The organism is Escherichia sp. TC-EC600-tetX4 (assembly GCF_019356055.1).
GTDB lineage: Bacteria > Pseudomonadota > Gammaproteobacteria > Enterobacterales > Enterobacteriaceae.
On record NZ_CP079924.1, the window covers coordinates 3,912,234 to 4,027,576 of the forward strand.

The 115,343-nt window shown below is 49.8% G+C and carries 105 protein-coding genes, 1 tRNA gene and 15 pseudogenes (2 of these 121 cut by a window edge); 71 read left to right on the top strand and 50 right to left on the bottom strand.

What is annotated here, in order from left to right; all coding sequences use genetic code 11:
• Positions 1 to 1,099: pseudogene (gene hpaB, locus KXD89_RS19000) on the top strand (4-hydroxyphenylacetate 3-monooxygenase, oxygenase component) (its annotated part extends 446 nt beyond the left edge of the window); the annotation flags it as partial.
• Between the two features lie 15 nt (positions 1,100 to 1,114).
• On the opposite strand, the gene KXD89_RS19005 reads toward hpaB, so the two are convergent.
• A protein-coding gene (locus tag KXD89_RS19005) for an IS1-like element IS1A family transposase (RefSeq protein ID WP_094096600.1) occupies positions 1,115 to 1,812 on the bottom strand; the annotation gives its coding sequence in 2 pieces (ribosomal slippage) (positions 1,115 to 1,563 and positions 1,563 to 1,812; 699 coding nt in all).
• Positions 1,813 to 1,869: 57 nt separating this feature from the next.
• Positions 1,870 to 2,634, bottom strand: a pseudogene (locus KXD89_RS19010) (Rpn family recombination-promoting nuclease/putative transposase); the annotation flags it as partial.
• A 478-nt stretch (positions 2,635 to 3,112) separates the two neighbouring features.
• Here KXD89_RS19010 and mdtM point away from each other — a divergent pair.
• The 7 genes from mdtM to KXD89_RS19045 all read left to right on the top strand — a co-directional run bounded on the left by mdtM (position 3,113) and on the right by KXD89_RS19045 (position 10,135).
• Positions 3,113 to 4,345 carry a multidrug efflux MFS transporter MdtM gene (gene mdtM, locus KXD89_RS19015; protein WP_001137036.1) on the top strand — a complete coding sequence of 411 codons (1,233 nt, stop codon included), beginning with the start codon at positions 3,113 to 3,115 and terminating at the stop codon, positions 4,343 to 4,345.
• Positions 4,346 to 4,385: 40 nt separating this feature from the next.
• Complete coding sequence (locus KXD89_RS19020; RefSeq protein ID WP_001037419.1) at positions 4,386 to 5,666, top strand: DUF445 domain-containing protein; 1,281 nt, start codon at positions 4,386 to 4,388, stop codon at positions 5,664 to 5,666.
• A 115-nt stretch (positions 5,667 to 5,781) separates the two neighbouring features.
• A complete protein-coding gene (locus tag KXD89_RS19025) occupies positions 5,782 to 6,933 on the top strand; it encodes a double-cubane-cluster-containing anaerobic reductase (protein WP_001300012.1) in 1,152 nt (383 codons plus the stop codon).
• 9 nt (positions 6,934 to 6,942) lie between these two features.
• On the top strand, positions 6,943 to 7,710 hold the full coding sequence (gene yjiL / locus KXD89_RS19030) for a putative 2-hydroxyacyl-CoA dehydratase activator YjiL (protein ID WP_000331745.1): 768 nt from the start codon (positions 6,943 to 6,945) through the stop codon (positions 7,708 to 7,710).
• Entirely contained in the window at positions 7,707 to 7,964 is a 258-nt protein-coding gene (locus KXD89_RS19035; protein WP_000657675.1) for a DUF3343 domain-containing protein, read from the top strand. Before yjiL ends, KXD89_RS19035 begins: the two co-directional genes overlap by 4 nt.
• Positions 7,965 to 8,028: 64 nt before the next feature.
• Entirely contained in the window at positions 8,029 to 8,889 is an 861-nt protein-coding gene (locus KXD89_RS19040; protein ID WP_001318795.1) for an SdiA-regulated domain-containing protein, read from the top strand.
• Between the two features lie 67 nt (positions 8,890 to 8,956).
• Positions 8,957 to 10,135, top strand: coding sequence for an MFS transporter (locus KXD89_RS19045; RefSeq protein ID WP_001141220.1), 1,179 nt, complete (start codon positions 8,957 to 8,959; stop codon positions 10,133 to 10,135).
• A 12-nt stretch (positions 10,136 to 10,147) separates the two neighbouring features.
• On the opposite strand, the gene kptA is transcribed toward KXD89_RS19045, so the two are convergent.
• Positions 10,148 to 10,702: an RNA 2'-phosphotransferase gene (kptA, locus tag KXD89_RS19050; RefSeq protein WP_001151855.1), complete on the bottom strand. Its 555-nt coding sequence runs from the start codon at positions 10,700 to 10,702 to the stop codon at positions 10,148 to 10,150.
• A gap of 249 nt (positions 10,703 to 10,951) precedes the next feature.
• Between kptA and KXD89_RS19055 the strand changes: the two genes are divergently transcribed.
• From KXD89_RS19055 to hypT, 4 genes are all read left to right on the top strand, one after another.
• Positions 10,952 to 11,635, top strand: coding sequence for a nucleoside recognition domain-containing protein (locus tag KXD89_RS19055; RefSeq protein WP_001295597.1), 684 nt, complete (start codon positions 10,952 to 10,954; stop codon positions 11,633 to 11,635).
• A complete protein-coding gene (locus KXD89_RS19060; RefSeq protein ID WP_000211971.1) occupies positions 11,632 to 12,093 on the top strand; it encodes a YjiG family protein in 462 nt (153 codons plus the stop codon). The genes KXD89_RS19055 and KXD89_RS19060 overlap by 4 nt, the downstream gene beginning before the upstream one ends.
• A gap of 12 nt (positions 12,094 to 12,105) precedes the next feature.
• Entirely contained in the window at positions 12,106 to 13,278 is a 1,173-nt protein-coding gene (iadA, locus tag KXD89_RS19065; RefSeq protein WP_000568432.1) for a beta-aspartyl-peptidase, read from the top strand.
• Positions 13,279 to 13,342: 64 nt separating this feature from the next.
• Positions 13,343 to 14,254, top strand: a complete 912-nt coding sequence (gene hypT, locus KXD89_RS19070) for a hypochlorite stress DNA-binding transcriptional regulator HypT (RefSeq protein WP_000340740.1) — start codon at positions 13,343 to 13,345, stop codon at positions 14,252 to 14,254.
• Here the strand turns inward: hypT and iraD are convergent.
• From iraD to ytiD, 3 genes are all read right to left on the bottom strand, one after another.
• Positions 14,247 to 14,639 carry an anti-adapter protein IraD gene (gene iraD, locus KXD89_RS19075; RefSeq protein ID WP_001309187.1) on the bottom strand — a complete coding sequence of 131 codons (393 nt, stop codon included), beginning with the start codon at positions 14,637 to 14,639 and terminating at the stop codon, positions 14,247 to 14,249. The genes hypT and iraD overlap by 8 nt on opposite strands.
• Positions 14,636 to 14,719: an iraD leader peptide IdlP gene (gene idlP, locus KXD89_RS19080; RefSeq protein WP_122999405.1), complete on the bottom strand. Its 84-nt coding sequence runs from the start codon at positions 14,717 to 14,719 to the stop codon at positions 14,636 to 14,638. Before idlP ends, iraD begins: the two co-directional genes overlap by 4 nt.
• A 115-nt stretch (positions 14,720 to 14,834) precedes the next feature.
• On the bottom strand, positions 14,835 to 14,978 hold the full coding sequence (gene ytiD / locus KXD89_RS22510; RefSeq protein ID WP_001301448.1) for a protein YtiD: 144 nt from the start codon (positions 14,976 to 14,978) through the stop codon (positions 14,835 to 14,837).
• Positions 14,979 to 15,311: 333 nt separating this feature from the next.
• Between ytiD and KXD89_RS19085 the strand changes: the two genes are divergently transcribed.
• Positions 15,312 to 16,142 (top strand): YjfZ/YjiC family protein, encoded by an 831-nt coding sequence (locus KXD89_RS19085; RefSeq protein ID WP_000062552.1) that lies wholly within the window; start codon positions 15,312 to 15,314, stop codon positions 16,140 to 16,142.
• Between the two features lie 140 nt (positions 16,143 to 16,282).
• Here KXD89_RS19085 and uxuR read toward each other — a convergent pair whose 3' ends face one another.
• The 3 genes from uxuR to uxuA form a co-directional block, all read right to left on the bottom strand.
• Positions 16,283 to 17,056 (bottom strand): Uxu operon transcriptional regulator, encoded by a 774-nt coding sequence (gene uxuR, locus KXD89_RS19090; protein ID WP_000833679.1) that lies wholly within the window; start codon positions 17,054 to 17,056, stop codon positions 16,283 to 16,285.
• A 214-nt stretch (positions 17,057 to 17,270) separates the two neighbouring features.
• Complete coding sequence (locus KXD89_RS19095; RefSeq protein WP_000208176.1) at positions 17,271 to 18,731, bottom strand: fructuronate reductase; 1,461 nt, start codon at positions 18,729 to 18,731, stop codon at positions 17,271 to 17,273.
• Positions 18,732 to 18,811: 80 nt separating this feature from the next.
• Positions 18,812 to 19,996, bottom strand: a complete 1,185-nt coding sequence (uxuA, locus tag KXD89_RS19100; protein WP_000438562.1) for a mannonate dehydratase — start codon at positions 19,994 to 19,996, stop codon at positions 18,812 to 18,814.
• 339 nt (positions 19,997 to 20,335) lie between these two features.
• Here uxuA and gntP point away from each other — a divergent pair, with 339 nt between their 5' ends.
• Entirely contained in the window at positions 20,336 to 21,679 is a 1,344-nt protein-coding gene (gene gntP, locus KXD89_RS19105; RefSeq protein WP_000558251.1) for a gluconate permease GntP, read from the top strand.
• Between the two features lie 242 nt (positions 21,680 to 21,921).
• Here the strand turns inward: gntP and fimH are convergent, their stop codons facing one another.
• From fimH to KXD89_RS19150, 9 genes and pseudogenes are all read right to left on the bottom strand, one after another.
• A complete protein-coding gene (gene fimH / locus KXD89_RS19110; RefSeq protein WP_000832243.1) occupies positions 21,922 to 22,824 on the bottom strand; it encodes a type 1 fimbria D-mannose specific adhesin FimH in 903 nt (300 codons plus the stop codon).
• 19 nt (positions 22,825 to 22,843) lie between these two features.
• Positions 22,844 to 23,287 (bottom strand): fimbrial protein, encoded by a 444-nt coding sequence (locus tag KXD89_RS19115; protein WP_077897989.1) that lies wholly within the window; start codon positions 23,285 to 23,287, stop codon positions 22,844 to 22,846.
• 72 nt (positions 23,288 to 23,359) lie between these two features.
• The gene (gene fimF / locus KXD89_RS19120) at positions 23,360 to 23,890 is read right to left on the bottom strand and encodes a type 1 fimbria minor subunit FimF (RefSeq protein WP_001244827.1); all 531 of its coding nucleotides are present in this window, start codon (positions 23,888 to 23,890) and stop codon (positions 23,360 to 23,362) included.
• A gap of 9 nt (positions 23,891 to 23,899) precedes the next feature.
• On the bottom strand, positions 23,900 to 26,536 hold the full coding sequence (fimD, locus tag KXD89_RS19125; protein WP_000121002.1) for a fimbrial usher FimD: 2,637 nt from the start codon (positions 26,534 to 26,536) through the stop codon (positions 23,900 to 23,902).
• Between the two features lie 66 nt (positions 26,537 to 26,602).
• Complete coding sequence (gene fimC, locus KXD89_RS19130) at positions 26,603 to 27,328, bottom strand: type 1 fimbria chaperone FimC (RefSeq protein ID WP_000066560.1); 726 nt, start codon at positions 27,326 to 27,328, stop codon at positions 26,603 to 26,605.
• Positions 27,329 to 27,364: 36 nt separating this feature from the next.
• Entirely contained in the window at positions 27,365 to 27,904 is a 540-nt protein-coding gene (locus KXD89_RS19135) for a fimbrial protein (protein WP_000824114.1), read from the bottom strand.
• 64 nt (positions 27,905 to 27,968) lie between these two features.
• A complete protein-coding gene (gene fimA, locus KXD89_RS19140; protein WP_000695564.1) occupies positions 27,969 to 28,517 on the bottom strand; it encodes a type 1 fimbrial major subunit FimA in 549 nt (182 codons plus the stop codon).
• 481 nt (positions 28,518 to 28,998) lie between these two features.
• Complete coding sequence (gene fimE, locus KXD89_RS19145) at positions 28,999 to 29,595, bottom strand: type 1 fimbria switch DNA invertase FimE (protein ID WP_000044711.1); 597 nt, start codon at positions 29,593 to 29,595, stop codon at positions 28,999 to 29,001.
• A gap of 477 nt (positions 29,596 to 30,072) precedes the next feature.
• Positions 30,073 to 30,207, bottom strand: a pseudogene (locus tag KXD89_RS19150) (integrase); the annotation flags it as partial.
• Between the two features lie 55 nt (positions 30,208 to 30,262).
• Between KXD89_RS19150 and KXD89_RS19155 the strand changes: the two are divergent.
• Positions 30,263 to 30,960, top strand: a protein-coding gene (locus KXD89_RS19155) for an IS1-like element IS1A family transposase (RefSeq protein ID WP_094096600.1) whose coding sequence is annotated in 2 segments (ribosomal slippage) — positions 30,263 to 30,512 and positions 30,512 to 30,960 — 699 coding nt in all. Because the reading frame shifts where the segments join, the coding sequence is not laid out codon by codon here.
• A gap of 8 nt (positions 30,961 to 30,968) precedes the next feature.
• On the opposite strand, the pseudogene fimB reads toward KXD89_RS19155, so the two are convergent.
• Positions 30,969 to 31,451, bottom strand: a pseudogene (fimB, locus tag KXD89_RS19160) (type 1 fimbria switch DNA invertase FimB); the annotation flags it as partial.
• Between the two features lie 1,455 nt (positions 31,452 to 32,906).
• Here fimB and nanC point away from each other — a divergent pair.
• The 4 genes and pseudogenes from nanC to KXD89_RS22345 form a co-directional block, all read left to right on the top strand.
• The gene (nanC, locus tag KXD89_RS19165) at positions 32,907 to 33,623 is read left to right on the top strand and encodes an N-acetylneuraminic acid outer membrane channel NanC (RefSeq protein WP_001295734.1); all 717 of its coding nucleotides are present in this window, start codon (positions 32,907 to 32,909) and stop codon (positions 33,621 to 33,623) included.
• A 19-nt stretch (positions 33,624 to 33,642) separates the two neighbouring features.
• The gene (gene nanM, locus KXD89_RS19170; protein WP_001309184.1) at positions 33,643 to 34,749 is read left to right on the top strand and encodes an N-acetylneuraminate epimerase; all 1,107 of its coding nucleotides are present in this window, start codon (positions 33,643 to 33,645) and stop codon (positions 34,747 to 34,749) included.
• A 64-nt stretch (positions 34,750 to 34,813) separates the two neighbouring features.
• Positions 34,814 to 35,794, top strand: coding sequence for a 9-O-acetyl-N-acetylneuraminic acid deacetylase (locus KXD89_RS19175; protein WP_000991438.1), 981 nt, complete (start codon positions 34,814 to 34,816; stop codon positions 35,792 to 35,794).
• Positions 35,795 to 35,903: 109 nt separating this feature from the next.
• A pseudogene (locus KXD89_RS22345) lies at positions 35,904 to 36,109 on the top strand (restriction endonuclease); the annotation flags it as partial.
• 267 nt (positions 36,110 to 36,376) lie between these two features.
• Here KXD89_RS22345 and yjhR read toward each other — a convergent pair.
• Positions 36,377 to 37,617, bottom strand: a pseudogene (gene yjhR, locus KXD89_RS19180) (helicase YjhR); the annotation flags it as partial.
• Positions 37,618 to 37,732: 115 nt separating this feature from the next.
• Between yjhR and KXD89_RS22350 the strand changes: the two are divergent.
• The 14 genes and pseudogenes from KXD89_RS22350 to KXD89_RS19250 all read left to right on the top strand — a co-directional run bounded on the left by KXD89_RS22350 (position 37,733) and on the right by KXD89_RS19250 (position 47,189).
• Positions 37,733 to 37,864: a hypothetical protein gene (locus KXD89_RS22350; RefSeq protein ID WP_001309182.1), complete on the top strand. Its 132-nt coding sequence runs from the start codon at positions 37,733 to 37,735 to the stop codon at positions 37,862 to 37,864.
• 490 nt (positions 37,865 to 38,354) lie between these two features.
• Entirely contained in the window at positions 38,355 to 38,612 is a 258-nt protein-coding gene (locus KXD89_RS19190) for a YjhX family toxin (protein WP_001054376.1), read from the top strand.
• 11 nt (positions 38,613 to 38,623) lie between these two features.
• A complete protein-coding gene (locus tag KXD89_RS19195; RefSeq protein ID WP_001309181.1) occupies positions 38,624 to 39,169 on the top strand; it encodes a GNAT family N-acetyltransferase in 546 nt (181 codons plus the stop codon).
• A gap of 55 nt (positions 39,170 to 39,224) precedes the next feature.
• Positions 39,225 to 39,971 carry a cyclopropane-fatty-acyl-phospholipid synthase family protein gene (locus tag KXD89_RS19200; RefSeq protein ID WP_000354251.1) on the top strand — a complete coding sequence of 249 codons (747 nt, stop codon included), beginning with the start codon at positions 39,225 to 39,227 and terminating at the stop codon, positions 39,969 to 39,971.
• Between the two features lie 168 nt (positions 39,972 to 40,139).
• Positions 40,140 to 40,358, top strand: a pseudogene (locus KXD89_RS19205) (hypothetical protein).
• Positions 40,359 to 40,395: 37 nt separating this feature from the next.
• A pseudogene (locus tag KXD89_RS19210) lies at positions 40,396 to 40,512 on the top strand (VOC family protein); the annotation flags it as partial.
• A gap of 244 nt (positions 40,513 to 40,756) precedes the next feature.
• On the top strand, positions 40,757 to 41,878 hold the full coding sequence (locus KXD89_RS19215) for a M42 family metallopeptidase (RefSeq protein WP_000010829.1): 1,122 nt from the start codon (positions 40,757 to 40,759) through the stop codon (positions 41,876 to 41,878).
• Entirely contained in the window at positions 41,875 to 42,153 is a 279-nt protein-coding gene (sgcB, locus tag KXD89_RS19220) for a PTS sugar transporter subunit IIB SgcB (RefSeq protein ID WP_000722973.1), read from the top strand. The genes KXD89_RS19215 and sgcB overlap by 4 nt, the downstream gene beginning before the upstream one ends.
• Before the next feature lie 11 nt (positions 42,154 to 42,164).
• Positions 42,165 to 43,478 (top strand): PTS sugar transporter subunit IIC SgcC, encoded by a 1,314-nt coding sequence (gene sgcC, locus KXD89_RS19225; RefSeq protein ID WP_000460843.1) that lies wholly within the window; start codon positions 42,165 to 42,167, stop codon positions 43,476 to 43,478.
• A gap of 12 nt (positions 43,479 to 43,490) precedes the next feature.
• Positions 43,491 to 44,297, top strand: a complete 807-nt coding sequence (gene sgcQ / locus KXD89_RS19230; RefSeq protein WP_000118626.1) for a BtpA family protein SgcQ — start codon at positions 43,491 to 43,493, stop codon at positions 44,295 to 44,297.
• A 130-nt stretch (positions 44,298 to 44,427) separates the two neighbouring features.
• Positions 44,428 to 44,859, top strand: a complete 432-nt coding sequence (sgcA, locus tag KXD89_RS19235) for an SgcA family PTS sugar transporter subunit IIA (protein WP_000606406.1) — start codon at positions 44,428 to 44,430, stop codon at positions 44,857 to 44,859.
• A gap of 11 nt (positions 44,860 to 44,870) precedes the next feature.
• The gene (locus tag KXD89_RS19240; protein WP_000600622.1) at positions 44,871 to 45,503 is read left to right on the top strand and encodes a ribulose-phosphate 3 epimerase family protein; all 633 of its coding nucleotides are present in this window, start codon (positions 44,871 to 44,873) and stop codon (positions 45,501 to 45,503) included.
• A 16-nt stretch (positions 45,504 to 45,519) separates the two neighbouring features.
• Positions 45,520 to 46,302: a DeoR/GlpR family DNA-binding transcription regulator gene (locus KXD89_RS19245; RefSeq protein WP_000082780.1), complete on the top strand. Its 783-nt coding sequence runs from the start codon at positions 45,520 to 45,522 to the stop codon at positions 46,300 to 46,302.
• A 189-nt stretch (positions 46,303 to 46,491) separates the two neighbouring features.
• Positions 46,492 to 47,189 (top strand): IS1-like element IS1A family transposase gene (locus KXD89_RS19250; RefSeq protein WP_094096600.1). Its coding sequence is split into 2 segments (ribosomal slippage): positions 46,492 to 46,741 and positions 46,741 to 47,189, totalling 699 coding nucleotides; the frame shifts between segments, so codons are not numbered across the junction.
• Positions 47,190 to 47,271: 82 nt separating this feature from the next.
• Here the strand turns inward: KXD89_RS19250 and KXD89_RS19255 are convergent.
• The 3 genes and pseudogenes from KXD89_RS19255 to KXD89_RS22355 form a co-directional block, all read right to left on the bottom strand.
• The gene (locus KXD89_RS19255) at positions 47,272 to 47,565 is read right to left on the bottom strand and encodes a biofilm development regulator YmgB/AriR family protein (RefSeq protein WP_000239862.1); all 294 of its coding nucleotides are present in this window, start codon (positions 47,563 to 47,565) and stop codon (positions 47,272 to 47,274) included.
• Positions 47,566 to 47,867: 302 nt separating this feature from the next.
• Positions 47,868 to 47,966: pseudogene (locus KXD89_RS19260) on the bottom strand (IS3 family transposase); the annotation flags it as partial.
• A pseudogene (locus tag KXD89_RS22355) lies at positions 47,966 to 48,170 on the bottom strand (hypothetical protein); the annotation flags it as partial. The pseudogenes KXD89_RS19260 and KXD89_RS22355, both read right to left, overlap by 1 nt.
• A 46-nt stretch (positions 48,171 to 48,216) precedes the next feature.
• Here KXD89_RS22355 and KXD89_RS19265 point away from each other — a divergent pair.
• Positions 48,217 to 48,279, top strand: coding sequence for a hypothetical protein (locus KXD89_RS19265; protein WP_113705808.1), 63 nt, complete (start codon positions 48,217 to 48,219; stop codon positions 48,277 to 48,279).
• A 10-nt stretch (positions 48,280 to 48,289) separates the two neighbouring features.
• Here the strand turns inward: KXD89_RS19265 and KXD89_RS19270 are convergent.
• Both KXD89_RS19270 and ykiE read right to left on the bottom strand, forming a co-directional pair.
• A pseudogene (locus tag KXD89_RS19270) lies at positions 48,290 to 48,987 on the bottom strand (IS1 family transposase).
• Positions 48,988 to 49,073: 86 nt separating this feature from the next.
• The gene (gene ykiE, locus KXD89_RS19275) at positions 49,074 to 49,142 is read right to left on the bottom strand and encodes a protein YkiE (protein WP_211180522.1); all 69 of its coding nucleotides are present in this window, start codon (positions 49,140 to 49,142) and stop codon (positions 49,074 to 49,076) included.
• 136 nt (positions 49,143 to 49,278) lie between these two features.
• Between ykiE and fecI the strand changes: the two genes are divergently transcribed.
• From fecI to fecE, 7 genes are all read left to right on the top strand, one after another.
• Positions 49,279 to 49,800 (top strand): RNA polymerase sigma factor FecI, encoded by a 522-nt coding sequence (fecI, locus tag KXD89_RS19280; RefSeq protein ID WP_001283626.1) that lies wholly within the window; start codon positions 49,279 to 49,281, stop codon positions 49,798 to 49,800.
• Positions 49,797 to 50,750: a ferric citrate uptake sigma factor regulator FecR gene (gene fecR, locus KXD89_RS19285; protein WP_001068910.1), complete on the top strand. Its 954-nt coding sequence runs from the start codon at positions 49,797 to 49,799 to the stop codon at positions 50,748 to 50,750. Before fecI ends, fecR begins: the two co-directional genes overlap by 4 nt.
• A gap of 86 nt (positions 50,751 to 50,836) precedes the next feature.
• The gene (gene fecA, locus KXD89_RS19290; protein ID WP_000188262.1) at positions 50,837 to 53,161 is read left to right on the top strand and encodes a TonB-dependent Fe(3+) dicitrate receptor FecA; all 2,325 of its coding nucleotides are present in this window, start codon (positions 50,837 to 50,839) and stop codon (positions 53,159 to 53,161) included.
• A gap of 44 nt (positions 53,162 to 53,205) precedes the next feature.
• Complete coding sequence (gene fecB / locus KXD89_RS19295) at positions 53,206 to 54,108, top strand: Fe(3+) dicitrate ABC transporter substrate-binding protein FecB (protein ID WP_000879164.1); 903 nt, start codon at positions 53,206 to 53,208, stop codon at positions 54,106 to 54,108.
• Complete coding sequence (gene fecC / locus KXD89_RS19300) at positions 54,105 to 55,103, top strand: iron-dicitrate ABC transporter permease FecC (RefSeq protein ID WP_000125187.1); 999 nt, start codon at positions 54,105 to 54,107, stop codon at positions 55,101 to 55,103. Before fecB ends, fecC begins: the two co-directional genes overlap by 4 nt.
• Positions 55,100 to 56,056, top strand: a complete 957-nt coding sequence (fecD, locus tag KXD89_RS19305) for a Fe(3+) dicitrate ABC transporter permease subunit FecD (RefSeq protein WP_000684856.1) — start codon at positions 55,100 to 55,102, stop codon at positions 56,054 to 56,056. The genes fecC and fecD overlap by 4 nt, the downstream gene beginning before the upstream one ends.
• Positions 56,057 to 56,824: a Fe(3+) dicitrate ABC transporter ATP-binding protein FecE gene (fecE, locus tag KXD89_RS19310; RefSeq protein ID WP_000175457.1), complete on the top strand. Its 768-nt coding sequence runs from the start codon at positions 56,057 to 56,059 to the stop codon at positions 56,822 to 56,824.
• Between the two features lie 556 nt (positions 56,825 to 57,380).
• Here fecE and KXD89_RS19315 read toward each other — a convergent pair.
• Both KXD89_RS19315 and KXD89_RS19320 read right to left on the bottom strand, forming a co-directional pair.
• The gene (locus KXD89_RS19315) at positions 57,381 to 57,638 is read right to left on the bottom strand and encodes a hypothetical protein (protein ID WP_000177057.1); all 258 of its coding nucleotides are present in this window, start codon (positions 57,636 to 57,638) and stop codon (positions 57,381 to 57,383) included.
• 82 nt (positions 57,639 to 57,720) lie between these two features.
• Positions 57,721 to 58,505, bottom strand: a pseudogene (locus KXD89_RS19320) (IS3-like element ISEc52 family transposase); the annotation flags it as partial.
• Positions 58,506 to 58,571: 66 nt separating this feature from the next.
• On the opposite strand from KXD89_RS19320, the gene KXD89_RS19325 reads away from it, so the two are divergent.
• The 3 genes and pseudogenes from KXD89_RS19325 to KXD89_RS19335 all read left to right on the top strand — a co-directional run.
• A protein-coding gene (locus tag KXD89_RS19325) for an IS3-like element IS600 family transposase (RefSeq protein ID WP_085947616.1) occupies positions 58,572 to 59,728 on the top strand; the annotation gives its coding sequence in 2 pieces (ribosomal slippage) (positions 58,572 to 58,821 and positions 58,821 to 59,728; 1,158 coding nt in all).
• A 153-nt stretch (positions 59,729 to 59,881) separates the two neighbouring features.
• Positions 59,882 to 61,879 carry a choline BCCT transporter BetT gene (locus tag KXD89_RS19330; RefSeq protein WP_001293436.1) on the top strand — a complete coding sequence of 666 codons (1,998 nt, stop codon included), beginning with the start codon at positions 59,882 to 59,884 and terminating at the stop codon, positions 61,877 to 61,879.
• Between the two features lie 62 nt (positions 61,880 to 61,941).
• Positions 61,942 to 62,280 (top strand): annotated as a pseudogene (locus tag KXD89_RS19335) (DUF2254 family protein); the annotation flags it as partial.
• Between the two features lie 9 nt (positions 62,281 to 62,289).
• On the opposite strand, the gene KXD89_RS19340 reads toward KXD89_RS19335, so the two are convergent.
• A protein-coding gene (locus tag KXD89_RS19340; RefSeq protein WP_085948656.1) for an IS3-like element IS911 family transposase occupies positions 62,290 to 63,457 on the bottom strand; the annotation gives its coding sequence in 2 pieces (ribosomal slippage) (positions 62,290 to 63,205 and positions 63,204 to 63,457; 1,170 coding nt in all).
• Positions 63,458 to 63,544: 87 nt separating this feature from the next.
• Positions 63,545 to 63,748 carry an MFS transporter gene (locus KXD89_RS19345; RefSeq protein WP_000355616.1) on the bottom strand — a complete coding sequence of 68 codons (204 nt, stop codon included), beginning with the start codon at positions 63,746 to 63,748 and terminating at the stop codon, positions 63,545 to 63,547.
• Between the two features lie 22 nt (positions 63,749 to 63,770).
• Here KXD89_RS19345 and KXD89_RS19350 point away from each other — a divergent pair, with 22 nt between their 5' ends.
• Positions 63,771 to 64,028 carry a surface-adhesin E family protein gene (locus KXD89_RS19350; protein WP_000254999.1) on the top strand — a complete coding sequence of 86 codons (258 nt, stop codon included), beginning with the start codon at positions 63,771 to 63,773 and terminating at the stop codon, positions 64,026 to 64,028.
• A 52-nt stretch (positions 64,029 to 64,080) separates the two neighbouring features.
• Here KXD89_RS19350 and ythA read toward each other — a convergent pair whose 3' ends face one another.
• Genes ythA through KXD89_RS19365 form a run of 3 tightly spaced genes read right to left on the bottom strand, consistent with a single transcriptional unit; the run spans position 64,081 to position 66,596 of the window.
• Positions 64,081 to 64,206, bottom strand: coding sequence for a protein YthA (gene ythA / locus KXD89_RS19355; protein ID WP_000594405.1), 126 nt, complete (start codon positions 64,204 to 64,206; stop codon positions 64,081 to 64,083).
• A 42-nt stretch (positions 64,207 to 64,248) separates the two neighbouring features.
• The gene (gene nanY / locus KXD89_RS19360; protein WP_000611568.1) at positions 64,249 to 65,367 is read right to left on the bottom strand and encodes a 2,7-anhydro-N-acetylneuraminate hydratase; all 1,119 of its coding nucleotides are present in this window, start codon (positions 65,365 to 65,367) and stop codon (positions 64,249 to 64,251) included.
• 11 nt (positions 65,368 to 65,378) lie between these two features.
• A complete protein-coding gene (locus tag KXD89_RS19365; protein WP_000179691.1) occupies positions 65,379 to 66,596 on the bottom strand; it encodes an MFS transporter in 1,218 nt (405 codons plus the stop codon).
• 608 nt (positions 66,597 to 67,204) lie between these two features.
• Here KXD89_RS19365 and KXD89_RS19370 point away from each other — a divergent pair.
• On the top strand, positions 67,205 to 68,551 hold the full coding sequence (locus KXD89_RS19370) for an IS4-like element IS4 family transposase (RefSeq protein WP_000483767.1): 1,347 nt from the start codon (positions 67,205 to 67,207) through the stop codon (positions 68,549 to 68,551).
• A 513-nt stretch (positions 68,552 to 69,064) separates the two neighbouring features.
• Here KXD89_RS19370 and KXD89_RS19375 read toward each other — a convergent pair.
• Positions 69,065 to 69,294, bottom strand: a pseudogene (locus KXD89_RS19375) (transposase domain-containing protein); the annotation flags it as partial.
• A 583-nt stretch (positions 69,295 to 69,877) separates the two neighbouring features.
• Here KXD89_RS19375 and KXD89_RS19380 point away from each other — a divergent pair.
• A pseudogene (locus KXD89_RS19380) lies at positions 69,878 to 71,061 on the top strand (phosphoethanolamine transferase); the annotation flags it as partial.
• Between the two features lie 316 nt (positions 71,062 to 71,377).
• On the opposite strand, the gene KXD89_RS19385 reads toward KXD89_RS19380, so the two are convergent.
• Positions 71,378 to 72,586, bottom strand: a complete 1,209-nt coding sequence (locus KXD89_RS19385) for an integrase arm-type DNA-binding domain-containing protein (protein ID WP_223362169.1) — start codon at positions 72,584 to 72,586, stop codon at positions 71,378 to 71,380.
• A 242-nt stretch (positions 72,587 to 72,828) separates the two neighbouring features.
• A tRNA-Leu gene (locus KXD89_RS19390) sits at positions 72,829 to 72,913 on the bottom strand.
• A 195-nt stretch (positions 72,914 to 73,108) separates the two neighbouring features.
• On the opposite strand from KXD89_RS19390, the gene ahr reads away from it, so the two are divergent.
• Positions 73,109 to 74,128, top strand: a complete 1,020-nt coding sequence (gene ahr, locus KXD89_RS19395) for an NADPH-dependent aldehyde reductase Ahr (RefSeq protein ID WP_001318460.1) — start codon at positions 73,109 to 73,111, stop codon at positions 74,126 to 74,128.
• A 3-nt stretch (positions 74,129 to 74,131) separates the two neighbouring features.
• On the opposite strand, the gene idnK is transcribed toward ahr, so the two are convergent.
• Positions 74,132 to 74,695 carry a gluconokinase gene (idnK, locus tag KXD89_RS19400; RefSeq protein WP_000896738.1) on the bottom strand — a complete coding sequence of 188 codons (564 nt, stop codon included), beginning with the start codon at positions 74,693 to 74,695 and terminating at the stop codon, positions 74,132 to 74,134.
• 216 nt (positions 74,696 to 74,911) lie between these two features.
• On the opposite strand from idnK, the gene idnD reads away from it, so the two are divergent.
• From idnD to KXD89_RS19425, 5 genes are all read left to right on the top strand, one after another.
• Positions 74,912 to 75,943: an L-idonate 5-dehydrogenase gene (gene idnD / locus KXD89_RS19405; protein ID WP_001197411.1), complete on the top strand. Its 1,032-nt coding sequence runs from the start codon at positions 74,912 to 74,914 to the stop codon at positions 75,941 to 75,943.
• 23 nt (positions 75,944 to 75,966) lie between these two features.
• Positions 75,967 to 76,731, top strand: a complete 765-nt coding sequence (idnO, locus tag KXD89_RS19410; protein ID WP_000998695.1) for a gluconate 5-dehydrogenase — start codon at positions 75,967 to 75,969, stop codon at positions 76,729 to 76,731.
• Positions 76,732 to 76,793: 62 nt separating this feature from the next.
• Complete coding sequence (idnT, locus tag KXD89_RS19415) at positions 76,794 to 78,113, top strand: gnt-II system L-idonate transporter (protein WP_001128347.1); 1,320 nt, start codon at positions 76,794 to 76,796, stop codon at positions 78,111 to 78,113.
• A 66-nt stretch (positions 78,114 to 78,179) separates the two neighbouring features.
• Positions 78,180 to 79,178: a DNA-binding transcriptional regulator IdnR gene (gene idnR, locus KXD89_RS19420; protein ID WP_001309159.1), complete on the top strand. Its 999-nt coding sequence runs from the start codon at positions 78,180 to 78,182 to the stop codon at positions 79,176 to 79,178.
• Positions 79,179 to 79,255: 77 nt separating this feature from the next.
• Positions 79,256 to 80,758 carry a helicase HerA-like C-terminal domain-containing protein gene (locus tag KXD89_RS19425; RefSeq protein WP_001698830.1) on the top strand — a complete coding sequence of 501 codons (1,503 nt, stop codon included), beginning with the start codon at positions 79,256 to 79,258 and terminating at the stop codon, positions 80,756 to 80,758.
• A gap of 160 nt (positions 80,759 to 80,918) precedes the next feature.
• On the opposite strand, the gene lptG is transcribed toward KXD89_RS19425, so the two are convergent.
• The 3 genes from lptG to ytgA all read right to left on the bottom strand — a co-directional run bounded on the left by lptG (position 80,919) and on the right by ytgA (position 83,214).
• Positions 80,919 to 82,001 (bottom strand): LPS export ABC transporter permease LptG, encoded by a 1,083-nt coding sequence (lptG, locus tag KXD89_RS19430; protein WP_001295681.1) that lies wholly within the window; start codon positions 81,999 to 82,001, stop codon positions 80,919 to 80,921.
• Positions 82,001 to 83,101 (bottom strand): LPS export ABC transporter permease LptF, encoded by a 1,101-nt coding sequence (gene lptF / locus KXD89_RS19435; protein ID WP_000584114.1) that lies wholly within the window; start codon positions 83,099 to 83,101, stop codon positions 82,001 to 82,003. The genes lptG and lptF overlap by 1 nt, the downstream gene beginning before the upstream one ends.
• Positions 83,102 to 83,163: 62 nt before the next feature.
• Positions 83,164 to 83,214, bottom strand: a complete 51-nt coding sequence (ytgA, locus tag KXD89_RS19440) for a protein YtgA (protein WP_211180521.1) — start codon at positions 83,212 to 83,214, stop codon at positions 83,164 to 83,166.
• A gap of 153 nt (positions 83,215 to 83,367) precedes the next feature.
• Between ytgA and pepA the strand changes: the two genes are divergently transcribed.
• The 3 genes from pepA to valS all read left to right on the top strand — a co-directional run bounded on the left by pepA (position 83,368) and on the right by valS (position 88,337).
• Positions 83,368 to 84,879: a leucyl aminopeptidase gene (pepA, locus tag KXD89_RS19445; protein ID WP_000397144.1), complete on the top strand. Its 1,512-nt coding sequence runs from the start codon at positions 83,368 to 83,370 to the stop codon at positions 84,877 to 84,879.
• Positions 84,880 to 85,038: 159 nt separating this feature from the next.
• A complete protein-coding gene (gene holC / locus KXD89_RS19450) occupies positions 85,039 to 85,482 on the top strand; it encodes a DNA polymerase III subunit chi (protein WP_000786400.1) in 444 nt (147 codons plus the stop codon).
• Positions 85,482 to 88,337, top strand: coding sequence for a valine--tRNA ligase (gene valS, locus KXD89_RS19455; protein ID WP_000416392.1), 2,856 nt, complete (start codon positions 85,482 to 85,484; stop codon positions 88,335 to 88,337). The genes holC and valS overlap by 1 nt, the downstream gene beginning before the upstream one ends.
• 55 nt (positions 88,338 to 88,392) lie before the next feature.
• On the opposite strand, the gene KXD89_RS19460 is transcribed toward valS, so the two are convergent.
• Positions 88,393 to 89,589 (bottom strand): YjgN family protein, encoded by a 1,197-nt coding sequence (locus KXD89_RS19460; RefSeq protein ID WP_000079634.1) that lies wholly within the window; start codon positions 89,587 to 89,589, stop codon positions 88,393 to 88,395.
• A gap of 192 nt (positions 89,590 to 89,781) precedes the next feature.
• Between KXD89_RS19460 and KXD89_RS19465 the strand changes: the two genes are divergently transcribed.
• Positions 89,782 to 90,285, top strand: a complete 504-nt coding sequence (locus KXD89_RS19465; protein ID WP_001059402.1) for a GNAT family N-acetyltransferase — start codon at positions 89,782 to 89,784, stop codon at positions 90,283 to 90,285.
• 144 nt (positions 90,286 to 90,429) lie between these two features.
• On the opposite strand, the gene rraB is transcribed toward KXD89_RS19465, so the two are convergent.
• Complete coding sequence (gene rraB / locus KXD89_RS19470) at positions 90,430 to 90,846, bottom strand: ribonuclease E inhibitor RraB (protein WP_000002953.1); 417 nt, start codon at positions 90,844 to 90,846, stop codon at positions 90,430 to 90,432.
• 161 nt (positions 90,847 to 91,007) lie between these two features.
• Between rraB and argF the strand changes: the two genes are divergently transcribed.
• Positions 91,008 to 92,012: an ornithine carbamoyltransferase gene (gene argF / locus KXD89_RS19475; RefSeq protein WP_000012931.1), complete on the top strand. Its 1,005-nt coding sequence runs from the start codon at positions 91,008 to 91,010 to the stop codon at positions 92,010 to 92,012.
• Between the two features lie 55 nt (positions 92,013 to 92,067).
• On the opposite strand, the gene yjgL is transcribed toward argF, so the two are convergent.
• The 3 genes from yjgL to KXD89_RS19490 form a co-directional block, all read right to left on the bottom strand.
• Entirely contained in the window at positions 92,068 to 93,882 is a 1,815-nt protein-coding gene (gene yjgL, locus KXD89_RS19480; RefSeq protein ID WP_001698825.1) for a protein YjgL, read from the bottom strand.
• Positions 93,883 to 94,004: 122 nt separating this feature from the next.
• Positions 94,005 to 94,457: a toxin-antitoxin biofilm protein TabA gene (gene tabA, locus KXD89_RS19485; protein WP_000583469.1), complete on the bottom strand. Its 453-nt coding sequence runs from the start codon at positions 94,455 to 94,457 to the stop codon at positions 94,005 to 94,007.
• Positions 94,458 to 94,601: 144 nt separating this feature from the next.
• Positions 94,602 to 95,195, bottom strand: a complete 594-nt coding sequence (locus tag KXD89_RS19490; protein WP_000256658.1) for a TetR/AcrR family transcriptional regulator — start codon at positions 95,193 to 95,195, stop codon at positions 94,602 to 94,604.
• Between the two features lie 70 nt (positions 95,196 to 95,265).
• On the opposite strand from KXD89_RS19490, the gene bdcA reads away from it, so the two are divergent.
• The 6 genes from bdcA to ridA all read left to right on the top strand — a co-directional run bounded on the left by bdcA (position 95,266) and on the right by ridA (position 98,792).
• Positions 95,266 to 95,979: an SDR family oxidoreductase gene (bdcA, locus tag KXD89_RS19495; RefSeq protein ID WP_000500731.1), complete on the top strand. Its 714-nt coding sequence runs from the start codon at positions 95,266 to 95,268 to the stop codon at positions 95,977 to 95,979.
• A 130-nt stretch (positions 95,980 to 96,109) separates the two neighbouring features.
• On the top strand, positions 96,110 to 96,505 hold the full coding sequence (locus KXD89_RS19500) for a RidA family protein (RefSeq protein WP_000230281.1): 396 nt from the start codon (positions 96,110 to 96,112) through the stop codon (positions 96,503 to 96,505).
• 280 nt (positions 96,506 to 96,785) lie between these two features.
• The gene (gene pyrL / locus KXD89_RS19505) at positions 96,786 to 96,920 is read left to right on the top strand and encodes a pyr operon leader peptide (RefSeq protein WP_001296693.1); all 135 of its coding nucleotides are present in this window, start codon (positions 96,786 to 96,788) and stop codon (positions 96,918 to 96,920) included.
• 3 nt (positions 96,921 to 96,923) lie between these two features.
• Positions 96,924 to 97,859, top strand: a complete 936-nt coding sequence (gene pyrB, locus KXD89_RS19510) for an aspartate carbamoyltransferase (protein WP_000013046.1) — start codon at positions 96,924 to 96,926, stop codon at positions 97,857 to 97,859.
• Between the two features lie 12 nt (positions 97,860 to 97,871).
• Complete coding sequence (gene pyrI / locus KXD89_RS19515) at positions 97,872 to 98,333, top strand: aspartate carbamoyltransferase regulatory subunit (RefSeq protein ID WP_000148581.1); 462 nt, start codon at positions 97,872 to 97,874, stop codon at positions 98,331 to 98,333.
• A gap of 72 nt (positions 98,334 to 98,405) precedes the next feature.
• On the top strand, positions 98,406 to 98,792 hold the full coding sequence (ridA, locus tag KXD89_RS19520; RefSeq protein ID WP_000047539.1) for a 2-iminobutanoate/2-iminopropanoate deaminase: 387 nt from the start codon (positions 98,406 to 98,408) through the stop codon (positions 98,790 to 98,792).
• A 205-nt stretch (positions 98,793 to 98,997) separates the two neighbouring features.
• On the opposite strand, the gene mgtA is transcribed toward ridA, so the two are convergent.
• Both mgtA and mgtL read right to left on the bottom strand, forming a co-directional pair.
• The gene (gene mgtA / locus KXD89_RS19525) at positions 98,998 to 101,694 is read right to left on the bottom strand and encodes a magnesium-translocating P-type ATPase (RefSeq protein ID WP_000471889.1); all 2,697 of its coding nucleotides are present in this window, start codon (positions 101,692 to 101,694) and stop codon (positions 98,998 to 99,000) included.
• 140 nt (positions 101,695 to 101,834) lie between these two features.
• A complete protein-coding gene (gene mgtL / locus KXD89_RS19530; protein ID WP_001387276.1) occupies positions 101,835 to 101,888 on the bottom strand; it encodes a mgtA regulatory leader peptide MgtL in 54 nt (17 codons plus the stop codon).
• Between the two features lie 184 nt (positions 101,889 to 102,072).
• On the opposite strand from mgtL, the gene treR reads away from it, so the two are divergent.
• The 5 genes from treR (at position 102,073) to nrdG (ending at position 109,425) form a co-directional block, all read left to right on the top strand.
• Positions 102,073 to 103,020 (top strand): trehalose operon repressor TreR, encoded by a 948-nt coding sequence (gene treR, locus KXD89_RS19535; protein WP_001181307.1) that lies wholly within the window; start codon positions 102,073 to 102,075, stop codon positions 103,018 to 103,020.
• Between the two features lie 118 nt (positions 103,021 to 103,138).
• A complete protein-coding gene (treB, locus tag KXD89_RS19540) occupies positions 103,139 to 104,566 on the top strand; it encodes a PTS trehalose transporter subunit IIBC (RefSeq protein ID WP_219319341.1) in 1,428 nt (475 codons plus the stop codon).
• A 49-nt stretch (positions 104,567 to 104,615) separates the two neighbouring features.
• Positions 104,616 to 106,271: an alpha,alpha-phosphotrehalase gene (treC, locus tag KXD89_RS19545; protein ID WP_001698821.1), complete on the top strand. Its 1,656-nt coding sequence runs from the start codon at positions 104,616 to 104,618 to the stop codon at positions 106,269 to 106,271.
• Positions 106,272 to 106,664: 393 nt separating this feature from the next.
• The gene (nrdD, locus tag KXD89_RS19550) at positions 106,665 to 108,803 is read left to right on the top strand and encodes an anaerobic ribonucleoside-triphosphate reductase (protein ID WP_000187778.1); all 2,139 of its coding nucleotides are present in this window, start codon (positions 106,665 to 106,667) and stop codon (positions 108,801 to 108,803) included.
• Positions 108,804 to 108,960: 157 nt separating this feature from the next.
• Positions 108,961 to 109,425: an anaerobic ribonucleoside-triphosphate reductase-activating protein gene (gene nrdG, locus KXD89_RS19555; protein WP_001106233.1), complete on the top strand. Its 465-nt coding sequence runs from the start codon at positions 108,961 to 108,963 to the stop codon at positions 109,423 to 109,425.
• A 44-nt stretch (positions 109,426 to 109,469) separates the two neighbouring features.
• Here nrdG and cybC read toward each other — a convergent pair whose 3' ends face one another.
• Both cybC and pmbA read right to left on the bottom strand, forming a co-directional pair.
• Complete coding sequence (cybC, locus tag KXD89_RS19560) at positions 109,470 to 109,835, bottom strand: cytochrome b562 (RefSeq protein WP_023649327.1); 366 nt, start codon at positions 109,833 to 109,835, stop codon at positions 109,470 to 109,472.
• Positions 109,836 to 110,013: 178 nt separating this feature from the next.
• Complete coding sequence (gene pmbA, locus KXD89_RS19565) at positions 110,014 to 111,366, bottom strand: metalloprotease PmbA (protein WP_001162171.1); 1,353 nt, start codon at positions 111,364 to 111,366, stop codon at positions 110,014 to 110,016.
• A 93-nt stretch (positions 111,367 to 111,459) separates the two neighbouring features.
• On the opposite strand from pmbA, the gene yjgA reads away from it, so the two are divergent.
• Complete coding sequence (gene yjgA, locus KXD89_RS19570; RefSeq protein ID WP_000166270.1) at positions 111,460 to 112,011, top strand: ribosome biogenesis factor YjgA; 552 nt, start codon at positions 111,460 to 111,462, stop codon at positions 112,009 to 112,011.
• 155 nt (positions 112,012 to 112,166) lie between these two features.
• Here the strand turns inward: yjgA and mpl are convergent, their stop codons facing one another.
• Entirely contained in the window at positions 112,167 to 113,540 is a 1,374-nt protein-coding gene (gene mpl, locus KXD89_RS19575) for a UDP-N-acetylmuramate:L-alanyl-gamma-D-glutamyl-meso-diaminopimelate ligase (RefSeq protein ID WP_001219813.1), read from the bottom strand.
• Positions 113,541 to 113,715: 175 nt separating this feature from the next.
• On the opposite strand from mpl, the gene fbp reads away from it, so the two are divergent.
• The gene (gene fbp / locus KXD89_RS19580) at positions 113,716 to 114,714 is read left to right on the top strand and encodes a class 1 fructose-bisphosphatase (RefSeq protein ID WP_000853753.1); all 999 of its coding nucleotides are present in this window, start codon (positions 113,716 to 113,718) and stop codon (positions 114,712 to 114,714) included.
• 32 nt (positions 114,715 to 114,746) lie between these two features.
• Here fbp and yjfF read toward each other — a convergent pair whose 3' ends face one another.
• Positions 114,747 to 115,343, bottom strand: partial view of a galactofuranose ABC transporter, permease protein YjfF gene (gene yjfF, locus KXD89_RS19585; RefSeq protein WP_000596014.1) — the 3' portion only. Its footprint extends 399 nt past the window's final position; 597 of the gene's 996 nt are visible here — the last part of the coding sequence; its start codon lies beyond the right edge, outside the window; it ends in the stop codon at positions 114,747 to 114,749.

Genomic DNA, 115,343 nt, shown 5'->3' on the forward strand with positions numbered 1-115,343 from the left:
TGGCCTCTACTTTAACCACGCGATTGTTAACCCACCGATCGATCGTCATTTGCCGACCGATAAAGTGAAAGACGTTTACATCAAGCTGGAAAAAGAGACTGACGCCGGGATTATCGTCAGCGGTGCGAAAGTGGTTGCCACCAACTCGGCGCTGACTCACTACAACATGATTGGCTTCGGCTCGGCACAAGTGATGGGCGAAAACCCGGACTTCGCACTGATGTTCGTTGCGCCAATGGATGCCGATGGCGTGAAATTAATCTCCCGCGCCTCTTATGAGATGGTCGCGGGTGCTACCGGCTCGCCATACGACTACCCGCTCTCCAGCCGCTTCGATGAGAACGATGCGATTCTGGTGATGGATAACGTGCTGATTCCATGGGAAAACGTGCTGATCTACCGCGATTTTGATCGCTGCCGTCGCTGGACGATGGAAGGCGGTTTTGCCCGTATGTATCCGCTGCAAGCCTGTGTGCGCCTGGCAGTGAAATTAGACTTCATTACGGCACTGCTGAAAAAATCACTCGAATGTACCGGCACCCTGGAGTTCCGTGGTGTGCAGGCCGATCTCGGTGAAGTGGTAGCGTGGCGCAACACCTTCTGGGCATTGAGTGACTCGATGTGTTCAGAAGCAACGCCGTGGGTCAACGGGGCTTATTTACCGGATCATGCCGCACTGCAAACCTATCGCGTACTGGCACCAATGGCCTACGCGAAGATCAAAAACATTATCGAACGCAACGTTACCAGTGGCCTGATCTATCTCCCTTCCAGTGCCCGTGACCTGAATAATCCGCAGATCGACCAGTATCTGGCGAAGTATGTGCGCGGTTCGAACGGTATGGATCACGTCCAGCGCATCAAGATCCTCAAACTGATGTGGGATGCTATTGGCAGCGAATTTGGTGGTCGTCACGAACTGTATGAAATCAACTACTCCGGTAGCCAGGATGAGATTCGCCTGCAGTGTCTGCGCCAGGCACAAAACTCCGGCAATATGGACAAGATGATGGCGATGGTTGATCGCTGCCTGTCGGAATACGACCAGGACGGCTGGACTGTGCCGCACCTGCACAACAACGACGATATCAACATGCTGGGTAATGACTCCAACTTATTGATAGTGTTTTATGTTCAGATAATGCCCGATGACTTTGTCATGCAGCTCCACCGATTTTGAGAACGACAGCGACTTCCGTCCCAGCCGTGCCAGGTGCTGCCTCAGATTCAGGTTATGCCGCTCAATTCGCTGCGTATATCGCTTGCTGATTACGTGCAGCTTTCCCTTCAGGCGGGATTCATACAGCGGCCAGCCATCCGTCATCCATATCACCACGTCAAAGGGTGACAGCAGGCTCATAAGACGCCCCAGCGTCGCCATAGTGCGTTCACCGAATACGTGCGCAACAACCGTCTTCCGGAGACTGTCATACGCGTAAAACAGCCAGCGCTGGCGCGATTTAGCCCCGACATAGCCCCACTGTTCGTCCATTTCCGCGCAGACGATGACGTCACTGCCCGGCTGTATGCGCGAGGTTACCGACTGCGGCCTGAGTTTTTTAAGTGACGTAAAATCGTGTTGAGGCCAACGCCCATAATGCGGGCTGTTGCCCGGCATCCAACGCCATTCATGGCCATATCAATGATTTTCTGGTGCGTACCGGGTTGAGAAGCGGTGTAAGTGAACTGCAGTTGCCATGTTTTACGGCAGTGAGAGCAGAGATAGCGCTGATGTCCGGCGGTGCTTTTGCCGTTACGCACCACCCCGTCAGTAGCTGAACAGGAGGGACAGCTGATAGAAACAGAAGCCACTGGAGCACCTCAAAAACACCATCATACACTAAATCAGTAAGTTGGCAGCATCACCTATCCATCATTATGAATTCGCTCTGCAATCGTCATTATTCGCTCCCTGTGTTGTGGCATTCGACGGGTAAGTTCACTGATAAACTCATTAAAACGCGCTTCATCGCCAGTCAGTAAAATGTAATTTAACAGCGCAGTTATCTGGCTGTCATTAGCACACTCTGTAACCAGTAATACTACCAGTTGATCGATAAGCCCCATCAGATCGCGCTGGCGAATATGCTTTTGGATCAACTCCAACAGGGCGACTCTGCGATGCTGCACAATCTCGTCGTCTGGCACGACAGTAACATCCACCAGCGGGAACGCGGCGTTATAAAGCTTCCGTGCGGTAGTCGGGTCGGCAAATTCGTCCAGCCAGCACAGGGACCAGGGGTAAGGACTACGGCTACCGTGATAAAATAGCATCGGGATGACCAACGGTAGCGGCTGGCGTTTATCATGCTCTATATGGCGCTGCATCACCGCCATGGAATAGCGCATCAGGCGAAAGGCCATATGAATGTCCTCGCGGCTCTGATGTTCAATCACCACATAGATATAGCCATCGCCTTCGCGGGTCTTTACCGACCATAAAATATCGGAGTGTAGCGCCCGCAATTTTTCATCGACAAAGCTGGCGGATTCCAGTTTTAAGCTATCGAGATCGCACAGTTCACGTAAATCTTTAGGTAAGTGAATCTCCATAAAATCCCGCGCAGTGTCAGGGTGCGTGAGAAAGGTTTTAAATAATGCATCATGCGGCGTGCTGGTCGTGAAGTTTGTCATGGCGATCCATCACCTGTTGAAAAAGATGGCCTGACTTTAGCGACTAACAAAACCATTCTCACCCGGCAATTTCCCATTCCCCGAGGCGCTTTCCAGGCTATTTTTATTCTTCTGCAAACGATACATTTTTCCGGAAACAAGCTCGCGTTTTACATGTCCTGTACCCGGCAGATATTCCCCTTTCCACCGCGCTCTTTTGATTAACCGCAAATTTTAATTACACTTAAGGTGTATATTTTCTATGCAACCCATCAATTCAAGAGGTGTAATGTGCTGATGACTATTTGTAATCGTTATACATTCTGACCCGAAGTCAGAAAGTATTTCTCTGTCTGTGTGTTCACAGGCAGTGTGGTTGATTACATGAAATTCAGTACATTTGCAGTCTCGTTGCCCTTCTCACCTGCCTTTCGTCATTACCGACGGTATTGAATTTCGTTTTCCCCGTTGGGGTTCTCCGGACAAGGAGTTGTTTGTTATGCCACGTTTTTTTACCCGCCATGCCGCCACGCTGTTTTTCCCGATGGCGTTGATTTTGTATGACTTTGCTGCGTATCTGTCGACGGATCTGATCCAGCCTGGGATCATTAATGTGGTACGTGATTTTAATGCCGATGTCAGTCTGGCCCCTGCTGCCGTCAGTCTCTATCTTGCTGGCGGTATGGCGTTACAGTGGCTGCTGGGGCCGCTTTCCGACAGAATTGGCCGCAGGCCGGTGCTGATTACCGGGGCGCTAATTTTTACCCTTGCCTGCGCCGCGACAATGTTCACAACGTCTATGACACAGTTTCTTATCGCGCGTGCAATTCAGGGCACCAGTATCTGTTTTATTGCCACCGTTGGTTATGTCACGGTGCAGGAGGCGTTCGGACAGACAAAAGGGATCAAGTTGATGGCGATTATCACCTCCATCGTACTGATTGCGCCGATTATCGGCCCGCTTTCCGGCGCAGCTCTGATGCACTTTATGCACTGGAAAGTCCTTTTTGCCATCATTGCGGTTATGGGTTTTATCTCATTTGTTGGCTTACTGTTGGCGATGCCAGAGACGGTGAAGCGCGGCGCGGTTCCGTTTAGCGCCAAAAGCGTCTTGCGCGATTTTCGTAATGTCTTTTGCAATCGGCTGTTCCTCTTTGGCGCAGCAACCATCTCTTTAAGCTATATCCCGATGATGAGCTGGGTGGCTGTCTCGCCGGTGATCCTTATCGATGCAGGCAGCTTAACAACTTCGCAGTTCGCCTGGACACAGGTTCCGGTGTTCGGCGCGGTGATTGTTGCGAATGCCATCGTGGCGCGTTTTGTTAAAGATCCGACCGAACCGCGGTTTATCTGGCGTGCCGTACCCATTCAACTGGTCGGCCTCTCGCTGTTGATTGTCGGCAATCTGCTGTCGCCGCACGTCTGGCTGTGGTCGGTGCTGGGCACCAGTCTGTATGCTTTCGGGATTGGTTTGATTTTCCCGACCTTATTCCGCTTTACGCTGTTTTCCAATAAGTTACCGAAAGGGACCGTCTCCGCATCGCTAAATATGGTGATCCTGATGGTGATGTCGGTCTCGGTCGAAATCGGCCGCTGGCTATGGTTTAACGGCGGTCGCTTGCCGTTTCATCTGTTAGCCGTTGTGGCGGGCGTTATCGTCGTTTTCACCCTGGCGGGATTGCTCAATCGCGTGCGCCAGCATCAGGCAGCCGAGCTAGTGGAGGAGCAGTGATTTTTGCGCGATCCTGCCGTCAGGCTCTATTCTTAACGTTATGAATAAACTCATCGAACTCAGACGCGCCAAAAGGTTGGCGCTCTCTTTACTGCTTATCGCCGCTGCTACCTTTGTCGTTACGCTGTTTTTGCCGCCCAATTTTTGGGTGAGCGGCGTGAAGGCGATTGCTGAAGCGGCGATGGTCGGCGCGCTGGCGGACTGGTTTGCGGTGGTGGCGCTGTTTCGCCGCGTGCCGATTCCGATCATTTCTCGCCATACGGCGATTATCCCGCGTAATAAAGACCGGATTGGCGAAAATCTCGGCCAGTTCGTGCAGGAAAAATTTCTTGATACTCAATCCCTGGTGGCATTGATTCGACGCCACGAACCGGCGTTGCTGATTGGCAACTGGTTTAGCCAGCCAGAAAACGCCCGCCGCGTTGGTCAGCATCTGTTGCAGATCATGAGCGGTTTTCTCGAACTTACCGATGATGCGCGTATTCAGCGCCTGCTTAAGCGCGCGGTCCATCGGGCGATTGATAAGGTCGATCTTTCCGGCACCAGTGCGTTGATGCTGGAGAGTATGACCAAAAACGATCGTCATCAGGTGCTGCTGGATACGCTGATCGCACAGTTGATCGCCCTTCTCCAGCGCGATAAATCGCGCAAGTTTATCGCCCAGCAAATTGTTCGCTGGCTGGAGAGCGAGCATCCACTGAAAGCCAAAATTCTCCCCACCGAATGGTTGGGCGAACATAGCGCGGAGTTGGTTTCTGACGCGGTGAATTCTTTGCTTGATGATATTAGTCGCGATCGTGCGCATCAGATCCGCCATGCGTTTGATCGCGCCACCTTCGCCCTGATCGACAAGCTGAAAAACGATCCGGAAATGGCAGCGCGAGCCGATGCCGTAAAAAGCTATCTGAAAGAAGATGAAGCTTTTAATCGCTATCTCAGTGAATTGTGGGGGGATTTACGGGAATGGCTGAAAGTGGATATCAACAGTGAAGATTCTCGTGTGAAAGAACGCATCGCACGAGCGGGTCAATGGTTTGGCGAAACGTTAATTGCCGATGATGCCTTGCGGGCGTCGTTAAATGGTCATCTTGAACAAGCCGCGCACCGCGTCGCGCCTGAGTTTTCCGCATTCCTGACGCGCCACATCAGCGATACGGTAAAAAGCTGGGATGCGCGGGATATGTCGCGGCAAATAGAGTTAAATATCGGCAAAGATCTGCAGTTTATTCGTGTCAACGGTACGCTGGTTGGCGGTTGTATTGGGCTAATTTTATATTTGCTGTCGCAGCTCCCGGCCTTGTTCCCCCTCGGCAATTTTTAGAAATCCATGAAAAACTAAGTGGCTAACCGCGAGAGAGATCAAATAAACCATACTAAAAGAATGGTAATAATGTGGCCTCTTTTCATTATCTCCCGTGGTACGGGGAAGGAAAATCATGTCACTTGTCACCGATCTACCCGCCATTTTCGATCAGTTCTCTGAAGCTCGCCAGACAGGCTTTCTCACCGTCATGGATCTCAAGGAGCGCGGCATTCCGCTGGTTGGCACTTACTGCACCTTTATGCCGCAAGAGATCCCGATGGCAGCCGGTGCGGTTGTGGTTTCGCTCTGTTCCACCTCTGATGAAACCATTGAAGAAGCGGAGAAAGATCTGCCGCGCAACCTCTGCCCGCTGATTAAAAGCAGCTACGGCTTCGGCAAAACCGATAAATGCCCCTACTTCTACTTTTCGGATCTGGTGGTCGGTGAAACCACCTGCGACGGCAAAAAGAAAATGTATGAATACATGGCGGAGTTTAAGCCTGTTCATGTGATGCAATTGCCCAACAGCGTTAAGGACGATGCCTCGCGTGCGTTATGGAAAGCCGAGATGCTGCGCTTGCAAAAAACGGTAGAAGAACGTTTTGGGCACGAGATTAGCGAAGATGCTCTGCGCGATGCCATTGCGCTGAAAAACCGCGAACGTCGCGCACTGGCTAATTTTTATCATCTTGGGCAGTTAAATCCTCCGGCGCTTAGCGGCAGCGACATTCTGAAAGTGGTTTACGGCGCAACCTTCCGGTTCGATAAAGAGGCGTTGATCAATGAACTGGATGCAATGACCGCCCGCGTTCGTCAGCAGTGGGAAGAAGGCCAGCGACTGGACCCGCGTCCGCGCATTTTAATCACCGGCTGCCCGATTGGCGGCGCAGCAGAAAAAGTGGTGCGCGCGATTGAAGAGAATGGCGGCTGGGTTGTCGGTTATGAAAACTGCACCGGGGCGAAAGCGACCGAGCAATGCGTGGCAGAAACGGGCGATGTCTACGACGCGCTGGCGGATAAATATCTGGCGATTGGCTGCTCCTGTGTTTCGCCGAACGATCAGCGCCTGAAAATGCTCAGCCAGATGGTGGAGGAATATCAGGTCGATGGCGTAGTTGATGTGATTTTGCAGGCGTGCCATACCTACGCGGTGGAATCGCTGGCGATTAAACGTCATGTGCGCCAGCAGCACAACATTCCTTATATCGCTATTGAAACAGACTACTCCACCTCGGATGTCGGGCAGCTCAGTACCCGTGTCGCGGCCTTTATTGAGATGCTGTAAGGAGTGGCAGTGGCATATTCGATTGGCATTGATTCCGGCTCAACCGCCACCAAAGGGATCTTACTGGCAGACGGCGTGATTACGCGCCGTTTCCTCGTTCCAACCCCCTTTCGCCCGGCAACAGCAATTACTGAAGCCTGGGAAACTCTGCGCGAAGGGTTAGAGACAACGCCGTTTCTGACGCTCACCGGCTACGGGCGGCAACTGGTGGATTTTGCCGATAAACAGGTAACGGAAATCTCCTGTCACGGGCTGGGCGCACGGTTTCTTGCGCCAGCAACGCGCGCGGTAATCGACATCGGTGGTCAGGACAGCAAAGTGATTCAGCTTGATGATGACGGTAACCTGTGCGATTTCCTGATGAATGACAAATGCGCGGCGGGCACCGGGCGTTTCCTGGAGGTGATCTCGCGCACGCTTGGCACCAGCGTCGAGCAACTCGACAGCATTACCGAAAATGTCACGCCGCACGCCATCACGAGTATGTGCACAGTGTTTGCTGAATCAGAAGCGATCAGCCTGCGCTCAGCGGGCGTCGCGCCAGAAGCGATTCTCGCCGGAGTGATTAACGCGATGGCGCGGAGGAGTGCCAATTTCATTGCTCGTCTCTCCTGTGAAGCGCCGATTCTGTTTACTGGTGGCGTTAGTCATTGCCAGAAGTTTGCCCGGATGCTGGAATCTCACCTGCGAATGCCGGTAAATACCCATCCTGATGCGCAATTTGCTGGCGCAATTGGCGCGGCGGTAATTGGTCAACGAGTGAGGACACGCCGATGAAAGAGTTTTTATTTTTATTTCACTCCACGGTCGGCGTCATACAAACCCGCAAAGCGTTGCAGGCAGCGGGCATGACTTTTCGCGTCAGCGATATTCCCCGTGATTTACGCGGCGGCTGCGGGTTATGCATTTGGCTGACCTGTCCCCCCGGCGAGGAAATACAATGGGTGATCCCTGGGCTGACTGAGTCAATTTATTGCCAGCAGGATGGTGTCTGGCGCTGCATTGCACATTACGGGGTTTCTCCGCGTTAAGGATTCATTAAGGTCGCTACGTATACTTCTCGATATCTTATTGATTTGCCTTAAAGGGATTACCGTGACAAAAAGTATTTCGTTAAGTAAACGCATCTCCGTTATTGTGATTCTTTTTGCCATTGTGGCAGTGTGTACTTTCTTCGTGCAATCTTGCGCCCGTAAAAGCAATCATGCAGCATCATTTCAGAATTACCACGCCACCATTGACGGCAAAGAAATTGCAGGCATAACGAATAATATCTCTTCGCTGACCTGGTCGGCACAAAGCAATACTCTTTTTAGCACTATCAACAAACCTGCCGCCATTGTTGAAATGACCACCAATGGTGATTTTATCCGCACAATTCCTCTGGATTTTGTTAAGGATCTCGAGACGATCGAATACATTGGCGATAATCAGTTTGTCATTAGCGATGAGCGCGATTACGCCATTTATGTGATTTCACTGACCCCAAACTCGGAAGTAAAAATCCTCAAAAAAATAAAAATCCCGCTGCAAGACTCCCCAACCAATTGCGGTTTTGAAGGGTTGGCTTATTCTCGCCAGGATCACACTTTCTGGTTTTTTAAAGAGAAAAATCCGATTGAGGTCTACAAAGTTAACGGGCTGTTAAGTAGCAATGAATTACACATCAGCAAAGACGAGGCACTACAACGGCAATTTACTTTAGATGATGTGTCCGGCGCAGAATTTAACCAGCAAAAAAATACGCTTCTGGTGCTGTCTCATGAATCTCGCGCACTCCAGGAAGTAACCCTGGTTGGCGAGGTTATCGGTGAAATGTCACTAACCAAAGGCAGTCGAGGTTTGTCGCATAACATCAAACAGGCCGAAGGGGTTGCGATGGATGCCTCTGGTAATATTTATATCGTTAGCGAACCAAATCGTTTTTATCGCTTTACCCCTCAATCATCGCATTAACAGGCTGGCATGCTTCACCTTTTTGTTATTAACTTGTTAACAACAAAAATGACAAACAAGGTTAAACATGCCTTCGTCCACGCATCCCGTAGAACGCTTTTCTTTCAGCACCGCGCTTTTCGGGATGCTGGTTCTGACCTTAGGTATGGGTTTAGGCCGCTTCCTTTATACGCCTATGTTGCCCGTCATGATGGCGGAAGGATCGTTTTCATTTAGCCAGCTCTCGTGGATTGCCAGCGGCAACTATGCGGGGTATCTGGCTGGCAGTCTGCTATTTTCTTTTGGCGCATTTCACCAGCCATCGCGCCTGCGCCCATTTCTGTTGGCTTCTGCCCTGGCGAGCGGGTTGTTGATCCTCGCAATGGCATGGTTGCCGCCATTTATTCTGGTGTTATTGATTCGCGTCCTGGCGGGTGTCGCCAGCGCCGGTATGCTGATTTTTGGTTCGACGCTGATTATGCAGCACACGCGCCATCCTTTTGTGCTGGCAGCTTTGTTTTCTGGCGTTGGCATTGGCATCGCACTGGGCAATGAATATGTTCTGGCAGGCCTGCATTTTGACCTCTCCTCGCAAACGTTATGGCAAGGCGCCGGGGCGCTTTCTGGCATGATGCTGATTGCACTTACGCTTTTAATGCCCTCGAAAAAACACGCCATCACACCAATGCCATTGGCAAAAACGGAGCAACAGATAATGAGCTGGTGGTTACTGGCTATTCTGTACGGCCTGGCGGGATTTGGTTATATCATCGTCGCGACTTACCTGCCGCTCATGGCGAAAGATGCAGGCTCACCATTGTTAACCGCCCATCTCTGGACGTTAGTCGGCTTATCAATTGTGCCTGGTTGCTTTGGCTGGCTATGGGCAGCAAAACGTTGGGGGGCTTTGCCCTGCCTGACGGCGAATTTGCTGGTGCAGGCTATCTGTGTGCTGCTTACTCTCGCCAGCGACTCGCCTCTCTTGCTTATCATCAGCAGTCTTGGTTTTGGCGGTACCTTTATGGGCACGACATCTCTGGTGATGACTATCGCCCGCCAACTGAGCGTACCGGGAAATCTCAATCTTTTAGGCTTTGTGACGCTCATTTACGGCATTGGGCAAATCCTCGGCCCGGCGCTGACCAGTATGCTCAGCAATGGAACATCGGCGCTTGCCAGCGCCACTCTCTGCGGCGCGGCGGCGTTGTTTATTGCTGCGCTTATCAGCACAGTGCAATTATTTAAGCTACAAGTGGTCACTTCATGAGGGAAGTTTCCCTTACCACTCAAGAAACTCAACCGCAACCGTTGATGTCAGCCAGACCCCGTTTTCCGCTTGCCAGAAAGGGAGGCCTCGTTTCGCCATTTCCTGTGCTTTGACGGTTAAAATAACCGGCGATCCGTGTCTTGCTCCCACTTTGCGTGCCGTTGCTTCATCAGCAGAGAGATGTACGTAGTGACGCTCACCTGCAATCAGCCCCTGTTTTTTTATCTCGTCAAGGAAACGGCTTGCCGTACCGTGGTAGAGAAACTGTGGCGGTGTTTTTTCGGCAAAGGAAATAGCGACCTGCGAAGTCGAATGCCCCTGAACCGCGCGGATGCACCTACCATCACTGGAATAACTAAAACGCTTTTTATCGCTGGTGGCAACCACAGTATCCAGCAATGCACGGGTTAACCGCTTGCCCGCTTTTTGGGCACAAAGTATGAGCTTATCGATATCCGCCCATCCTTCACGGTCCAGTACGATACCAATCGCCTCCGGTTTGTGTCGGAGGACAAAACTTAAAAACTTGCTCGTATCCGCCAGCTCTTTTTCGTTGTACTTTGCCATCTCGTTTTCGTCCCTGGATTTTCTGTTTTTATTTACTGATGTCATTGTCACTTGGTTTATGAATTTTCTGCAACTCAATCCTGCGCAGAGCCTTTTCCACACAGCGTAATTTTTCCGCTATGCAAAAAACGCATAGCCAGAAACATACTTGCATTTTCCCCATACCCACATGGCTGATAAGGTTTTTCAGTTCCAGGAATTTTCCTGGCTCAAGCAACACACAAACACAAAAAAACAATGGGGATTGTTATGACACAACAAGGGGATGCTGTAGCCGGGGAGCTGGCGACAGAAAAAGTGGGCATTAAAGGGTATCTGGCCTTTTTTCTCACCATAATCTTTTTTTCCGGTGTTTTTTCCGGAACAGACAGCTGGTGGCGCGTTTTTGATTTTTCCGTTCTGAACGGATCGTTTGGGCAACTGCCTGGTGCGAACGGAGCCACCACCTCATTTCGCGGCGCGGGTGGCGCGGGGGCTAAAGATGGCTTTCTCTTTGCGCTGGAGCTGGCACCGTCAGTCATTCTCTCTCTGGGGATTATTTCAATTACCGATGGTCTTGGTGGATTACGCGCCGCGCAGCAGTTAATGACACCTGTGCTAAAACCGTTGTTGGGCATTCCTGGGATCTGCTCGCTGGCGCTGATCGCTAACCTGCAAAACACCGATGCCGCCGCCGGTATGACCAAAGAGCTGGCGCAGGAAGGTGAAATTACCGAACGCGATAAAGTGATTTTCGCCGCATATCAAACCAGCGGTAGCGCCATCATCACCAACTACTTCTCTTCCGGCGTCGCGGTGTTTGCCTTTCTGGGCACGTCCGTAATCGTACCTTTAGCCGTCATCCTGGTGTTTAAATTTGTCGGAGCCAACATTTTGCGCGTCTGGCTTAACTTCGAAGAACGTCGCAACCCAACGCAAGGAGCGCAAGCATGACAACTCAGGTCCGCAAAAACGTCATGGATATGTTTATCGATGGCGCGCGCCGTGGCTTTACTATCGCCACGACCAACCTGCTGCCAAACGTGGTGATGGCGTTTGTCATCATTCAGGCGCTGAAAATTACCGGCCTGCTCGACTGGGTGGGGCATATCTGTGAACCCGTAATGGCGCTGTGGGGATTACCCGGTGAAGCGGCAACCGTCCTTTTAGCCGCATTAATGAGTATGGGTGGCGCAGTCGGTGTTGCCGCCAGTCTGGCAACCGCTGGCGCATTAACCGGTCACGATGTCACCGTTTTACTGCCCGCGATGTATTTAATGGGCAACCCGGTGCAAAATGTCGGTCGCTGCCTGGGGACAGCCGAAGTGAATGCCAAATATTACCCGCATATCATTACGGTCTGCGTGATTAACGCATTGCTGTCGATCTGGGTTATGCAGCTTATTGTTTAACAAGGAGTTACCATGATTGATTATACCGCAGCCGGTTTTACCCTGCTGCAGGGAGCGCATTTGTATGCGCCGGAAGATCGGGGAATTTGCGATGTCCTCGTCGCTAACGGCAAAATTATCGCCGTTGCCAGCAATATCCCTTCTGACATTGTACCGAACTGCACGGTTGTCGATCTCAGTGGGCAGATCCTCTGCCCAGGTTTTATTGATCAACACGTCCATTTGATTGGCGGTGGCGGCGAAGCAGGTCCCACGACGCGCACGCCGGAAGTGGCGCTAAGTCGCCTGACGGAAGCGGGCGTCACGTCAGTGGTTGGTCTGCTGGGCACCGACTCTATCTCTCGCCACCCGGAATCCCTGCTCGCCAAGACCCGTGCGCTCAATGAAGAAGGCATCAGCGCCTGGATGCTGACCGGCGCTTATCATGTCCCTTCCCGCACCATTACGGGTTCCGTGGAAAAAGACGTGGCGATTATCGATCGTGTGATTGGCGTGAAATGCGCCATCTCTGATCACCGTTCTGCCGCACCGGACGTTTATCACCTGGCCAATATGGCGGCAGAATCCCGCGTTGGCGGTTTGCTCGGCGGTAAACCTGGCGTCACCGTGTTCCACATGGGCGACAGTAAAAAGGCGTTACAGCCTATTTATGACCTGCTGGAAAACTGCGATGTGCCGATCAGCAAGCTGCTGCCGACCCACGTTAACCGCAACGTACCGTTGTTTGAGCAGGCGCTGGAGTTCGCGCGCAAAGGCGGCACCATCGATATCACCAGCAGCATTGACGAACCGGTCGCCCCTGCCGAAGGTATTGCCCGCGCCGTTCAGGCGGGTATTCCGCTGGCACGCGTCACCCTCAGCTCCGACGGCAACGGTAGCCAGCCGTTCTTCGATGACGAAGGGAATTTAACCCATATCGGTGTTGCCGGTTTTGAAACGTTGCTGGAAACCGTGCAGGTGCTGGTCAAAGACTATGATTTCAGTATCAGCGATGCCCTGCGCCCGCTCACCAGTAGCGTAGCCGGTTTCCTTAACCTGACCGGGAAAGGCGAAATTCTGCCAGGCAATGATGCTGACTTGCTGGTCATGACGCCAGAACTGCGCATTGAGCAGGTATACGCTCGCGGCAAACTGATGGTCAAAGACGGCAAAGCCTGCGTGAAAGGAACGTTTGAAACGGCTTAAACGGTTGTCAGCCGCCCGAATGGACGTAGAATGCCCGCAAGGGCGGCTGACAGAGTAAAACGTAATGGATGACTGTGGTGCGATTTTGCATAATATTGAAACCAAATGGCTTTATGATTTTCTGACCCTGGAAAAATGCCGCAATTTTTCCCAGGCGGCAGTCAGTCGCAACGTCTCGCAACCGGCATTCAGCCGCCGCATCCGTGCGCTGGAACAGGCGATTGGTGTTGAATTGTTTAACCGCCAGGTAACGCCGCTGCAACTCTCAGAACAAGGGAAAATCTTCCATTCGCAGATCCGCCATCTGTTGCAACAGTTAGAGAGCAATCTGGCAGAGCTGCGTGGCGGCAGCGATTACGCGCAACGAAAAATCAAGATAGCCGCTGCACACTCTCTTTCCCTCGGGCTGTTACCGTCCATTATCAGCCAGATGCCGCCGCTCTTTACCTGGGCAATTGAAGCTATTGATGTCGATGAAGCGGTCGATAAACTGCGTGAAGGGCAAAGTGACTGTATTTTTTCCTTTCACGACGAAGATTTGCTGGAAGCGCCGTTTGACCACATTCGCTTATTTGAATCTCAATTGTTCCCTGTCTGCGCCAGTGACGAACACGGAGAAGCACTTTTTAACCTCGCGCAGCCACACTTTCCGTTACTGAATTACAGCCGCAACTCCTACATGGGGCGATTGATTAATCGCACCCTGACGCGCCACAGTGAGTTAAGTTTCAGCACCTTTTTTGTCTCTTCGATGAGCGAGCTTTTAAAGCAGGTTGCCCTCGACGGCTGTGGGATTGCCTGGCTGCCGGAGTACGCCATCCAACAAGAAATTCGCAGCGGGAAGCTCGTTGTACTGAATCGGGACGAACTGGTGATCCCGATTCAGGCCTATGCATACCGGATGAATACCCGCATGAATCCCGTTGCCGAACGCTTCTGGCGTGAACTGCGCGAGCTGGAGATTGTGCTTAGCTGACATTCTCCAGCGTCGCACTGCGCCAACCGCCATTATCCCAGACCAGATCAAACGTTAGCGGTTCATCGTCGTGGTACAGCATTATCTCAAGGCTGATCGCCAGAGTGTGGCAGTACGCTTCTTTCAAATTAACCTGCAACGCCGCAATCCGTGGCTCATGAAATAACAGTGCAGAACGCAGCTGACGGCAATACCAGCTCTGGAGATGTTTGTCGCTCGGGTTATGCACTTGCCACTCGGGCATGCCTGAAACAAGTAATGACGGTAATGCCGAATGAGGAGAATTAAAAAGAGTGAGGAGATCGCTGCATACCGATTTACGCAGCGATGACGTTTTATTGCCTGAAATTTCAGGTAAAACAGCCTGAAGTGATTGTCGCATCATTTTGCGCACTCCTGACGTTTAGCAACATATGCGGCTTGCCCTGAACACCGGGCACCACTGTATTGATGCTCATTTCCCATAGCCATTCCCTTTTGTTCATTACATCCATGTCAGTCTGAGACAGGCCTGAATCCTGTCAGCAAAGTATAAAACCTTACTTGCCTATGAATATCTACTGACTTTTCAGGAAAAAAGTCATGATTTGATAAAAATCATCAAACTCAAAAAAAAACCGCTAGTATATTCTGAATATTCCGAATAGTTACGTAGATGAAAATACTTGTCACCGCTGCTACTTAATTCCGGTGGGAAATTATTTATTTCCGCATAATCAGCCATGTATTATTTGAAACAATTAGTTTGTAAATAATATAAATTGATAACATATCAAATACATCAAAAATACCATTCACAGGCATTATTAATATAGACCTCAATATAGCAACATCAAATTCCAATTAGTAATAAGATATGCTTTTAAATTGCATGCAAATAATTTTAAATGAGCGTTTTTTGATACTTTAGAGTGTTTCCTACCCTTTAATATCACCGTGTAGAGTTGATATCACTACAACAGAAACATGCATGTCATTTGTTTACTTCTCTTTTTACTACAGAAAAATTTATCTATTTTTCTAAACATCAGTGAAATACTCATAAAAGGTAACTATTATGTCTATGCCATTAAGCAATGCCCTTCAGAGTCAAATTATTACAGATGCTCACTTCCTTCATCACCCAATAGTCGACAGTGAGTTTACACGTAAATTAAAATATGCACGCATGGATTCGGAAAACATCTATCTTCCGCCTCTTACTCGTGGCAATAACCATAATTACGATGGAAAAAGCGTTGTCGAAATTAGAAAACTTGATATTAGTAAAGAGCCTTGGCCATTTAATTATGTGACAGGAGCATGCAGAGAATCCGATGGTATTACAACAACAGGACGTATGCTCTATCGGAACTTGAAAATCACCTCAGCTTTAGACGAAATATATGGTGGCATATGTAAAAAGGCGCATGCTACCACAGAGTTAGCAGAAGGTTTACGGCTAAATTTATTTATGAAGAGCCCTTTCGATCCTGTTGAGGACTATACAGTTCATGAAATAACATTAGGCCCTGGTTGCAATGTTCCTGGTTATGCCGGAACCACGATAGGATATATTTCAACCCTTCCAGCTTCTCAGGCAAAAAGATGGACCAATGAGCAGCCAAGGATTGATATCTATATTGATCAGATAATGACGGTAACAGGGGTAGCAAATTCTTCCGGATTCGCCCTTGCCGCATTACTTAATGCTAATATTGAGTTGGGTAATGACCCAATAATTGGTATAGAAGCCTATCCCGGTACCGCGGAGATCCATGCAAAAATGGGATATAAAGTTATCCCGGGTGATGAAAATGCACCACTCAAACGTATGACTCTGCAACCGTCATCTCTTCCAGAACTGTTTGAATTAAAAAATGGTGAATGGAATTATATTGGTAAATAACTACCAGGAAGAATGAGTACTAACATTCAGGTTATACAGATAGCTAAACAATACCCTGCAATTTACAAAGTAATACTCATTGCGACTTCTTAATTTAAGAAAGCGCAAGGAACGTTTACCCTTGCGCTTATTATAATAAGTCAGGCGTCGACTTTATCCAGCGGCCATGAATCAAACAGATAGCCATCAAAATAAATATCGTCAACGTTCGAGAATTCCAGCAGACGTTGCTTAACGTTTTCCAGATGCTGCCACATTGCCAGCTTCGCCGCTCGGGCATCTTTTTTGATTAACGCGGCGAGGATCTGTTTGTGATCGCCCAACCACTCTTTGCGATACAGGCTGTCATCCAGATGGCTGTGCAACTGGATCCACATTGGATTGTTTTCCCGCCACTGCCAGGACTGACGGAACAGCTCCACCAGCATGCTGTTATGCGTTGCTTCGGCAATAGCGAGATGGAACTGCATGTCACCGCTTTCGCTGCTGCCCGGCGCACTGGAAGCCAGTTCACGCTCTTCCAGTTGCAATGCCTGACGCATTTTGACGATATCTTCGCGGGTAGCCTGCAAAGCGGCAAACTCGGCGATGTTGCTCTCCAATAACTGCCGCGCCTGTAACAGCTCAAAAGGACCGGCATCGTTGCAGACGTTGGCATCCGGACTGTCTGTGTTCTGGCTGCCTGAGTTATCAAGAACATAGATACCGGCACCCCGGCGTACTTCCACCAGCCCTTTGATCTCCAGCATGATCAGCGCTTCACGTACCACCGTCCGCGTGACATCAAGCATTTCTGCAATTTCACGCTCCGGCGGCAGCCGTTCGCCAGGATTGTACGGCGTCTTTATGATCAGATCGCGGATCATCGCCCCGACTTCCTGGTAAGGTCTTTGCGCAGAGGTGGCAGATTTCATGGTGTTGTGTCCGTTAGGTGCGGTTAATCAAATTTTTGCCGGATGCGGCGTGAACGCCTTATCCGGCCTACAACGGGCAATTTTACGGCCCCCGTTAATCTCAAACTATACCATTAGCACTGGAAGTTGGCACGTACAGGTGGGCAAAAAAACGAAAACTGGTCAACCAAATATCAGTTTGATTGACCAGTAAGTCTGTAGGGTAATCAGTTAGTTACAGCGCAGCCACACACTCGCGCGCACCGCGTTCGCACAGCTGCTGATATGCCGCCGTCACTGCGCCAACAAAGTCGGCATTCTGCGGCAGATCATCGGCAAAAATACCGCTCAGGCCCAGCAGCGCTTTCACGCGGTCTGCGCCCTGATACTGCGCGTTGATCTTCTGGAACTCCGCCAGCATCGGGTCGACCACGTCAATGGCATTACCCTGCTCATCCACGCCCTGGGTGTAACGCATCCAGCCAGCCACGCCCAGCGCCAGGTGACGCCAGCTGCCGCCGTTTTGCAGGTGCAGACGCACCGGGTCCAGCAGACGCTGCGGTAACTTCTGGCTGCCGTCCATCGCAATCTGCCAGGTACGGTGACGCAGAGACGGGTTGCTGAAACGCTCGATCAGCAGCGTCGCATAGGCGTTCAGGTCTGTACCTTCCGGCATCGACAGCGTTGGCGCTTGTTCCTGCATCATCAGGGCAAAGGCCGCTTTGCGATAAGCCGGGTTAGTCACGGTGTCGGCAATGGTTTCATAGCCGCCGAGGTAACCGAGGTACGCCAGAAAAGAGTGGCTGCCGTTCAGCATACGCAGCTTCATCATTTCGAACGGCACAACGTCTGCAACGAACTGTGCGCCCACTTTATCCCAATCCGGGCGACCATTAACGAAGTTATCTTCAATCACCCACTGACGGAACGGTTCGCAGGCAATGGCGCACGGGTCGTAAACACCCAGCTGGTCAGCAATTTCCTGTATGGTTTCTGGCGTCGCCGCCGGAACGATGCGGTCAACCATGGTGCACGGGAAGGTGACATTTTCTTCAATCCATGCCGCCAGCTGCGGGTCACGCGCCTGAGCCAGCCCCAGTACCGCGACCTTCGCCACATGACCGTTTTCACGCACGTTATCGCAGGACATCACCGTAAACGCTTTCAACCCTTTTTCACGACGCAGACGCAACGCTTCGACGATGTAACCAATCGCGGACTTCGGCGCAGTCGGGTTTTCCAGATCGTGCTTGATCAGCGGGTTATTGAGATCCAGTTGACCGCTTGCCGCATCAGCGCAGTAGCCTTTTTCCGTGACCGTTAGAGAGACAATCGCCGTTTGCGGACGCGCCATCGCGTTGAGAATACCTTCGCAGCCATCGATTTCCGGATGCAGCGCTTCTTTCATCGAACCGATAATTTTCAGCTCGGTGCTCTCTGCGCCTTTTTCCGCTACGGTGTACAGCAGTTGCTGTTTTTTCAGGTTTTCGATCAGCACGCGGTCGTTGCCTGGCATCAGGTTAACTTCGCAGATGCCCCAGTCGCTGTCGGTGCTTTCCAGCAGATGATGGGTATACAGCGCCTGGTGCGCGCGGTGAAACGCCCCGCAACCGAGATGCACAATGCGTGATTCCAGACGAGAATGATCCCATGACGGGCGGGCAACCGGCAGATTGCTGTCAACAATAGTAGTCATCGTAAACTCCAGAATCCGTCTTCAAAGAGTGACGGCAAGGAAGAAGGAACCGGCACGGCGCGCAGCCATGCCGGTGGATATTAACGGCTAAAGAAAGCGCGCTGGATCGCCAGTTCGACACCGCGAACTTCGGCCAGGCCTTTCAGACGACCAATTGCGGAGTAACCTGGGTTGGTTTTCTTCTTCAGGTCGTCCAGCATCTGATGACCGTGGTCCGGACGCATCGGGATCAGGTCTTCTTTGCCTTCCGCTTTACGACGGTGTTCTTCTTCAACAATCGCTTTCACCACTTCGTACATATCAACGTCACCGTTCAGGTGCGCCGCTTCGTGGAAGGTTTTCGGGTTATCTTCACGCATGGTGGAGCGCAGATGGGTGAAGTAAATACGCGGACCGAACTGCTTGATCATATCAACCAGATCGTTGTCAGCACGCACGCCGTAGGAACCGGTGCACATGGTAAAACCGTTTGCCATGCTGTTTACGGTATCAACCATCCACTGCATATCTTCAATGGTGGAAACAATGCGCGGCAGGCCGAGGATCGGGCGCGGCGGATCGTCCGGGTGAACAGCCATACGCACGCCGACTTCTTCAGCAACTGGAATAATCGCTTTCAGGAAGACGGCAAAGTTTTCGCGCAGCTTCGCTTTGTCGATATCTTTGTACAGCTCCAGGTGTTTACGGAACTGGTCGAGGGTGTAGCCTTCTTCCGCGCCCGGAAGACCAGCAATGATGTTACGGGTCAGACGCGCTTTGTCTTCATCGCTCATAGTGGCGAAGCGTTCAGCTGCCTGAGCAATTTCTTCTTCGGTGTAATCCGCTTCCGCGCCTGGGCGTTTCAGGATATGCATTTCGAATGCAGCGAATTCGATCTGGTCGAAGCGCAGAGCTTTGGAGCCGTCTGGCAGCACGTATTCGAGGTCAGTACGGGTCCAGTCGAGCACCGGCATGAAGTTGTAGCACACGGTGCGAATGCCACACTGCGCCAGGTTGCGCAGAGTCTGCTGATAGTTAGCGATCCACTGCTCATAGTTGCCAGTGTGGGTTTTGATATCTTCGTGAATTGGCACGCTTTCTACGACAGACCACACCAGGCCTGCGTCTTCAATGATCGCCTTGCGTTTGAGGATCTCTTCAACGGACCATACTTCGCCGTTCGGGATATGGTGCAGCGCGGTAACCACGCCAGTTGCGCCCGCCTGACGGACATCAGCTAAAGAAACCGGATCGTTTGGGCCGTACCAGCGCCAGGTCTGTTCCATGATTTTTCCTCTTTCACATAGTGGGTTCCACAGCAAAGAGACGCGGAACCCTGGAGTTGTTTAGGTATCCGGATGAACAACCAGACCGCAGCCGTGGCGTTGCATCGGATGAGATGGCGTATAAGTTCTACCTTTTGGTAAGACATGTCAACCCGAATTCTGAAATTGGTTAACCACATCACAAGAATTTCACTCTCATGGTTGTTGCTGCAAATTGCAGCAAAGGGTAATCGATGGTTATTGATCAGAGGATGTGACATTCATCGCAACAATGGTTGACCAATTTACATAACATATCGCCCAAAATAACAACGGTTCAACCAGGTAAGGTAAAACGTTATGCATGTGCTTAACATTCTCTGGGTGGTATTCGGCATTGGTCTGATGCTGGTACTGAATTTGAAGTTCAAAATCAATTCAATGGTGGCTTTGTTGGTGGCGGCGCTGTCCGTCGGGATGCTGGCGGGCATGGATTTGATGTCGCTGCTGCACACTATGAAAGCGGGCTTCGGCAACACGCTGGGGGAACTGGCTATCATCGTGGTGTTCGGTGCGGTCATCGGTAAATTGATGGTCGACTCCGGCGCGGCTCACCAGATAGCGCATACGCTGCTGGCGCGTCTCGGTCTGCGCTATGTACAGCTGTCGGTGATTATCATCGGCCTGATTTTTGGTCTGGCGATGTTCTATGAAGTGGCCTTTATCATGTTAGCGCCGCTGGTTATTGTTATTGCCGCCGAAGCTAAAATTCCGTTCCTGAAACTGGCGATCCCGGCAGTAGCAGCTGCCACTACCGCACATTCACTGTTCCCACCGCAGCCGGGTCCGGTGGCGCTGGTGAATGCTTATGGCGCGGATATGGGGATGGTTTATATCTATGGCGTACTGGTGACGATCCCAAGTGTAATCTGCGCAGGTCTGATCCTGCCGAAGTTCCTCGGCAATCTTGAGCGCCCAACGCCATCATTCCTGAAAGCAGATCAACCGGTAGATATGAATAATCTGCCCTCTTTCGGCGTTTCGATTCTGGTGCCGCTGATCCCGGCGATCATTATGATCTCTACCACCATCGCCAATATCTGGCTGGTAAAAGATACCCCTGCCTGGGAAGTGGTTAACTTTATCGGTTCCTCGCCGATTGCAATGTTTATTGCGATGGTGGTTGCATTCGTACTCTTTGGCACCGCACGTGGTCATGACATGCAGTGGGTGATGAACGCTTTTGAAAGCGCGGTGAAGAGTATTGCAATGGTGATTCTGATCATCGGTGCGGGTGGCGTGCTGAAGCAGACCATCATCGACACCGGCATTGGCGACACCATCGGCATGTTGATGTCCCACGGCAATATCTCGCCCTACATCATGGCATGGCTGATCACTGTGCTAATTCGTCTGGCGACGGGTCAGGGTGTCGTTTCGGCGATGACCGCCGCCGGGATTATCAGTGCTGCAATCCTAGATCCAGCAACTGGTCAGCTGGTTGGCGTGAATCCGGCGCTGCTGGTACTGGCGACGGCTGCGGGTTCCAACACCCTCACCCACATTAACGATGCATCTTTCTGGTTGTTCAAAGGTTACTTTGACCTGTCAGTAAAAGACACGTTGAAAACCTGGGGTCTGCTGGAGCTGGTCAACTCCGTGGTTGGGCTGATTATTGTGCTGATTATTAGCATGGTAGCGTAAAAGGACACCAGAGCCTGCCAATGGCAGGCTCAGACTGATGACAAAGTCTAAAAATGTGCCCGGACAGTCCCCTCGCCCCTCCGGGGAGAGGGTTAGGGTGAGGGGAACAGACCAGCAAAGTGCGCTTTGTTTATGCCAGATGCGACGCTGACGCGTCTTATCTGGCCTACAAAGGGCTAACGTGCAGGTTTTTAGCTTCAGGTAATATTGCGTACCAGCATTAGCAATGTCCTGTGATTTCTTTATTGATAAACAAAAGTCACGCCAATAATCGATTGCACATTCCCTGCAGTCACCTGCCCTCCGGTACGTGCATAATTTGCCGTTAATCCCAGACTCACCGCCGAAGTCCCTACTGCTCCTAACGATACCGTGTTATTCGCTGGAATAATCGTACCGTTGCGCGTCAACTGTACGCCGACGCCCTGTGCAGGTGAAAACGACGCGGTATTGGTGAAAATCGAGTTGCCCGCATCTGCGGTTGTGCCGGAGAGGTAATACCCCAGGTTTTGGCTTTTCGCACAATAAACGGTAAGAGGAATTGGCACTGAACCAGGGTAGTCCGGCAGAGTAACGGTGACATCACGAGCAGAAACATCGCAGCCGCCAGTAGGCACCACCACATCATTATTGGCGTAAATATTCCACACAAACTGGAAATCATCGCTGTTATAGTTGTTGGTCTGTCGCAAAATAAGCACGGCAATTAATGAGCCAGCTTTAATCGCCCCCCCGCCCGCACTGCTCACAGGCGTCAAATAAAGCGCCACCGGCCACGGCTTATCCGTTCTCGAATTATAAACAACGCGCGGCGTTTCGCTGGTGGTAGGAAATGGATAGCTACTGCCACTATATTTTACGGTCCCGGAAAAATTAGATAACACGCCGCCATAAGCCGAGCCTCGTTGCAGTGTGACATAGTCTGTAATGGTTTCCGGATAATCGTTATGGCAAAAGATTTGCGTCGAAAGATCCACGACCAGGTTTTGCCCCACATTCACGACGGGCGCAAGGTTTACATAAACATTGGCGCTGCCACCGCCAATAGGGATAGCGGTACCATTGGCGGTTTTACAGGCGAATGACCAGGCATTTACCGACCAGCCCATCAGCAGTACAGCAAACAGGGTAATAACTCGTTTCATTACAATCATCTCTTCGGGTTCAGCTGTAGGTATAGGTGATGCTAATCACTGCCTGAATGGTTCCCTGAGTGGCTCCGCCATTTACTGTCAATGCTCTGACCTGTAACGGGAAGTGCGCTGATTGTGAGGAATCATCCACCTGAACTGTTTTGGTTGCGCCAGTATTCAATGTGTTGCCACTGTCATCCTGTAGCTCTAACTGGATGTTTTGCGCGGTCCCCTGGTTTTTATAATATCCGGTACTGTCGGCTGCCCCGCTGAAGCTGGCAGTGACCCTCGACGTTCCCACCGGACAATTAGTCAACTCAAGCGCAACATCATGCCAGGCCGATGCCGCCCCGGCAGACATAAGACTGAAAGAATAAAGATCGCCGAGATCAACCGTGGCATTGGTGGTGGAAACCGTACACGGTTTGGCGACGACCTTACCGTTCACCGTGATGGTGACATCGGCTGCCTGTATCGTCGCACTTGCGAGCGCCAATATTGCCGCCAATACATACCCACGTTTGCACCATTTCATGAGCATCTCCAGTTACTGATATTCAAGAGTGAAGGTAGCCGTGGCATTGATATGCCCCGCAGTGACAGGCACCTGTGTCGCCATTAGCCGGGCGTAAAAATTCAGCGTATTTGGTTTACCCGGCGTCAGGGTCGTCCACGAAAGCGCGGACGATGGAGCATTAAGGGGTATTTGATTTTGCTGCTCATTCAGAAGCTGTATTCCCAGTCCCGAAGCCGCTGACACCGTATTTTCAAGTGCAAGCAGGTTGGCATTGTGGCTATCTGCAACGCCAGTAAACCCAACCTTTACGGCAGAAACGGCATTACCACAGGGTGACAGCAAAATACGAAATGGAACAACAGGAGTCGTCGCGCCAATGTTGTTAAATTGCTTCGCCGCGTTTTCCATCAGATCAACAGTAAAATTGGTTGATTCAGCGGCCACACTACAGCCGTTATCCCTGACATAGCCGCGGATAGTAATCGTGCTATCCGCAGCCAAAGCGTGACTCACCGCCAGCCACAAAAAAGCGCACAGAAGATAAAAAGGTTTGTTTCTCATCACGCCCCCTTAACGACATTCAGCTGATAGCTGGGTTAATAACTGCTGCTGACTCTCTGGTGGCAGTTGATAATTGGCGACACAGTGAGCATTTTCCTCTTCTCCCCATTTCACCTGAACTTTTCCCGCTAAAGGCATTCCGCTGAGGTAAACCTGACCATTATCCGCAACAATGCCGCTACTCTGGCTACTCTCTGATGTCACCATCGCCCCAAACGGCAGCGGCTTATTATTGTGGGTCAGCGTCATGAGCAGTTTTATCCCAACGCGCGCTTTAAACTCTGCTCGCACGATCGCCCCACGAGTGGGAACAACGTTAGCAACCGCGTTATCTAAATCGACGTTATCAGCCAGGGTATTGGTATCCAGCGCCACTCTATTTTCCCGATATTCAGTGGCATAAGGCAGCACGGCATAACCACGCCAGTCGGTACGCACCCCCGTCTGGTTTTCGACTTTTGCATCTTTTGCGCCAGGCGCTTTAACAAGCACCACCGTATCGTTTAACGGCTGCCCCAGCGTTACGCCATTGGCATGAGCCAGTACCCCACCGCTGACTCCGTAATAGAGCTGCTTAATATCATCGCTATGGCTGTAACCGATATTGGCATTGCCGTAACCACCGCGATAATTCAGCGTGGCGTAGCCTGTACTTCCGCTATTTCCATCGCCTCCCCCGGCATAGCCGGTTTGCACGCTATAGCTGAGGTTGTTGTCTTCCAGCAACGTACCGTATACACCAGCCAGATTGGTCATCCGACCGTTGAGATCGTGTGACATGCTGTAGCTGGCACTGGCATGTCGCCACTGAGATTTACTGTCAGAACGCAGCCAGTGGCTGAAAGGAATATTGACGTTAAGCGCTAACATCTGATCCCGTCCTTTTTGCCAGGCGTTTTTCGTCAGGCTATAGCTGAGCGTCCAGTTGATATCTTCGAACGCAGTATTTAATCCAGCCTGGAATTGCTCATCGACATTACTCGTTCCCCAATAAGTTTGATGGCTACCACTCAAATACAGTGTTGATGTGCGCCCGAGTTGCTGAGTAACGGTGAGTTGTAATTTCCCGCGTTTGTTATAAGCGAGGTTGTAATAGTCGGTGAATTTCGGCTTAACCTGAATAACTCCGTCCTGTGTTTCGATGTTGTAGCCATTCATTCGACTGTATGTTGTATCAGCGAAATTAAAATATCCGCTGGTCGAATAACGGTAACCCACTAACTGAATATTCGTGCCTGATTCATTGAGCGATTTGTTATAGAGAAAACGCACCGATTGTCCGTCATGCTGACTGTCATCGGGAAGTGTGGAATTAGCCTGCGTCATATCCACAGACAGAGCGCCCAGTGCCCCCATGTTTTTCCCGATACCGAAATTAAAAGCACGATAACGATCCGCCAGTTGCGTTCCACCATATATTGTCCAGCCAGCCGGAAGGCCGTGGAGTAATGTACTCTGGAAAAAGCGGGGTTTTTCCTGCTGCGCATTTCCACTACGGTATTCTCCTGCCGTAATGGAATAACGAGTATGCCCTTCACGTTGCAAAAGCGGGACTGACGAATAGGGTACGGTAAAAATCTGCGTGCTGCCGTCAGCCTCTTTGATCGTTACCTGCAAGTCACCACTATTACCTGCGGCATAGATATCGTTGATGGTAAAAGGCCCCGGTGGCACCGTACTATTATAAATGTCATACCCATTTTGTTTAATAGTGACCTGTGCAGTACCACGAGCAATACCGTGGATCACCGGGGCAAATCCTCTTTGACTATCGGGTAACATATTGTCATCTGAGGCCAATTGTGCGCCGCGAAAGTTAATACCATCGAAAATATCGCCCTGAGTATAACCATCACCCAGCGTCAGCCGGGAACGTAACGGTATTATGTCTCGCTCAAGCCAGGTATTGATATGCTGCCATTTATTTTTGCTACCTGATGATCTGTCGCTACTGTTATAACTCCAGGTGGTATTGTCGCGTAAACGCCACGCACCAATATTTAACCCACTCTGTAGGTTTAAATATGCATAATGGCTGTTACCCCCAATCCGATTCTGTACACTATTTCCGCTGAAATTATAATTGAGCAATCCGGCATTAATACCGGGATCCCATAACTCAGGAGGAATATAACCACGCGCGCGATTACTCATAAATGCCTGAGGGATCGTCAGGTTCAGTCGCTGCTGACCAACATCCAGATGCGCAGTAGCGTCCTGGACCATTGTGGTTAATGGCACACAGGCATCATCCGCCAGCAGATTCATACCGGCGACAGAAGCCGTATTCAGCCCCATACTGGCGAGTTGCGCGCGTGTCAGGCAGGGAACAATCCCTTGTTCACTGTCGCCCGTATTAAATGTGACATCACGCGTTGCCATATAACCATTATTCAAATAGATATCGACGCGATACGTCCCTGGCGGTAATTCTTGCCCATTTTCAAAACGCGATAAATCGGCCACAGCCTGGGGATCATCCGCTAAAAAGCGCGGATTAAAATAGAGGTCGGCAGATGACAAAGGTGCCTGTGCGGCAAAAGCACAGGCGACAACGAGTCGGACAAAAAAACCAGCCAAACGATGCTTACGAATATGCAAGCATTGTGTGTTTCGCTGGTAAAGTCTTAAATTCAGATATGACATTATTCCTCCGGCTTAAAATCACCCGGCAGTCAATTCTTTTTATTCAGGCGAAAAATTCCCCCTGCGTTATTCCATTACGCCCGTCATTTTGGGGGTAAGTGCGCCATAATCATTTATTGTTCGGTAAGTAATATTGCTTCCTGCATCAGAAGGCAATTTAACCGTGCTTTCGCCCATTGGAGGCACCAATGCATTTTCAAGAACCCGGGTTCCGGCATTCAACTCTGTTACCGTCAGGTAATAGGGTGTCGGGTTAATCAGCGTCAGAGAATTCGCGCTACGACGAAATCTTAATTTTTCTGCGGCCTGATCGGGTGGCAACGCTAATTTAGCCGGGCGATAGTACAGTTTAATGCGGCTGATAATTGCGAGCTGTAGCGTATTCTCAGTCAATTTTGATTTATCCATTGACGGAATCGCTTTAACGTTCATCCAGAATAAACTTTCCCGGTCCTGTGGCAATTGGTTATTTGTTGCATCAAGAATACGTAAGGTATTCTCTTTTTTTCCCTTCATCGCAAACAGAGGAGGCGTCACGATAAAACGACCATCCTTTACACCATCGGCATTTTCCACCCATGATTGAATTAAATAGGTACTATTTTCATCATTATTTGTCACGGCAAGTTGCACTTGTTTTTGCCCTGCCGGATAAATTACGCGAGTCGCACCTAAGGCCACTCCCGCTTCAGCGCGTCCGGCAACCATCATTGCCATGAACATCAGGATACCTGCCAGCAAGCAGAATGTTATTTCCTGCGATTTCCTTACATTGACGTTTTTATTACTCACTGTCCTGTTCCTGTTATCACATTATCTGCTGAACAATTACTGATAGGTTAAAGAGAACCAGGCCTGGGCATTGGCGATGCCGCCAGTAACCCGACGCCCGGTAGCACGATATTTGGCGATGAAATGTAGCGAAGTAGAGCCTGAATAAAGCCGTTTCCAGTTTGCTGGAGGACGATTAATCGGTACGAGGTTTCCTTCATCATCAAACAACGCTACGCCAATATTGGTGGCTATCCCTGGCCCCTCTCCCACGGAAAGCACATCCGGATTTTTACCATCCGCGACACCGTGAAACGCCACACCTACACGTTCACTCACCACCGTGCTACATTCCCGTAAATGAATAACAAAAGGCACCGGTGCGCTATCTTCCCCAACCGCATGAAACCGGTTACTGCTGATTTGCCCCATATTGACCGTCATTTGTTTATCACCGGCTTCAATCCGGCAAGTTTCCGCAATAATGACGCCCTGAAATTGCATATTTCCGCCGGGCAACGTGGTATTCCATTTATTTCCGGCCAGAGCAAACATTGGCAGCAACGACGCTAATAGAAATAATCTCTTCCTTTTCATCGTTATTTTTATCGCACAAGGGTGGGCATCCCTGCCCGTAATGACGTCCCTGAACCTGGGTAGGTTATTGATACTGAACCTTGAAGGTCGCATCCGCATTAGCAGCACCCGGGGTTGCGGCCCCGGTTGCAAAATAACGCGCCTGGAACGGAATGGTATTGGTTCCGTTATTCAGGGTTGTTTCTGAACTAAATGTCGCACCATCCAGCGTCAGCGCAGCACCCGTTCTGTCCAGGATCTGCACACCAACGTTTGTTGCGCTACCCGCAGCTGAACTCTGCAGAGCCAGAACGTTGGTATGACCCGCATCAATCGCCGTACCTAAAAAGGCAACAGCGGCTTTAGATGCAACATTGGTATCGCAATCATTCAGCTGAATGTTAAAACCGACAGCAGAACTGGTTGCTCCTTCCTGTGCCAGCGATGCGGTACGAACCTGTCCTAACTGAACGGTTTGATCAACAGAGCCTGCATCAACTGCGCAAGCGGCGTTAACAACTTCCCCTTTAAAGTGAACGGTCCCACCATTAACCGTCGTGGCAGCGGCCAGAGCCGCTGTAGAACTGAGGGACAGAGCCGACAGAACAACGATTGCCAGAGTTTTAATTTTCATGCTGCTTTCCTTTCAAAAAACTATTTCTAAATCGACATGGGCAGTCGTTCTGTACACTTTGTTTTGTCAACGAGTTTGACTGCCAACACTGCACAGTTTTCCCCCAAAAGATGAAACATTTGGGGCCATTTTGACTCATAGAGGAAAGCATCGCGGACAAACTTTTTCAGTTTATTTGTTGGCTTAATATTCTATTGTTATCTTTATTTATAGATGTTTATATTGCATGAGGTGGTTTTTGGAGAGAAGAATGAGGAAGATGCGTCGAGCCACAGAAACGTTAGCTTTACATATAGCGGAGGTGATGTGAAATTAATTTACAATAGAAATAATTTACATATCAAACAGTTAGATGCTTTTTGTCGTTTTTTAATATTTTTATGCTTGAGAAAAAATACGTAACTTATTTATGATATGGACAGTTTTGGCCCCATTGTCTTGTATTTATTTGTTTTTTTAACTTTATTATCAATAAGTTAAATCAAACCTCTTCTCTTTTTAATTTTTCGTTTATGAGATTATTTCTTTCCCATAATCCGGCAAAACGAGCAGCATTACTGGCGGTATAACGCACAGTATGGCGAATATTTCGATGCCCGAGATAATCCTGAATTAAACGAGTATCTGCACCACGCTCCGCCAATTCATAACCGCAAGCATGCCTTAACATATGAGGATGAGTCTGCGTTACGGTTCCAGCTTCAATACCGGCATCGCGAATAATGCGATAGGCCTGCTGGCGAGAAAGCCGACTCCCGCGGCGAGAAATAAATATAGCGTCAGTCCGGTCAGCGCCTTTCCAGTTAGCACGTTCCTGGGTCCAGCGTTCCACGGCTTCACGCTCATCAAAACGTAACGGGTGAACGGTAGAAAATCCGTTCTTCAGTCGGCGAATATTTATTCTACCTTCATTAAGGTCAAGGTCCTGATAATGCAGATCAAGCAGTTCACTAATACGCATCCCATGCCGATATGCCAACAGAATAAGACAATAATCTCTGGCTCCCGTTGCCCCGTAACAAACCGCCTGCATCATGGCCTGAACTTCTTTACCGGTAAGATAACGACGTTTACTCACAATAGTAGTACTCCTAACTGAGATATATTTGAATGAATACCTATAGGAAACCTCAATCGGTCAAAATTAGCCCAATAGATAAAAAGATAACCACACACGGAGTGATGTGGCTATCAGTCAATTACATTAAATATCATACAAAAATAAAATATCACTGATGTGACAACATCTATTTTCATTGATTTGATTCAATATAACAATAGATTGCAGTGGATTAACTTCCAGTTGCTTAAAAAATAAAGAAAAAAGTGCGGAAACAGGAGATTTTAAGTGATGTGTAAATTTATGAATGATTTTGTTTATTTATTTTGAAGAACATAAACCATTGTATTTTGTATGGATATGGTTAACTTAATGTTTATTATGATAATTAAGAATCACACTTACAATAACATCAATTAATAAATGGTTAATCATTTTTGATATATCGTAAGAATAATGTAGTTTTTAACACCATCCCTGGTATCTCAACTATCTCTATAAAACAGCGTGACGCTGTCGTCCTCTGGCTCTATCCCAGATGCCGTAAAAACGCCCTGCATTGCTGGCGGTATACCAGACAGTATGACGAATATTGCGATGCCCAAGATAATCCTGGATAAGTCGCGTATCGGTGATGCTGCCAACTTACTGATTTAGTGTATGATGGTGTTTTTGAGGTGCTCCAGTGGCTTCTGTTTCTATCAGCTGTCCCTCCTGTTCAGCTACTGACGGGGTGGTGCGTAACGGCAAAAGCACCGCCGGACATCAGCGCTATCTCTGCTCTCACTGCCGTAAAACATGGCAACTGCAGTTCACTTACACCGCTTCTCAACCCGGTACGCACCAGAAAATCATTGATATGGCCATGAATGGCGTTGGATGCCGGGCAACAGCCCGCATTATGGGCGTTGGCCTCAACACGATTTTACGTCACTTAAAAAACTCAGGCCGCAGTCGGTAACCTCGCGCATACAGCCGGGCAGTGACGTCATCGTCTGCGCGGAAATGGACGAACAGTGGGGCTATGTCGGGGCTAAATCGCGCCAGCGCTGGCTGTTTTACGCGTATGACAGTCTCCGGAAGACGGTTGTTGCGCACGTATTCGGTGAACGCACTATGGCGACGCTGGGGCGTCTTATGAGCCTGCTGTCACCCTTTGACGTGGTGATATGGATGACGGATGGCTGGCCGCTGTATGAATCCCGCCTGAAGGGAAAGCTGCACGTAATCAGCAAGCGATATACGCAGCGAATTGAGCGGCATAACCTGAATCTGAGGCAGCACCTGGCACGGCTGGGACGGAAGTCGCTGTCGTTCTCAAAATCGGTGGAGCTGCATGACAAAGTCATCGGGCATTATCTGAACATAAAACACTATCAATAAGTTGGAGTCATTACCCGCGTATCTATTCCCATATTCGCCAAAGCAAAACCACACGAATGGCGTAACATGTGCGGATGAATCTCCAGTGACAACCCGGCATTACCACCGGAAGTCGAGATAATATGGTAAAACTGTTGCCGAGAAAGCGGATTCCCCTTACGTGATAAAAATACCCACTCGCTCTCAGCATGCGGGTACGAAGTACGGATACTCAACCAGTTTTTTAAAGCCTGAACTTCTTTATTCAATAGCGGGTGCGTTGTTGAAAAGCCTTTTTTTAATCGATGGATATATATACACTTTGCCTTAAGATCAATATCCGAAATCCTCAATCGACAAATTTCACTCGCCCGGAAACCATGAATAAAACAAAGCAAAGTCAGACAATAATTACGTGCTGCATGAGGCCCGGTATTTGCTGCTTTAAGGAGTGATTCGATTTCACTATGGGTCAGGAAGTTCCTTTTTTTGTTATCAGCCTTATTCTTCATCGTTTTTCCCTTATAATTACAGACGCGCACTAGCTGTGCTGGGTTAGCAATAATCCAACATTTTTATCCTGATTATGTTTATAAAAGCGAACGTTTGCTTAATAACTAACGTAAGTGGACCAGTTCTTCTGAGTGAACTTAAATGGAGTAGCAACTGTTAATTATAATAACGTTGCCATACAAACGCCATGCTCTTGCATGCTATGTACCTTTATATATTTATCAATCGGATACGAATCTAATAATAACCCTCATCATTAATGCAACTAATCTTATCTATATATCATGTGATATGTTCTGTAACAAGTAAAATCAACATAAAAAATTCAGCAAAATTTAATATTCGTTCAACTAGCCGTCTCACATATGACATTATTAGTCAACTCCATTTGCCACAAAATGGCTATTTCATGGAGCGCAGTAATTTCTTAGTGGCTATTATCATGCTAATTCTTAGGTCCCTAGCGATTATTCCTGCTGATTCGTCAGCTTACGCCATGAGATTGTTACATTCCTTTTTATCCTGGAGATATGGGGGAACGCAGGAGATGATTTTTTCATCTACATTCGTTGGTAAATATAGCTTTGGTCACTACGACTTAAACCTTCCTCAATCACAGCCATTCGCCGGGCGATACGGCAAACAAACTAAGTGAAACATCATCCTGAAAACACCAACATCAACAAGCCTCTCCAGATCGACTTCAGAAGTGACCAGTTACAAGCCACAAACCAGGAAACATATTTCATGATGAGAATTATGCTCAGCCTGATGGCGGGTAAACACTGATTTTCACCAAGCTCACTGAGTTAGCTTGCAAAGCTCCCCTTGTTTAGACTCTAAACAAATTATTTATAAAACAAATAGTTAAACTAAGATCTTTAGTTTTTGAAGACCACCGCAAGTGTTCGTCTGGCTTCACATGGCATCTTCCTCTTAGAAAAAGATCGACATATTTTGTGACACGAATTGCAAATCTGGTTTTGTTGTATGGATTGCGTGATTTTTGATCTGGTATAACAGGTATAAAGGTGCACCAAGATAGTCAATGAGACAGGGCATCTCGCAATCTATGGCAAACATCACTTCAGTTCTTTCTCATCGGGTGATGAAAACGCACTTCAGTCTGAAAGGAATATGAAAATGAGATCAACAGACATTCTATTTTATGACTCTGGGTAAAATGGATTGAGTAAGTGATATAGCTTACGAACATTCAAATCAATTAAACATCAGAAGAGATTTTATACTCAGGTATTTAATCTGGATCTCTGTTTATTTAAATAATGTGAAAAGAGATTTTTCACAGGAGACCTTATACAAAAAAATATAAAATACAGCTACCGGTTGCCAAAGACACTATAAGCCTGGCAAAAAAATATTACACAACATAAATGCTAATTGTTTATGCGGGCTTTGTATTGCTTTCTGTATCCTACAAATGAGTGAAATTTATGAAAAAGGCTAAAATACTTTCTGGCGTATTATTACTGTGCTTTTCGTCCCCATTAATTTCTCAGGCTGCGACACTGGACGTACGTGGTGGATATCGTAGTGGAAGCCACGCCTATGAGACTCGACTCAAAGTCAGTGAGGGATGGCAAAATGGATGGTGGGCAAGCATGGAAAGTAATACCTGGAATACCATTCATGATAATAAAAAGGAAAATGCCGCACTCAATGATGTTCAGGTTGAAGTTAATTACGCGATTAAACTTGATGATCAATGGACGGTGCGCCCGGGAATGTTAACGCATTTTAGCAGCAACGGCACACGCTACGGACCCTACGTAAAACTGTCCTGGGACGCGACAAAAGATCTTAATTTTGGCATTCGCTATCGTTACGACTGGAAAGCTTACCGACAACAAGACTTATCCGGTGATATGTCTCGTGATAACGTTCATCGTTGGGATGGATATGTCACTTACCATATTAATAGTGATTTCACCTTCGCATGGCAAACGACGCTATACAGCAAACAGAACGATTATCGCTATGCAAACCATAAGAAATGGGCGACGGAAAATGCATTTGTTCTACAATACCATATGACGCCCGATATTACGCCATACATAGAATATGACTACCTTGACCGTCAGGGTGTTTACAACGGCAGAGATAATTTATCGGAAAACAGTTATCGCATTGGTGTGTCATTTAAACTGTAGTAGACAGGAGACAGTCACAATGAATAAAACAATAACGGCGCTTGCTATCATGATGGCTTCATTTGCCGCAAACGCGTCTGTATTACCGGAAACTCCTGTGCCATTTAAAAGTGGTACCGGAGCAATTGATAACGACACTGTCTACATTGGTTTAGGTAGCGCAGGTACGGCATGGTACAAGCTGGATACACAGGCCAAAGATAAAAAATGGACAGCGTTAGCTGCATTCCCTGGCGGACCAAGAGATCAAGCAACCTCTGCATTTATTGATGGCAATCTGTATGTGTTTGGCGGCATTGGCAAAAACAGCGAGGGCTTGACTCAGGTATTTAATGACGTACACAAATACAACCCCAAAACCAATAGTTGGGTTAAATTGATGTCGCACGCGCCGATGGGCATGGCGGGCCATGTGACTTTTGTACACAACGGCAAGGCTTATGTTACTGGTGGTGTTAACCAGAATATCTTCAATGGCTATTTTGAAGATCTCAACGAGGCTGGAAAAGATTCAACCGCTATAGATAAAATCAATGCTCACTATTTTGACAAAAAAGCAGAAGATTATTTCTTCAATAAGTTTCTGTTGTCTTTTGATCCCTCAACACAGCAATGGAGTTACGCTGGCGAATCGCCCTGGTACGGAACGGCTGGTGCGGCGGTTGTGAATAAAGGTGATAAAACCTGGCTTATTAATGGCGAAGCCAAACCAGGATTGCGAACGGATGCCGTATTTGAACTTGATTTCACCGGTAATAATTTAAAATGGAATAAGCTTGCTCCCGTCTCATCACCAGATGGCGTAGCTGGCGGTTTTGCGGGGATAAGCAATGATTCTCTTATATTTGCCGGAGGGGCCGGATTCAAAGGTTCACGAGAAAATTACCAGAACGGTAAGAACTATGCGCATGAAGGCCTGAAAAAATCATATAGCACTGATATTCATCTTTGGCATAACGGGAAATGGGATAAATCGGGTGAATTATCGCAAGGTCGGGCCTACGGAGTATCATTGCCCTGGAATAATAGTCTATTGATTATTGGCGGTGAAACTGCAGGCGGCAAAGCGGTGACGGATTCAGTTTTGATCACTGTGAAGGATAATAAAGTCACAGTACAAAACTAACGCTTCAGGGCCCCGGTAAAGGGGCCCTGCTATCAATTTGTCATTTCAATTACGCGAAATTTATATGAACGCAATAATATCGCCCGATTATTACTATGTTCTTACCGTTGCTGGTCAGTCTAATGCCATGGCGTATGGCGAAGGACTGCCATTACCGGACAGGGAAGATGCGCCTCATCCCAGAATTAAACAATTAGCGAGATTTGCGCATACGCATCCCGGAGGCCCGCCATGTCACTTTAACGACATTATTCCACTGACTCACTGCCCACACGATGTTCAGGATATGCAGGGTTATCACCATCCTCTGGCAACGAATCATCAAACACAGTACGGCACCGTTGGCCAGGCACTGCATATTGCACGGAAATTACTGCCCTTCATTCCTGATAATGCAGGGATTCTTATCGTTCCGTGTTGCCGTGGCGGATCGGCTTTTACCGCGGGCAGCGAAGGGACATATTCAGAACGGCACGGAGCCAGCCATGATGCTTGTCGTTGGGGAACGGATACTCCGCTGTACCAGGATTTAGTCAGCAGAACGCGAGCCGCACTGGCAAAAAATCCGCAGAACAAATTCCTCGGCGCATGCTGGATGCAAGGCGAATTTGACTTAATGACCAGTGACTACGCGTCACACCCTCAACACTTTAATCATATGGTTGAAGCCTTTCGTAGGGATCTAAAACAATACCATTCTCAGCTTAATAATATTACTGACGCGCCGTGGTTTTGCGGCGATACCACCTGGTACTGGAAAGAAAATTTCCCGCATTCGTATGAAGCTATTTATGGCAATTATCAAAATAATGTTTTAGCCAATATTATTTTCGTCGACTTCCAGCAACAAGGTGAAAGAGGACTGACGAACGCGCCTGATGAAGACCCGGACGATTTAAGCACGGGATATTACGGTTCAGCGTACCGGTCACCGGAGAACTGGACGACGGCACTGCGAAGCAGTCATTTCAGCACTGCAGCCCGTCGGGGGATTATTTCTGACAGATTTGTAGAAGCAATTTTGCAGTTTTGGCGCGAAAGGTGAGCGGGGAGTTTATTCATGGGGGATGTCCTTGTTCGTTCTCAGAGTAGACAACAAAAAACAAATGAGATCAAGGTAATATCTCTTCACTTGCGGGCTCGAACAGCAGGCAATTGCCAATATAATAATCTGGCACAAGGGTGAAAAACGCGCACCGCATAAACCGTTGTTATTGCTTACAGATTAGCCGGATGCCTTAATAGACATCCGCGCCTTTTCGATTATGGCTCGGAAATCTACGAACATCTACACAGTTTACTGGAACGTTTTGGGCCACAGCGTTCGCAGCACCGTCCTGATATGCCGTTCTGGCGATTATAAGTCGACGGATTCTGGCAAATAGACGATGATGATATGCTTAATGATGTTCAAAGAAATTAGGCCATTATTATATTATTGCTTGCATTTTCTTTCATTCCTAAAAGCACCCGCCATTAATCCCAGGCGCATTATGCAAAGGAAAATGATTAGGTAAACAATAAGATTTATAATCAGGAAAGGCGACTCGCAATAAAACGGAAAGTCGCCTTAACATTGGTAAAATATGCCCTTTACTACTCCTGTATCATGAACGGCTCATCACATTTAAAGCTGACGTTGATCCAGACTACCATATATTGCCTTTATTTCATTTTTTACGCCTTCACCACGGTACACCAAAGACGTATCGTATCGTTGATACTTATCTTCCCGTGTAGCACTGAACCAGTTAAAAGATCCGACACACAGCAGTTCTTCATCCTCAATCACAATTTTGCTGTGAACACGATTAACCAATTTCGTAGCGATACCCATCTTATTGAGCTTTTCAACAGCATCATTCAGCAGATGTTGTTTCTCCTGACGCTTATCATCATCGACATGCGCTATATTGCAGTTTTTATCCGTCACCACGGTAATATCAATGCCCCGGGAACGGGCCAAAGCCATTGATGCCAGAAATCCCGTTTGCTCCACTTTTTGCCAGGATAACCAAGGGGAAATAATCGTTATTTTCTTTTGAGCTCCGGCAAGAGTCTTGTTCAAAAATTCATCATGCTGCTCCACACCATGCAGCGTTGAAATTTGTGTATGTGCGGAAATTAAATCCTGTCGTTTCTGAAACTCAAATTGCAACGCATTATTATCTGAAGAAAAGAGATATTTTGCCAATAACCCTCGCGGCGAAAATGCGGGCTGCATCTCGATAAGGTCCATATCGCCAAATACCAGAAAACTATCTTTAGCGCGTGAGACAGCAACATTGAGGATAGTGCTGTTGCTATCAAGAAACCTGCCATCTTCATGTTTTGAGTAGACAGGAGAAAAGAGAACAATCGCCCTTTCCGCCCCCTGCAAGGAGTGCACAGTCCCCACTGTCAGTAAACCCTGCTCGTCTTTGCCATTAATTTCCAGCTTACGCAATGACATTTTGATAGCATTAACCTACGCCGAAAATGGCGTCACAACACCAACAACTTTGTACAGTGGTTCCCCGTAATGGCGCTCTATATCATCCTTATGTGCCACCAGCCATGCTGCTATTGTTTCAGCTTCAAGAGGGCTATGACGGCTCCCTCCATTTGGCTTCATGCCTCTACCATCAATATGTAAATATCCCATTGCGGGGAAAATCGTCCTTTTTCCATCCCTCTTTTAGGCTGCAACTTACCGTGATAGCAAAGTGAGTTACAGTAGTCGATGATGTTATTGAAACAGCGACGATGCTCATACAGATACATTCCGCGCTCGAACTTGGGATCATACTGGTAGTGAGAGTTGAACTGGGCTACCTGCATTACGCTGCCAGATGCTGCACTTTTTCCAGACCCATTTATTATCGAATACGGTGACCGCCTGAGCGGCCACCTTTAATCGTGGGCAGTTACACAGAATTATTTACAGGGTCTTGCTGGGAGTTCTTACACTTGCTCGCGATATTCAATTGGCCATTGTCAACAAATGACGCAGGTTTTGATTGGTGATATCTATTTACGTCAGCAATGCGATGTGTTTTGGCTCGGCTATACCATCAGTCCCGCTTATGCTCGCCAGGGATATGCAATTGAAGCAATTACCGCCACGATTGACTGAATAAAAGAGAACGGTTTTTCACTCATCAAAGCCGGTGTGAATCCGGAAAATACCCTTTCAAAAAAATTACTTATCAGGATTGGCTTCAATTTTTCAAGCATCGAAGATGGGTGAGCATATTTATGTTCTGGATTTAACAAAAGGAGAATAATCTCCCGAAGGGAAAAGCCGATGAGGCCATTTCAGGCGTACTTCAACATGCATTCGTCAGTGTCATCTGCCTTTTCCAGTAAATGGGTTGGCATTCAATTTCCAAAGTACATCACACTTTTTCTACTGAAACATATCCCTCCTATAACTACGTGTTAATATTCGCTCCGTAAATACCTTTCAACTCAACCCGAGGCTTTGATGCTGGAGAATGTAATCATCCGATAATCAGTTCCCCGACCTTTTCAGGCCGGACTGATTATCAATGCGCCGAAATCGAATGCGGACACCGCGGTGTGTTTGCACGTTTTGCACATGATGATTAAATAGGTTCTTCAGTATGAATTTATCCCGTCAGGAACAACATACCTTACACGTTCTCGCTAAAGGTAGACGTATTGCGCACGTCCGCGATTCTTCAGGCCGCGTCACTTCCGTTGAATGCTACAGCCGCGAAGGGCTGTTGCTGACCGACTGCACGCTCGCCGTCTTCAAAAAACTCAAAACCAAAAAACTTATCAAGTCCGTCAATGGCCAGCCCTATCGAATCAACACCACCGAGCTGAATAAAGTTCGCGCTCAGCTCGATAATCGCTAAGGAGAGTTTCTATGACAGTACACCACTTCACTTTTCATATCACAGATAAAAGTGATGCCAGTGATATCCGGGAAGTCGAAACCCGCGCATTTGGCTTCAGCAAAGAAGCCGATTTAGTGGCCTCTTTACTTGAGGATGAAAGCGCGCGCCCCGCGTTATCGCTGCTAGCCCGGTATGAAGGCAAAGCCGTCGGGCATATTTTATTTACCCGGGCAACCTTCAAAGGAGAAATGGATTCACCGTTGATGCACATCCTCGCTCCCCTGGCGGTCATACCGGAATACCAAGGGATGGGCGTGGGAGGACGGTTGATACGCACTGGCATCGAGCACCTGAGGTTGATGGGCTGCCAGACGGTTTTTGTTCTCGGCCACGCCACCTATTACCCCCGACATGGGTTCGAACCCTGTGCCGGAGACAAAGGCTATCCGGCACCTTATCCCATCCCGGAGGAGCACAAAGCCTGCTGGATGATGCAATCACTCACCGCTCAGCCCATGACCCTGACCGGCCACATCCGGTGCGCAGACCCTGATGAAACCGGAGCACTGACGTGAATAACAATCTTGTTGTGTCCTTTTTAAGGCTTAACCCAATAACAGGAATTAAATAATGGATATCCCACGTATTTTTACCATCAGCGAAAGTGAACACCGCATCCATAACCCGTTCACCGAAGAGAAGTACGCCACGCTGGGTCGCGTGCTGCGCATGAAGCCGGGCACCCGCATTCTTGACCTCGGCAGCGGCTCGGGCGAGATGCTCTGCACCTGGGCCAGGGATCATGGCATTACGGGGACTGGCATCGACATGAGTTCGCTCTTCACCGCGCAGGCAAAGCGTCGCGCGGAAGAACTCGGCGTCAGCGAACGCGTACATTTTATTCATAACGATGCGGCCGGTTACGTCGCAAATGAAAAATGTGACGTGGCGGCCTGCGTCGGCGCGACATGGATTGCCGGTGGGTTTGCCGGGGCGGAGGAGCTGCTAGCGCAAAGCCTGAAACCGGGCGGGATCATGCTTATCGGCGAACCCTACTGGCGTCAGCTACCAGCAACAGAAGAAATAGCCCAGGCCTGCGGCGTCAGCTCGACAAGCGATTTCCTGACGCTGCCAGGACTTGTCGGAGCGTTCGACGATCTCGGCTATGACGTGGTGGAAATGGTACTGGCAGACCAGGAAGGCTGGGACCGGTATGAAGCCGCAAAATGGCTGACCATGCGCCGCTGGCTGGAAGCGAATCCTGACGATGACTTCGCCGCCGAAGTCAGGGCCGAACTAAACATCGCGCCGAAACGCTACGTGACCTACGCGCGGGAATGCTTTGGCTGGGGCGTGTTCGCACTCATCGCCCGGTAACAACAGGTTCCCGGTATTTCTGGCTGGAAATATCGAGGCTTTACCTTTGCTTTGATCTGATGTATCACCTGCACAATACATATTCAGTATGTTTATTAATCAAGATGTCACCATAAGGAGCATCATATGTCACAACATGAACAGTTCTGTCAGGCTTGCGGAATGCCGATGTCGGCACCAGATGCACACAGTGCCAGTGATCAATATTGTGCGTAATGCAGCGACAGCAACGGCAATCTCAAACCCTGGGAAGAAGCGGTATCAGGTTTAGCCAGCTTCCTTGATTCCTGGCAAAAAGTCGGCCCGGAGGAAGCACATAAGCGTGCAAAACGTTATCTGACGGCAATGCCAGCCTGGGCTCATAAAGCGGAGAATGATTTGAGCTGATTATCTATACTCCCTCTGAATCTATTCAGGAGATCCGATGTTTTCTTACATTATGCTGGGAACCAACGACCTGCCACGCGCCATTACATTCTAAGATCCGCTGATGGAGATGCTGGGGTATCCACGTGCAGGACGTAATGAAGAGGGAGCGTCCTGCAACAAAGTGGTGCTATAACAGTTACCGCGTTTTATTCATCCTCATTATTTCAACCATAATCACTGGTCTCTCCAGCCCGTAACTTTCACAAACGTTGAGCGCTTTTATTCCACTCGGCTCACATAATTTTTTATTTGTTCAGCTTTGCGCGTTTTCACGTGAACGTTCTCACAATTATTCGACCAGTCTGCGCCTATAAAACGCTCAACGAGTGATTGTTTTACGGTCTACGGAGATAGCTATGTCATTTTCTGTGCAGGAAACCCTGTTCTCGCTTTTGCAGCACAATGCGATTTCAGGACACGAAAACGCTGTCGCTGACGTCATGCTGTGCGAATTCAGGCGTCAGGCAAAAGAGGTCTGGCGAGACAGGCTTGGGAATGTCGTCGCGCGCTACGGTAGTGATAAACCCGATGCGCTGCGACTGATGATTTTTGCGCATATGGATGAAGTCGGTTTTATGGTGCGCAAAATAGAGCCGTCTGGATTTTTACGCTTTGAACGCGTAGGCGGTCCTGCGCAGGTCACTATGGCTGGTTCCATCGTCACCCTCACCGGGGACAAAGGGCCAGTCATGGGGTGTATCGGCATTAAGTCCTACCACTTTGCCAAAGGCGACGAGCGCACGCAGTCACCTTCTGTCGACAAACTGTGGATTGATATTGGTGCCAAAGACAAAGACGACGCTATACGGATGGGCATTCAGGTCGGTACGCCTGTCACTCTGTATAACCCGCCGCAACTCCTGGCAAACGATCTGGTGTGCAGTAAAGCACTAGACGATCGTCTAGGCTGTACTGCCCTGCTCGGTGTAGCGGATGCTATCAGTACTATGGAGCTTGATATCGCCGTTTATCTGGTGGCTTCGGTACAGGAAGAATTTAATATCCGCGGCATTGTTCCCGTATTACGCCGTGTAAAACCTGACCTGGCGATTGGTATTGATATCACTCCATCGTGTGACACCCCTGATTTACACGATTATTCCGAGGTCAGGATTAATCAGGGCGTTGGGATCACCTGCCTGAACTACCATGGTCGGGGAACGCTGGCCGGATTAATCACGCCTCCTCGCCTGATACGGATGTTGGAACAGACGGCTCTTGAACACAACATTCCGGTGCAGCGAGAAGTGGCTCCCGGCGTGATAACAGAAACCGGTTATATCCAGGTTGAGCAGGATGGTATTCCCTGCGCCAGTCTCTCTATTCCTTGTCGCTATACCCATTCTCCGGCGGAGGTTGCCAGCCTGCGTGATTTGACTGATTGCATCCGCCTATTGACCGCTCTGGCAGGTATGTCAGCAGCACATTTCCCCGTTGAGCCTGATTCAGGCACTACACAAGAGGCACATCCATTATGAAAAAGATCCTTGTGGCATGCGGTACCGGCATGTCGACTTCAACCATGATTGCACACAAGCTGCAAGAGTTCCTGACTGAACAGGGCATTTCAGCCACTACCGCCCAATGCTGTCTGAATGAGATCCCTCTTAACTGTAACGGTATGGACCTTATTGTAACCTCCATGCGAACCAACAGTGATTACGGCATCCCTACGCTTAATGGCGCCGCCCTGCTCACAGGGATCAACGACGACGCGTTAAAACAACAAATCAAGGCTCTGTTAACTCAATAAAATGAGGCATTATGTTTGATTACATCCTGTCTCTCGGCGGTACCGTTTTCGTCCCTATCATCATGATCGTGATTGGCCTTATCTTCCGCATCCCCTGGCTGCAGGCGATTAAGGCAGGGGTAACGGTTGGGATTGGTTTTGTCGGTATGGGACTGGTGATCGTCATGGCGATCGACAGCCTCAGTCCCCCTATCAAAGTGATGATTGAGCGTTTCGGCCTAGCCCTGCATGTCTTTGACGTTGGCGCAGGCCCTGCCTCCGGCGTTGGTTATGCGACAGCCATTGGCGCCATGATTATCCCAGTTATTTTTCTTCTCAATGTCGCCATGCTGGTCACCCGTCTGACCAAAACGATGAACGTCGATATTTACAATTACTGGCACTACGCCATTACGGGTACGGTGGTCCAGCTTATGACCGGTAGCCTGATTTATGGTGTGCTGGGGGCAATCTGCCATGCGGCGCTATCGTTAAAAATGGCCGACTGGACGGCAAAACGGGTACAGAACATCGTCGGGCTGGAAGGTATTTCGATACCGCAAGGCTACGGTTCCAGTTCAGTACCGCTTTTCGTTCTACTTGATGCTATCTATGAAAAAATCCCTTTCATGAAGGGACGCAATATCGATGCTCAGGAGATCCAGAAACGCTACGGCATGGTCGGCGATCCGGTGATTATCGGCGTAGTGCTCGGTCTGATTTTTGGCCTGGCGGCTGGTGAAGGCTTTAAAGGTTGCGCCAGTCTGATGATTACCGTTGCGGCAATCATGGTGTTGTTCCCGCGCATGATCCGCCTGATTGTTGAGGGCCTGCTGCCCATCTCCGACGGTGCAAGAAAGTTCTTCCAGAAATATTTCAAAGGACGTGAAGTGTATATCGGTCTGGATACTGCTGTGACGCTGGGGCATCCAACCACCATTGCTGTCGGTCTGCTACTGATACCCATTATGTTAATTCTGGCCAGCATTTTACCGGGCAACAAAGTGTTACCCCTCGCAGACCTGCCGGTAGCACCGTTCTTTATCTGTATGGCTACGGTTATCCACCGCGGAGACCTGGTCAGGACGTTGATAAGCGGGGTCATCGTGATGATTACCGTCCTGCTGATCGCCACCCAGTTCGCGCCTTACTTCACTGAAATGGCGCTCAAAGGCGGTTTCAGTTTTGCCGGTGAAAGTGCGCAAATCTCAGCGTTGTCCGTGGGCAATATGTTCGGTTGGTCGATTTCTGAATTGATGTCGCTTGGGATTATTGGCGTTGTCGTGGCGGTCGGTATTGTCGCCAGCGTCGTGCTGTTCTTACGTAAACGTGAATTATCGGAATAAGGAGTACTTTCAATGAGTTGGCTGAAAGAGGTTATTGGGACGGAAAAAGCGGTCATCGCCATGTGCCATCTACGTGCATTGCCCGGCGACCCGAGTTTTGATGCGCAGTTGGGGATGAACTGGGTTATCGACAAAGCCTGGGACGATCTGATGGCGCTCCAAAATGGTGGGGTGGATGCAGTCATGTTCTCCAACGAGTTTAGTCTTCCCTATCTCACGAAGGTGCGTCCGGAAACCACTGCGGCAATGGCACGAATCATCGGGCAATTAATGAGCGATATCCGCATCCCGTTTGGCGTGAATGTTCTGTGGGATCCGGTCGCCTCATTCGACCTGGCGATGGCTACCGGCGCTAAGTTTATCCGCGAGATATTTACCGGTGCCTATGCCAGCGACTTTGGCGTCTGGGACACTAACGTCGGTGAGACCATCCGTCATCAACACCGGATTGGTGCAGGCGAAGTGAAAACCTTGTTCAATATCGTCCCAGAGGCCGCCGTGTATCTGGGCAATCGCGATATCTGTTCTATTGCTAAATCGACAGTATTTAACAACCATCCTGATGCGCTCTGTGTTTCTGGCCTGACCGCCGGGACGCGTACCGACAGCGCGCTGTTAAAACGGGTCAAAGAAACGGTGCCTGACACCGTCGTGTTGGCCAACACGGGCGTCTGCCTGGAAAACGTGGAGGAACAACTCAGTATCGCCGATGGCTGTGTGACCGCAACCACCTTTAAAAAGGACGGCGTTTTTGCCAATTTCGTTGACCAGGCGCGAGTCAGTCAGTTTATGGAGAAAGTGCATCATATACGCCGATAAGATGGGGATAAGCAGAGCGCTTATCCCCGGCAAAGAGCAATAACCCTTCTGCGATCCCTGCCGCCTTCGTCAAAAGTATCGACGGGGATCGCTACCAGATTAACCCGAATCGGCATGGAGTCAACGACGGATGATTAACGATATTAAATGGGTACAGGCACAACGTAAAGCCACCGACTGGCGTCAGGCCGTGGAAATCGCCACCCGCCCGCTGGTAGCCTATGGTGCCGCGCAGCCATGCTACGTTAATGGGATCATCGAAAATACCCTTAACTGGGGGCCTTATTATCTGATAGCCCCAGGAATCGCCTTGCCTCACGCCCGACCAGAGCAAGGCGCAAACTATAATCAGGTCAGTATCACCACGCTACGCACCCCGGTCGCCTTTGGTAACGAGGAGTGCGACCCCGTCTGGCTGCTTCTCTGCGTCAGCGCCACGGATGCCAACGCACATATTTTGACCATTCAGCGCATCAGCCAGTTTATTGATTCGCCACAACGCTTAACGGCAGTGGGAAATGCCAGCACAGACGATGCACTGTTTGCGCTGGTATCAGGTTAACGGAGGCGCTTATGATCCTGCACCCTTCTCTCGCCAGCGCAAATCCTCTGCACTATGGTCGTGAGCTGACGGCATTGGACAATCTGGATTTTGGGAGCCTGCATCTGGATATTGAGGACAGCAGCTTCATTAACAACATTACGTTTGGGATGAAAACGGTGCAGGCCGTCGCCAGACAGACGCCTCATCCCTTGTCCTTTCATTTCATGCTTGCCCGGCCACAGCGCTGGTTTAACGCGCTGGCTGAAATCAGACCCGCGTGGATCTTCGTTCATGCAGAAACGCTGGACTATCCTTCGGAAACGTTAACTGAGATCCGCCATACCGGCGCACGAGCCGGACTGGTATTTAATCCGGCAACCCCGATCGACGCCTGGCGATATCTGGCGTCTGAGCTGGACGGAGTGATGGTGATGACCAGTGAGCCCGATGGGCAGGGACAGCGGTTTATTCCCTCCATGTGCGAGAAAATCCAAAAAGTACGCACGGCTTTTCCTCAGACCGAGTGCTGGGCCGACGGTGGAATTACGCTGGCAGCTGCACAGCAACTGGCAGCAGCTGGGGCGCAACATATGGTGATTGGGCGCGCCCTGTTCTCTTCATCTGACTATCGCGCGACCTTAGCTCAATTCGCCACCCTGTAAGAGGAGATTGTTTCTGATGAGCCAACAGAGACCTGACCGTATCAAACAGATGCTGCACTACCTGTGGCAACATCGTCACCTCTCCACACAGCAGGCCATGGAGCTTTTTGGCTATGCGGAAGCGACTGTCCGTCGTGATTTCCAGTATATTGTCAACCAGTATCCAGGCATGATCCGCGGTCACGGTTGCCTGGACTTCGACGACAGTACAGACGACAAAGAGTACGTCTTCGACGTGAAACGTACATTGCAATCTGTGGCGAAAAGAGAAATAGCTGCCCTTGCCCGAACAATGATCAAAGATGGCGACTGCTTTTTTCTCGACTCCGGCTCAACCTGCCTCGAACTGGCGAAATGCCTGGCCGATGCGCGGGTAAAGGTCATCTGCAACGACATTAAAATCGCCAATGAACTGGGCTGTTTTCCCCATGTGGAAAGTTACATTATCGGAGGACTGATTCGCCCAGGTTATTTTTCGGTAGGAGAGAGTCTGGCGCTGGAGATGATCAATGCCTTTTCCGTAGAACGTGCGTTTATCTCCTGCGATGCGCTGTCGCTGGAGACGGGGATCACCAATGCCACCATGTTTGAGGTCGGGGTGAAAACACGGATTATTCAACGCTCGCGTGAAGTTATTCTCATGGCCGATCACTCAAAATTTGATGCCGTTGAGCCGCATGCTGTAGCAACACTATCATGTATTAAAACGATCATCAGTGACAGCGGGTTACCTGAGACTATTGCACAGCGTTATCAGCGAGCCGGATGTCAGTTGTTTTTACCTCATTCAATAAAGTGATAAGTAAGTTCATTCGAGAGGGATTTCAAGCAAAAATAATCAATGGCACCCAATAGAAAATATTGGCGATGCGCTCGAACGAATAAAGAAGCTCTAGGCGCAATCCACACACTACGATGTTGCAACAACACGCCGGTGATGCTGCCAACTTACTGATTTAGTGTATGATGGTGTTTTTGAGGTGCTCCAGTGGCTTCTGTTTCTATCAGCTGTCCCTCCTGTTCAGCTACTGACGGGGTGGTGCGTAACGGCAAAAGCACCGCCGGACATCAGCGCTATCTCTGCTCTCACTGCCGTAAAACATGGCAACTGCAGTTCACTTACACCGCTTCTCAACCCGGTACGCACCAGAAAATCATTGATATGGCCATGAATGGCGTTGGATGCCGGGCAACAGCCCGCATTATGGGCGTTGGCCTCAACACGATTTTACGTCACTTAAAAAACTCAGGCCGCAGTCGGTAACCTCGCGCATACAGCCGGGCAGTGACGTCATCGTCTGCGCGGAAATGGACGAACAGTGGGGCTATGTCGGGGCTAAATCGCGCCAGCGCTGGCTGTTTTACGCGTATGACAGTCTCCGGAAGACGGTTGTTGCGCACGTATTCGGTGAACGCACTATGGCGACGCTGGGGCGTCTTATGAGCCTGCTGTCACCCTTTGACGTGGTGATATGGATGACGGATGGCTGGCCGCTGTATGAATCCCGCCTGAAGGGAAAGCTGCACGTAATCAGCAAGCGATATACGCAGCGAATTGAGCGGCATAACCTGAATCTGAGGCAGCACCTGGCACGGCTGGGACGGAAGTCGCTGTCGTTCTCAAAATCGGTGGAGCTGCATGACAAAGTCATCGGGCATTATCTGAACATAAAACACTATCAATAAGTTGGAGTCATTACCAACGAGAGGGACTATATATTTCGTTTTCAGATAAGACTCCTTGAGAGATTATCTTTTATGTAAAATCTCAAATATCACCTGATGTAATGTCAATGATAATATTAAGTGCGCTCTGAACAACATCTTTCTTGGTGTGATTAACATCTGACAAAAAGAACATCAGCTTCTTTATTATGTTCTTGTTGTTTATTATTTCACGCTCACAGAATAAAGCGTTGACTGCCTCTTCTATGACATTTCTCTCGTAAAAAAATTGAGAGTTAGCTTCATATAAAATATTGGCCAATTTTTCACCAAAAACCATATTATAATAATCACTGTGCATCTTTCTCCCCCAGGGTTCAGTCAATAATTTTACCATGCCTAATTATGACAGGTGTAACAAGCATATTTTGCTATATAAATAAAATACATAATACTGATTATTGTAAGAACAGGAAGCAGACTAATGGTTTTTTTTGTGAGCACATTCCTTCTTATGTAGGAAGAGGCTGTATTATATTCAGTCAACTCTTTTTTACTAAAAACATTATCTATGCCATCAAAGTTGCCTGCTAGCTAATTTTTAGGATATCGCCTTGTCGTGGATTATGCACTCTAAACATGTAGAAGGTATTCATTATAAATACACAGACGGCCATCTTTTGTAAAATGGATGCCGTTTTAAGTGAGATTCTGATTTTCAAATTGTTCCGGACTGAGACCGCCACACCAACTGTACCATCGCCAGCGATTGTAATCGCACTCGATATAATTAAGTAAGTTTGCTGATTTTGCTGTTTACTGCGACAGATGTAAAGCTGTGGTGATTCATGCAGACTAAGTTCACGGACTCCGGCAGTAACACCGATGCATTCTGCAAGCTTCAGATCTTAACTACGAAATTCATGCGAATGGTGTTTACGTTTTTTTACTGGTTGAAACTGTTTTGTCTTGTGAGTCACCTCTGACTGAGAGTTTACTCACTTAGCCGCGTGTCCACTATTGCTGGGTAAGATCACAACACTTTAAAATGCCCTATATAGGGTTAACCAGTAATTATCTGTATGATAGCTTTGAGTTCGGGAGGAGGTAATGACTCCAACTTACTGATAGTGTTTTATGTTCAGATAATGCCCGATGACCTTGTCATGCAACTCCACCGATTTTGAGAACGACAGTAACTTCCGTCCCAGCCTTGCCAGATGTTGTCTCAGATTCAGATTATGTCGCTCAATGCGCTGAGTGTAACGCTTGCTGATAACGTGCAGCTTTCCCTTCAGGCGTGATTCATACAGCGGCCAGCCATCCGTCATCTATACCACGACCTCAAAGGCCGACAGCAGGCTCAGAAGACGCTCCAGTGTGGCCAGAGTGCGTTCACCGAAGACGTGCGCCACAACCGTCCTCCGTATCCTGTCATACGCGTAAAACAGCCAGCGCTGACGTGATTTAGCACCGACGTAGCCCCACTGTTCGTCCATTTCAGCGCAGACAATCACATCACTGCCCGGTTGTATGCGCGAGGTTACCGACTACGGCCTGAGTTTTTTAAGTGACGTAAAACCGTGTTGAGGCCAACGCCCATAATGCGTGCACTGGCGCGACATCCGACGCCATTCATGGCCATATCAATGATTTTCTGGTGCGTACCGGGCTGAGAGGCGGTGTAAGTGAACTGTAGTTGCCATGTTTTACGGCAATGAGAGCAGAGATAGCGCTGATGTCCGGCAGTGCTTTTGCCGTTACGCACCACGCCTTCAGTAGCGGAGCAGGAAGGACATCTGATGGAAATGGAAGCCACGCAAGCACCTTAAAATCACCATCATACACTAAATCAGTAAGTTGGCAGCATTACCGAAATCCCCATCCTTTAGGGCAGTGAGGATGTCAATAATAGCAGACCACATCATGAGTCATTCTGACCGACACATGCCAGAAGCAGAGGCTCCATCCCATTTTATACCTACCTTATAACACTTAGAAAAACAACATGTTAAAAATGTCTATTGGAAACAATTTTATTTCCAATTGTAATGATAACCATTCTCATATTAATATGACTACGTGATAATTAACTTTTGATGCACTCCGCATGTCTGACCGCGCCACTACCACAGCTTCCTTAACGTTCGAGTCGCTTTATGGCACACATCACGGCTGGTTGAAAAGCTGGCTGACGCGCAAACTCCAGTCTGCTTTTGATGCAGATGACATTGCCCAGGACACTTTTTTGCGGGTAATGGTCAGCGAAACGCTCTCGACGATCCGCGATCCTCGCTCCTTCCTCTGCACTATCGCCAAACGCGTGATGGTGGACCTGTTTCGCCGAAACGCGCTGGAAAAAGCGTATCTGGAGATGCTGGCGCTTATGCCGGAGGGGGGAGCGCCTTCACCTGAGGAACGCGAAAGCCAACTCGAGACCCTACAACTCCTCGACAGCATGCTGGACGGGCTAAACGGCAAAACACGTGAAGCGTTTCTGCTTTCGCAACTGGATGGTCTGACATACAGCGAGATTGCGCACAAACTCGGTGTTTCCATCAGCTCCGTGAAAAAATACGTGGCGAAAGCCGTCGAGCACTGCCTGCTGTTCCGTCTGGAGTATGGGTTATGAATCCTTTGTTAACCGATTCCCGCCGTCAGGCGCTGCGTTCAGCTTCCCACTGGTATGCCGTGCTAAGCGGCGAGCGCGTCAGCCCACAACAGGAAGCGCGCTGGCAACAGTGGTATGAACAGGATCAGGATAACCAGTGGGCCTGGCAGCAGGTTGAAAACCTGCGCAACCAGCTTGGCGGTGTGCCTGGCGACGTTGCCAGCCGGGCGTTGCACGATACCCGCCTCACCCGCCGTCACGTGATGAAAGGATTACTGCTGTTGCTCGGCGCTGGCGGAGGCTGGCAGCTCTGGCAGTCGGAAACCGGCGAAGGTCTGCGGGCAGATTACCGCACCGCCAAAGGCACAGTCAGCCGTCAGCAACTGGAAGATGGCTCCCTGCTCACGCTGAATACCCAAAGCGCGGCGGATGTGCGTTTTGATGCGCATCAGCGCACCGTCCGGCTCTGGTACGGTGAAATCGCCATTACTACCGCGAAAGATGCCCTGCAACGCCCCTTCCGTGTCCTGACCCGTCAGGGCCAGCTCACTGCTTTAGGGACAGAATTTACCGTCCGCCAGCAGGATAATTTCACGCAGCTTGACGTTCAGCAGCACGCTGTGGAAGTGCTTCTCGCCAGTGCCCCCGCGCAAAAACGCATCGTGAACGCTGGTGAAAGCCTGCAGTTCAGCGCCTCTGAGTTTGGCGCAGTGAAACCGCTGGATGACGAGAGTACAAGCTGGACGAAGGACATCCTGAGCTTCAGCGATAAACCACTGGGTGAGGTGATAGCCACGCTAACCCGTTACCGCAACGGCGTGCTGCGCTGCGATCCCGCCGTTGCCGGGCTGCGCCTGAGCGGGACGTTCCCGCTGAAAAATACCGATGCGATCCTGAACGTTATCGCGCAAACGCTTCCCGTTAAAATTCAGTCTATTACGCGGTACTGGATAAACATTTCACCACTGTAAGGAAAATAATTCTTATTTCGATTGTCCTTTTTACCCTTCTCGTTCGACTCATAGCTGAACACAACAAAAATGATGATGGGGAAGGTATGACGCCGTTACGCGTTTTTCGTAAAACAACACCTTTGGTTAACGCCATTCGCCTGAGCCTGCTGCCGCTGGCCGGTCTCTCGTTTTCCGCTTTTGCTGCACAGGTTAATATCGCACCGGGATCGCTCGATAAAGCGCTCAATCAGTATGCCGCACACAGCGGATTTACCCTCTCGGTTGACGCCAGCCTGACGCGCGGCAAGCAGAGCAACGGCCTGCACGGCGATTACGACGTCGAGAGCGGCCTGCAACAACTGCTGGACGGCAGCGGACTGCAGGTAAAACCGCTGGGAAATAATAGCTGGACGCTGGAGCCCGCGCCCGCACCAAAAGAAGATGCCCTGACCGTGGTCGGCGACTGGCTGGGTGATGCGCGTGAAAACGACGTATTTGAACATGCTGGCGCGCGTGACGTGATCCGCCGTGAGGATTTCGCCAAAACCGGCGCAACCACCATGCGTGAGGTACTTAACCGCATCCCTGGCGTCAGCGCGCCGGAAAACAACGGCACCGGCAGCCACGACCTGGCGATGAACTTTGGCATCCGGGGCCTGAACCCGCGCCTCACCAGCCGCTCGACCGTCCTGATGGACGGCATCCCCGTCCCCTTCGCCCCTTACGGTCAGCCGCAGCTTTCACTGGCTCCCGTTTCGCTCGGCAACATGGATGCCATTGACGTGGTACGCGGTGGTGGTGCGGTGCGTTACGGACCGCAGAGCGTGGGCGGCGTGGTGAACTTTGTTACCCGTGCCATTCCGCAGGACTTTGGTATCGAGGCGGGCGTGGAAGGTCAGCTCAGCCCAACCTCTTCACAAAACAACCCGAAAGAGACGCACAACCTGATGGTGGGCGGCACAGCGGACAACGGTTTTGGCACCGCGCTGCTCTACTCCGGCACGCGCGGCAGTGACTGGCGCGAGCACAGCGCCACCCGCATCGACGACCTGATGCTGAAAAGCAAATATGCGCCGGATGAGGTGCACACCTTCAACAGCCTGCTGCAATATTACGACGGTGAAGCCGACATGCCCGGTGGCCTGTCTCGCGCGGATTACGACGCCGATCGCTGGCAATCCACCCGCCCGTATGACCGCTTCTGGGGTCGTCGCAAGCTGGCGAGCCTGGGCTACCAGTTCCAGCCAGACAGCCAGCATAAATTCAACATTCAGGGGTTCTACACCCAAACCCTGCGCAGCGGCTACCTGGAGCAAGGCAAACGCATCACCCTCTCGCCGCGTAACTACTGGGTGCGCGGTATTGAGCCACGCTACAGCCAGATCTTTATGATCGGCCCTTCCGCGCACGAAGTGGGCGTGGGCTATCGCTATGTGAATGAATCAACGCATGAAATGCGTTACTACACCGCCACCAGCAGCGGGCAGTTGCCGTCCGGCTCAAGCCCTTACGACCGCGATACGCGTTCCGGCACCGAGGCGCACGCCTGGTATCTGGATGACAAAATCGACATCGGCAACTGGACCATCACGCCGGGTATGCGTTTCGAACATATCGAGTCATACCAGAACAACGCCATCACAGGCACGCACGAAGAAGTGAGCTATAACGCACCGCTTCCGGCGTTGAACGTGCTCTATCACCTGACTGACAGCTGGAATCTTTATGCAAACACTGAAGGCTCGTTCGGCACCGTACAGTACAGCCAGATTGGCAAGGCTGTGCAAAGCGGCAATGTGGAACCGGAAAAAGCGCGAACCTGGGAACTCGGTACCCGCTACGACGACGGCGCGCTGACGGCGGAAATGGGGCTGTTCCTGATTAACTTTAACAATCAGTACGACTCCAACCAGACCAACGACACCGTCACTGCACGTGGCAAAACGCGCCATACCGGGCTGGAAACGCAGGCACGTTACGATCTGGGTACGCTAACGCCAACGCTTGATAACGTTTCCATCTACGCCAGCTATGCGTATGTGAACGCGGAAATCCGCGAGAAAGGCGACACCTACGGCAATCTGGTACCATTCTCCCCGAAACATAAAGGCACGCTGGGCGTGGACTACAAGCCAGGAAACTGGACGTTCAATCTGAACAGCGATTTCCAGTCCAGCCAGTTTGCGGATAACGCCAATACGGTGAAAGAGAGCGCCGACGGCAGTACCGGCCGCATTCCCGGCTTCATGCTCTGGGGCGCACGCGTGGCGTATGACTTTGGCCCGCAGATGGCAGATCTGAACCTGGCATTCGGTGTGAAAAACATCTTCGACCAGGACTACTTCATCCGCTCTTATGACGACAACAACAAAGGCATCTATGCAGGCCAGCCGCGCACGCTGTATATGCAGGGGTCGTTGAAGTTCTGATGTGTTAACGCCCGGCTTGCCGGGCTTTTAGCTGGAATGTGATTATGTTGGCATTTATCCGTTTTGTTTTTGCAGGCCTGCTGCTGGTGATCAGCCACGCCTTTGCCGCCACGGTTCAGGACGAACACGGCACGTTTACACTCGAAAAAACGCCACAACGGATTGTGGTGCTGGAACTCTCGTTCGCCGATGCGCTGGCCGCCGTGGACGTCAGCCCGATCGGTATTGCCGACGATAACGATGCAAAACGCATCCTGCCCGAAGTGCGTGCGCACCTGAAACCGTGGCAGTCCGTCGGAACGCGCGCGCAGCCGAGCCTGGAAGCCATTGCCGCTCTGAAACCAGACCTGATCATTGCCGACAGCAGTCGCCATGCGGGGGTTTACATCGCCTTGCAGCAAATCGCGCCGGTACTGCTGCTTAAGTCCCGCAACGAAACCTACGCTGAAAATTTGCAATCTGCGGCTATCATCGGCGAAATGGTGGGTAAAAAGCGAGAGATGCAGGCACGCCTGGAACAACATAAAGAGAGGATGGCGCAGTGGGCCAGCCAGCTTCCCAAAGGGACACGCGTGGCCTTTGGCACATCACGCGAACAGCAATTCAACCTGCATACTCAGGAGACCTGGACCGGCAGCGTGCTGGCCTCTCTGGGGCTGAACGTTCCCGCTGCGATGGCGGGTGCGTCCATGCCGTCCATCGGCCTGGAGCAACTGCTGGCGGTCAATCCTGCCTGGCTGCTGGTTGCCCACTATCGCGAAGAGAGCATTGTTAAACGCTGGCAACAAGATCCGCTCTGGCAGATGTTAACCGCCGCGCAGAAGCAGCAGGTTGCTTCGGTCGACAGTAACACCTGGGCGCGGATGCGCGGTATTTTTGCTGCAGAGCGTATTGCCGCTGACACGGTAAAAATCTTCCACCATCAGCCGCTTACCGTTGTGAAATGACCGCGATAAAACACCCGGTGCTGCTGTGGGGGCTTCCCGTTGCAGCACTTATTATTATTTTCTGGCTGAGTCTGTTTTGCTACTCGGCCATTCCTGTTTCCGGAGCAGATGCAACCCGCGCCCTGCTGCCTGGACACACGCCAACGCTACCAGAAGCGCTGGTGCAAAACCTTCGTTTGCCACGAAGCCTGGTCGCCGTTCTGATCGGCGCAAGCCTGGCGCTCGCGGGCACGCTGCTGCAAACCCTGACCCACAACCCAATGGCCTCTCCTTCACTGCTCGGCATTAACAGCGGCGCGGCGCTGGCTATGGCGCTTACCAGCGCGCTGAGTCCGACGCCGATTGCAGGCTATTCTCTGTCGTTCATCGCGGCATGCGGGGGCGGCGTGAGCTGGCTGCTGGTCATGACCGCAGGAGGCGGATTTCGTCATACCCATGACAGAAACAAACTGATCCTCGCGGGTATCGCGCTGTCGGCCTTTTGTATGGGCCTTACCCGCATCACCCTGCTGCTGGCCGAAGATCATGCTTACGGCATCTTTTACTGGCTGGCAGGCGGAGTGTCCCACGCCCGCTGGCAGGATGTCTGGCAGCTCTTGCCGGTGGTGGTCACTGCAGTCCCTGTCGTGTTGCTGCTGGCGAATCAACTGAACCTGCTCAACCTCAGCGACAGCACCGCCCATACGCTGGGAGTGAACCTGACGAGGCTACGTTTGGTCATCAATATGTTAGTGCTGCTTCTGGTTGGTGCGTGCGTCAGCGTGGCAGGTCCGGTGGCGTTTATCGGTCTGCTGGTGCCACATCTGGCGCGCTTCTGGGCAGGCTTCGATCAGCGCAACGTACTGCCAGTGAGCATGCTGCTGGGGGCCACGCTGATGCTGCTGGCAGATGTACTCGCACGCGCACTGGCCTTCCCCGGAGATCTGCCCGCAGGCGCAGTGCTGGCGCTGATTGGCAGCCCTTGCTTTGTCTGGCTTGTGAGGAGGCGAGGATGAAAATTGCGCTGGTTATTTTCATCACCCTTGCCCTGGCGGGCTGTGCGCTGTTATCACTCCATATGGGAGTGATCCCCGTGCCGTGGCGCGCGCTGCTGACCGACTGGCAGGCCGGACGCGAGCATTATTATGTATTGATGGAGTACCGACTGCCGCGCTTGCTGCTGGCACTGTTTGTCGGTGCAGCCCTCGCCGTGGCGGGCGTGCTGATACAGGGGATTGTGCGCAACCCTCTGGCATCACCGGATATTCTCGGTGTTAACCATGCCGCCAGCCTGGCCTCTGTGGGGGCTCTACTTCTTATGCCGTCACTGCCCGTGATGGTGCTGCCGCTGCTGGCCTTTGCGGGCGGCATGGCGGGGTTGATATTGCTGAAGATGCTGGCAAAGACCCACCAGCCGATGAAGCTGGCGCTCACCGGCGTGGCGCTTTCTGCATGCTGGGCCAGCCTGACGGATTATCTGATGCTCTCGCGCCCGCAGGATGTGAACAACGCCCTGCTGTGGCTGACCGGCAGCTTATGGGGCCGTGACTGGAGCTTTGTGAAGATTGCCATCCCGCTGATGATTTTATTTCTGCCGCTGAGCCTGAGTTTTTGCCGCGATCTCGACCTCCTTGCACTCGGCGATGCGCGCGCCACCACGCTCGGTGTGTCGGTGCCCCATACCCGATTCTGGGCTTTGTTACTAGCTGTCGCCATGACATCTACCGGCGTGGCCGCCTGCGGCCCGATTAGCTTTATTGGTCTCGTGGTGCCGCATATGATGCGTAGCATCACCGGTGGACGTCACCGCAGACTGCTGCCTGTTTCGGCCCTGACAGGTGCGTTGCTGTTGGTGGTTGCCGATCTGCTGGCGAGAATTATTCATCCCCCACTGGAGCTCCCGGTTGGCGTGCTGACCGCCATTATCGGTGCGCCGTGGTTTGTCTGGTTGCTTGTGAGAATGCGATAAATGACTTTACGAACTGAAAATCTGACGGTCAGTTACGGGACAGACAAGGTACTTAACGACGTTTCACTCTCACTGCCAACGGGGAAGATCACCGCCCTGATCGGTCCTAACGGTTGCGGGAAATCGACGCTGTTAAACTGTTTTTCGCGGCTTTTAATGCCGCAGTCTGGCACCGTATTTCTCGGCGATAATCCCATAAATATGCTCTCATCGCGCCAGTTGGCCCGCAGGCTTTCGCTGCTGCCTCAGCACCATTTAACGCCAGAGGGGATCACAGTCCAGGAGCTGGTTTCGTATGGTCGTAATCCCTGGCTGTCACTCTGGGGGCGTCTCTCCGCTGAAGACAATGCACGAGTTAATGTCGCCATGAACCAGACCCGGATCAATCATCTTGCCGTTCGTCGGTTAACCGAGCTTTCCGGCGGTCAGCGCCAGCGCGCATTTCTGGCAATGGTCCTGGCCCAGAATACGCCCGTTGTATTACTTGATGAGCCAACCACCTATCTTGATATCAATCACCAGGTGGACCTGATGCGGTTGATGGGCGAACTCCGGACTCAGGGGAAAACGGTGGTCGCTGTGCTGCACGACCTTAATCAGGCTAGCCGGTACTGCGATCAACTGGTGGTAATGGCAAACGGACATGTTATGGCGCAAGGCACACCAGAAGAGGTGATGACCCCAGGATTGCTGAGAACAGTATTCAGCGTGGAAGCGGAAATACACCCCGAGCCGGTATCTGGCAGGCCGATGTGCCTAATGAGGTAGATTGCACAGGCCGTAAGAACCAAACCACGACTGAATGAAACTGGACTGGCGCCAGCAAGCCTGTTCAGACTGGGGCTGAACTTTTCCGGACTCTGAAAGATTACCAATACTCATCGTCCATCCGCTTGCTTTAGGCTGACAGGTTCATAATCAACGCAAACCAGAGCTGTACAGGCTTGGGCGCGGCTTTCAAACCAGTCGTGATCACGGCAATCAATTTTGAACTCTGCTTAACGGACATTTCTGTATAACCCTTACGGCAACGAAAAACGCGAAGTTAAAATTTTAGAAACCCAAAAACGTGACATGACTAAGTTTAGATTTCAGGGGGGAGATCAAAAAATTTCGCTCTGTGCCAGAGCGGACATTCACGGAGCTGGTTCATTACCAATGAGGTTGGGCTTTTGAGGATAAATCAATGATCAGACGCCAACGTAAATCAAAAGCAACCCTGGAACGGAATTGCTAATCCAGTTTCTGACCATCGATTTTTCTAAAAAGTGTGCGTTTGCTACTACTTAGGTAGGTGCAGCTTTCTTAATCACCGGCAGCCACGTTATACAGGCCAGTTGATGGATCGATTGTTATCAATGATATCTTCATGAGTCGGTGTCTCACCCAGCTTACCGAAGCTGGCATAAAGTGAAGGCAGACGGGCCCGTCCTTCTCCCTTTTTCGCCAGAGGGAAAGCGCGAAGCATGGTGGCAGCCTCCCAGTCACAACAATAGGATGGTGTGCACGGCTGCTGACGCCATGATTCAGCGATAGAGCCGGAAAATACGGGGTCAAAGCCGGTATCATTAACCAGAGTCATCGTGACCTGTACTGCGGCTGGATGATCTCCTGCTACTGCAACTGCCAGGCGACCGCGGCTCCCTTCAGGTAGTCTGTTGTGGTCAACTAAAACTGGCCTCCGCGTTAGAGTTTTTCCAGTATCGGTTTTCTGATTCGTTTGGTGGTAACCCACCATTATATTCGTGCGGTCTTAGTGCGCTGTAATATCCAACGATATAGTCCGTTATTGCGTGAGCTGCATCGCTGAAGCTTACATAGCCCGTCGCTGGCACCCATTCGTTCTTCAGACTCCTGAAGAAGCGCTCCATGGGGCTGTTATCCCAGCAGTTTCCACGCCGACTCATACTCTGCCTGATCCGGTATCGCCACAGTAACTGCCGGAACTGCCTGCTCGTATAATGACTGCCTTGATCGCTTGGAACATCACCCCGACGGGCTTACCACGGGTTTCCCATGCCATTTCCAGTGCTTTCATGGTAAGCCTGCTGTCCGGCGAGAACGACATGGCCCAGCCCACTGGTTTTCTTGCGAACAGGTCGAGAACAACGGCGAGGTACGCCCAGCGCTTACCCGTCCAGATATAGGTCACATCACCGCACCACACCTGATTTGGCTCGGTCACGGCGAACTGCCTTTCAAGGTAGTTAGGGATAGCAACATGTTCATGACCACCACGTTTATACCGGTGAGTCGGCTGCTGACAGCTGACCAGCCCCAGCTCTTTCATGAGCCTGCCAGCAAGCCAGCGTCCCATCTGGTAGCCTCTCCGGGTTGCCATTGTGGCGATGCTTCTTGCTCCGGCCGAACCGTGGCTGATGCCATGTAGCTCAAGTACCTGACTGCGTAATACAGCCCGTCTGCCGTCTGGTTTTTCAGGACGGTTTTTCCTGAGGTAGCCTGAGTTTAACGGACACTCCTTCCTGAAATAGAATGGCATCAGAAGGAGCTAATAATGAGCAGAAAAACCCAACGTTACTCTAAAAAGTTCAAAGCCGAAGCTGTCAGAACGGTTCTTGAAAATCAACTTTCGATCAGTGAAGGCGCTTCCCGATTATCTCTTCCTGAAGGCACTTTAGGACAATGGGTTACCGCCGCCAGAAAAGGGCTCGGTACTCCTGGTTCCCGCACGGTGGCTGAACTGGAATCTGAAATTCTGCAACTGCGTAAGGCGTTAAATGAAGCTCGCCTTGAGCGAGATATATTAAAAAAAGCAACTGTAGATTTTGCACAGGAGTCGCTGAAAAATACGCGTTAATCGAACAATGGCGACAACAATTTCCCATTGAAGCGATGTGTCAGGTATTTGGTGTATCCAGGAGCGGTTATTACAACTGGGTACAGCATGAACCCTCAGACAGAAAACAAAGTGATGAGCGGCTAAAACTGGAGATTAAGGTGGCACATATCCGCACTCGCGAAACATATGGAACCCGGCGGCTCCAGACGGAGCTGGCAGAGAATGGCATCATCGTTGGTCGTGACCGACTGGCACGTCTTCGTAAGGAGCTAAGGCTACGCTGTAAGCAGAAACGCAAGTTCAGAGCGACTACGAACTCGAACCACAATCTGCCAGTTGCGCCAAATCTGCTGAACCAGACGTTCGCTCCTACAGCACCAAATCAGGTCTGGGTGGCGGACCTGACGTATGTTGCCACACAGGAGGGATGGTTGTACCTCGCTGGCATCAAAGATGTTTATACGTGCGAAATTGTCGGCTACGCCATGGGAGAGCGCATGACAAAAGAGCTGACAGGTAAAGCCCTGTTTATGGCGCTCAGGAGCCAGCGCCCACCTGCCGGGCTAATCCACCACTCTGATCGAGGTTCACAGTACTGCGCATACGATTACCGGGTCATACAGGAGCAGTTTGGTCTGAAAACATCAATGTCGCGTAAAGGTAACTGTTACGACAACGCTCCGATGGAAAGCTTCTGGGGAACGCTGAAAAATGAGAGCCTGAGCCACTATCGTTTTAATAACCGGGATGAAGCCATCTCAGTAATACGGGAATACATTGAGATTTTCTACAATCGTCAGCGTCGTCACTCTCGTCTGGGGAATATCTCCCCGGCAGCCTTCAGGGAAAAATATCATCAGATGGCTGCTTAAAAAAAGAACAAATGGTAGTGTCCGCTATTGCCAGTACACCTCAACATTCCACCATGCATTCCGATTAACGCCGCATAGCCAGTTGAACTTTGCTACTTTGTGAGAGGTAGTACCTTCTATCCAGTGCGAATTTAATTAATGGAATAAATGATTATGAGTGAAAATGATACAATCCCAAAGAAGTCTACAAGTCAGATTAACAAAGCGGTATTCTTTACATCTGCTTTGCTAATTTTCCTTCTTGTCGCCTTTGCCGCCGTATTCCCGGATGTCGCCGACAAAAATTTTAAACTACTTCAGCAACAAATCTTCACGAATGCCAGCTGGTTCTACATCCTTGCTGTGGCCCTGATTTTACTGAGTGTCACGTTCCTTGGACTCTCACGCTACGGTGATATCAAGCTGGGCCCGGACCATGCGCAGCCTGATTTCAGCTACCACTCCTGGTTTGCGATGCTTTTTTCGGCAGGGATGGGGATCGGCCTGATGTTCTTTGGCGTTGCCGAACCTGTAATGCATTATCTTTCGCCACCCGTTGGCACTCCAGAAACCGTTGCGGCAGCCAAGGAAGCAATGCGTCTGACCTTTTTCCACTGGGGACTGCACGCATGGGCAATTTATGCCATTGTGGCGCTGATTCTGGCGTTCTTCAGTTACCGTCACGGTCTGCCTTTAACTCTGCGCTCCGCACTCTATCCCATTATTGGCGATCGCATATACGGACCTGTAGGACATGCGGTTGATATTTTCGCTGTTATAGGCACGGTCTTTGGCGTTGCGACATCACTGGGTTACGGTGTTTTGCAGGTGAATGCCGGTTTGAACCATCTTTTCGGGGTGCCCATCAATGAAACGGTGCAGGTAATTCTGATCGTGGTCATCACGGGGTTAGCGACGATTTCAGTGGTGTCCGGTCTGGATAAGGGAATACGTATCCTGTCTGAACTCAATCTGGGTCTGGCTTTGTTGCTCCTGGCGCTGGTCCTGTGTCTGGGACCAACCGTGCTTCTGCTGAAGTCATTTGTGGAAAATACGGGCGGTTATCTTTCGGAACTGGTGAGTAAAACGTTCAACCTTTACGCGTATGAGCCCAAGTCGAGCAACTGGCTGGGGGGCTGGACATTACTGTACTGGGGATGGTGGCTTTCATGGTCGCCGTTTGTGGGGATGTTCATCGCACGGGTCTCCCGCGGGCGAACCATTCGCGAGTTTGTCACCGGCGTGCTGTTTGTTCCCGCGGGTTTTACGCTAATGTGGATGACGGTGTTTGGTAACAGCGCGATCTATCTCATTATGAACCAGGGGGCCACAGACCTCGCCAATACTGTTCAGCAGGATGTGTCGCTGGCCCTGTTTAATTTCCTGGAGCATTTCCCGTTCTCTTCTGTGCTGTCATTCATTGCAATGGCGATGGTCATCGTCTTCTTTGTAACGTCTGCTGATTCGGGGGCAATGGTTGTGGATACTCTGGCATCAGGTGGAGTGGCAAACACACCCGTCTGGCAGCGAATATTCTGGGCCTCGCTCATGGGCATTGTTGCAATTGCGCTTCTCCTTGCCGGAGGGCTAAGTGCGCTGCAAACGGTGACAATAGCGAGTGCATTGCCCTTCTCAGTGATCTTACTAATATCCATATACGGACTTTTAAAAGCTTTGCGCCGGGATTTGACCAAGCGTGAAAGCCTGAGCATGGCGACAATTGCTCCTACGGCTGCACGTAACCCAATTCCTTGGCAGAGAAGGTTACGCAATATCGCGTATCTGCCGAAGCGATCTCTTGTGAAACGTTTTATGGACGACGTTATCCAGCCCGCCATGACGCTGGTTCAGGAGGAACTGAACAAGCAGGGGACGATAAGCCACATTAGTGATGCAGTCGACGATCGTATTCGTCTTGAAGTCGATTTGGGCAACGAGCTGAATTTTATATATGAAGTGAGGCTTCGCGGGTATATCTCACCGACCTTCGCGCTCGCCGCAATGGATAATGATGAGCAGCAGACTGAACAACATCGATATTATCGCGCTGAGGTTTATCTCAAAGAAGGCGGTCAAAATTATGATGTGATGGGCTGGAACCAGGAACAGCTGATTAATGACATACTGGACCAGTACGAAAAACACCTGCACTTCCTGCACCTGGTTCGTTAATAGCAACATGCCGTCCTGGGGGCGGCAATTATTATCTCGGCCGCAATATGAGGGAATGCAGAATGATTTCACGCTGGAAATGGATGCTGAAGCAGACAATTAAAAAACTATGGTTCAGGGCAACGTTATTCGCAATTGTCGCGATAATAACGGCCCTTTTATCAATTCTTTTTAAATCAATGATACCTGAGTCGGTTTCCGTGAAGGTTGGTGCGGAAGCAGTCGATAACATTCTGAACATACTGGCATCGAGTATGCTGGCAGTGACCACATTTTCGCTGAGTATCATGGTCACAGCCTACGGTTCAGCCACTACTAATGTGACTCCCAGAGCTACGCGTTTAGTTGTTGAAGACGTCACCACACAAAATGTACTGGCCACCTTCATCGGTTCTTTTCTCTTGAAGTGGTCAACAAAAACTGGCCACCGCGTTAGAGTTTTTCCAGTATCGATTTTCCGATTCGTTTGGGGGTAACCCACCGTTATATTCGTGCGGTCTTAGTGCGCTGTAATATCCAACGATATAGTCCGTTATGGCGTGAGCTGCCTCGCTGAAGCTTACGTAACCCACCACCGGCATCCATTCGTTCTTCAGACTCCTGAAGAAGCGTTCCATTGGGCTGTTATCCCAGCAGTTTCCGCGCCGGCTCATACTCTGTCTGATCTGGTATCGCCACAATAACTGCCGGAACTGCCTGCTCGTATAATGACTGCCCTGATCGCTGTGGAACATCACCCCGCCGGGCTTACCACGGGTTTCCCATGCCATTTCCAGCGCTTTCATGGTGAGCCTGCTGTCCGGCGAGAACGACATGGCCCAGCCCACTGGTTTTCTTGCGAACAGGTCGAGAACAACGGCGAGGTACGCCCAGCGCTTACCCGTCCAGATATAGGTCACATCACCGCACCACACCTGATTTGGCTCGGTCACGGCGAACTGCCTTTCAAGGTAGTTAGGGATAGCAACATGTTCATGACCACCACGTTTATACCGGTGAGTCGGCTGCTGACAGCTGACCAGCCCCAGCTCTTTCATGAGCCTGCCAGCAAGCCAGCGTCCCATCTGGTAGCCTCTCCGGGTTGCCATTGTGGCGATGCTTCTTGCTCCGGCCGAACCGTGGCTGATGCCATGTAGCTCAAGTACCTGACTGCGTAATACAGCCCGTCTGCCGTCTGGTTTTTCAGGACGGTTTTTCCAGTATCTGTAGCTGCTGCGATGAACCCCGAACACATGGCAGAGTGTGACCACAGGATAATGCGCTCTGAGTTTCCCGATTATCGAGAACTGTTCAGGGAGTCTGACATCAAGAGCGCGGTAGCCTTTTTAATATTTCATTCTCCATTTCAATGCGTTGTAGCTTTTTCCTCAGCTTACGTATTTCGATTTGTTCTGGTGTTATCGGAGAGGCTTTTGGTGTTTTGCCCTGACGCTCATCACGCAGTTGTTTGACCCATCTTGTCATTGTGGAAAGGCCAACATCCATAGCTTTCGCGGCATCTGCCACCGTGTATTTCTGGTCAACAACCAGTTGAGCGGATTCGCGTTTAAACTCTGCGCTGAAATTTCTTTTTTTCATTGGAGCACCTGTGTTGTTCTGAGGTGAGCATATCACCTCTGTTCAGGTGGCCAAATTCAGTGTGCCACTTCAGCCCTGATTCGACTTTTACAATGACTTATCTGGACGCATGAAGAACGTCAGGAATATACCAATAACAAGCAATGCGACGGAACCGTAGAATGGTAAACTCCAGTTGCCTGTTTTGTCGATAATAATGCCAAAGGCGATAGGTGAAATAATGTCGGCGACAGCGGAACCGGCGTTCATCAATCCGCTGGCAATTCCCACATACTTCGGCGTAATATCCATCGGGACAGCCCGGATAGGCCCAATGGTCAGCTCATCGGCCAGCAATGTCGTGAACTGTGAGACGAAACAGCGTACACAGTTTGAATGTATCTACTTTTCCCAATACTGGGCGAAGGGAGATTTTATTGCGAAGCGCGCGCCAATTGGTCAGTGGGAACCTTATTCGGAAGAGTCACTACTTGGCATCATCGTCACCAGCGTCTGTCGTATTAAAGTCGCGATGCTAAAACCTGAACCTCCCAGAGATCCCCATATCCCGCTGATGGGGGATTTTAACTAAAACTTAGCGCTATCGCTGCGTATCGTAACTATCCCGTATTACGTAGCGTAAATTATGACGCCATATGGGGAACAAATACACAGAGGAAGAAAAAGATTAGATTGGTTTTAAGGGATGTTTTTATCATAAATGGCACTGCTAAAATTATGAGATTATCGAAGATAAAATTCTTGATCATACATAAAAGGCCTCCTGAATTAAATCAAGAGGCGTATAGTTTTTACATTACTGATGTATGTTTAATGATCTCACTGATTTTCACTTTCCTGTCCTGCGATCTTGAAAGAGTGGCAGCATCAGCAGTAGCAATCGCCGACATGGCCGCCTCACCATTGAGAAGGTCAATATAATCTTCTTCAGGTTTTGCACCACAGAGGATATTATGGAGGAATAACGTCTCCTTTCTTATTAAACTGGCAAGCCATAATGGTGTTTTTTTTCCTGGATGACCATATGCTATAGCGCCATCCATTTCTGAGGTCATATTGCCTTTCCGACGATCATCATCTTCTTCTTGTGTTTCATGGACCAAAAAATGCTTTGTCTGACCGCCAATCCTAAGTGACCCTGCTGTTTCTTGCATATCAATTTTAATAGAGCCTTTAGTTCCATTGATGATGACATAATGTTCCGGCCAGTTAAATGCACTCCCCCACTCTAAGGTTGCTAGTTTTCCTGACGGGAATTCCAAGGTCATAAATAACATATCATCTTCATTGCCAAATCCTGGACCAGAATGGGCCAAATTTCCACCAATCATAGTAACCGTCTCTGGTATTTCTCCAAGTAAATGCTGAACACAATCTAACTCATGTATATGATGATATAGATGTCCACCAGATTGTTCTTTCATCTTTTTCCAGGAAAGTCTCTCTTGTTTGTTTTCCCAGCCATTTCTCTTAGTATGACATGATAATATTTCGCCGATAACACCTTCTTTAATTAACTTCCGTGCATATTGAACCCCATTGAAAAAATTCATAATATGCCCGGCCATAAAGGTCACACCAGCTTCTTTACACGCTTTGACCATATCCACACAATCTTCATAACTTAATGCAATTGGTTTTTCACAAAAAACATGCTTCTTATTCTTTGCTGCTTTAATTACTGGTTCTTTATGCAGATAATTTGGGGTGGCTACGATCACGCAATCGACTAATTTACTTGAGACTAAAGCATCCAAGCTTGACATATTGATACACTGCAATTCACGGGCAATATTTTCTCCATTTTCAGGATCGTATACACATGTAATTTTTGCATTATCATGCATATTCATAAAACGAGCTAATTCAGCGCCAAAGTATCCAACACCAACAACGCCATAATTAATCATAAAGCCTCCAATCATTTAGCCACGGATAGTTTATAAATTTTACCTGGAATATCAAAACCAACTAACAAAATTAATAAGGCAGAGAATGCAACCGTAACAATGAATAATGAAACACCTAAGCCATAATATCCTGAAATGTATGTAGCTAATACAGGTGCGGCCATTCCTCCAGTTGCCCCTAAGTTATAAATAAGACCGGTCCCTAATCCTCTTAATTTTGTTGGAAAGTAATCATATATAAATTTTGGAACCAACCCTGCAATACCTAAATTTGTAAACATTAATCCAAAGAGACATAATCCTATAAGAGAAGAGTTTTTCACAGAAATAAAAAAAAGAGGACAAAGGAAAATAAATGAAGTTATTAGACCGACTACAAAGGCTTTTTTTACACCAATCTTATCACCAACAAAACCAAAAAATATTGTACCTGTCAGTGTTCCTAAACCTGCTATTGTCATCAGAGTTGAAATGACCACTGTATTAACTCCATTATCTGCCAGGTAGGAAGGAAGTAGTCCGTTTATCGGCCAGTTTGCACCAAATAGACAAAAACAGACGAGGAAAACGATCATAGAGATTGAAAGATGTGGTTTTCTGAAGACAGACAAAAATGTTGATTTATCCTTATATTTATCTTCAATCCACTCCTGACTTTCTGGAGCACTTTTTCTGATCCAAAGAACTAGTAAAACTGGTAACAGGCCTATAAAAAAAGAGTTTCTCCATCCATATACTTCAGCAAACTGAGGGATTATTTGTGCCGCAATAATATTTCCAACAGAAAAACCACTTACCAAAAAAGCACTAGCTTTAGATTGAAGATTTTTAGGCCAACTTTCTACCGCATAAGTTGAAGCACATGCATATTCACCAGACATCCCTAAGCCAACAATAAAACGGCAAACTGCGAGCATATATAAGTTTGTAGCAATACCGCTAAGGCCTGTTCCGACTGAGTAAATGAAAATTGCCCACATCATCATTGGCTTACGACCATATTTATCAGCCATGGCACCAAAAAAACCACCTCCAATAGGTCTGGCTATGAAGGCCACTGTCCCTATTAAAGTAGCCTGAATATCCGTAATGCCAAGATCTGCTTTTATAATATGAAGAATGTAAAATATCATCATAAAATCAAAGCCATCAAATACATATCCAAGCCATGCGGAAAAAAGAGCTTTCCGTTGTGGTGGATTAACTTGTTTATACCATGCTGTTGCCATATTTGTTTCCTGTGTTATTCTAATATAGCCCTTAAAGTAAATATTAGGGAGCCTCAACAATATCCAGAAATAATTATATTGTCTTCAAATACGCCAGTACTATTGATTGTTATCAATACCTAATCAGTACAATCTTTTCCTCCATTTCTTCTTAACATATTTCACTCTATGAAAGATAAAACTGATACCCACCTACAGTTTTGGGTCACCAACAAAAAACAATGTTCGCCAGATATTCCACCACTGGCACAGTTCAACCCTGCTTCAAAAATTGACTTATTCATTGTGCTCATTTTCGTAGTCCGTTCAGGTTGAATAAAACTCCCTTCGTCAAATGAGGAAAGACTGAGAGGTTATTACTTTAGCTTACGTTATAGCTGTTTTCCTTTGCAGTATTTCTTTGCTTTTCTGTATACCTTTATACCTGTTATACCAGATCAAAAAACAAGCAATCCACATAACAAAACGCGTTTTGTTACTGATGTCACAAATTGAGCATATTTTTGTAGCTGATAGTTTGTTACAAACACCAGAACCAAGATTAATGCCGATCAGTTAAGGATCAGTTGACCGATCCAGTGGCTGTGTAAGAATCCGGAAACGCTCACTTGTTTCCGGATTTTTTTATGCACATTGGACAGGCTCTTGATCTGGTATCCCGTTACGATTCTCTGCGTAACCCACTGACTTCTCTGGGGGATTACCTCGACCCCGAACTCATCTCTCGTTGCCTTGCCGAATCAGGTACTGTAACGCTACGCAAGCGCCGTCTTCCCCTCGAAATGATGGTCTGGTGTATTGTTGGCATGGCGCTTGAGCGTAAAGAACCTCTTCACCAGATTGTGAATCGCCTGGACATCATGCTGCCGGGCAATCGCCCCTTCGTTGCCCCCAGTGCCGTTATTCAGGCCCGCCAGCGCCTGGGAAGTGAGGCTGTCCGCCGCGTGTTCACGAAAACAGCGCAGCTCTGGCATAACGCCACGCCGCATCCGCACTGGTGCGGCCTGACCCTGCTGGCCATCGATGGTGTGTTCTGGCGCACACCGGATACACCAGAGAACGATGCAGCCTTCCCCCGCCAGACACATGCCGGGAACCCGGCGCTCTACCCGCAGGTCAAAATGGTCTGCCAGATGGAACTGACCAGCCATCTGCTGACGGCTGCAGCCTTCGGCACGATGAAGAACAGCGAAAATGAGCTTGCTGAGCAACTTATAGAACAAACCGGCGATAACACTCTGACGTTAATGGATAAAGGTTATTACTCACTGGGACTGTTAAATGCCTGGAGCCTGGCGGGAGAACACCGCCACTGGATGATACCTCTCAGAAAGGGAGCGCAATATGAAGAGATCAGAAAACTGGGTAAAGGCGATCATCTGGTGAAGCTGAAAACCAGCCCGCAGGCACGAAAAAAGTGGCCGGGACTGGGAAATGAAGTGACTGCCCGCCTGCTGACCGTGACGCGCAAAGGAAAAGTCTGCCATCTGCTGACGTCGATGACGGACGCCATGCGCTTCCCCGGAGGAGAAATGGGGGATCTGTACAGTCATCGCTGGGAAATCGAACTGGGATACAGGGAGATAAAACAGACGATGCAACGGAGCAGGCTGACGCTGAGAAGTAAAAAGCCGGAGCTTGTGGAGCAAGAGCTGTGGGGTGTCTTACTGGCTTATAATCTGGTGAGATATCAGATGATTAAAATGGCGGAACATCTGAAAGGTTACTGGCCGAATCAACTGAGTTTCTCAGAATCATGCGGAATGGTGATGAGAATGCTGATGACATTGCAGGGCGCTTCACCGGGACGTATACCGGAGCTGATGCGCGATCTTGCAAGTATGGGACAACTTGTGAAATTACCGACAAGAAGGGAAAGGGCCTTCCCGAGAGTGGTAAAGGAGAGGCCCTGGAAATACCCCACAGCCCCGAAAAAGAGCCAGTCAGTTGCTTAACTGACTGGCATTACAGAACCAAGATGCCTATTTCGTTTCAGCATCAACTGTTAAATTATCTGGTTGCCAACGAGAATACTGAGCTTTTTTGTCCCCAAGACTGACCGTCAACGCCACAATCTTTGACTGTTTGACATTGTCATGCCCGCAGGCCAGCGGATCTAAAGACATTAGACTGCTTGCATCAGCCAGTTGCGTATCTGGCTATGTCCCTTAATTGGTAAGGGTTCGAGGAACTCAACATTAACGCATTTTTTAGCGCATCACCGACAGTGTATATGAACGATTGCACTCTGACGATGGTTGATTTATTTGGTTGCGTAGGGGCTAGCTAGTCTGGTACCGGAGGCTAGATCTGAAGTACTGACCCCAGGAATAACGCCGGGCTAACTCATATTCTGACCCATTGTCAGCCCGCGTGTTTACTGCTCTAGCTCATTTCCTGTTGTCAGGCGTTCAATTCCCAACTGCAGGTTATGGCCCGGTGCACAAACACCTGACGGCAGGTATCACTTACCCGAAGAAGGTAAAGCCCTCAAGAGGCAGTAACTCAGCCAACCTCTCCTCCGGCCACTCCGGCAGACGCGTCAGGACGTCCGTCAGCCAAGCATGTGGCTCCAGACTGCGGTTCCCAGAAGGCTCATTATCTGTGCCGCGCGGTTCCCGGCCACCAGTGAACCAGCGAACAACCAGGCCTTTCGTCCCATAACGACCGGACGGATAGCACGCTCGCAGATATTGTTGTGTGTGCCTTGAAATGCACGATCTTTCCGTCGGTGAAAGTCCGCCCCGGCTAACTCTCGCTCCGACTGGAAGGACAAGAAGCGGTCCAGGAGGTAACAAAAGGGCTGAATCTCTCCCTGAAACGACTTCTTCAGGAAGTCAACGGGTTATGCGGGCCGTAACGTGAGTGAACACTGAGCAGCCATCGAAATGCCGTCGAGGGTGCTGACACGCCACAATAACGGGGAAGGCCGACGATGACCGGGAAGAGAGTGAGAAAGGCATCGGTCATACCCACCGGGGTTGTGGTGTCAGCATGCATAACAATTGATCGATCGTGCAACAAGAGAAGTCCATAACGGTGTCTGTCCGGGTGACGGGCAACAACGCCTCGCGAGGGGGTGAATCGGTTGTTATGGATGGCAGATGGGGTGTAGTAGTGAAAATACTGAGTAATGTCAGAGGAGCGAAGGCCCCCTCTTGCAGTACCAGTGTAACATGCAGGAAGAGCCCGGCGATTGCCATCAGCCTCACAACCCCGCTAGAACCGGTTCAGAACCTACAGAAAACACTACAGGAGAAAGCAAAGTGAACCGCCCCGTGTTTCCTGTTTATCATTTTCTGGTCAGTGCCGCGATTCTGGTATTCGTGGTGATTTTCTGGCGGACACACCATCGCGACCACCGTAACTGGCTGGCTCTACGGCTATTCGTATTATGCTCTGTAAACCGTTGGCCATTGCGGATGGTTAAAGGAACAGTTGTGGGGACAACTGACACATTACGTGAAATGCAGCGTTATGAACAACTGAGTAGCACGGGGCTGACAACTGGAAAATCCAGCCGGGAGCACCGTTATATGATACGATTGTTATTGTCACTGGTGAGAGTGTGCGCAGGGATTATATGTCAGTGTATGACTATCCCGTACCAACCACACCGTGGCTGAATACGGCACCCGGTTTATTTATTGACGATTATACCTCGACAGCCTCCAGTACAGTGTCTTCCCTGAGCCGGACACTGATTTATGACTATGAGCAGAACCCTGATTCCGGCAACAATGTGGTGGCGCTGGCAGCAAAAGCAGGATACAGCACATGGTGGATATCCAATCAAGGAAAACTGGGGGAGCATGACACACGCATCTCTGTTATTGCTTCTGATGCGGAGCATGCCACTTTCCTCAAGAAAGGCAGCTTCGCTTCCCGTAAAACAGATGACAAACTGTTGTTACAGGAAACAGAACGTGCGCTGGCGGATACATCCTCTCCGAAGATAATTTTCCTGCACATGATGGGTTCTCATCCAAATCCGTGTGACAGCCTTAACTCCTAGCCGAATAATTACCTGGAGCAGTATCCCCGAAAAATTGCCTGTTACCTCGCCAGCATCAGTAAACTGGATAACTTTCTTGGCCAGCTTGATGGTATCCTTCGCCGGTACTCACGTCATTTCGCCATGCTTTACTTTTCTGGCCTTGGGCTGTCGGTCAGCGACAGTGCCAATCCTGTTCATCATTATGGTCATGTGCAGGGAGGCTACAGTGTGCCACTGATTATTACCGCCAGTGACATAACGTCTCATCAGCCCGTCAGTAGAAAAATCAGTGCCCGTCATTTCGCAGGTATTTTTCAGTGGATGACCGGTATTTGTACTGAAAATATACCGCCATTCAATCCGCTGACAGACGAAGATAACTAACCTGTTATGGTTTTTAAGGGAGAGAGGAATATACCGGCAGACAGTTTGAAACCTCAGCCACTTATTCTTCCTGATCACAGGTAATCATATATGGCAGACTGTAATACAGTCGCTTGTACTGAAAAGTATTCTGTATAAAATATCCGTATTCATATCAGCACAAGGGACCATCAAATCCCTGCAGCACTCCTTACGTCAGTTATCCCGCATCACCCTGTGAGTACAGGATTTTTTATGAGGTTACTTTTTTATTGAATGTATATAAATAATGAATAACCGCGGATTCTGATAATCCCCCCTGCAGGGAGCGGTAAATAGTAAATACATCAGTTAATACCGTTTGTCTTTTTTAACAAAGAAAATAATCCTAGAATAATTCCCGGGCATTTGCCCGGGATGATTACTGTTTTAATGGATTATTAATCTTTGCATATTCAAATGGACTGATAAACCTTTCTCTGTTTACATCCAGAAAATCGGCCCACCACTGTAGCATCAATCGCCGTTCTTCCAGATGCTCTGCTTTATGGATATACGCGGCCCTCACTGAATTTCGCGCCATGTGGCTCATCTGACGTTCAACAGCATCACGAGACCACAGACCTGATTCGACCAATGAACTACAGGCCATTGTTCGAAAGCCATGACCACAAACCTCTACTTTTGTATCATACCCCATGACCCGTAACGCACTATTTACCGTATTCTCACTCATGGGTTTGTGCGAATCGTGATCACCAATAAATATCAAGTCATGGGCCCCATAAAACTGTTTTATCTGCTTTAAAATTGCAAGAGCTTGCGTTGAAAGAGGCACTAGATGCGTTGTACGCATTTTTGAGCCTCTATGGGAATGTTTCACTCCAGGAATAGGCTCCCGCTCCGGTGGGATAGTCCATATAGACGCTTCGAAATCGATCTCTGACCAACGAGCAAAACGCAGCTCACTGGACCGAATAAAGATCAGCAAAGTGAGTTCTATCGCCCATCGGGTTAGCGGCCTACCAGTATAGCTATCTATTTTTGTAAGCAACTCAGGGATGCGCTTTAATTCAAGCGCGGGACGATGTTGTCGATTACAGGAAGCAACCGCCCCAGCCATCTCTTGTGCCGGGTTATAATCAATTAACCCACTTTGCACTGCATAGCGCATGATGGCTGTAGTGCGCTGCTGAAGACGAGCGGCCACTTCAAGACGTCCAGACATTTCTACGGCCTTAATAGGTGCTAATAAATCTCGAGTTTTTAACTCAGCGATATTACGTTCACCAAGCGCTGCAAAAAGATTATCTTCAAGACTTTTTAGCACACGATGGGCGTGATCTTCAGACCACTTTTTATTGGTGCCATGCCACTCAATCGCGACTTCTTTAAAGGTTCGTGCTTTACTCTGTTCAACCTTATCATTTTTCTTTTTGTCTCCCGGATCGACGCCATTCGCAAGCAGCTTACGCGTCTCGTCACGACGTACTCTGGCATCCGCTAGTGTGATTTCAGGATAAACCCCAAGTGCCAGCATTTTTTGCTTTCCCTCATAACGGTACTGCAAACGCCAGTACTTAGAACCATTTGGATGGACAAGCAGATGCATACCGCCACCATCAGTCAGCTAATATTGCTTATCCGTTGGCTTGGCTGCTCTGACTTTGATATCTGTTAATGCCATCGTATTCCCTCCCTGTTGGTACAAGCATTATCGAACCGGAAATACCATCATCTGTACCAACATATGTTGGTAGATGTACGTTGATATCGGTTGACCTTGAGAGAGTTAATATAGCGGGAAAGATAGATAAACACTGGATTTCAGGCATAAAAAAAGACCTCAGTTGAGGTCTATTTACATACTTTTGGTGCCGAAGGCCGGACTCGAACCGGCACGTATTTCTACGGTTGATTTTGAATCAACTGCGTCTACCGATTTCGCCACTTCGGCACTGAAGAGGTATGCGGAAAACGTTGTGGATTATACCTGTCGCACGCCACCATGCAAGCGCCAGCTTGCTCGCACCTCGCTAAGTGCTGAAATTTTCAGCATTGCATACAGCGATGTGTAACCTTTGTCACACTCCAGGCACCCCGCCCTGCCATGCTCTACACTTCCCAAACAACACCAGAGAAGGACCAAAAAATGTCGATGATAAAAAGCTATGCCGCAAAAGAAGCGGGCGGAGAACTGGAAGTTTATGAGTACGATCCCGGTGAGCTGAGGCCACAAGATGTTGAAGTGCAGGTGGATTACTGCGGGATCTGCCATTCCGATCTGTCGATGATCGATAACGAATGGGGATTTTCACAATATCCGCTGGTTGCCGGGCATGAGGTGATTGGGCGCGTGGTGGCACTCGGGAGCGCCGCGCAGGATAAAGGTTTGCAGGTCGGTCAGCGTGTCGGGATTGGCTGGACGGCGCGTAGCTGTGGTCACTGCGACGCCTGTATTAGCGGTAATCAGATCAACTGCGAGCAAGGTGCGGTGCCGACGATTATGAATCGCGGTGGCTTTGCCGAGAAGTTGCGTGCGGACTGGCAATGGGTGATTCCACTGCCAGAAAATATTGATATCGAGTCCGCCGGGCCGCTGTTGTGCGGCGGTATCACGGTCTTTAAACCACTGTTGATGCACCATATCACTGCTACCAGCCGCGTTGGGGTAATTGGTATTGGCGGGCTGGGGCATATCGCTATAAAACTTCTGCACGCAATGGGATGCGAGGTGACAGCCTTTAGTTCTAATCCGGCGAAAGAGCAGGAAGTGCTGGCGATGGGTGCCGATAAAGTGGTGAATAGCCGCGATCCGCAGGCACTGAAAGCACTGGCGGGGCAGTTTGATCTCATTATCAACACCGTCAACGTCAGCCTCGACTGGCAGCCCTATTTTGAGGCGCTGACCTATGGCGGTAATTTCCATACGGTCGGTGCGGTTCTCACGCCGCTGTCTGTTCCGGCCTTTACGTTAATTGCGGGCGATCGCAGCGTCTCTGGTTCTGCTACCGGCACGCCTTATGAGCTGCGTAAGCTGATGCGTTTTGCCGCCCGCAGCAAGGTTGCGCCGACCACCGAACTGTTCCCGATGTCGAAAATTAACGACGCCATCCAGCATGTGCGCGACGGTAAGGCGCGTTACCGCGTGGTGTTGAAAGCCGATTATTGAAAATCATTCGCAGCGCTGATCTGAGGCGCTGCCCTCTTTCGCACATATTCTGTTTTGTCGTATCGCCAGCACAGCCTGCCGACATTGTTCGGTGACATTGGCAATATCATGGTTGATATCAATGCGCACAATATCCTGTTCATCTGCTTGTGGACGCTCCAGTGCCTCAAACTGACTTTTTAGTAACGCTACCGGCATAAAATGCCCAGCCCGACGCTGCATTCGCGCGAGAATAGTTTCATAGTCGCCATCTAACCAGAGGAAATGAACATGGGGGCTACCCTTGCGTAAAATATCACGATACTGTTTTTTTAATGATGAACAGACAATAAATCCTGTTTCATTCTTTTTATAAAGACTGTATGAAGCATCATTTAAGCGTTCCAGCCAGGGAAGTCGATCTTCATCAGATAATGGAATACCCTGCGACATTTTATCTATATTTTTGGCTGGATGAAGATCGTCACCATCAATAAATTTAGCAGATAATAACGCGGCAACCTTGCTACCAATTAATGTTTTACCACTCCCTGAAACGCCCATCAAAATAAAGCTTTCACCCGCCATTTAAAATCTCCTGAATCATCTTACCTGCTGCGATACTACGCCTGGCGGCATAATAATTTCACGTTTTTTTATTTCTACTGATAAGAATTACAAGGCACATCACGTTATGCGTAACATAGTAATGTAACAATTTTCTGACGTGATCTTCATCACAAATAATGACAGTTAAAACCGCTTAAATGCTTCCGAGGTGTCTACCTGACCAGTGAGGAATTTATGCAAGTGAAAACACAGTCCTGCGTTGTTGCGGGCAAGAAAACTGTTGCCGTTACCGAGCAGACGATAGATTGGAATAATAATGGAACATTAGTACAAATAACCCGAGGTGGAATTTGCGGTTCCGATTTACATTATTATCAGGAAGGAAAAGTAGGTAATTTCATGATAAAGGCACCGATGGTGTTAGGTCATGAAGTTATCGGTAAAGTTATTCATAGCGACTCATCAGAATTACATGAAGGGCAAACGGTAGCCATTAATCCGTCTAAACCGTGCGGTCACTGCAAATACTGCATTGAACATAACGAGAATCAGTGTACAGATATGCGTTTTTTTGGCAGTGCCATGTATTTCCCTCATGTTGATGGTGGTTTTACCCGTTATAAAATGGTCGAAACGTCGCAATGTGTCCCTTATCCGGCCAAAGCTGACGAAAAGGTTATGGCTTTTGCCGAACCTTTAGCCGTCGCGATTCATGCCGCACATCAGGCCGGCGAGTTACAGGGCAAGCGAGTATTTATTTCCGGTGTTGGACCCATTGGCTGCCTGATTGTCAGTGCAGTGAAAACACTGGGGGCCGCGGAAATTGTCTGTGCTGATGTGAGTCCCCGTTCCCTTTCGCTGGGCAAAGAGATGGGGGCGGATGTGCTCGTAAACCCACAAAACGACGACATGGATCACTGGAAAGCGGAAAAAGGCTATTTCGATGTCAGCTTTGAAGTGTCCGGTCATCCTTCATCAGTGAATACCTGTCTGGAGGTCACTCGTGCACGCGGCGTAATGGTGCAGGTAGGTATGGGAGGCGCGATGGCAGAATTCCCAATGATGACGTTGATTGGTAAGGAGATTTCACTCAGAGGCTCTTTCCGTTTTACCAGCGAATTTAATACCGCAGTGTCATGGCTGGCGAATGGCGTTATCAATCCACTGCCTTTACTGAGTGCTGAATATCCCTTCACTGACCTGGAAGAGGCGCTACGTTTCGCCGGTGATAAAACCCAGGCAGCAAAAGTCCAGCTTGTTTTCTAAGAGATAAATAAAGGAATAATACAATGAACGATCTATTTTCACTGGCAGGAAAAAATATCTTGATTACCGGTTCAGCACAGGGCATTGGCTTTTTACTGGCAACCGGCCTGGGTAAATATGGCGCACAAATAATTATTAATGATATTACTGCCGAACGCGCAGAACTTGCTGTAGAAAAACTCCACCAGGAGGGTATTCAGGCCGTTGCCGCACCTTTTAATGTTACTCATAAACATGAAATTGATGCCGCCGTTGAACATATCGAAAAGGACATCGGCCCCATTGATGTGCTGGTGAATAACGCCGGTATCCAGCGCCGTCATCCTTTTACTGAGTTCCCTGAACAAGAGTGGAATGATGTGATCGCAGTAAACCAGACCGCCGTGTTCCTGGTATCGCAAGCGGTAACTCGTCACATGGTTGAACGCAAGGCAGGTAAAGTTATTAATATTTGCTCGATGCAAAGCGAACTGGGACGTGACACCATCACCCCTTATGCCGCATCGAAAGGGGCGGTAAAAATGCTCACCCGCGGCATGTGCGTCGAGCTGGCGCGCCACAATATTCAGGTCAACGGTATTGCGCCGGGCTATTTCAAAACAGAAATGACTAAAGCACTGGTTGAGGACGAAGCCTTCACCGCCTGGTTGTGCAAACGGACCCCCGCCGCACGCTGGGGAGATCCGCAGGAACTGATTGGTGCTGCGGTGTTCCTTTCTTCAAAAGCCTCTGATTTCGTAAACGGCCACCTGTTGTTTGTTGATGGCGGCATGTTAGTGGCTGTTTAACAGCCCCCCCTACGTGCAGCGCGAAAGCGCTGCTTTTCTGGCACTAATAAGAGATAAAGACTATGCCATTAATCATTATTGCGGCAGGCGTCGCGCTGCTTCTTATCCTGATGATCGTCTTTAAAGTTAACGGCTTTATTGCCCTCGTTCTGGTAGCTGCCGTCGTCGGATTTGCCGAAGGGATGGATGCACAGGCCGTCCTGCACTCTATACAAAATGGTATCGGCAGCACGCTCGGCGGGCTGGCAATGATCCTCGGTTTCGGGGCCATGTTAGGCAAGCTGATTTCTGATACGGGTGCGGCACAACGTATCGCCACTACGCTGATTGCTACTTTTGGTAAAAAACGCGTGCAATGGGCGCTAGTGATCACCGGTCTGGTTGTGGGCCTCGCCATGTTTTTTGAAGTGGGTTTTGTCCTGCTGTTGCCGTTGGTATTTACCATCGTAGCATCATCAGGATTACCCCTGTTGTATGTTGGCGTACCAATGGTAGCAGCGCTCTCTGTAACCCACTGTTTTCTGCCGCCACATCCAGGGCCTACTGCCATCGCGACTATCTTTGAGGCTAATCTCGGAACGACTTTACTGTATGGATTTATCATTACCATTCCGACAGTTATTGTCGCAGGACCGCTGTTTTCTAAACTGCTAACTCGCTTTGAGAAAGCACCACCGGAAGGCTTATTTAATCCTCATCTGTTTAGCGAAGAGGAGATGCCCTCCTTCTGGAACAGTATTTTCGCTGCCGTGATCCCGGTCATCCTGATGGCTATCGCCGCCGTTTGTGAAATTACGTTACCGAAAACTAACACCGTGCGCCTCTTCTTTGAATTTGTCGGTAACCCTGCCGTTGCGCTGTTTATTGCCATTGTTATTGCGATTTTCACACTGGGCCGACGTAATGGACGCACCATCGAGCAAATCATGGATATCATTGGGGATTCTATAGGCGCTATCGCGATGATTGTGTTTATTATCGCTGGCGGCGGCGCGTTTAAGCAGGTATTAGTAGATAGCGGTGTCGGGCACTATATTTCACACTTAATGACCGGAACTACACTTTCGCCGTTATTGATGTGCTGGACTGTTGCGGCGCTGTTGCGTATCGCTCTGGGCTCTGCCACCGTCGCGGCCATTACCACCGCGGGTGTGGTGTTGCCGATTATCAACGTTACCCATGCCGATCCCGCTTTAATGGTACTGGCAACCGGTGCGGGCAGCGTGATCGCGTCACACGTAAACGACCCTGGCTTCTGGCTATTTAAAGGGTATTTTAATCTGACGGTTGGTGAAACGTTGCGTACCTGGACGGTGATGGAAACCCTTATTTCTATTATGGGTTTGCTGGGCGTGTTAGCCATTAACGCCGTATTGCACTGAAAGAATAAAATATTGTGATGTAGTTTCGGGGGAAGATTGAAGATTCCCCCGACGTTGGGAGAAGTTATGCGCAATCACAGAATTTCTTTACAGGATATCGCTACGCTGGCTGGCGTAACAAAAATGACCGTGAGTCGTTATATCCGCTCGCCGAAAAAGGTGGCAAAGGAAACAGGCGAGCGCATCGCCAAAATTATGGAAGAGATCAATTATATCCCTAATCGCGCTCCCGGCATGTTGTTGAATGCACAAAGTTATACCCTCGGTATCTTGATTCCGTCATTTCAAAATCAACTCTTCGCTGACATTCTCGCGGGAATAGAATCCGTCACCTCTGAGCATAATTATCAGACCCTTATTGCTAATTACAATTACGATCGCGATTCCGAAGAAGAGTCGGTGATTAACCTGCTCTCTTATAACATTGACGGGATTATACTTTCGGAAAAATATCACACCATCAGGACGGTGAAATTTCTGCGTTCAGCCACCATTCCGGTCGTGGAATTGATGGATGTACAGGGAGAACGGCTGGATATGGAGGTCGGTTTTGATAATCGGCAGGCCGCTTTTGACATGGTGTGTACCATGCTGGAGAAGCGAGTCAGGCACAAAATTCTGTATCTCGGTTCCAAAGATGACACCCGCGATGAACAGCGTTATCAGGGGTATTGCGATGCGATGATGCTGCATAATCTTTCCCCATTACGCATGAATCCACGCGCCATCTCATCCATTCATTTAGGAATGCAGTTAATGCGTGATGCCCTTAGCGCAAACCCGGATTTAGACGGTGTATTTTGCACCAATGACGATATTGCGATGGGTGCGCTTCTGCTGTGCCGCGAGCGAAACCTCGCCGTGCCAGAACAAATTTCCATTGCGGGTTTTCATGGGCTGGAGATTGGCAGGCAAATGATCCCAAGCCTCGCCAGCGTAATTACTCCCCGTTTTGATATTGGTCGGATGGCCGCCCAAATGTTGCTGAGCAAAATTAAAAATAACGATCACAACCACAACACTGTTGACCTCGGGTATCAGATTTATCACGGCAACACGCTTTAGGTTATTTTCTCTTCATTACACGTATTCTCTTTGCCGGACGTTGCCTATACTCCAGGCAGGAAACTGGAGGATATCTCATGAGTGAACCCCTGTTAATTGCCCGCACGCCGGACACAGAACTGTTTTTACTGCCGGGAATGGCTAACCGTCATGGGCTGATTACCGGCGCAACGGGGACGGGTAAAACCGTTACGCTGCAAAAACTGGCGGAGTCATTGTCGGAAATCGGCGTGCCGGTGTTTATGGCTGATGTGAAAGGCGATCTGACCGGCGTCGCGCAGGCAGGAACGGTGTCGGAAAAACTGCTCGCAAGGCTTAAAAATATCGGCGTCAATGACTGGCAACCGCATGCCAATCCGGTGGTGGTGTGGGATATCTTTGGCGAGAAAGGCCATCCGGTGCGGGCGACGGTTTCGGATCTGGGGCCGCTGTTGCTGGCACGACTGTTGAATCTCAACGATGTGCAATCTGGCGTGCTGAATATCATCTTCCGCATTGCTGACGATCAGGGGCTGTTACTGCTCGACTTTAAAGATCTGCGGGCAATTACCCAGTACATCGGCGATAACGCCAAATCCTTCCAGAATCAGTACGGTAATATCAGTAGCGCATCGGTTGGTGCCATCCAGCGCGGGCTGTTGTCGCTGGAACAGCAAGGCGCAGCACACTTCTTTGGTGAGCCGATGCTGGATATCAAAGACTGGATGCGCACCGATGCCAACGGTAAAGGCGTTATCAATATCCTCAGCGCCGAGAAACTTTATCAGATGCCGAAACTGTACGCCGCCAGCCTGCTGTGGATGCTTTCAGAGTTGTATGAACAATTGCCGGAAGCGGGCGATCTGGAGAAACCAAAACTGGTGTTTTTCTTCGACGAGGCACATCTGCTGTTTAACGATGCCCCGCAGGTACTGCTGGATAAGATTGAGCAGGTGATAAGGCTTATTCGCTCAAAAGGCGTGGGCGTCTGGTTCGTTTCGCAAAACCCGTCTGATATTCCGGATAATGTGCTCGGGCAGCTCGGTAATCGCGTTCAACATGCTTTGCGGGCTTTTACGCCAAAAGATCAGAAAGCAGTGAAGGCAGCGGCGCAAACCATGCGGGCCAATCCGGCGTTTGATACCAAAAAGGCGATTCAGGAACTGGGCACCGGCGAGGCGTTGATCTCTTTTCTGGATGCGAAAGGAAGCCCTTCTGTGGTGGAGCGTGCGATGGTGATCGCGCCTTGTTCGCGGATGGGGCCGGTGACGGAAGATGAGCGTAATGGCTTGATTAATCACTCTCCGGTGTATGGCAAATATGAGGATGAGGTGGACCGGGAATCCGCCTATGAGATGTTGCAAAAAGGCTTTCAGGCCAGTACCGAGCAGCAAAATAATCCTCCCGCGAAAGGGAAAGAGGTAGCGGTGGATGACGGCATTCTTGGTGGATTGAAGGATATTTTGTTCGGCACTACCGGACCACGCGGCGGGAAGAAAGATGGTGTGGTGCAAACAATGGCCAAAAGCGCCGCTCGCCAAGTGACGAATCAGATTGTACGCGGGATGTTGGGGAGTTTGCTGGGGGGGAGAAGAAGGTAAGTCAGGCGAGATTTGTCTTTGCCTGATGCGACGCTGGCGCGTCTTATCATGCCCACCCCACTGCAATATATTGAATTTTAATTATTTTTCAGGAATGAACGAAGCACACTTTGCTAACAATAATAAAGGGAGCTTTCGCTCCCTTTATTCGTTCATTCGGTTACGATTTTCTCATTAACAGCCACAGGCTGATTAAGAAGAAGCTGGCGCTTGGCAACAGTGCGCCGATGATCGGCGGGATGCCATAAACCAACGTCAGCGGGCCGAAGATCTGGTCCAGTACGTAGAAGACAAAACCGAAACTGATACCGGTGACCACACGCACGCCCATCGGTACGCTACGCAGTGGGCCAAAGATGAACGACAGCGCCATCAGCATCATCACCGCCACAGATAGCGGCTGGAAGATTTTGCTCCACATGTTGAGCTGATAACGTCCGGCATCCTGACCGCTCGACTTCAGATACTTCACATAGTTGTGCAAACCGCTGATAGAGAGTGCATCCGGGTCCAGCGCCACCACGCCCAGTTTGTCCGGCGTGAGGTTGGTTTTCCAGGTGCCGCTCACCGTCTGCGAACCGGTAATCTGTTTCGGATTGGTCAGATCAGATTCATCAACCTGCGACAGACGCCAGACTTTATGTTCCGGGTCAAACTTCGCAGTAGCGGCATAGCGTACGGATTGCAGACGACGATTCTCGTTAAAGGCATAAATGCTGATGCCACCTAACTCTTCGTCACCTTTAACCCGCTCAATGTAGACGAAGTTGTTGCCATCTTTCGCCCATAAGCCTTGCTGGGTAGAGAGCAACGAGCCGCCGTACATCGCCTGCGCACGGTAGTTACGCGCCATCTGCTCGCCCTGCGGCGCGACCCATTCGCCAATCGCCATCGTCAGCAAGACCAGCGGAATGGCGGTTTTCATCACCGACAGCGCCACCTGCATACGGGTAAAACCAGAAGCCTGCATCACCACCAGTTCGCTGCGCTGCGCCAGCATCCCAAGACCAAGCAACGCCCCAAGCAGAGCCGCCATCGGGAAGAAGATCTGCACATCTTTCGGCACGCTCAGCAAGGTATACATTCCTGCGCCTAACGCGTCGTAACTCCCCTGCCCGGCTTTTTTCAGCTGATCGACAAACTTGATAATGCCCGACAGCGACACCAGCATGAACAGTGTCATCATGATGGTGGTGAAAATAGTTTTACCGATATAGCGGTCAAGTACGCCAAAAGGTTGCATCACACCGCTCCTTTACGCGAAAAACTGGCGCGCAGGCGGCGGACCGGCACGGTGTCCCAAAGGTTGAGAACAATCGCTAAAGCCAGATAAATCAGGTTAACGGTCCACATCCACAGCGTCGGGTCCAGCTTACCTTTACCGCCGTTCGATTTCAGGGAGGTCTGGATCAGGAAGAAAAGTAGATACAGCAGCATGGCTGGCAGCATCGACAGTACGCGTCCCTGACGTGGGTTAACCACGCTCAGCGGTACGACCATAAGTGCCATCATAAACACGGTGAATACCAACGTGATACGCCAGTTCAGTTCTGCGCGAGCACGATCGGTGTCAGTGTTCCACAATGTGCGCATGTCCATCTGGTCGGTATCGTTCGGGTCGAGCGCCACCGCCTGGTGACCAATGATCGCCTGATAATCCTGGAAGTCCGTAATGCGGAAATCACGTAACAATGCAGTGCCTTCGAAGCGCGTTCCCTGGTTGAGAGTGACGACCTGGGAGCCGTCGCGCAGCTGGGTTAAATGTCCGGAATCGGCCACCACCACAGAAGGACGTGCATTACCTTTTGGTCGAATTTGCGCGAGGAACACATCTTTGAAATCGCTGCCGTCAACGCTTTCGATGAACAGCACCGAGCTGCCATTAGTCGCTTGCTGGAATTGCCCTTGCGCCAGCGCCGCCATGCCAGGGTTCGCTTTCGCTTCTGCTAACACTTCATCCTGATGACGCGATGACCACGGTCCCGCCCACATCACGTTAACCGCCGCTACGATTGCCGTGAATACCGCAAGGATCATTGCCGCTTTCACCAGAACCGCTTTGCTCAGGCCGCAGGCATGCATTACCGTAATTTCACTTTCGGTATACAGTTTGCCCAGCGTCATCAGCAGCCCGAGGAACAGGCTTAATGGCAGGATAAGCTGCGCCATTTCCGGCACGCCCAACCCGAGAAGGGAGAGCACCAGATTCGCCGGAATATCGCCGTCAACCGCTGCGCCGAGGATCCTCACTAACTTTTGACAGAAGAAGATCAAAAGCAAGATGAAGAGTATCGCCAGCTGGCTTTTGAGCGTCTCCCGCACCAGATATCTTATGATTATCACTTTAAATACGCCCGTAAAAACTCGTCTTTTGCAGGATTTTAGCTTGTTTCATGGCTTAAACGTCATTTATTCTCTTGAGTCGTCGAAATCGTCGCTAAGATAATTATACTCAACGGATTCACCTCTCAGATTTTGTTCTGACGTGCCAATGCCGTAATAACGTTAAGATTAACACGAAGTCATCGCAACAGCGGACATGAGTTACGAAAGCTTGCAATTCTATCTGTAGCCACCGCCGTTGTCTTTAAGATTCAGGAGCGTAGTGCATGGAGTTTAGTGTAAAAAGCGGTAGCCCGGAGAAACAGCGGAGTGCCTGCATCGTCGTGGGCGTCTTCGAACCACGTCGCCTTTCTCCGATTGCAGAACAGCTCGATAAAATCAGCGATGGGTACATCAGCGCCCTGCTACGTCGGGGCGAACTGGAAGGAAAACCGGGGCAGACATTGTTGCTGCACCATGTTCCGAATGTACTTTCCGAGCGAATTCTCCTTATTGGTTGCGGCAAAGAACGTGAGCTGGATGAGCGTCAGTACAAGCAGGTTATTCAGAAAACCATTAATACGCTGAATGATACTGGCTCAATGGAAGCGGTCTGCTTTCTGACTGAGCTGCACGTTAAAGGCCGTAACAACTACTGGAAAGTGCGTCAGGCTGTCGAGACGGCAAAAGAGACGCTCTACAGTTTCGATCAGCTGAAAACGAACAAGAGCGAACCGCGTCGTCCGCTGCGTAAGATGGTGTTCAACGTGCCGACCCGCCGTGAACTGACCAGCGGTGAGCGCGCGATCCAGCACGGTCTGGCGATTGCCGCCGGGATTAAAGCAGCAAAAGATCTCGGCAATATGCCGCCGAATATCTGTAACGCCGCTTACCTCGCTTCACAAGCGCGCCAGCTGGCTGACAGCTACAGCAAGAATGTCATCACCCGCGTTATCGGCGAACAGCAGATGAAAGAGCTGGGGATGCATTCCTATCTGGCGGTCGGTCAGGGTTCGCAAAACGAATCGCTGATGTCGGTGATTGAGTACAAAGGCAACGCGTCGGAAGATGCACGCCCAATCGTGCTGGTGGGTAAAGGTTTAACCTTCGACTCCGGCGGTATCTCGATCAAGCCTTCAGAAGGCATGGATGAGATGAAGTACGATATGTGCGGTGCGGCAGCGGTTTACGGCGTGATGCGGATGGTCGCGGAGCTACAACTGCCGATTAACGTTATCGGCGTGTTGGCAGGCTGCGAAAACATGCCTGGCGGACGAGCCTATCGTCCGGGCGATGTGTTAACCACCATGTCCGGTCAAACCGTTGAAGTGCTGAACACCGACGCTGAAGGCCGCCTGGTACTGTGCGACGTGTTAACTTACGTTGAGCGTTTTGAGCCGGAAGCGGTGATTGACGTGGCGACGCTGACCGGTGCCTGCGTGATCGCGCTGGGTCATCATATTACTGGTCTGATGGCGAACCATAATCCGCTGGCCCATGAACTGATTGCCGCGTCTGAACAATCCGGTGACCGCGCATGGCGCTTACCGCTGGGTGACGAGTATCAGGAACAACTGGAGTCCAATTTTGCCGATATGGCGAACATTGGCGGTCGTCCTGGTGGGGCGATTACCGCAGGTTGCTTCCTGTCACGCTTTACCCGTAAGTACAACTGGGCGCACCTGGATATCGCCGGTACCGCCTGGCGTTCTGGTAAAGCAAAAGGCGCCACCGGTCGTCCGGTAGCGTTGCTGGCACAGTTCCTGTTAAACCGCGCTGGGTTTAACGGCGAAGAGTAATTGCGTCAGGCAAGGCTGTTATTGCCGGATGCGGCGTGAACGCCTTATCCGACCTACACAGCACTGAACTCGTAGGCCTGATAAGACACAACAGCGTCGCATCAGGCGCTGCGGTGTATACCTGATGCGTATTTAAATCCACCACAAGAAGCCCCATTTATGAAAAACGCGACGTTCTACCTTCTGGACAATGACACCACCGTCGATGGCTTAAGCGCCGTTGAGCAACTGGTGTGTGAAATTGCCGCAGAACGTTGGCGCAGCGGTAAGCGCGTGCTCATCGCCTGTGAAGATGAAAAGCAGGCTTACCGGCTGGATGAAGCCCTGTGGGCGCGTCCGGCAGAAAGCTTTGTTCCGCATAATTTAGCGGGAGAAGGACCGCGCGGCGGTGCACCGGTGGAGATCGCCTGGCCGCAAAAGCGTAGCAGCAGCCGGCGCGATATATTGATTAGTCTGCGAACAAGCTTTGCAGATTTTGCCACCGCTTTCACAGAAGTGGTAGACTTCGTTCCTTATGAAGATTCTCTGAAACAACTGGCGCGCGAACGCTATAAAGCCTACCGCGTGGCTGGTTTCAACCTGAATACGGCAACCTGGAAATAATGGAAAAGACATATAACCCACAAGATATCGAACAGCCGCTTTACGAGCACTGGGAAAAGCAGGGCTACTTTAAGCCTAATGGCGATGAAAGCCAGGAAAGTTTCTGCATCATGATCCCGCCGCCGAACGTCACCGGCAGTTTGCATATGGGTCACGCCTTCCAGCAAACCATCATGGATACCATGATCCGCTATCAGCGCATGCAGGGCAAAAACACCCTGTGGCAGGTCGGTACTGACCACGCCGGGATCGCTACCCAGATGGTCGTTGAGCGCAAGATTGCCGCAGAAGAAGGTAAAACCCGTCACGACTACGGCCGCGAAGCTTTCATCGACAAAATCTGGGAATGGAAAGCGGAATCTGGCGGCACCATTACCCGTCAGATGCGCCGTCTCGGCAACTCCGTCGACTGGGAGCGTGAACGCTTCACCATGGACGAAGGCCTGTCCAATGCGGTGAAAGAAGTTTTCGTTCGTCTGTATAAAGAAGACCTGATTTACCGTGGCAAACGCCTGGTAAACTGGGATCCGAAACTGCGCACCGCTATCTCTGACCTGGAAGTCGAAAACCGCGAATCGAAAGGTTCGATGTGGCACATCCGCTATCCGCTGGCTGACGGTGCGAAAACCGCAGACGGTAAAGATTATCTGGTGGTCGCGACTACCCGTCCAGAAACCCTGCTGGGCGATACTGGCGTAGCCGTTAACCCGGAAGATCCGCGTTACAAAGATCTGATTGGCAAATATGTCATTCTGCCGCTGGTTAACCGTCGTATTCCGATCGTTGGCGACGAACACGCCGACATGGAAAAAGGCACCGGCTGCGTGAAAATCACTCCGGCGCACGACTTTAACGACTATGAAGTGGGTAAACGTCACGCCCTGCCGATGATCAACATCCTGACCTTTGACGGCGATATCCGTGAAAGCGCCCAGGTGTTCGATACCAAAGGTAACGAATCTGACGTTTATTCCAGCGAAATCCCTGCAGAGTTCCAGAAACTGGAGCGTTTTGCTGCACGTAAAGCAGTCGTTGCCGCAGTTGACGCGCTTGGCCTGCTGGAAGAAATTAAACCGCACGACCTGACCGTTCCTTACGGCGACCGTGGCGGCGTAGTTATCGAACCAATGCTGACCGACCAGTGGTACGTGCGTGCCGATGTCCTGGCGAAACCGGCGGTTGAAGCGGTTGAGAACGGCGACATTCAGTTCGTACCGAAGCAGTACGAAAACATGTACTTCTCCTGGATGCGCGATATTCAGGACTGGTGTATCTCTCGTCAGTTGTGGTGGGGTCACCGTATCCCGGCATGGTATGACGAAGCGGGTAACGTTTATGTTGGCCGCAACGAAGACGAAGTGCGTAAAGAAAATAACCTCGGTGCTGATGTTGTCCTGCGTCAGGACGAAGACGTTCTCGATACCTGGTTCTCTTCTGCGCTGTGGACCTTCTCTACCCTTGGCTGGCCGGAAAATACCGACGCCCTGCGTCAGTTCCACCCAACCAGCGTGATGGTATCTGGTTTCGACATCATTTTCTTCTGGATTGCCCGCATGATCATGATGACCATGCACTTCATCAAAGATGAAAATGGCAAACCGCAGGTGCCGTTCCACACCGTTTACATGACCGGCCTGATTCGTGATGACGAAGGCCAGAAGATGTCCAAATCCAAGGGTAACGTTATCGACCCACTGGATATGGTTGACGGTATTTCGCTGCCAGAACTGCTGGAAAAACGTACCGGCAATATGATGCAGCCGCAGCTGGCGGACAAAATCCGTAAGCGCACCGAGAAGCAGTTCCCGAACGGTATTGAGCCGCACGGTACTGACGCGCTGCGCTTCACCCTGGCGGCGCTGGCGTCTACCGGTCGTGACATCAACTGGGATATGAAGCGTCTGGAAGGTTACCGTAACTTCTGTAACAAGCTGTGGAACGCCAGCCGCTTTGTGCTGATGAACACAGAAGGTCAGGATTGCGGCTTCAACGGCGGCGAAATGACGCTGTCGCTGGCGGACCGCTGGATTCTGGCGGAGTTCAACCAGACCATCAAAGCGTACCGCGAAGCGCTGGACAGCTTCCGCTTCGATATCGCCGCAGGCATTCTGTATGAGTTCACCTGGAACCAGTTCTGTGACTGGTATCTCGAGCTGACCAAGCCGGTAATGAACGGTGGCACCGAAGCAGAACTGCGCGGTACTCGCCATACGCTGGTGACTGTACTGGAAGGTCTGCTGCGCCTCGCGCATCCGATCATTCCGTTCATCACCGAAACCATCTGGCAGCGTGTGAAAGTACTTTGCGGTATCACTGCCGACACCATCATGCTGCAGCCGTTCCCGCAGTACGATGCATCTCAGGTTGATGAAGCCGCACTGGCCGACACCGAATGGCTGAAACAGGCGATCGTTGCGGTACGTAACATCCGTGCAGAAATGAACATCGCGCCGGGCAAACCGCTGGAGCTGCTGCTGCGTGGTTGCAGCGCGGATGCAGAACGTCGCGTAAATGAAAACCGTGGCTTCCTGCAAACCCTGGCGCGTCTGGAAAGTATCACCGTGCTGCCTGCCGATGACAAAGGTCCGGTTTCCGTTACGAAGATCATCGACGGTGCAGAGCTGCTGATCCCGATGGCTGGCCTCATCAACAAAGAAGATGAGCTGGCGCGTCTGGCGAAAGAAGTGGCGAAGATTGAAGGTGAAATCAGCCGTATCGAGAACAAACTGGCGAACGAAGGCTTTGTCGCCCGCGCACCGGAAGCGGTCATCGCGAAAGAGCGTGAGAAGCTGGAAGGCTATGCGGAAGCGAAAGCGAAACTGATTGAACAGCAGGCTGTTATCGCCGCGCTGTAATCAAAACACAGTGATGAAAACGAAGGCCGGAGCATGCTCCGGCCTTTTTTATCTCTTACAGAAATGGTAAAGAAGGCATAACTCCCCGTGAAATACTGGCTAAGAAGCCTTTATCTGGTTGTTCTTCTTTATTGATTAAAGGAAGGTCATCCAAATCGCCCAGCAAATACGTATTTTTTGCCTGCCAGTCAATCATCCATATTTTCAGCAGTGGATAAGCCAGACCGCCCGTAATCCCGGATATCACCACCAACGCACACATGCGATAAAGCATACCGTGGTACGTTAAAGTTAAGCGAAAACGAATACGCCCATCATTCAGTGACAGGTTGCTCATAAAATGGTTTCGCAAAGACACCGTTAAATAACTTGTGCTAACAGCAATCCCAAAATAATAGATTAACTGCGCGATTATCATTTTACGTTGCATTTCCATAAATTGCTGTAAATTCTCAATGTCATCATTTGCATATACAGAACTATCATACGCATTTAATATTTGATCGAAGATAATATAACCAGCAACAGCGAGAAAAGGCAATAAAGCTAAAAATGCGAGAATGGCATATTTTATACAATACGTAGTATCTAATTTCACCTTGAAACGATGTATACCGAAACTGGTATTACTCCAGAGAAAACTCATTACCAGACTATATAAAGTACCATTAAAAATACCAATGGAAACAATACCAACTATTGCCATCAGAACCATGGATATAATAACACTACTTGAACTATTGGCAGGTAGCATCTTTGTCGAGATAAAGAAAACAGTCCCCATCCCAATGGCCATTAAAATCGGCAAGAAAAAGGTCACCCACCAGAACCCTTTCATAGAGCAATTAAAACTAAATCTTACGCCGTTGAGACTGGTCATTAAGGCCTGATGACGCAGTCCTTTTGCTGCCATAAATATAAGCAAAACCAACAGTAACAAAGTCAAAACACAACCAACAAGCGGCATATCTGCTGACACTGTCATTAAGATTGCGAAATAGAAAAAAACAAAAAAAAGACAACTAACAAAAACATTCCCACCGGTAATTCCATAAGAAAATCGTTGTCCGTTAACTTCCATATTAGCATAAAGATAACGCTTACATTTCATTAATGCCCATGGTAAATAGATACCTAGCGTTATAATCGTTAACAACACATTCACCACACAAATAAGAAAATATCTCTCACCTGTACCATGAAAAACAAACGAATGGGACGGAACATCCATTTCATTAATAACTTGAGCCATAAAAATTCCCTGAATTAAAAAATCCATTGATATAACTTATATATACAGACAGTAAAATGTTCTGCCACGTTACAATACTCTTATCAGTAATAGGCTGGCAAAAACTTTATTACTTTATAAGTCGCTTGCGTACGTAAGAAGAGAGTGGTATTAAACAAATGTATAATTACTTTATTTTTATTGGGTTAAACTATGAATAACATTGCGCCGCAATCACCTGTAATGCGTCGCCTGACGCTGCAGGATAATCCTGCTATCGCCCGCGTCATTCGTCAGGTATCCGCCGAATACGGTCTTACCGCTGATAAAGGCTACACCGTCGCCGATCCGAATCTTGACGAGCTGTATCAAGTATATAGTCAGCCTGGCCATGCATATTGGGTCGTTGAGTACGAGGGTGAAGTGGTCGGCGGCGGTGGGATAGCGCCATTAACCGGGAGTGAGTCGGATATTTGCGAACTGCAAAAGATGTATTTTCTTCCGGCTATCCGCGGCAAAGGGCTGGCAAAAAAACTGGCCTTAATGGCGATGGAGCAGGCGCGAGAGATGGGTTTCAAACGCTGCTATCTGGAAACGACCGCTTTTTTAAAGGAAGCCATTGCGCTTTATGAGCATTTGGGCTTTGAGCATATCGACTATGCGCTTGGCTGCACGGGCCATGTCGATTGTGAAGTGCGGATGTTGCGCGAACTCTAAAAAAATGCCCGCGTGTTCAACTCGCGGGCATTCGAACATTAACAACGTACGTTTTGTTTATGCCGGATGTGACATGAATGCCTTATCCGGGCTACAAATTCACCAGGTTGCAGGAACTACCTGGGCCTGATGCGCTACGCTTAATTAGTGGCGAACTCCGTCATCGTCTTCATCGACAAAATCTTCATCGTCGCCATCTTCGCCGTTAGGATCTTCAAAGTAAGTGCCCCATCCGTCGTACTCAACGTCAAATTTCTCTGCCAGCGTCATCAGTTGTTCAACCTGGGCATCGATCAGATCGGCATTCAACGCGCACTCGCTGAGGATGTCGCAGCAAATCACGATATCACCATCTTCAACTTCCAGCTCTTCTGGATCGGTCACTTCGTAACCGAGTTTAAACGCTTCAACTGCTGCTTTTTCCAGGGTTTCCAGATCGTCTGCGGAAAGATGGTGTTCGATGGTGTACAGCGCGTCCGGATCGCTGCCATCTTCCAGTAATTCTTCAATAATCAAACGTGTTTCTTCACGCTGTTCTTCCAGTTGTTCCGGGTTTGCCATGGCTCATTCCTCTTAATGTCCTGCCGATACTCTTATTGTCACACACCACTGACATTGCCTCCACCTTTGTGACAAAGATTTATGCTTTAGACTTGCAAATGAATAATCATCCATATAAATTGAATTTTAATTCATTGAGGCGTTAGCCACAGGAGGGATCTATGTCCGGGTTTTATCATAAGCATTTCCTGAAATTACTCGATTTCACGCCAGCTGAACTCAACAGCCTGCTGCAGTTAGCCGCGAAGCTGAAAGCCGATAAGAAAAGCGGTAAAGAAGAAGCCAAACTCACTGGTAAAAACATCGCGCTCATCTTCGAAAAAGACTCGACTCGTACCCGATGCTCTTTCGAAGTTGCCGCATATGACCAGGGTGCTCGCGTTACTTATCTCGGCCCAAGCGGCAGCCAGATTGGTCATAAAGAGTCGATTAAAGACACTGCCCGCGTGCTTGGTCGCATGTATGACGGTATTCAGTATCGCGGCTATGGTCAGGAGATTGTCGAAACACTGGCGGAATACGCTAGCGTGCCGGTATGGAATGGCCTGACCAATGAGTTCCATCCCACGCAGCTGCTGGCGGATCTTCTCACCATGCAGGAGCATTTGCCCGGCAAAGCGTTCAACGAAATGACGCTGGTCTATGCAGGTGACGCGCGTAACAACATGGGCAATTCGATGCTCGAAGCTGCGGCGCTTACCGGTCTGGATTTGCGTCTGGTCGCGCCACAAGCGTGCTGGCCGGAAGCTGCGCTGGTTACGGAATGCCGCGCCCTGGCACAGCAAAATGGTGGGAATATTACGCTGACTGAAGATGTCGCGAAGGGAGTTGAAGGTGCTGACTTTATCTATACCGATGTGTGGGTGTCGATGGGGGAAGCAAAAGAGAAATGGGCGGAACGGATTGCATTGCTGCGTGAATATCAGGTGAACAGCAAGATGATGCAGTTGACCGGTAACCCGGAGGTCAAATTCCTCCACTGCCTGCCCGCGTTTCATGACGACCAAACGACGCTTGGCAAGAAAATGGCGGAAGAATTTGGCCTACATGGCGGTATGGAAGTCACTGATGAGGTCTTCGAATCTGCCGCCAGCATTGTTTTTGATCAGGCGGAAAACCGTATGCATACTATCAAAGCGGTGATGGTCGCGACGCTCAGTAAATAATTGCTATCGCTATAAAGATGCCGGGAAATACAAACCATCCCGGCATCACATTATTTTATGCAGTGATAGGTCTATTCTTCCACCCAAAGTGTTCTATTGCTATACGTAAATTTTCCGGTGGATTTAGTTTATTTAAACGCTGTTCATTAATATATGGTAATACATTAACTCTCGATTGCAAGATAGTTTGCATCATTCTAAATCTAAGTTTGTATTCATTATTCAGTTTTTCTTTGATAACATTATCTGGTTGATTCTTCAAAATTTCTTTATTAGATTCCTTATCATTATCATTTAAATCATATTTTAAATTATCAAAATAAATCTTTTCACCCTCATAACTCTTAAGTAACTGAGGGAAGTACCAATTAATCATCTCAGGATTTTTCATAAAGAAATCATTCATAAAAATATCATTCACTAAAATGCTGACAGGTACTTCATTAAATATAGACTCAACATTATCAAATAGCCTTTGTATTAAATTTGTTTTTTCTCGATTACTTAAGTTAAATTCATTGACATATACAACCAACTTATTCCAAATCAACCCCTGTAATTCAGGGCTATTTTTATAGGGTTCTTTATCGAGATTGAAAAATAATGTCTCAGCTATTTTAGACTGATCGCTGCGAAGATTAATATGATTTATTACGGAGCATGCATGCTTTATCTTTTTAGTATCATCAAAATATTGCATGTTTTTATTAAAACACCAATCCAGTATTCTTACATCATTAATATATGGGGATTTTGAAAAAGTCTCCAGAATCGAATCGATGACCGGTGTAAGGTTAACCTTTGCATCATCTAAGGAATCAATAAGAATATGAGACAGGTTAACTTTGATGTCATTAATTTCATTGTTACCTACTTTGTCATTATCAATTCCGTGATCATTTAATGCGTAGAGCTTATCTATTTCTTCAAGTATACCTTTTTCGCCCAGTAAGTATGAAATCGATTCATCACATACATGAGGCATTAATAGCAGATGTTCGTTCCTTATTGCTAATAATGCATTATTCAATGGTTCTTTTAATAAACCCGTAATCGTAGAATCAACTGAAACTGTACAACTCACCTTAGAGTTATTTAAGTCCTGAGAATTATTTAACTCCTGCGGATCATTTAACTCCTGTGGACTATTTAATTCCTGCGAGTTATTTAACTCCTGAGAATCATTTAAATTCTGCGGATTATTTAACTCCTGAGGATTATTTAACCCCTGTATATTATTTAACTTCAGTAGATTATTTAACTTCTGTAGATTATTTAATTTCTGTAGATTATTTAACTCCTGATTATTATTTAATAGACGCGCTATTTTCTTGTTAGCTTCACTTTGGTAACACGCCAGAACCTTGTTAGTAATCAGGTGTAATGAACTCTCATCTTTTCTTTCAAAGGACTTCCCTTCATAACGGTTAGTCGAACCATCAGGTTGTGGAAATATAATGGCTGTATGTCCTTGACGAGTCCCCATAGTAGTGATAGTGGAAAGTGAAATTTCTATAATCACCTTGGGTGAATCCGCTCGTTCCCCTACAGGATTATTCATGTAAAACTTCATTTTTTCATTGCCATTAGTATCTTTAGAATAAGATGAGGACTTAATATGAGCCATCATATTTCTACCCGCTTCGTTGGAGCGTTTGCTAAAATCCACATAACCCAGGGTAAATATCTTTGCCAAAAACTCTAAAAATGCTCCAGGAGAAAGAATATTCCTTCTGTTATCCTGCCCCCCGGCAATACGGGCAAAATCATTCATTCCAACACGCCAGGTATTTAAAACTTCACTTTTTTGTTTGAAATTGTCGGCTAATGTAATGTGTTGAGAATAATTTAAATCTGATATTTTGCTCATGACGAACTCCTTGAGTGAATAAGAACGTCTAAGCATTACAAATTTTACTCACAAAAAAATATCAAAAAACGCTCTTTTCACAAACTCGCCGTAAACCTTGAGTTATTTACGGCGAAAAGTCATCACGCCATCAGCATCTTCACTACTGCTTTGCGAACCTGGGCTGGCGCGCCCACTGCGCACAGCGGTTTATGCACTTCCCCCGGATAAAACACAACAAAATCACCTTCATTTAGAATAACTGTTTTCTCATCAACGCCTTCCGGCAAAAATGCGATGTCTTTATCAGCTAACCAGTCGGTATCCGGCGCGCCTGCAGGTTGCGTGCTGAAGGTCATGCCTTCCTGACCTTTTAACACAATCTGAATGTCAAGATAGCGGGCATGGTACTCCGCACGGCGAGCTTCGTACGGCTCGGTCATATCTTCCGAGATAAGATAAAACAGTCGATTGCCTTCGATATCGTGCTTGCCCTTTGGCGTTTCTGCCGTAACGTGTGCTTTGATATGCTCAATCGCCTGGCGTAACTCCTGGGGTAGCCACGGCTGAAGATTATGAATATTTCCGATGATCATCTTTTCCACTCCTTAATTAAAACAACGTTTCATTTCTATCGTTATACGAAAAGATAATCAATTCCGCTAGCCTTAACGCGTGAATTATTGTCTTATCACAACTTATCGGCAGGCGCTTTCCCGCCTTTCGGGTCAAGGCCCGCATCACTCCTCAAGAATAGTTTTTATCGCTTCCCCCGCCATTGCAGCTGTTGCACAGAGTTGTTCTATAGAGTGCCCCTCTCGTGCCTTCGCAGAAAGCCCAGACATCACGGTACTCATAAAATCAGTCACACATTGTGCGCGTTGTGGATGCCGCCTGGCGATGTAGTCATAAATGGTCGTTTCTGCGGCGTGATAATATTGAACGGCAATATCACGCGCTTGTGGATCATGACTATGAATACCTTCAAGAACCATACAGCCAGCGCAGCCGCCGTTTTGGCTATATCTGCGCGCCGCTTCTTTTAATACCTCAACCAGGCACTCGCCTACCGGACGATCATCACGAAGAATATCGGCAAGCGGAATAGCTTCCGTACCGACGTATTCATTGAGTACACGGCTAAATAACCCAGCTTTACTGCCAAAAGCCGCGTAGAGGCTCGGGGGGTTAATACCAAGATAATCAGTAACTTCAGCAACACTGACAGCATCGAAACCTTTTTGGTGAAAAAGCACTTTTGCCGCAGAGATTGCCTGCTCAGGAGCGAAACGTCTGGGACGACCTGGAACGCGAGATTGTTTTTTAGTGACCATTACAAAACCTGTTGACAGAAAGTTAAAACAGTTTTGTAATGCATGTTACATAATAAATCAAGGAGTCCTTATGGGCGCTTTTACAGGTAAGACAGTTCTCATCCTCGGTGGCAGTCGTGGTATCGGTGCCGCTATCGTACGTCGTTTCGTCACCGATGGGGCCAATGTACGATTCACCTATGCGGGGTCGAAAGATGCCGCTAAACGCCTGGCACAAGAGACTAGAGCGACAGCAGTATTCACAGATAGTGCTGACAGAGACGCTGTCATTGATGTCGTTCGTAAGAGCGGCGCATTGGATATCCTGGTGGTAAATGCAGGTATTGGCGTCTTTGGCGAGGCCCTGGAATTAAATGCCGACGATATTGATCGCCTTTTCAAAATCAATATTCATGCTCCTTATCATGCCTCTGTTGAAGCCGCCCGGCAGATGCCCGAAGGCGGGCGCATCTTAATCATCGGCTCCGTGAATGGCGATCGTATGCCTGTTGCAGGCATGGCTGCTTATGCCGCCAGCAAATCTGCCCTGCAAGGCATGGCGCGCGGGCTGGCCCGTGATTTTGGACCGCGTGGGATCACCATTAACGTCGTCCAGCCAGGGCCAATTGATACCGACGCTAATCCCGCCAACGGGCCAATGCGCGATATGTTGCATAGTTTGATGGCTATCAAAAGACATGGGCAACCGGAAGAGGTCGCTGGTATGGTCGCATGGTTAGCAGGGCCAGAAGCCAGTTTTGTTACCGGCGCGATGCATACCATTGATGGCGCGTTTGGCGCATAACCGACTACGCTCAATTAAGCCCAGCCATTATCCATGATGTCTGGGTTTTGTTTACTCACGTCGTCCGCTAAAAGCGGCTCCCGGTAAAGAGAAATCTTCTGTTCATGTCGTAAATCTTGAGGATAACCAAATGGTAGAAAGAACCGCTGTTTTCCCTGCTGGCCGACATTCACTATATGCTGAGCATCGTTATTCTGCGGCTATTCGTTCCGGCGATTTGCTGTTTGTTTCCGGGCAAGTAGGAAGTCGAGAGGACGGAACACCAGAACCCGATTTTCAGCAACAAGTCAGACTGGCATTTGATAATTTGCATGCGACCCTGGCAGCTGCGGGATGCACTTTTGACGATATCATTGATGTTACGAGCTTCCATACCGATCCAGAAAACCAATTTGAAGACATCATGACGGTGAAAAATGAAATATTTAGCGCCCCACCTTATCCAAACTGGACGGCGGTGGGTGTTACATGGCTGGCAGGCTTTGATTTTGAAATTAAAGTGATAGCGCGCATCCCTGAGCAGTAAGCAATAGTGTTAGCCGTTCGCTTTCACACTCCGCCCTATAAGTCGGATGAATGGAATAAAATGCATATCTGATTGCGTGAAAGTGAAAAAGGAAAAAGCAGGGAATGTCTGCAATTATTGATACCGAAGGACAGTTCCCCTGCAGAATCACATCAAATAAAAATGCATATACCTTGACTTTTAATTCAAATAAACCGTTTGCGCTGACAAAATATTGCATCAAATGCTTGCGCCGCTTCTGACGATGAGTATAATGCCGGACAATTTGCCGGGAGGATGTATGGTTCAGTGTGTTCGACATTTTGTCTTACCGCGTCTGAAAAAAGACGCTGGCCTGCCGTTTTTCTTCCCGTTGATCACCCATTCCCAGCCCCTCAATCGAGGGGCTTTTTTTTGCCCAGGCGTCAGGAGATAAAAGATGGCTAATCCGCTATATCAGAAACATATCATTTCCATAAACGACCTTAGTCGCGATGACCTTAATCTGGTGCTGGCGACAGCGGCGAAACTGAAAGCAAACCCGCAACCAGAGCTGTTGAAGCACAAAGTCATTGCCAGCTGTTTCTTCGAAGCCTCTACCCGTACCCGCCTCTCTTTCGAAACATCTATGCACCGCCTGGGGGCCAGCGTGGTGGGCTTCTCCGACAGCGCCAATACATCACTGGGTAAAAAGGGCGAAACGCTGGCCGATACCATTTCGGTTATCAGCACTTACGTCGATGCGATAGTGATGCGTCATCCGCAGGAAGGTGCGGCGCGCCTGGCCACCGAGTTTTCCGGCAATGTACCGGTACTGAATGCCGGTGATGGCTCCAACCAACATCCGACGCAAACCTTGCTGGACTTATTCACTATTCAGGAAACCCAGGGGCGTCTGGACAATCTCCACGTCGCAATGGTTGGTGACCTGAAATATGGCCGCACCGTTCACTCCCTGACTCAGGCGTTAGCGAAGTTCGACGGCAACCGTTTTTACTTCATCGCGCCGGACGCGCTGGCAATGCCGCAATACATTCTGGATATGCTCGATGAAAAAGGGATCGCATGGAGTCTGCACAGCTCTATTGAAGAAGTGATGGCGGAAGTAGACATCCTGTACATGACCCGCGTGCAAAAAGAGCGTCTGGACCCGTCCGAGTACGCCAACGTGAAAGCGCAGTTTGTTCTTCGCGCCAGCGATCTCCACAACGCCAAAGCCAATATGAAAGTGCTGCATCCGCTGCCGCGTGTTGATGAGATTGCGACGGATGTTGATAAAACGCCACACGCCTGGTACTTCCAGCAGGCAGGCAACGGGATTTTCGCTCGCCAGGCGTTACTGGCACTGGTTCTGAATCGCGATCTGGTACTGTAAGGGGAAATAGAGATGACACACGATAATAAATTGCAGGTTGAAGCTATTAAACGCGGCACGGTAATTGACCATATCCCCGCCCAGATCGGTTTTAAGCTGTTGAGTCTGTTCAAGCTGACCGAAACGGATCAGCGCATCACCATTGGTCTGAACCTGCCTTCTGGCGAGATGGGCCGCAAAGATCTGATCAAAATCGAAAATACCTTTTTGAGTGAAGATCAAGTAGATCAACTGGCATTGTATGCGCCGCAAGCCACGGTTAACCGTATCGACAACTATGAAGTGGTGGGTAAATCGCGCCCAAGTCTGCCGGAGCGCATCGACAATGTGCTGGTCTGCCCGAACAGCAACTGTATCAGCCATGCCGAACCGGTTTCATCCAGCTTTGCCGTGCGAAAACGCGCCAATGATATCGCGCTCAAATGCAAATACTGTGAAAAAGAGTTTTCCCATAATGTGGTGCTGGCCAATTAATTGCGGTTGGTAATAAAAGTCTGGCTCCCTATAATGAGCCAGACTTTTTACCGCTGTAATAAAGGAGAAATCATGAGCAAAACTATCGCGACGGAAAATGCACCGGCAGCTATCGGTCCTTACGTACAGGGCGTTGATCTGGGCAATATGATCATCACCTCCGGTCAGATCCCGGTAAATCCGAAAACGGGCGAAGTACCGGCAGACGTCGCTGCACAGGCACGTCAGTCGCTGGATAACGTAAAAGCGATCGTCGAAGCCGCTGGCCTGAAAGTGGGCGACATCGTTAAAACTACCGTGTTTGTAAAAGATCTGAACGACTTCGCAACCGTAAACGCCACTTACGAAGCCTTCTTCACCGAACACAACGCCACCTTCCCGGCACGTTCTTGCGTTGAAGTTGCCCGTCTGCCGAAAGACGTGAAGATTGAGATCGAAGCGATCGCTGTTCGTCGCTAATCTTGATGGAAATCCGGGCTATCATGCCCGGATTAAGTCTGATGACAAACGCAAAATCGCCTGATGCGCTACGCTTATCAGGCCTACGTGATTCCTGCAATTTATTGAATTTGTTGGCCGGATAAGGCATTTACGCCGCATCCGGCATGAACAAAACTCACTTTGTCTACAATCTGAATCGGGGCTATCGTGCCCAGTTTATTCTTTATTGCCAGCCGTAACGACGGCTATAGAACCCTTTCACCAACTGGGTTAATGTCATATACCCTGCCAGAATCGCAACCAGCCACGGGAAATAGCTTAACGGCAGCGCCTGTAATTGCAGATAACTGGCCAGCGGTGAAAACGGCAATGCGATCCCGACAATCATCACGATCACGGTCATGATCATTAACGGCCACGATGCACAGCTCTGAATAAACGGCACACGGCGGGTGCGGATCATATGCACAATCAGCGTTTGCGACAGTAAGCCCACCACAAACCATCCCGACTGGAACAGCGTTTGCGTTTCCGGCGTGTTGGCATGGAATACCCACCACATCAGGCAAAACGTCAAAATATCGAAGATCGAGCTGATCGGTCCGAAGAAGATCATAAAGCGCCCCAGATCCGCCGGATTCCAACGCTGCGGCTTTTGAATTTGCTCGTCGTCGACGTTATCAAACGGGATCGCCACCTGTGACACATCGTACAGCAGGTTCTGAATAAGCAAGTGTAACGGCAACATCGGCAGGAAGGGCAAGAAAGCACTCGCTACCAGCACGCTGAACACATTACCGAAGTTAGAGCTCGCCGTCATTTTGATGTATTTCAGCATGTTGGCGAAAGTGCGACGTCCCTCAATAACCCCCTCTTCCAGCACCATCAGGCTTTTTTCCAGCAGGATGATATCAGCCGCTTCACGGGCAATATCTACCGCGCCGTCCACAGAAATGCCGATATCCGCAGCGCGTAAGGCGGGCGCATCATTAATACCATCGCCCATAAAGCCAACCACATGCCCTTCGCGCTTCAGTAAGGTCACAATGCGTTCTTTATGCATCGGCGTCAGGCGGGCAAACAGCGTGGTACGCTGTGCAAGATTTGCCAGTTCGTCGTCAGATAGCGTTTCAATATCACTACCAATGACCACCTCTCCCGCGTCCAGCCCCACTTCATGGCACACTTTCGCTGCAACTAACTCACTGTCGCCAGTAAGGATTTTTACGGTAATTCCACTCGCTTTTAATGCCTTCAGTGCCGGAGCGGTTGTCTCTTTTGGCGGATCAAGAAAAGCAATATATCCTTCGAGGATCAGGTCGGATTCATCCGCCCGCTGGTAATCTCCTTCACGCGCTGGCAGGTATTTCGTCGCCACCGCAACCACGCGCAGCCCCTGACGATTCAGCGTATCAGTAACCCGCTTAATCTTACGCAGCATGATGTCATCGAGCGGCACAATCTCGCCATTGTGACGCACCTGCGAACACACATTGAGGATTTCCTGCAATGCACCTTTGCAAACCAGCTGATGGTGCTCGGTATTTTCTGCCACTACCACCGACATCCGGCGACGCTCGAAATCAAACGGAATCTCATCAATTTTTTGCCAACGACTGGCCAGCGAGCGCGCTGACTCTTCATCCGTACCTTCGAGCACCGCTGTATCGAGCAGGTTTTTAAGTCCGGTCTGATAATGACTGTTCAACCACGCGCTATGCAGCACGCGTTCGCTGGTTTTACCGGAGATATCGGTATGATTCTCCAGCACAATTTTATCCTGCGTCAGGGTGCCGGTTTTATCAGTGCACAGAATATCCATTGCGCCAAAGTTCTGAATAGCATCCAGATGTTTGACGATCACTTTCTGTTTCGACAGCTTTACTGCGCCGCGCGCCAGCGTCGAGGTAACAATCATCGGCAACATTTCCGGCGTTAGGCCTACCGCGACCGAAAGCGCAAACAGCGCCGCTTCCCACCAGTCGCCTTTGGTGTAACCATTGATTAACAGCACCACCGGTGCCATCACCAGCATAAAGCGAATCAGCAGCATACTGACGCGGCTGATCCCTTGCTGAAAGGCATTCGGCTCGCTTTCCTGCTCACTAACACGCCCCGCCAGTTGACCAAACCAGGTATTGGCACCTGTAGCAATCACCATTGCTTGTGCCGTGCCGCTCACCACGGTGGTGCCCATAAAACACAGCGTGTCGCACTCCAGCGGATTGCTGTGCTCCGGCTGGCGAGTGGTAGCGGCTTTTTCTACGGGCAGAGACTCACCGGTTAACGACGCCTGAGCGACGAACAGATCCCGCGCCTGCAAGATACGTAAATCTGCCGGGATCATATCTCCCGCCGCCAGTTTTATAATATCGCCGGGCACCAGCTGGTCGATCGGGATCTCCAGCCAGCCATTTTCGCCTTTGTCGTTAATTACGCGCAGCACCGTCGCAGTATTGCTGACCATCGCTTTCAGGGCATCTGCCGCTTTAGTGGAACGTGCTTCCTGAATAAAGTTCAGCAACGTAGAAATAGCGACCATTAGCGCGATAACGCCCGCAGCAAATAAATCTTCCGTGGCGTAAGAAATAGCGCCGAGAATGGTGAGTAAAATATTAAAGGGGTTGCGATAGCAGACCCATAAATGTACCCACCACGGCGACGGTTGTTGTGCGGGTAATTTATTTTCACCATGTTGTTCGCGGGCAGATTCCACTTCCGCCTGATTTAACCCTTCCGGATGGGTGTCGAACGTTTTCCACAATTCTTCTTCGGGCATCACCGCCATTTTCAGGCAATGCGCACTTAAGGACGGCGGGACCACCGTATTCACTGTCTGCTGCGCGCCAGGCAATGGATCACGATGAACCAGACGGGAAGGTAAATGGCGAATGAGCCGGGTAAAAATTTCTTTAAACATAAGGAGTCCCTCCGCACTGTCTGAAACAGTACAGAAATGTCTTCAGGCGTGGCGAAGCCTTACCTGAAGGTAATAAAGCTGAGCAGGGACGTTAAAACGTCACGGCCTTACGCATCCGGTAACGCCGTGAAAAGACGGGCTTACCGGAAAAGTTTTAATCTCCGTCGAGGGAGAGGCGTGGGATCAGGTTCCATATAACCTCCGGTAAGTGAAAAAAGCGCCGCAAATAATAAGGAGAATCCAATAATATTCGTAGCATCTATGGCGATATAATACCTGCTGACAACTAAACCAACGATAAACCAGACTTTACCCATTGCTGAATGCACGGGTAACGTTAGGCTCAAATAATTAAACAACACGTTACAGGACAACAGGATGCAAAATCGGCTGACCATCAAAGATATCGCGCGCTTAAGCGGCGTGGGGAAATCTACAGTTTCCCGGGTGCTGAATAACGAAAGCGGCGTGAGCCAGCTCACCCGCGAGCGTGTTGAAGCAGTGATGAATCAGCATGGATTTTCCCCTTCCCGCTCTGCGCGCGCTATGCGTGGGCAAAGCGATAAAGTGGTCGCCATCATTGTTACCCGTCTGGATTCGTTGTCAGAAAATCTCGCCGTTCAAACCATGCTGCCAGCGTTCTATGAACAAGGTTACGACCCAATCATGATGGAAAGTCAGTTTTCCCCGCAATTAGTTGCCGAACATTTGGGAGTGCTGAAACGGCGTAATATCGACGGCGTAGTGCTGTTCGGTTTTACTGGCATAACAGAAGAAATGTTAGCCCACTGGCAGTCATCGCTGGTTCTGCTGGCGCGTGACGCAAAAGGCTTTGCTTCGGTCTGTTATGACGACGAAGGGGCAATCAAAATCCTGATGCAACGGCTGTATGACCAGGGGCATCGTAATATCAGTTATCTCGGCGTGCCGCACAGTGACGTGACAACCGGTAAGCGACGTCACGAAGCCTACCTGGCGTTCTGCAAAGCGCATAAACTGCATCCCGTTGCCGCCCTGCCAGGGCTTGCTATGAAGCAAGGCTATGAGAACGTTGCAAAAGTGATTACGCCTGAAACTACCGCCTTACTGTGCGCAACCGACACGCTGGCACTTGGCGCAAGTAAATACCTGCAAGAGCAACGCATCGACACCTTGCAACTGGCGAGCGTCGGTAATACGCCGTTAATGAAATTCCTCCATCCGGAGATCGTAACCGTAGATCCCGGTTACGCCGAAGCTGGACGCCAGGCGGCTTGCCAGTTGATCGCGCAGGTAACCGGGCGCAGCGAACCGCAACAAATCATCATCCCCGCCACCCTGTCCTGATCGTTTCCTGAACGATAAATTGTGATCTTCGCTGCGTTTCGGGAACGTTCCCGTTTTTAAATTTTTCCGCGCAATATATTCTGCAGCCAACCAAAAATGTCATCTGCCATGGGGCTTTATGATGAGCAAAATAAACCAAACGGATATCGATCGGTTGATTGAACTGGTCGGCGGGCGCGGCAATATTGCGACGGTGAGCCACTGTATTACTCGCCTACGCTTTGTCCTCAACCAACCGGCCAATGCCAGACCGAAAGAAATTGAGCAACTCCCTATGGTGAAAGGCTGTTTCACCAATGCCGGGCAATTTCAGGTGGTGATTGGCACCAACGTGGGTGATTACTATCAAGCACTGATTGCGTCAACCGGACAGGCGCAGGTTGATAAAGAGCAGGTAAAAAAAGCCGCCCGGCATAATATGAAATGGCATGAGCAGTTGATCTCTCATTTCGCGGTGATCTTCTTCCCGTTGCTGCCCGCGTTGATTAGCGGCGGTTTGATCCTCGGTTTTCGCAATGTGATCGGCGATTTGCCCATGAGCAACGGTCAGACGCTGGCGCAAATGTACCCTTCCCTGCAAACGATCTACGATTTTCTGTGGTTGATCGGTGAAGCGATCTTCTTCTACCTGCCGGTCGGTATTTGCTGGTCAGCGGTGAAAAAAATGGGCGGCACGCCGATCCTTGGTATCGTGCTTGGCGTGACACTGGTTTCTCCACAGCTGATGAACGCTTATCTGCTCGGGCAGCAGCTGCCGGAAGTGTGGGACTTTGGCATGTTCAGCATCGCCAAAGTAGGCTATCAGGCGCAGGTGATCCCGGCACTGTTAGCCGGACTGGCGCTGGGCGTTATTGAAACTCGCCTTAAACGCATCGTGCCGGATTACCTCTATCTGGTGGTGGTACCCGTCTGTTCGCTGATCCTCGCGGTGTTCCTCGCCCATGCGCTGATTGGTCCGTTTGGTCGCATGATTGGCGATGGCGTTGCCTTTGCGGTACGTCACCTGATGACCGGCAGCTTTGCTCCGATTGGCGCAGCATTGTTTGGCTTCCTGTACGCCCCGCTGGTGATCACCGGTGTACACCAGACCACGCTTGCTATTGATTTGCAGATGATTCAAAGCATGGGTGGTACGCCAGTGTGGCCGCTGATTGCGCTGTCGAATATCGCTCAGGGCTCCGCCGTGATAGGCATTATCATTTCCAGCCGCAAGCACAATGAACGCGAGATCTCCGTGCCTGCCGCTATCTCCGCCTGGCTTGGGGTCACTGAGCCTGCAATGTACGGCATCAACCTGAAATATCGCTTCCCGATGCTGTGCGCGATGATTGGTTCTGGTCTGGCAGGATTGCTATGCGGCCTGAACGGCGTTATGGCGAATGGCATCGGCGTAGGCGTAGGCGGCCTGCCGGGAATTCTCTCGATTCAACCGAGCTACTGGCAGGTGTTTGCGCTGGCAATGGCTATCGCCATCATCATCCCGATTGTACTCACCTCGTTTATCTATCAGCGGAAATACCGCCTGGGCACGCTGGACATTGTTTAATTTTCTTCGGGGCGCAATTGCGCCCCCTCGCATTCGCAGGAATAACGTAATGACTCATCTTCCCCACTGGTGGCAAAACGGCGTTATCTACCAGATTTATCCAAAGAGTTTTCAGGACACCACGGGTAGCGGTACCGGCGATTTACGTGGCGTTATCCAACACCTGGACTATCTGCATAAACTGGGCGTTGATGCCATCTGGCTAACCCCCTTTTATGTCTCTCCCCAGGTCGATAACGGTTACGACGTAGCGAACTATACGGCGATTGATCCCACCTACGGCACGCTGGACGATTTTGACGAACTGGTGACGCAGGCAAAATCGCGCGGGATTCGTATCATTCTCGATATGGTGTTTAACCATACCTCTACCCAACATGCCTGGTTTCGCGAGGCGCTGAACAAAGAAAGCCCTTACCGCCAGTTTTATATCTGGCGCGATGGAGAACCAGAAACGCCACCGAACAACTGGCGTTCAAAATTTGGCGGTAGTGCGTGGCGCTGGCATGCGGAAAGCGAACAGTACTATTTGCATCTCTTTGCACCAGAACAGGCGGATCTCAACTGGGAGAATCCAGCGGTACGCGCAGAGCTGAAAAAAGTCTGTGAGTTCTGGGCCGATCGTGGGGTCGACGGGTTGCGCCTGGATGTGGTGAATCTGATCTCCAAAGACCCGCGTTTCCCTGAAGACCTGGACGGCGACGGGCGTCGCTTCTACACCGACGGGCCACGAGCACACGAGTTTTTGCACGAGATGAACCGCGATGTGTTTACGCCACGCGGGTTAATGACCGTAGGTGAAATGTTCTCCACCAGCCTTGAGCATTGCCAGCGATACGCGGCTCTGACAGGCAGTGAATTGTCGATGACCTTTAATTTTCATCACCTGAAGGTCGATTATCCCGGTGGTGAAAAATGGACGCTGGCTAAACCTGACTTTGTGGCGTTGAAAACATTGTTCCGCCACTGGCAACAAGGAATGCACAACGTAGCATGGAATGCCTTGTTCTGGTGTAACCACGATCAGCCGCGCATTGTTTCTCGCTTTGGTGATGAAGGTGAATACCGCGTGCCTGCGGCAAAAATGCTGGCGATGGTGCTGCATGGCATGCAGGGAACGCCGTATATCTACCAGGGCGAAGAGATTGGCATGACCAACCCGCATTTCACGCGCATTACTGACTATCGCGACGTAGAGAGCCTCAATATGTTTGCCGAGCTGCGCAACGATGGGCGTGATGCCGACGAGTTATTGGCAATCCTCGCCAGTAAATCCCGTGACAACAGTCGCACGCCCATGCAATGGAGCAACGGCGATAATGCCGGGTTTACGGCTGGCGAACCGTGGATTGGCCTGGGCGATAACTATCAACAAATCAACGTAGAAGCCGCGCTGGCCGATGATTCCTCGGTGTTTTACACCTACCAAAAGTTAATCGCACTGCGTAAGCAGGAAGCCATCCTGACATGGGGCAATTACCAGGATCTGCTGCCAAACAGCCCTGTATTGTGGTGCTATCGCCGTGAATGGAAGGGGCAAACCTTGCTGGTCATTGCCAACCTTAGCCGTGAGATCCAACCCTGGCAGGCAGGGCAAATGCGCGGCAACTGGCAGCTTGTGATGCATAACTACGAAGAAGCCTCACCACAACCCTGTGCCATGAATTTACGGCCTTTTGAGGCTGTCTGGTGGTTACAGAAGTAAATCTTCCCTAAGCCCCGGTAATGCCGGTCATTCCGGGGTTTTGTCTGTCAGTATGTTGTTTTTGTTGATTTTTCAACCAGCAAATTCATTAAAAAATTTACATATCGCTGTAGCGCCCGTCATCCGTACGCTCTGCTTTTTACTTTGAGCTACATCAAAAAAAGCTCAAACATCCTTGATGCAAAGCACTATATATAGACTTTAAAATGCGTCCCAACCCAATATGTTGTATTAATCGACTATAATTGCTACTACAGCTCCCCACGAAAAAGGTGCGGCGTTGTGGATAAGCGGATGGCGATTGCGGAAAGCACCGGAAAACGAAACGAAAAAACCGGAAAACGCCTTTCCCAATTTCTGTGGATAACCTGTTCTTAAAAATATGGAGCGATCATGACACCGCATGTGATGAAACGAGACGGCTGCAAAGTGCCGTTTAAATCAGAGCGCATCAAAGAAGCGATTCTGCGTGCAGCTAAAGCAGCGGAAGTCGATGATGCCGATTATTGCGCCACTGTTGCCGCGGTTGTCAGCGAGCAGATGCAGGGCCGCAACCAGGTGGATATCAATGAGATCCAGACCGCAGTTGAAAATCAGCTGATGTCAGGTCCATACAAACAACTGGCTCGTGCTTACATCGAGTACCGTCACGATCGCGACATTGAACGTGAAAAACGCGGTCGCCTGAACCAGGAGATCCGTGGTCTGGTCGAGCAGACCAACGCCTCGTTACTCAACGAAAACGCCAACAAAGACAGCAAGGTGATTCCAACCCAGCGCGACCTGCTGGCCGGGATCGTGGCTAAACACTATGCACGTCAGCACCTGCTGCCGCGTGACGTGGTGCAGGCACATGAGCGTGGCGATATTCACTATCACGATCTCGATTACTCACCGTTCTTCCCGATGTTCAACTGCATGTTGATCGACCTGAAAGGCATGCTGACCCAGGGCTTTAAAATGGGGAACGCCGAGATTGAACCGCCGAAGTCGATCTCTACGGCAACCGCGGTAACTGCGCAGATTATTGCTCAGGTTGCCAGCCATATTTATGGCGGCACCACCATTAACCGTATCGATGAAGTGCTGGCACCGTTTGTCACTGCCAGCTACAACAAACATCGCAAGACCGCAGAAGAGTGGAACATCCCGGACGCCGAAGGCTACGCTAACTCTCGAACCATCAAAGAGTGCTACGATGCCTTCCAGTCACTGGAGTACGAAGTAAACACCCTGCACACCGCCAACGGTCAGACGCCGTTTGTAACCTTTGGTTTTGGCCTGGGCACCAGCTGGGAATCGCGCCTGATTCAGGAATCGATCCTGCGTAACCGTATCGCAGGCCTCGGTAAAAACCGTAAAACTGCGGTGTTCCCGAAACTGGTGTTTGCGATTCGCGATGGCCTGAACCATAAAAAAGGCGATCCGAACTACGACATCAAACAGCTGGCGCTGGAGTGCGCAAGCAAGCGCATGTATCCGGATATCCTGAACTACGATCAGGTAGTGAAAGTCACCGGTTCGTTTAAAACTCCGATGGGCTGCCGCAGCTTCCTCGGCGTGTGGGAAAATGAAAACGGCGAGCAGATCCACGATGGTCGTAACAACCTCGGCGTGATCAGCCTGAACCTGCCGCGTATTGCTCTGGAAGCAAAAGGCGATGAAGCCACCTTCTGGAAGCTGCTGGATGAACGTCTGGTGCTGGCACGTAAGGCGCTGATGACCCGTATCGCTCGTCTCGAAGGCGTGAAAGCGCGCGTGGCCCCGATCCTCTATATGGAAGGTGCTTGTGGCGTGCGTCTCAATGCTGACGATGATGTTTCTGAAATCTTCAAAAACGGTCGTGCGTCTATTTCGCTGGGTTACATCGGCATCCACGAAACCATTAACGCGCTGTTCGGCGGCGAGCATGTTTACGACAACGAGCAGCTTCGCGCGAAAGGTATCGCCATTGTTGAACGTCTGCGTCAGGCAGTGGATCAGTGGAAAGAAGAAACGGGTTATGGTTTCAGTCTCTACAGCACGCCGAGTGAAAACCTGTGCGATCGCTTCTGCCGTCTCGATACTGCTGAGTTTGGCGTGGTGCCGGGCGTGACCGATAAAGGTTACTACACCAACAGTTTCCACCTCGATGTGGAGAAGAAGGTGAACCCGTACGACAAGATCGACTTTGAAGCGCCTTACCCGCCGCTGGCGAACGGTGGTTTCATTTGCTACGGCGAGTATCCAAACATTCAGCACAACCTGAAGGCGCTGGAAGATGTCTGGGATTACAGCTATCAGCATGTACCGTATTACGGCACCAATACACCGATTGATGAGTGCTACGAGTGTGGCTTTACCGGTGAGTTCGAGTGCACCAGCAAAGGCTTCACTTGCCCGAAATGTGGTAACCATGACGCCTCCCGTGTGTCGGTAACTCGCCGCGTGTGCGGATATTTAGGTAGCCCGGATGCACGTCCGTTTAACGCTGGTAAGCAGGAAGAAGTTAAGCGCCGCGTTAAACATTTGGGGAATGGGCAGATAGGTTAATCTTCACTCTGAGCTAAGCAAATGCCGGATGCGGCGTAAACGCCTTATCCGGCCTACATTTGGCAATTGCTCCAGGTCTGATAAGACGCGACAGCGTCGCATCAGGCATTGATTACCGGATGCAGCCTACACGCGGACTGATAAGCCAGGCGAAATAATGAATTATCATCAGTACTATCCTGTCGACATCGTCAACGGCCCCGGCACTCGTTGCACCCTGTTTGTCTCCGGGTGTGTTCATGAATGCCCCGGTTGCTATAACAAAAGCACATGGCGGGTAAATTCCGGTCAGCCATTTACCAAAGCAATGGAAGACCAGATCATTAACGATCTGAATGACACTCGTATCAAACGCCAGGGTATTTCCCTCTCCGGCGGCGATCCGCTGCATCCGCAAAACGTGCCGGATATTCTGAAACTGGTACAACGCATCCGCGCCGAGTGTCCGGGTAAAGACATCTGGGTGTGGACAGGCTATAAACTCGACGAACTCAACGCTGCGCAAATGCAGGTTGTTGATTTGATTAACGTGCTGGTCGACGGCAAATTTGTGCAGGATTTAAAAGACCCTTCCCTGATCTGGCGCGGCAGCAGCAATCAGGTGGTGCATCATTTGCGATGATAAGTTCCCTGTTACCTGAGTGCAGGCAACAGGGAAATGAGGAATTAACGATACTTCTTGTGATATGAATTGCGGGTCGTTTTCAGTTGCTCTGCAGCAGCCTGCGCTTCTTTTACTTTACCTTCATTTGCCAGCTTCAGCGCGTCGTCAATCTGACCGACCAGAATGTCGAAACCGTGGCGGAAATCTTTCATTTCCGGGCTGTCCGGTGATTTATCTTCGAGCTTCGGCGGCGTTGCTTTTTGCGCATCCAGCGCTGCGGCGCGCATCTTCGTTAACGCGTCTTTGACTTGCGCCGCGTTATCGGCTTTTTCGACCACTTTTAAATTGTCGTTGAGGGTTTCCATATTGTCTTCGAGATCAGCAGCAAATGACGCCGAACTGAATACCAACGAGGAGACTGCAAGAATAGTTCCTTTTTTATTTACACTTCATCCTTCACACTGCCTCATCGACGACTACGCTCATTCGACCGGGTCACGTACTGCGAGTACGCTCCCCGGCCCTCATTCACTTTCCGTCTCGATGCAGTGCGAATGATTTTGTGTAATTTTTTAGTTTATAGCGCGGCAGGTCGCGCCAGTTTTTTTACTGTCCGGCGATTTTCATCTCCGGCAACAGCACAGAACCACACTGTATATTACTGCGTGTTTCAATATCGTTACCGACGGTGACAATATTGCGCCACATATCTTTTAAATTACCTGCGATGGTGATTTCGCTCACCGGATACTGAATTTCGCCATTCTCTACCCAGAAGCCCGCTGCACCACGGGAATAATCACCGGTAATGGCACTCACGCCCTGGCCCATCAATTCCGTCACCACCAGCCCGGTGCCCATCTCTTTGAGCATCTGCTCGAAGCTTAGACCTTGTCCGGCAATCCGCCAGTTGTGAATACCGCCCGCATGTCCGGTGCTTTTCAGCCCCAGTTTCCGCGCCGAGTAGCTGGTCAGCAGCCACTGAGTCAGGATGCCATCTTTAATAATATCGCGACGCTCGGTGCGCACACCTTCGCTGTCGAATGGCGTCGACGCCAGCCCTTTCAGCAGATGCGGATGCTCTTCAATGGTCAGCCAGTCCGGCAGAATTTGTTTACCCAGCGAATCCAGCAGGAAGGTAGATTTACGATAAACCGATCCACCCGCTATCGCCCCCACCAGATGCCCAAAAAGCCCGGTTGCCACTTCATTGGCAAAAATGACTGGCGCTTTCATGGTGGAGAGTTTACGCGGTGACAGACGCGATAAAGTACGGCGAGCACAGTCGGCCCCAACCCACTCTGGCGTTTGCAGATCGCTCATCGCACGACCAATGGTGTAGGCGTAATCACGCTCCATATCGCCATTTTCTTCGGCAATTACACAGCTGGAGAGCGAATGACGCGTTGAGCAGTAACCCTGCAACATGCCGTGGCTGTTGCCAAAAACTTTGACACCGTAGTGGCTGTTAAAGCTGCCACCTTCGGTATTGGTGATGCGTTTGTCCGCCTGCAATGCCGCCTGTTCTGCGCGGGCCGCCAGTTCAATGGCTTCATCCGGGGAAACTTCCGCAGGGTGGAACAAGTCGAGATCTGGTGCGTCAAAGGCCAGCAGCTCTTTGTCTGCCACGCCGGCACAGGGATCTGGCGAGGTATAACGGGCAATATCCAGCGCCGCCTGTACAGTACGGGCAATGGCCTGCGGGCTTAAATCGGTGGATGATGCGCTACCTTTGCGGTTCTGGTGATAAACAGTGATCCCCAGCGCGCCATCGCTATTGAATTCAACATTCTCCACTTCACCATAACGCGTGCTTACGCTAATGCCGGTGGTCTTGCTGACGGCAACTTCCGCACCGTCCGATTTGCCTGAGGCCAACTCCAGCGCAGTGGAAACTGCTTCTTCCAGAATCTTGCGCTGCGCTTCAACTTGAGAGATTACTTTCATTGCAAGTGCCATAATGTAGAGAGTTTCTCTGAAGTCTAACAGAGAACCGTTTTTCAGTGCGCATCTTAACTGGTAACATTAGCCTCTTTTTTTAAGGAGCCTGAGATGACTAAGCAGCCCGAAGACTGGCTCGACGACGTTCCCGGTGATGACATCGAAGACGAAGACGATGAAATTATCTGGGTCAGTAAAAGTGAAATTAAACGTGATGCCGAGGAGCTAAAACGCCTTGGCGCGGAAATTGTTGATCTGGGGAAAAACGCGCTGGATAAGATCCCGTTAGATGCGGATCTGCGCGCGGCTATTGAGCTCGCCCAGCGTATTAAGATGGAAGGTCGCCGCCGCCAGTTGCAGCTCATCGGTAAGATGCTGCGCCAGCGCGACGTAGAGCCTATTCGTCAGGCGCTGGATAAGCTGAAAAACCGTCACAACCAGCAGGTGGTGCTGTTCCATAAACTGGAAAACCTGCGCGATCGTCTGATCGATCAAGGTGATGACGCCATCGCTGAGGTATTAAATCTGTGGCCCGATGCCGATCGTCAGCAACTGCGTACTCTGATCCGCAACGCGAAGAAAGAGAAAGAAGGGAATAAGCCGCCGAAATCCGCACGCCAGATTTTCCAGTATCTGCGCGAGTTAGCGGAGAACGAAGGGTAATTTTCGTTGTTGATGTGAGTATGGTTTGCCGGATACGGTGCACCTGTAGGCCTGATAAGACGCATCAAGCGTCGCATCAGGCACTATGCTCAAATGCCGGATGCGGCGTGAACGCCTTATCCGGCCTACGCATACTATATCTGGCTAAGGCCGAATTACTGCGCGGCTTCCGCCTTCTTCGCCAGCCCATCCAGCAGTTTCTGATGGATCCCACCAAAACCGCCGTTGCTCATCACCAGAATATGGTCGCCAGGCTGAGCGGTTTTCACCACCATATCTGCCAGCGTATCCACATCGCCACTCCAGTGTGCAGGCTGAACGCAGGCTTCTGCCACTTCTGCCACCTGCCACGGAATATGCGCCGGTTGCAGCAGGAAGACTTCATCGGCACGACCTAATGAAGGTGCCAGATCGTCTTTGCAGATCCCCATTTTCATGGTATTCGAGCGCGGCTCCAGCACAGCAATAATGCGCGCCGTACCACCAACTTTGCCACGCAGCGCCGCCAGCGTTGCCAGAATCGCCGTCGGGTGATGGGCAAAATCGTCATATACCGTGACGCCATTCGCTTCACCACGCAACTCCAGACGGCGACGAGCATTAATAAACGAACCCAGCGCGTTAGCGGCATCTGCCGGCGCTACACCAACATGGCGAGCCGCTGCAATCGCCATCAGGCCATTGTGCATATTATGTTCGCCTACCAGCGACCATTTCACTTCGCCCACTTTTTCGCCATCCAGCAAAACTTCCCATTCGGAAGCATCGGTGGTCAGCTTTTTCGCCTGCCAGTGACCCTGCTCACCCACCAGCTCCTGCTCGCTCCAGCAGCCCATCGCCATGGTCTGTTTCAGGTTGATGTCATTTTCCGGCCAGATAATACGGCCCTGCCCCGGAACGATACGCACCAGATGGTGGAACTGTTTCTGGATCGCTTTCAGGTCGTCAAAGATATCGGCGTGATCGAACTCAAGGTTGTTGAGGATCAGCGTACGCGGGCAGTAATGAACAAATTTAGAGCGTTTGTCGAAGAAGGCGCAGTCATACTCATCCGCTTCGATAACAAAGAAGTCGCTTTCGCCCAGATGAGCCGAAACCTCAAAGTTCCCCGGCACACCGCCGATTACAAAGCCCGGTTTGTAACCACACTGTTCCAGAATCCAGGTCGCCATTCCCGCGGTGGTGGTTTTGCCGTGTGTACCGGCAACGGCCAGCACCCAGCGGTCGCGCAGCACAAAATCGTGCAGCCACTGTGGACCTGACATATAAGGGATATTTTTTTCCAGTACCGCTTCCACACACGGATTTCCACGGGTCATGGCGTTGCCAATAATCACCAGATCCGGCTGCGGCTCGAGCTGGCTGGCATCGTACCCCTGAATCAGCTCAATGCCTTGCTTCTCAAGTAAGGTGCTCATCGGCGGATACACATTGGCGTCCGAACCCGTTACTTCATGGCCTAACTGGCGCGCCAGCATCGCCAGACCGCCCATAAATGTGCCACAAATTCCTAAAATATGAATGCGCATACGTCACTATCCTTTTTTAATCTGCCGCTCATTTTACGCATATGTCGGGCAAGTGAGAAACGCATTTCAGGATAATCCGTAATTTGCTGGCGCGATTCACCTGAGCGCAACATTGAGATTATTTGTTAAGATTGTTGCGGTCGCTTTACTCCATAAACATTGCAGGGAAAGTTTTATGAAAACGTTAGGTGAATTTATTGTCGAAAAGCAGCACGAGTTTTCTCATGCTACCGGTGAGCTCACTGCTTTGCTGTCGGCAATAAAACTGGGCGCCAAGATTATCCATCGCGATATCAACAAAGCAGGACTGGTTGATATCCTGGGTGCCAGCGGTGCTGAGAACGTGCAGGGCGAGGTTCAGCAGAAACTCGACTTGTTCGCTAATGAAAAACTGAAAGCCGCACTGAAAGCACGCGATATCGTTGCGGGCATTGCCTCTGAAGAAGAAGATGAGATTGTCGTCTTTGAAGGCTGTGAACACGCAAAATACGTGGTGCTGATGGACCCCCTGGATGGCTCGTCCAACATCGATGTTAACGTCTCTGTCGGTACCATTTTCTCCATCTACCGCCGCGTTACGCCTGTTGGCACGCCGGTAACGGAAGAAGATTTCCTCCAGCCTGGTAACAAACAGGTTGCGGCAGGTTACGTGGTATACGGCTCCTCTACCATGCTGGTTTACACCACCGGATGCGGTGTTCACGCCTTTACTTACGATCCTTCGCTCGGCGTTTTCTGCCTGTGCCAGGAACGGATGCGCTTCCCGGAGAAAGGCAAAACCTACTCCATCAACGAAGGAAACTACATTAAGTTTCCGAACGGGGTGAAGAAGTACATTAAATTCTGCCAGGAAGAAGATAAATCCACCAACCGCCCTTATACCTCACGTTATATCGGTTCACTGGTCGCGGATTTCCACCGTAACCTGCTGAAAGGCGGTATTTATCTCTACCCAAGCACCGCCAGCCACCCGGACGGCAAACTGCGTTTGCTGTATGAGTGCAACCCGATGGCATTCCTGGCGGAACAAGCGGGCGGTAAAGCGAGCGATGGCAAAGAGCGTATTCTGGATATCATCCCGGAAACCCTGCACCAGCGCCGTTCATTCTTTGTCGGCAACGACCATATGGTTGAAGATGTCGAACGCTTTATCCGTGAGTTCCCGGACGCGTAATCTCCTGCGCCTCTCCACACGGAGAGGCGTTTTTATTGCTGCGCAATGTTGACTCTTGTCACTGGCGAACTCTGACGATTCTCCCACAGCACCGTTAATCCACGCTGTAATGCTATAAAAATAAACAACAAAATACCGATGGCGATTTTCGTCCACCAGGAACTCAGCGTGCCATCAAAGTTTATGTAAGTCTGAATCAGTCCCTGAATCGCCACGCCAAAAAGCGTCCCTAATACCGTTCCAACGCCACCGCTCAAAAGCGTACCGCCAATTACCACTGAGGCGATAGCATCCAGTTCCACACCTACGCCCGCCAGCGCATATCCGGCCTGGGTATAAATCGAGAAGACAATCCCCGCCAGCGTTGCCAGTCCGGTGGAGAGCATATAAATGCGAATAGTGGTGCTGCGAGTGGAAATCCCCATCAGATTCGCCGACGTTGCGTTGCCGCCAATGGCGTATACCTGATTACCAAAACGGGTACGATGCGCGAGGAATATGCCGATAACCACCACCGCCAACATCAGCAGTCCCATCGCACTTAAGCGACCGCCGCCAGGGATTTTCCACGCAAGGCTTGAGAGCGTGTCATAAATGGGATGGTTTATCGGAATCGACTCTTCCGAAAC

What these genes read in the sequence shown, in the direction of transcription:
- mdtM (WP_001137036.1), top strand. Translation starts at nt 3,113, where the DNA reads ATGCCACGTTTTTTTACCCGCCATGCCGCCACGCTGTTTTTCCCGATG.
- KXD89_RS19020 (WP_001037419.1), top strand. Translation starts at nt 4,386, where the DNA reads ATGAATAAACTCATCGAACTCAGACGCGCCAAAAGGTTGGCGCTCTCT.
- KXD89_RS19025 (WP_001300012.1), top strand. Translation starts at nt 5,782, where the DNA reads ATGTCACTTGTCACCGATCTACCCGCCATTTTCGATCAGTTCTCTGAA.
- KXD89_RS19035 (WP_000657675.1), top strand. Translation starts at nt 7,707, where the DNA reads ATGAAAGAGTTTTTATTTTTATTTCACTCCACGGTCGGCGTCATACAA.
- KXD89_RS19045 (WP_001141220.1), top strand. Translation starts at nt 8,957, where the DNA reads ATGCCTTCGTCCACGCATCCCGTAGAACGCTTTTCTTTCAGCACCGCG.
- kptA (WP_001151855.1), bottom strand. Translation starts at nt 10,702, where the DNA reads ATGGCAAAGTACAACGAAAAAGAGCTGGCGGATACGAGCAAGTTTTTA.
- KXD89_RS19055 (WP_001295597.1), top strand. Translation starts at nt 10,952, where the DNA reads ATGACACAACAAGGGGATGCTGTAGCCGGGGAGCTGGCGACAGAAAAA.
- KXD89_RS19060 (WP_000211971.1), top strand. Translation starts at nt 11,632, where the DNA reads ATGACAACTCAGGTCCGCAAAAACGTCATGGATATGTTTATCGATGGC.
- iadA (WP_000568432.1), top strand. Translation starts at nt 12,106, where the DNA reads ATGATTGATTATACCGCAGCCGGTTTTACCCTGCTGCAGGGAGCGCAT.
- hypT (WP_000340740.1), top strand. Translation starts at nt 13,343, where the DNA reads ATGGATGACTGTGGTGCGATTTTGCATAATATTGAAACCAAATGGCTT.
- iraD (WP_001309187.1), bottom strand. Translation starts at nt 14,639, where the DNA reads ATGATGCGACAATCACTTCAGGCTGTTTTACCTGAAATTTCAGGCAAT.
- idlP (WP_122999405.1), bottom strand. Translation starts at nt 14,719, where the DNA reads ATGGGAAATGAGCATCAATACAGTGGTGCCCGGTGTTCAGGGCAAGCC.
- ytiD (WP_001301448.1), bottom strand. Translation starts at nt 14,978, where the DNA reads ATGGCTGATTATGCGGAAATAAATAATTTCCCACCGGAATTAAGTAGC.
- KXD89_RS19085 (WP_000062552.1), top strand. Translation starts at nt 15,312, where the DNA reads ATGTCTATGCCATTAAGCAATGCCCTTCAGAGTCAAATTATTACAGAT.
- uxuR (WP_000833679.1), bottom strand. Translation starts at nt 17,056, where the DNA reads ATGAAATCTGCCACCTCTGCGCAAAGACCTTACCAGGAAGTCGGGGCG.
- KXD89_RS19095 (WP_000208176.1), bottom strand. Translation starts at nt 18,731, where the DNA reads ATGACTACTATTGTTGACAGCAATCTGCCGGTTGCCCGCCCGTCATGG.
- uxuA (WP_000438562.1), bottom strand. Translation starts at nt 19,996, where the DNA reads ATGGAACAGACCTGGCGCTGGTACGGCCCAAACGATCCGGTTTCTTTA.
- gntP (WP_000558251.1), top strand. Translation starts at nt 20,336, where the DNA reads ATGCATGTGCTTAACATTCTCTGGGTGGTATTCGGCATTGGTCTGATG.
- fimH (WP_000832243.1), bottom strand. Translation starts at nt 22,824, where the DNA reads ATGAAACGAGTTATTACCCTGTTTGCTGTACTGCTGATGGGCTGGTCG.
- fimF (WP_001244827.1), bottom strand. Translation starts at nt 23,890, where the DNA reads ATGAGAAACAAACCTTTTTATCTTCTGTGCGCTTTTTTGTGGCTGGCG.
- fimD (WP_000121002.1), bottom strand. Translation starts at nt 26,536, where the DNA reads ATGTCATATCTGAATTTAAGACTTTACCAGCGAAACACACAATGCTTG.
- KXD89_RS19135 (WP_000824114.1), bottom strand. Translation starts at nt 27,904, where the DNA reads ATGAAAAGGAAGAGATTATTTCTATTAGCGTCGTTGCTGCCAATGTTT.
- fimA (WP_000695564.1), bottom strand. Translation starts at nt 28,517, where the DNA reads ATGAAAATTAAAACTCTGGCAATCGTTGTTCTGTCGGCTCTGTCCCTC.
- nanC (WP_001295734.1), top strand. Translation starts at nt 32,907, where the DNA reads ATGAAAAAGGCTAAAATACTTTCTGGCGTATTATTACTGTGCTTTTCG.
- nanM (WP_001309184.1), top strand. Translation starts at nt 33,643, where the DNA reads ATGAATAAAACAATAACGGCGCTTGCTATCATGATGGCTTCATTTGCC.
- KXD89_RS19175 (WP_000991438.1), top strand. Translation starts at nt 34,814, where the DNA reads ATGAACGCAATAATATCGCCCGATTATTACTATGTTCTTACCGTTGCT.
- KXD89_RS22350 (WP_001309182.1), top strand. Translation starts at nt 37,733, where the DNA reads ATGACGCAGGTTTTGATTGGTGATATCTATTTACGTCAGCAATGCGAT.
- KXD89_RS19190 (WP_001054376.1), top strand. Translation starts at nt 38,355, where the DNA reads ATGAATTTATCCCGTCAGGAACAACATACCTTACACGTTCTCGCTAAA.
- KXD89_RS19195 (WP_001309181.1), top strand. Translation starts at nt 38,624, where the DNA reads ATGACAGTACACCACTTCACTTTTCATATCACAGATAAAAGTGATGCC.
- KXD89_RS19200 (WP_000354251.1), top strand. Translation starts at nt 39,225, where the DNA reads ATGGATATCCCACGTATTTTTACCATCAGCGAAAGTGAACACCGCATC.
- KXD89_RS19215 (WP_000010829.1), top strand. Translation starts at nt 40,757, where the DNA reads ATGTCATTTTCTGTGCAGGAAACCCTGTTCTCGCTTTTGCAGCACAAT.
- sgcB (WP_000722973.1), top strand. Translation starts at nt 41,875, where the DNA reads ATGAAAAAGATCCTTGTGGCATGCGGTACCGGCATGTCGACTTCAACC.
- sgcC (WP_000460843.1), top strand. Translation starts at nt 42,165, where the DNA reads ATGTTTGATTACATCCTGTCTCTCGGCGGTACCGTTTTCGTCCCTATC.
- sgcQ (WP_000118626.1), top strand. Translation starts at nt 43,491, where the DNA reads ATGAGTTGGCTGAAAGAGGTTATTGGGACGGAAAAAGCGGTCATCGCC.
- sgcA (WP_000606406.1), top strand. Translation starts at nt 44,428, where the DNA reads ATGATTAACGATATTAAATGGGTACAGGCACAACGTAAAGCCACCGAC.
- KXD89_RS19240 (WP_000600622.1), top strand. Translation starts at nt 44,871, where the DNA reads ATGATCCTGCACCCTTCTCTCGCCAGCGCAAATCCTCTGCACTATGGT.
- KXD89_RS19245 (WP_000082780.1), top strand. Translation starts at nt 45,520, where the DNA reads ATGAGCCAACAGAGACCTGACCGTATCAAACAGATGCTGCACTACCTG.
- KXD89_RS19255 (WP_000239862.1), bottom strand. Translation starts at nt 47,565, where the DNA reads ATGGTAAAATTATTGACTGAACCCTGGGGGAGAAAGATGCACAGTGAT.
- fecI (WP_001283626.1), top strand. Translation starts at nt 49,279, where the DNA reads ATGTCTGACCGCGCCACTACCACAGCTTCCTTAACGTTCGAGTCGCTT.
- fecR (WP_001068910.1), top strand. Translation starts at nt 49,797, where the DNA reads ATGAATCCTTTGTTAACCGATTCCCGCCGTCAGGCGCTGCGTTCAGCT.
- fecA (WP_000188262.1), top strand. Translation starts at nt 50,837, where the DNA reads ATGACGCCGTTACGCGTTTTTCGTAAAACAACACCTTTGGTTAACGCC.
- fecB (WP_000879164.1), top strand. Translation starts at nt 53,206, where the DNA reads ATGTTGGCATTTATCCGTTTTGTTTTTGCAGGCCTGCTGCTGGTGATC.
- fecC (WP_000125187.1), top strand. Translation starts at nt 54,105, where the DNA reads ATGACCGCGATAAAACACCCGGTGCTGCTGTGGGGGCTTCCCGTTGCA.
- fecD (WP_000684856.1), top strand. Translation starts at nt 55,100, where the DNA reads ATGAAAATTGCGCTGGTTATTTTCATCACCCTTGCCCTGGCGGGCTGT.
- fecE (WP_000175457.1), top strand. Translation starts at nt 56,057, where the DNA reads ATGACTTTACGAACTGAAAATCTGACGGTCAGTTACGGGACAGACAAG.
- KXD89_RS19315 (WP_000177057.1), bottom strand. Translation starts at nt 57,638, where the DNA reads ATGACTCTGGTTAATGATACCGGCTTTGACCCCGTATTTTCCGGCTCT.
- KXD89_RS19330 (WP_001293436.1), top strand. Translation starts at nt 59,882, where the DNA reads ATGAGTGAAAATGATACAATCCCAAAGAAGTCTACAAGTCAGATTAAC.
- KXD89_RS19345 (WP_000355616.1), bottom strand. Translation starts at nt 63,748, where the DNA reads ATGGATATTACGCCGAAGTATGTGGGAATTGCCAGCGGATTGATGAAC.
- KXD89_RS19350 (WP_000254999.1), top strand. Translation starts at nt 63,771, where the DNA reads ATGGTCAGCTCATCGGCCAGCAATGTCGTGAACTGTGAGACGAAACAG.
- ythA (WP_000594405.1), bottom strand. Translation starts at nt 64,206, where the DNA reads ATGATCAAGAATTTTATCTTCGATAATCTCATAATTTTAGCAGTGCCA.
- nanY (WP_000611568.1), bottom strand. Translation starts at nt 65,367, where the DNA reads ATGATTAATTATGGCGTTGTTGGTGTTGGATACTTTGGCGCTGAATTA.
- KXD89_RS19365 (WP_000179691.1), bottom strand. Translation starts at nt 66,596, where the DNA reads ATGGCAACAGCATGGTATAAACAAGTTAATCCACCACAACGGAAAGCT.
- ahr (WP_001318460.1), top strand. Translation starts at nt 73,109, where the DNA reads ATGTCGATGATAAAAAGCTATGCCGCAAAAGAAGCGGGCGGAGAACTG.
- idnK (WP_000896738.1), bottom strand. Translation starts at nt 74,695, where the DNA reads ATGGCGGGTGAAAGCTTTATTTTGATGGGCGTTTCAGGGAGTGGTAAA.
- idnD (WP_001197411.1), top strand. Translation starts at nt 74,912, where the DNA reads ATGCAAGTGAAAACACAGTCCTGCGTTGTTGCGGGCAAGAAAACTGTT.
- idnO (WP_000998695.1), top strand. Translation starts at nt 75,967, where the DNA reads ATGAACGATCTATTTTCACTGGCAGGAAAAAATATCTTGATTACCGGT.
- idnT (WP_001128347.1), top strand. Translation starts at nt 76,794, where the DNA reads ATGCCATTAATCATTATTGCGGCAGGCGTCGCGCTGCTTCTTATCCTG.
- idnR (WP_001309159.1), top strand. Translation starts at nt 78,180, where the DNA reads ATGCGCAATCACAGAATTTCTTTACAGGATATCGCTACGCTGGCTGGC.
- KXD89_RS19425 (WP_001698830.1), top strand. Translation starts at nt 79,256, where the DNA reads ATGAGTGAACCCCTGTTAATTGCCCGCACGCCGGACACAGAACTGTTT.
- lptG (WP_001295681.1), bottom strand. Translation starts at nt 82,001, where the DNA reads ATGCAACCTTTTGGCGTACTTGACCGCTATATCGGTAAAACTATTTTC.
- pepA (WP_000397144.1), top strand. Translation starts at nt 83,368, where the DNA reads ATGGAGTTTAGTGTAAAAAGCGGTAGCCCGGAGAAACAGCGGAGTGCC.
- holC (WP_000786400.1), top strand. Translation starts at nt 85,039, where the DNA reads ATGAAAAACGCGACGTTCTACCTTCTGGACAATGACACCACCGTCGAT.
- valS (WP_000416392.1), top strand. Translation starts at nt 85,482, where the DNA reads ATGGAAAAGACATATAACCCACAAGATATCGAACAGCCGCTTTACGAG.
- KXD89_RS19460 (WP_000079634.1), bottom strand. Translation starts at nt 89,589, where the DNA reads ATGGCTCAAGTTATTAATGAAATGGATGTTCCGTCCCATTCGTTTGTT.
- KXD89_RS19465 (WP_001059402.1), top strand. Translation starts at nt 89,782, where the DNA reads ATGAATAACATTGCGCCGCAATCACCTGTAATGCGTCGCCTGACGCTG.
- rraB (WP_000002953.1), bottom strand. Translation starts at nt 90,846, where the DNA reads ATGGCAAACCCGGAACAACTGGAAGAACAGCGTGAAGAAACACGTTTG.
- argF (WP_000012931.1), top strand. Translation starts at nt 91,008, where the DNA reads ATGTCCGGGTTTTATCATAAGCATTTCCTGAAATTACTCGATTTCACG.
- yjgL (WP_001698825.1), bottom strand. Translation starts at nt 93,882, where the DNA reads ATGAGCAAAATATCAGATTTAAATTATTCTCAACACATTACATTAGCC.
- tabA (WP_000583469.1), bottom strand. Translation starts at nt 94,457, where the DNA reads ATGATCATCGGAAATATTCATAATCTTCAGCCGTGGCTACCCCAGGAG.
- KXD89_RS19490 (WP_000256658.1), bottom strand. Translation starts at nt 95,195, where the DNA reads ATGGTCACTAAAAAACAATCTCGCGTTCCAGGTCGTCCCAGACGTTTC.
- bdcA (WP_000500731.1), top strand. Translation starts at nt 95,266, where the DNA reads ATGGGCGCTTTTACAGGTAAGACAGTTCTCATCCTCGGTGGCAGTCGT.
- KXD89_RS19500 (WP_000230281.1), top strand. Translation starts at nt 96,110, where the DNA reads ATGGTAGAAAGAACCGCTGTTTTCCCTGCTGGCCGACATTCACTATAT.
- pyrL (WP_001296693.1), top strand. Translation starts at nt 96,786, where the DNA reads ATGGTTCAGTGTGTTCGACATTTTGTCTTACCGCGTCTGAAAAAAGAC.
- pyrB (WP_000013046.1), top strand. Translation starts at nt 96,924, where the DNA reads ATGGCTAATCCGCTATATCAGAAACATATCATTTCCATAAACGACCTT.
- pyrI (WP_000148581.1), top strand. Translation starts at nt 97,872, where the DNA reads ATGACACACGATAATAAATTGCAGGTTGAAGCTATTAAACGCGGCACG.
- ridA (WP_000047539.1), top strand. Translation starts at nt 98,406, where the DNA reads ATGAGCAAAACTATCGCGACGGAAAATGCACCGGCAGCTATCGGTCCT.
- mgtA (WP_000471889.1), bottom strand. Translation starts at nt 101,694, where the DNA reads ATGTTTAAAGAAATTTTTACCCGGCTCATTCGCCATTTACCTTCCCGT.
- treR (WP_001181307.1), top strand. Translation starts at nt 102,073, where the DNA reads ATGCAAAATCGGCTGACCATCAAAGATATCGCGCGCTTAAGCGGCGTG.
- treB (WP_219319341.1), top strand. Translation starts at nt 103,139, where the DNA reads ATGATGAGCAAAATAAACCAAACGGATATCGATCGGTTGATTGAACTG.
- treC (WP_001698821.1), top strand. Translation starts at nt 104,616, where the DNA reads ATGACTCATCTTCCCCACTGGTGGCAAAACGGCGTTATCTACCAGATT.
- nrdD (WP_000187778.1), top strand. Translation starts at nt 106,665, where the DNA reads ATGACACCGCATGTGATGAAACGAGACGGCTGCAAAGTGCCGTTTAAA.
- nrdG (WP_001106233.1), top strand. Translation starts at nt 108,961, where the DNA reads ATGAATTATCATCAGTACTATCCTGTCGACATCGTCAACGGCCCCGGC.
- pmbA (WP_001162171.1), bottom strand. Translation starts at nt 111,366, where the DNA reads ATGGCACTTGCAATGAAAGTAATCTCTCAAGTTGAAGCGCAGCGCAAG.
- yjgA (WP_000166270.1), top strand. Translation starts at nt 111,460, where the DNA reads ATGACTAAGCAGCCCGAAGACTGGCTCGACGACGTTCCCGGTGATGAC.
- mpl (WP_001219813.1), bottom strand. Translation starts at nt 113,540, where the DNA reads ATGCGCATTCATATTTTAGGAATTTGTGGCACATTTATGGGCGGTCTG.
- fbp (WP_000853753.1), top strand. Translation starts at nt 113,716, where the DNA reads ATGAAAACGTTAGGTGAATTTATTGTCGAAAAGCAGCACGAGTTTTCT.